Annotated in this window: 105 protein-coding genes and 6 tRNA genes (1 of these 111 running past the window's edge); 47 read left to right on the forward strand and 64 right to left on the reverse strand. The window is 69.6% G+C overall.

The window, feature by feature from the left end:
* From AAF430_14610 to AAF430_14640, 7 genes are all read right to left on the reverse strand, one after another.
* The coding region (locus AAF430_14610) for a GTP-binding protein (protein MEM7411466.1) at positions 1-141 on the reverse strand (141 nt) is incomplete at its 3' end.
* A 159-nt stretch (positions 142-300) separates the two neighbouring features.
* Positions 301-376 (reverse strand) — tRNA-Thr (locus tag AAF430_14615).
* A 117-nt stretch (positions 377-493) separates the two neighbouring features.
* Positions 494-570: transfer RNA gene (locus AAF430_14620), tRNA-Gly, on the reverse strand.
* A 56-nt stretch (positions 571-626) separates the two neighbouring features.
* Positions 627-711 (reverse strand) — tRNA-Tyr (locus AAF430_14625).
* 403 nt (positions 712-1,114) lie between these two features.
* Positions 1,115-1,190: transfer RNA gene (locus tag AAF430_14630), tRNA-Thr, on the reverse strand.
* A 97-nt stretch (positions 1,191-1,287) separates the two neighbouring features.
* The gene (gene rlmB, locus AAF430_14635; GenBank protein ID MEM7411467.1) at positions 1,288-2,097 is read right to left on the reverse strand and encodes a 23S rRNA (guanosine(2251)-2'-O)-methyltransferase RlmB; all 810 of its coding nucleotides are present in this window, start codon (positions 2,095-2,097) and stop codon (positions 1,288-1,290) included.
* Between the two features lie 68 nt (positions 2,098-2,165).
* Positions 2,166-3,407, reverse strand: a complete 1,242-nt coding sequence (locus AAF430_14640) for a DUF4388 domain-containing protein (GenBank protein ID MEM7411468.1) — start codon at positions 3,405-3,407, stop codon at positions 2,166-2,168.
* Between the two features lie 137 nt (positions 3,408-3,544).
* Here AAF430_14640 and AAF430_14645 point away from each other — a divergent pair, with 137 nt between their 5' ends.
* Both AAF430_14645 and AAF430_14650 read left to right on the forward strand, forming a co-directional pair.
* Complete coding sequence (locus AAF430_14645) at positions 3,545-3,946, forward strand: PilZ domain-containing protein (GenBank protein ID MEM7411469.1); 402 nt, start codon at positions 3,545-3,547, stop codon at positions 3,944-3,946.
* A 52-nt stretch (positions 3,947-3,998) separates the two neighbouring features.
* On the forward strand, positions 3,999-4,349 hold the full coding sequence (locus tag AAF430_14650) for a hypothetical protein (GenBank protein ID MEM7411470.1): 351 nt from the start codon (positions 3,999-4,001) through the stop codon (positions 4,347-4,349).
* A gap of 105 nt (positions 4,350-4,454) precedes the next feature.
* Here the strand turns inward: AAF430_14650 and AAF430_14655 are convergent.
* A tRNA-Leu gene (locus tag AAF430_14655) sits at positions 4,455-4,540 on the reverse strand.
* Positions 4,541-4,588: 48 nt separating this feature from the next.
* Here AAF430_14655 and AAF430_14660 point away from each other — a divergent pair.
* Positions 4,589-5,386 (forward strand): glycosyltransferase family 2 protein, encoded by a 798-nt coding sequence (locus AAF430_14660; protein ID MEM7411471.1) that lies wholly within the window; start codon positions 4,589-4,591, stop codon positions 5,384-5,386.
* Between the two features lie 3 nt (positions 5,387-5,389).
* Positions 5,390-7,285: a glycoside hydrolase family 15 protein gene (locus AAF430_14665; GenBank protein ID MEM7411472.1), complete on the forward strand. Its 1,896-nt coding sequence runs from the start codon at positions 5,390-5,392 to the stop codon at positions 7,283-7,285.
* An 18-nt stretch (positions 7,286-7,303) separates the two neighbouring features.
* Here the strand turns inward: AAF430_14665 and AAF430_14670 are convergent.
* Positions 7,304-7,377: transfer RNA gene (locus AAF430_14670), tRNA-Cys, on the reverse strand.
* A gap of 120 nt (positions 7,378-7,497) precedes the next feature.
* Between AAF430_14670 and crcB the strand changes: the two genes are divergently transcribed.
* The gene (gene crcB, locus AAF430_14675; GenBank protein ID MEM7411473.1) at positions 7,498-7,872 is read left to right on the forward strand and encodes a fluoride efflux transporter CrcB; all 375 of its coding nucleotides are present in this window, start codon (positions 7,498-7,500) and stop codon (positions 7,870-7,872) included.
* A 34-nt stretch (positions 7,873-7,906) separates the two neighbouring features.
* Here crcB and AAF430_14680 read toward each other — a convergent pair whose 3' ends face one another.
* From AAF430_14680 to nuoB, 8 genes are all read right to left on the reverse strand, one after another.
* Positions 7,907-8,380, reverse strand: a complete 474-nt coding sequence (locus AAF430_14680) for a hypothetical protein (protein MEM7411474.1) — start codon at positions 8,378-8,380, stop codon at positions 7,907-7,909.
* A gap of 3 nt (positions 8,381-8,383) precedes the next feature.
* Positions 8,384-8,641 (reverse strand): hypothetical protein, encoded by a 258-nt coding sequence (locus AAF430_14685; protein MEM7411475.1) that lies wholly within the window; start codon positions 8,639-8,641, stop codon positions 8,384-8,386.
* Positions 8,638-9,876: an NADH-quinone oxidoreductase subunit D gene (locus tag AAF430_14690; GenBank protein ID MEM7411476.1), complete on the reverse strand. Its 1,239-nt coding sequence runs from the start codon at positions 9,874-9,876 to the stop codon at positions 8,638-8,640. Before AAF430_14690 ends, AAF430_14685 begins: the two co-directional genes overlap by 4 nt.
* Entirely contained in the window at positions 9,876-10,364 is a 489-nt protein-coding gene (locus AAF430_14695; GenBank protein MEM7411477.1) for an NADH-quinone oxidoreductase subunit C, read from the reverse strand. The genes AAF430_14690 and AAF430_14695 overlap by 1 nt, the downstream gene beginning before the upstream one ends.
* A complete protein-coding gene (locus tag AAF430_14700; GenBank protein ID MEM7411478.1) occupies positions 10,364-10,939 on the reverse strand; it encodes an NADH-quinone oxidoreductase subunit I in 576 nt (191 codons plus the stop codon). Before AAF430_14700 ends, AAF430_14695 begins: the two co-directional genes overlap by 1 nt.
* 66 nt (positions 10,940-11,005) lie before the next feature.
* A complete protein-coding gene (lipB, locus tag AAF430_14705) occupies positions 11,006-11,722 on the reverse strand; it encodes a lipoyl(octanoyl) transferase LipB (GenBank protein MEM7411479.1) in 717 nt (238 codons plus the stop codon).
* Positions 11,723-11,726: 4 nt separating this feature from the next.
* A complete protein-coding gene (locus AAF430_14710; GenBank protein ID MEM7411480.1) occupies positions 11,727-12,989 on the reverse strand; it encodes a dihydrolipoamide acetyltransferase family protein in 1,263 nt (420 codons plus the stop codon).
* A 116-nt stretch (positions 12,990-13,105) separates the two neighbouring features.
* The gene (nuoB, locus tag AAF430_14715; GenBank protein ID MEM7411481.1) at positions 13,106-13,720 is read right to left on the reverse strand and encodes an NADH-quinone oxidoreductase subunit NuoB; all 615 of its coding nucleotides are present in this window, start codon (positions 13,718-13,720) and stop codon (positions 13,106-13,108) included.
* A gap of 111 nt (positions 13,721-13,831) precedes the next feature.
* Here nuoB and AAF430_14720 point away from each other — a divergent pair, with 111 nt between their 5' ends.
* Both AAF430_14720 and hemH read left to right on the forward strand, forming a co-directional pair.
* The gene (locus AAF430_14720) at positions 13,832-14,563 is read left to right on the forward strand and encodes a CDP-diacylglycerol O-phosphatidyltransferase (GenBank protein MEM7411482.1); all 732 of its coding nucleotides are present in this window, start codon (positions 13,832-13,834) and stop codon (positions 14,561-14,563) included.
* Positions 14,560-15,657, forward strand: coding sequence for a ferrochelatase (gene hemH / locus AAF430_14725; protein MEM7411483.1), 1,098 nt, complete (start codon positions 14,560-14,562; stop codon positions 15,655-15,657). The genes AAF430_14720 and hemH overlap by 4 nt, the downstream gene beginning before the upstream one ends.
* Here hemH and hemG read toward each other — a convergent pair.
* From hemG to hemE, 3 genes are read right to left on the reverse strand one after another with little or no spacing between them, the layout of a single operon-like run.
* Positions 15,570-16,931, reverse strand: coding sequence for a protoporphyrinogen oxidase (gene hemG / locus AAF430_14730; GenBank protein ID MEM7411484.1), 1,362 nt, complete (start codon positions 16,929-16,931; stop codon positions 15,570-15,572). The two genes, hemH and hemG, sit on opposite strands and share 88 nt — an antisense overlap.
* Positions 16,932-16,935: 4 nt before the next feature.
* Positions 16,936-18,339, reverse strand: a complete 1,404-nt coding sequence (gene hemN / locus AAF430_14735; protein ID MEM7411485.1) for an oxygen-independent coproporphyrinogen III oxidase — start codon at positions 18,337-18,339, stop codon at positions 16,936-16,938.
* Positions 18,336-19,382, reverse strand: coding sequence for a uroporphyrinogen decarboxylase (hemE, locus tag AAF430_14740; GenBank protein ID MEM7411486.1), 1,047 nt, complete (start codon positions 19,380-19,382; stop codon positions 18,336-18,338). The genes hemN and hemE overlap by 4 nt, the downstream gene beginning before the upstream one ends.
* Positions 19,383-19,492: 110 nt before the next feature.
* On the opposite strand from hemE, the gene ispH reads away from it, so the two are divergent.
* Both ispH and AAF430_14750 read left to right on the forward strand, forming a co-directional pair.
* Positions 19,493-20,416 (forward strand): 4-hydroxy-3-methylbut-2-enyl diphosphate reductase, encoded by a 924-nt coding sequence (gene ispH / locus AAF430_14745; protein ID MEM7411487.1) that lies wholly within the window; start codon positions 19,493-19,495, stop codon positions 20,414-20,416.
* Positions 20,417-20,423: 7 nt separating this feature from the next.
* Positions 20,424-21,896, forward strand: a complete 1,473-nt coding sequence (locus AAF430_14750) for an MATE family efflux transporter (GenBank protein MEM7411488.1) — start codon at positions 20,424-20,426, stop codon at positions 21,894-21,896.
* Between the two features lie 9 nt (positions 21,897-21,905).
* On the opposite strand, the gene clpA is transcribed toward AAF430_14750, so the two are convergent.
* Positions 21,906-24,203, reverse strand: a complete 2,298-nt coding sequence (clpA, locus tag AAF430_14755; protein MEM7411489.1) for an ATP-dependent Clp protease ATP-binding subunit ClpA — start codon at positions 24,201-24,203, stop codon at positions 21,906-21,908.
* 18 nt (positions 24,204-24,221) lie between these two features.
* On the reverse strand, positions 24,222-24,593 hold the full coding sequence (locus AAF430_14760) for an ATP-dependent Clp protease adaptor ClpS (GenBank protein MEM7411490.1): 372 nt from the start codon (positions 24,591-24,593) through the stop codon (positions 24,222-24,224).
* Between the two features lie 73 nt (positions 24,594-24,666).
* Between AAF430_14760 and AAF430_14765 the strand changes: the two genes are divergently transcribed.
* Positions 24,667-25,833, forward strand: coding sequence for a GNAT family N-acetyltransferase (locus tag AAF430_14765; GenBank protein ID MEM7411491.1), 1,167 nt, complete (start codon positions 24,667-24,669; stop codon positions 25,831-25,833).
* Between the two features lie 130 nt (positions 25,834-25,963).
* Positions 25,964-26,719 (forward strand): DUF547 domain-containing protein, encoded by a 756-nt coding sequence (locus AAF430_14770; GenBank protein MEM7411492.1) that lies wholly within the window; start codon positions 25,964-25,966, stop codon positions 26,717-26,719.
* Here the strand turns inward: AAF430_14770 and AAF430_14775 are convergent.
* The 3 genes from AAF430_14775 to gltX all read right to left on the reverse strand — a co-directional run bounded on the left by AAF430_14775 (position 26,706) and on the right by gltX (position 30,698).
* Positions 26,706-27,581 (reverse strand): glycosyltransferase, encoded by an 876-nt coding sequence (locus AAF430_14775; protein MEM7411493.1) that lies wholly within the window; start codon positions 27,579-27,581, stop codon positions 26,706-26,708. The genes AAF430_14770 and AAF430_14775 overlap by 14 nt on opposite strands.
* Complete coding sequence (gene gor / locus AAF430_14780; GenBank protein MEM7411494.1) at positions 27,578-28,939, reverse strand: glutathione-disulfide reductase; 1,362 nt, start codon at positions 28,937-28,939, stop codon at positions 27,578-27,580. Before gor ends, AAF430_14775 begins: the two co-directional genes overlap by 4 nt.
* Positions 28,940-29,015: 76 nt before the next feature.
* Positions 29,016-30,698: a glutamate--tRNA ligase gene (gene gltX, locus AAF430_14785; GenBank protein MEM7411495.1), complete on the reverse strand. Its 1,683-nt coding sequence runs from the start codon at positions 30,696-30,698 to the stop codon at positions 29,016-29,018.
* A gap of 299 nt (positions 30,699-30,997) precedes the next feature.
* On the opposite strand from gltX, the gene rpsR reads away from it, so the two are divergent.
* Positions 30,998-31,279 carry a 30S ribosomal protein S18 gene (gene rpsR, locus AAF430_14790; protein ID MEM7411496.1) on the forward strand — a complete coding sequence of 94 codons (282 nt, stop codon included), beginning with the start codon at positions 30,998-31,000 and terminating at the stop codon, positions 31,277-31,279.
* 80 nt (positions 31,280-31,359) lie between these two features.
* Positions 31,360-33,576: an autotransporter outer membrane beta-barrel domain-containing protein gene (locus AAF430_14795; GenBank protein MEM7411497.1), complete on the forward strand. Its 2,217-nt coding sequence runs from the start codon at positions 31,360-31,362 to the stop codon at positions 33,574-33,576.
* Positions 33,577-33,600: 24 nt separating this feature from the next.
* On the opposite strand, the gene AAF430_14800 is transcribed toward AAF430_14795, so the two are convergent.
* From AAF430_14800 to AAF430_14810, 3 genes are read right to left on the reverse strand one after another with little or no spacing between them, the layout of a single operon-like run.
* Entirely contained in the window at positions 33,601-34,608 is a 1,008-nt protein-coding gene (locus AAF430_14800) for a DUF4388 domain-containing protein (GenBank protein ID MEM7411498.1), read from the reverse strand.
* 56 nt (positions 34,609-34,664) lie between these two features.
* Positions 34,665-36,701, reverse strand: a complete 2,037-nt coding sequence (locus AAF430_14805; protein MEM7411499.1) for a pyrroloquinoline quinone-dependent dehydrogenase — start codon at positions 36,699-36,701, stop codon at positions 34,665-34,667.
* A 40-nt stretch (positions 36,702-36,741) separates the two neighbouring features.
* A complete protein-coding gene (locus AAF430_14810) occupies positions 36,742-38,595 on the reverse strand; it encodes a carboxypeptidase regulatory-like domain-containing protein (GenBank protein ID MEM7411500.1) in 1,854 nt (617 codons plus the stop codon).
* Between AAF430_14810 and AAF430_14815 the strand changes: the two genes are divergently transcribed.
* From AAF430_14815 to AAF430_14825, 3 genes are all read left to right on the forward strand, one after another.
* The gene (locus AAF430_14815) at positions 38,594-39,127 is read left to right on the forward strand and encodes a hypothetical protein (GenBank protein ID MEM7411501.1); all 534 of its coding nucleotides are present in this window, start codon (positions 38,594-38,596) and stop codon (positions 39,125-39,127) included. The genes AAF430_14810 and AAF430_14815 overlap by 2 nt on opposite strands.
* A gap of 52 nt (positions 39,128-39,179) precedes the next feature.
* Positions 39,180-41,213: a glycoside hydrolase family 2 TIM barrel-domain containing protein gene (locus AAF430_14820; GenBank protein MEM7411502.1), complete on the forward strand. Its 2,034-nt coding sequence runs from the start codon at positions 39,180-39,182 to the stop codon at positions 41,211-41,213.
* Positions 41,214-41,274: 61 nt separating this feature from the next.
* Positions 41,275-41,949 carry an ankyrin repeat domain-containing protein gene (locus AAF430_14825; GenBank protein ID MEM7411503.1) on the forward strand — a complete coding sequence of 225 codons (675 nt, stop codon included), beginning with the start codon at positions 41,275-41,277 and terminating at the stop codon, positions 41,947-41,949.
* Here AAF430_14825 and AAF430_14830 read toward each other — a convergent pair.
* From AAF430_14830 to AAF430_14850, 5 genes are all read right to left on the reverse strand, one after another.
* A complete protein-coding gene (locus tag AAF430_14830; protein ID MEM7411504.1) occupies positions 41,946-43,343 on the reverse strand; it encodes a DUF3482 domain-containing protein in 1,398 nt (465 codons plus the stop codon). The genes AAF430_14825 and AAF430_14830 overlap by 4 nt on opposite strands.
* 16 nt (positions 43,344-43,359) lie before the next feature.
* The gene (locus AAF430_14835; protein ID MEM7411505.1) at positions 43,360-44,865 is read right to left on the reverse strand and encodes a DUF2868 domain-containing protein; all 1,506 of its coding nucleotides are present in this window, start codon (positions 44,863-44,865) and stop codon (positions 43,360-43,362) included.
* Positions 44,866-44,899: 34 nt separating this feature from the next.
* A complete protein-coding gene (locus AAF430_14840) occupies positions 44,900-45,286 on the reverse strand; it encodes a MerR family transcriptional regulator (GenBank protein MEM7411506.1) in 387 nt (128 codons plus the stop codon).
* A complete protein-coding gene (locus tag AAF430_14845; GenBank protein MEM7411507.1) occupies positions 45,283-45,588 on the reverse strand; it encodes a hypothetical protein in 306 nt (101 codons plus the stop codon). Before AAF430_14845 ends, AAF430_14840 begins: the two co-directional genes overlap by 4 nt.
* Positions 45,589-45,745: 157 nt before the next feature.
* A complete protein-coding gene (locus tag AAF430_14850) occupies positions 45,746-46,822 on the reverse strand; it encodes a Zn-dependent alcohol dehydrogenase (protein MEM7411508.1) in 1,077 nt (358 codons plus the stop codon).
* A 229-nt stretch (positions 46,823-47,051) separates the two neighbouring features.
* Here AAF430_14850 and AAF430_14855 point away from each other — a divergent pair, with 229 nt between their 5' ends.
* Both AAF430_14855 and AAF430_14860 read left to right on the forward strand, forming a co-directional pair.
* A complete protein-coding gene (locus AAF430_14855) occupies positions 47,052-47,588 on the forward strand; it encodes a nuclear transport factor 2 family protein (GenBank protein ID MEM7411509.1) in 537 nt (178 codons plus the stop codon).
* Between the two features lie 15 nt (positions 47,589-47,603).
* Positions 47,604-48,779, forward strand: coding sequence for a dipeptidase (locus AAF430_14860; protein MEM7411510.1), 1,176 nt, complete (start codon positions 47,604-47,606; stop codon positions 48,777-48,779).
* 12 nt (positions 48,780-48,791) lie between these two features.
* Here the strand turns inward: AAF430_14860 and AAF430_14865 are convergent, their stop codons facing one another.
* Genes AAF430_14865 through AAF430_14875 form a run of 3 tightly spaced genes read right to left on the reverse strand, consistent with a single transcriptional unit; the run spans position 48,792 to position 51,590 of the window.
* On the reverse strand, positions 48,792-49,892 hold the full coding sequence (locus AAF430_14865; GenBank protein ID MEM7411511.1) for a hypothetical protein: 1,101 nt from the start codon (positions 49,890-49,892) through the stop codon (positions 48,792-48,794).
* 28 nt (positions 49,893-49,920) lie between these two features.
* A complete protein-coding gene (locus AAF430_14870) occupies positions 49,921-50,700 on the reverse strand; it encodes an SDR family oxidoreductase (GenBank protein MEM7411512.1) in 780 nt (259 codons plus the stop codon).
* Positions 50,697-51,590 carry an alpha/beta hydrolase gene (locus AAF430_14875; GenBank protein ID MEM7411513.1) on the reverse strand — a complete coding sequence of 298 codons (894 nt, stop codon included), beginning with the start codon at positions 51,588-51,590 and terminating at the stop codon, positions 50,697-50,699. Before AAF430_14875 ends, AAF430_14870 begins: the two co-directional genes overlap by 4 nt.
* 88 nt (positions 51,591-51,678) lie before the next feature.
* On the opposite strand from AAF430_14875, the gene AAF430_14880 reads away from it, so the two are divergent.
* Together AAF430_14880 and AAF430_14885 are read left to right on the forward strand one after the other, a co-directional pair.
* Positions 51,679-52,170 (forward strand): Crp/Fnr family transcriptional regulator, encoded by a 492-nt coding sequence (locus tag AAF430_14880; GenBank protein ID MEM7411514.1) that lies wholly within the window; start codon positions 51,679-51,681, stop codon positions 52,168-52,170.
* A gap of 88 nt (positions 52,171-52,258) precedes the next feature.
* Positions 52,259-52,675, forward strand: coding sequence for a PaaI family thioesterase (locus AAF430_14885; protein MEM7411515.1), 417 nt, complete (start codon positions 52,259-52,261; stop codon positions 52,673-52,675).
* Positions 52,676-52,707: 32 nt separating this feature from the next.
* On the opposite strand, the gene AAF430_14890 is transcribed toward AAF430_14885, so the two are convergent.
* Positions 52,708-53,745, reverse strand: coding sequence for an NAD(+)/NADH kinase (locus AAF430_14890; GenBank protein ID MEM7411516.1), 1,038 nt, complete (start codon positions 53,743-53,745; stop codon positions 52,708-52,710).
* Positions 53,746-53,791: 46 nt separating this feature from the next.
* On the opposite strand from AAF430_14890, the gene asd reads away from it, so the two are divergent.
* Positions 53,792-54,646 (forward strand): archaetidylserine decarboxylase, encoded by an 855-nt coding sequence (gene asd / locus AAF430_14895; protein ID MEM7411517.1) that lies wholly within the window; start codon positions 53,792-53,794, stop codon positions 54,644-54,646.
* Between the two features lie 3 nt (positions 54,647-54,649).
* On the opposite strand, the gene pepN is transcribed toward asd, so the two are convergent.
* Entirely contained in the window at positions 54,650-57,298 is a 2,649-nt protein-coding gene (pepN, locus tag AAF430_14900) for an aminopeptidase N (protein MEM7411518.1), read from the reverse strand.
* A gap of 106 nt (positions 57,299-57,404) precedes the next feature.
* On the opposite strand from pepN, the gene map reads away from it, so the two are divergent.
* Complete coding sequence (gene map, locus AAF430_14905; protein ID MEM7411519.1) at positions 57,405-58,241, forward strand: type I methionyl aminopeptidase; 837 nt, start codon at positions 57,405-57,407, stop codon at positions 58,239-58,241.
* Here the strand turns inward: map and AAF430_14910 are convergent.
* Positions 58,223-59,635, reverse strand: coding sequence for an aspartate aminotransferase family protein (locus AAF430_14910; protein MEM7411520.1), 1,413 nt, complete (start codon positions 59,633-59,635; stop codon positions 58,223-58,225). The two genes, map and AAF430_14910, sit on opposite strands and share 19 nt — an antisense overlap.
* Positions 59,636-59,638: 3 nt before the next feature.
* Positions 59,639-60,424, reverse strand: coding sequence for a ferritin-like domain-containing protein (locus AAF430_14915; GenBank protein ID MEM7411521.1), 786 nt, complete (start codon positions 60,422-60,424; stop codon positions 59,639-59,641).
* Positions 60,425-60,579: 155 nt separating this feature from the next.
* On the opposite strand from AAF430_14915, the gene AAF430_14920 reads away from it, so the two are divergent.
* Positions 60,580-60,882, forward strand: a complete 303-nt coding sequence (locus tag AAF430_14920; protein ID MEM7411522.1) for a putative quinol monooxygenase — start codon at positions 60,580-60,582, stop codon at positions 60,880-60,882.
* 21 nt (positions 60,883-60,903) lie between these two features.
* Here the strand turns inward: AAF430_14920 and AAF430_14925 are convergent, their stop codons facing one another.
* A complete protein-coding gene (locus AAF430_14925) occupies positions 60,904-62,613 on the reverse strand; it encodes a carbamoyltransferase C-terminal domain-containing protein (GenBank protein ID MEM7411523.1) in 1,710 nt (569 codons plus the stop codon).
* A gap of 134 nt (positions 62,614-62,747) precedes the next feature.
* Here AAF430_14925 and AAF430_14930 point away from each other — a divergent pair, with 134 nt between their 5' ends.
* Both AAF430_14930 and AAF430_14935 read left to right on the forward strand, forming a co-directional pair.
* Complete coding sequence (locus AAF430_14930) at positions 62,748-63,359, forward strand: RNA polymerase sigma factor (protein MEM7411524.1); 612 nt, start codon at positions 62,748-62,750, stop codon at positions 63,357-63,359.
* A gap of 68 nt (positions 63,360-63,427) precedes the next feature.
* Positions 63,428-64,918 carry a carboxylesterase family protein gene (locus tag AAF430_14935; GenBank protein ID MEM7411525.1) on the forward strand — a complete coding sequence of 497 codons (1,491 nt, stop codon included), beginning with the start codon at positions 63,428-63,430 and terminating at the stop codon, positions 64,916-64,918.
* A 1-nt stretch (position 64,919) separates the two neighbouring features.
* Here AAF430_14935 and AAF430_14940 read toward each other — a convergent pair whose 3' ends face one another.
* A complete protein-coding gene (locus AAF430_14940) occupies positions 64,920-66,452 on the reverse strand; it encodes a helix-turn-helix domain-containing protein (GenBank protein MEM7411526.1) in 1,533 nt (510 codons plus the stop codon).
* A 209-nt stretch (positions 66,453-66,661) separates the two neighbouring features.
* On the opposite strand from AAF430_14940, the gene AAF430_14945 reads away from it, so the two are divergent.
* The 3 genes from AAF430_14945 to AAF430_14955 all read left to right on the forward strand — a co-directional run bounded on the left by AAF430_14945 (position 66,662) and on the right by AAF430_14955 (position 71,147).
* A complete protein-coding gene (locus tag AAF430_14945) occupies positions 66,662-68,908 on the forward strand; it encodes a DUF3604 domain-containing protein (protein ID MEM7411527.1) in 2,247 nt (748 codons plus the stop codon).
* A gap of 65 nt (positions 68,909-68,973) precedes the next feature.
* The gene (locus AAF430_14950; protein MEM7411528.1) at positions 68,974-70,113 is read left to right on the forward strand and encodes a homoserine O-acetyltransferase; all 1,140 of its coding nucleotides are present in this window, start codon (positions 68,974-68,976) and stop codon (positions 70,111-70,113) included.
* Between the two features lie 50 nt (positions 70,114-70,163).
* On the forward strand, positions 70,164-71,147 hold the full coding sequence (locus AAF430_14955) for a methyltransferase domain-containing protein (protein ID MEM7411529.1): 984 nt from the start codon (positions 70,164-70,166) through the stop codon (positions 71,145-71,147).
* On the opposite strand, the gene AAF430_14960 is transcribed toward AAF430_14955, so the two are convergent.
* From AAF430_14960 to AAF430_14970, 3 genes are all read right to left on the reverse strand, one after another.
* A complete protein-coding gene (locus AAF430_14960; protein MEM7411530.1) occupies positions 71,138-72,475 on the reverse strand; it encodes an acetyl-CoA hydrolase/transferase C-terminal domain-containing protein in 1,338 nt (445 codons plus the stop codon). The genes AAF430_14955 and AAF430_14960 overlap by 10 nt on opposite strands.
* Before the next feature lie 67 nt (positions 72,476-72,542).
* Positions 72,543-73,904 carry a cell envelope integrity protein CreD gene (gene creD / locus AAF430_14965; protein ID MEM7411531.1) on the reverse strand — a complete coding sequence of 454 codons (1,362 nt, stop codon included), beginning with the start codon at positions 73,902-73,904 and terminating at the stop codon, positions 72,543-72,545.
* 94 nt (positions 73,905-73,998) lie between these two features.
* Positions 73,999-74,604 carry a hypothetical protein gene (locus AAF430_14970; protein MEM7411532.1) on the reverse strand — a complete coding sequence of 202 codons (606 nt, stop codon included), beginning with the start codon at positions 74,602-74,604 and terminating at the stop codon, positions 73,999-74,001.
* An 85-nt stretch (positions 74,605-74,689) separates the two neighbouring features.
* On the opposite strand from AAF430_14970, the gene AAF430_14975 reads away from it, so the two are divergent.
* Positions 74,690-75,583, forward strand: a complete 894-nt coding sequence (locus AAF430_14975; GenBank protein MEM7411533.1) for an aldo/keto reductase — start codon at positions 74,690-74,692, stop codon at positions 75,581-75,583.
* A 35-nt stretch (positions 75,584-75,618) separates the two neighbouring features.
* On the opposite strand, the gene AAF430_14980 is transcribed toward AAF430_14975, so the two are convergent.
* The 3 genes from AAF430_14980 to AAF430_14990 form a co-directional block, all read right to left on the reverse strand.
* On the reverse strand, positions 75,619-76,611 hold the full coding sequence (locus tag AAF430_14980; GenBank protein ID MEM7411534.1) for a phosphotransferase family protein: 993 nt from the start codon (positions 76,609-76,611) through the stop codon (positions 75,619-75,621).
* Between the two features lie 93 nt (positions 76,612-76,704).
* Positions 76,705-78,579 carry an asparagine synthase (glutamine-hydrolyzing) gene (asnB, locus tag AAF430_14985; GenBank protein ID MEM7411535.1) on the reverse strand — a complete coding sequence of 625 codons (1,875 nt, stop codon included), beginning with the start codon at positions 78,577-78,579 and terminating at the stop codon, positions 76,705-76,707.
* Positions 78,579-79,532, reverse strand: coding sequence for a glycosyltransferase family 2 protein (locus AAF430_14990; protein ID MEM7411536.1), 954 nt, complete (start codon positions 79,530-79,532; stop codon positions 78,579-78,581). The genes asnB and AAF430_14990 overlap by 1 nt, the downstream gene beginning before the upstream one ends.
* Positions 79,533-79,623: 91 nt before the next feature.
* Here AAF430_14990 and AAF430_14995 point away from each other — a divergent pair, with 91 nt between their 5' ends.
* Complete coding sequence (locus AAF430_14995; protein ID MEM7411537.1) at positions 79,624-81,555, forward strand: hypothetical protein; 1,932 nt, start codon at positions 79,624-79,626, stop codon at positions 81,553-81,555.
* 104 nt (positions 81,556-81,659) lie between these two features.
* Positions 81,660-83,315: a hypothetical protein gene (locus AAF430_15000; protein ID MEM7411538.1), complete on the forward strand. Its 1,656-nt coding sequence runs from the start codon at positions 81,660-81,662 to the stop codon at positions 83,313-83,315.
* A gap of 42 nt (positions 83,316-83,357) precedes the next feature.
* Here AAF430_15000 and AAF430_15005 read toward each other — a convergent pair whose 3' ends face one another.
* Genes AAF430_15005 through AAF430_15015 form a run of 3 tightly spaced genes read right to left on the reverse strand, consistent with a single transcriptional unit; the run spans position 83,358 to position 85,361 of the window.
* Positions 83,358-83,690 carry a hypothetical protein gene (locus AAF430_15005; GenBank protein MEM7411539.1) on the reverse strand — a complete coding sequence of 111 codons (333 nt, stop codon included), beginning with the start codon at positions 83,688-83,690 and terminating at the stop codon, positions 83,358-83,360.
* A 13-nt stretch (positions 83,691-83,703) separates the two neighbouring features.
* Positions 83,704-84,570, reverse strand: a complete 867-nt coding sequence (locus tag AAF430_15010; GenBank protein MEM7411540.1) for a VOC family protein — start codon at positions 84,568-84,570, stop codon at positions 83,704-83,706.
* A gap of 20 nt (positions 84,571-84,590) precedes the next feature.
* Positions 84,591-85,361, reverse strand: a complete 771-nt coding sequence (locus AAF430_15015; protein ID MEM7411541.1) for an N-formylglutamate amidohydrolase — start codon at positions 85,359-85,361, stop codon at positions 84,591-84,593.
* 127 nt (positions 85,362-85,488) lie between these two features.
* Between AAF430_15015 and AAF430_15020 the strand changes: the two genes are divergently transcribed.
* From AAF430_15020 to AAF430_15030, 3 genes are all read left to right on the forward strand, one after another.
* Positions 85,489-85,926 (forward strand): pyridoxamine 5'-phosphate oxidase family protein, encoded by a 438-nt coding sequence (locus tag AAF430_15020; GenBank protein MEM7411542.1) that lies wholly within the window; start codon positions 85,489-85,491, stop codon positions 85,924-85,926.
* A 50-nt stretch (positions 85,927-85,976) separates the two neighbouring features.
* Entirely contained in the window at positions 85,977-86,648 is a 672-nt protein-coding gene (locus tag AAF430_15025) for a DUF2238 domain-containing protein (protein MEM7411543.1), read from the forward strand.
* Positions 86,649-86,765: 117 nt separating this feature from the next.
* Positions 86,766-88,979 carry a DUF3604 domain-containing protein gene (locus tag AAF430_15030; GenBank protein ID MEM7411544.1) on the forward strand — a complete coding sequence of 738 codons (2,214 nt, stop codon included), beginning with the start codon at positions 86,766-86,768 and terminating at the stop codon, positions 88,977-88,979.
* Between the two features lie 20 nt (positions 88,980-88,999).
* Here AAF430_15030 and AAF430_15035 read toward each other — a convergent pair whose 3' ends face one another.
* Positions 89,000-90,469 (reverse strand): amidohydrolase family protein, encoded by a 1,470-nt coding sequence (locus tag AAF430_15035; GenBank protein MEM7411545.1) that lies wholly within the window; start codon positions 90,467-90,469, stop codon positions 89,000-89,002.
* Positions 90,470-90,603: 134 nt separating this feature from the next.
* On the opposite strand from AAF430_15035, the gene AAF430_15040 reads away from it, so the two are divergent.
* On the forward strand, positions 90,604-91,818 hold the full coding sequence (locus tag AAF430_15040; protein MEM7411546.1) for an amidohydrolase family protein: 1,215 nt from the start codon (positions 90,604-90,606) through the stop codon (positions 91,816-91,818).
* Positions 91,819-91,854: 36 nt separating this feature from the next.
* Positions 91,855-92,793, forward strand: a complete 939-nt coding sequence (locus AAF430_15045) for a VOC family protein (protein MEM7411547.1) — start codon at positions 91,855-91,857, stop codon at positions 92,791-92,793.
* Here the strand turns inward: AAF430_15045 and AAF430_15050 are convergent.
* The gene (locus tag AAF430_15050; GenBank protein ID MEM7411548.1) at positions 92,790-93,137 is read right to left on the reverse strand and encodes a Smr/MutS family protein; all 348 of its coding nucleotides are present in this window, start codon (positions 93,135-93,137) and stop codon (positions 92,790-92,792) included. The genes AAF430_15045 and AAF430_15050 overlap by 4 nt on opposite strands.
* Positions 93,138-93,210: 73 nt before the next feature.
* Between AAF430_15050 and AAF430_15055 the strand changes: the two genes are divergently transcribed.
* Together AAF430_15055 and AAF430_15060 are read left to right on the forward strand one after the other, a co-directional pair.
* Positions 93,211-93,609 carry a hypothetical protein gene (locus AAF430_15055; protein MEM7411549.1) on the forward strand — a complete coding sequence of 133 codons (399 nt, stop codon included), beginning with the start codon at positions 93,211-93,213 and terminating at the stop codon, positions 93,607-93,609.
* Positions 93,610-93,648: 39 nt separating this feature from the next.
* Positions 93,649-94,641: a 2OG-Fe(II) oxygenase family protein gene (locus AAF430_15060; protein ID MEM7411550.1), complete on the forward strand. Its 993-nt coding sequence runs from the start codon at positions 93,649-93,651 to the stop codon at positions 94,639-94,641.
* On the opposite strand, the gene AAF430_15065 is transcribed toward AAF430_15060, so the two are convergent.
* Entirely contained in the window at positions 94,631-96,622 is a 1,992-nt protein-coding gene (locus AAF430_15065; GenBank protein ID MEM7411551.1) for a DUF3604 domain-containing protein, read from the reverse strand. The two genes, AAF430_15060 and AAF430_15065, sit on opposite strands and share 11 nt — an antisense overlap.
* Positions 96,623-96,730: 108 nt before the next feature.
* Here AAF430_15065 and AAF430_15070 point away from each other — a divergent pair, with 108 nt between their 5' ends.
* On the forward strand, positions 96,731-98,095 hold the full coding sequence (locus AAF430_15070; protein ID MEM7411552.1) for an MATE family efflux transporter: 1,365 nt from the start codon (positions 96,731-96,733) through the stop codon (positions 98,093-98,095).
* A gap of 4 nt (positions 98,096-98,099) precedes the next feature.
* Here the strand turns inward: AAF430_15070 and AAF430_15075 are convergent, their stop codons facing one another.
* Entirely contained in the window at positions 98,100-98,726 is a 627-nt protein-coding gene (locus AAF430_15075; protein MEM7411553.1) for a DUF938 domain-containing protein, read from the reverse strand.
* Positions 98,727-98,731: 5 nt separating this feature from the next.
* Positions 98,732-99,172 carry a hypothetical protein gene (locus AAF430_15080; protein MEM7411554.1) on the reverse strand — a complete coding sequence of 147 codons (441 nt, stop codon included), beginning with the start codon at positions 99,170-99,172 and terminating at the stop codon, positions 98,732-98,734.
* A gap of 133 nt (positions 99,173-99,305) precedes the next feature.
* Here AAF430_15080 and AAF430_15085 point away from each other — a divergent pair, with 133 nt between their 5' ends.
* Positions 99,306-99,857, forward strand: coding sequence for a hypothetical protein (locus AAF430_15085; GenBank protein ID MEM7411555.1), 552 nt, complete (start codon positions 99,306-99,308; stop codon positions 99,855-99,857).
* Positions 99,858-99,933: 76 nt separating this feature from the next.
* On the opposite strand, the gene AAF430_15090 is transcribed toward AAF430_15085, so the two are convergent.
* From AAF430_15090 to AAF430_15100, 3 genes are all read right to left on the reverse strand, one after another.
* Positions 99,934-100,305, reverse strand: a complete 372-nt coding sequence (locus AAF430_15090) for a VOC family protein (protein ID MEM7411556.1) — start codon at positions 100,303-100,305, stop codon at positions 99,934-99,936.
* 24 nt (positions 100,306-100,329) lie between these two features.
* Positions 100,330-101,376, reverse strand: a complete 1,047-nt coding sequence (locus AAF430_15095) for an aldo/keto reductase (protein MEM7411557.1) — start codon at positions 101,374-101,376, stop codon at positions 100,330-100,332.
* 139 nt (positions 101,377-101,515) lie between these two features.
* On the reverse strand, positions 101,516-102,157 hold the full coding sequence (locus AAF430_15100) for an EthD domain-containing protein (GenBank protein MEM7411558.1): 642 nt from the start codon (positions 102,155-102,157) through the stop codon (positions 101,516-101,518).
* Positions 102,158-102,370: 213 nt separating this feature from the next.
* Between AAF430_15100 and AAF430_15105 the strand changes: the two genes are divergently transcribed.
* From AAF430_15105 to AAF430_15115, 3 genes are all read left to right on the forward strand, one after another.
* Positions 102,371-103,822, forward strand: a complete 1,452-nt coding sequence (locus AAF430_15105) for an amidohydrolase family protein (protein ID MEM7411559.1) — start codon at positions 102,371-102,373, stop codon at positions 103,820-103,822.
* Positions 103,767-104,633, forward strand: a complete 867-nt coding sequence (locus tag AAF430_15110; protein ID MEM7411560.1) for a hypothetical protein — start codon at positions 103,767-103,769, stop codon at positions 104,631-104,633. The genes AAF430_15105 and AAF430_15110 overlap by 56 nt, the downstream gene beginning before the upstream one ends.
* Positions 104,634-104,707: 74 nt before the next feature.
* Entirely contained in the window at positions 104,708-106,465 is a 1,758-nt protein-coding gene (locus tag AAF430_15115; GenBank protein ID MEM7411561.1) for a response regulator, read from the forward strand.
* Here AAF430_15115 and AAF430_15120 read toward each other — a convergent pair.
* The 4 genes from AAF430_15120 to AAF430_15135 all read right to left on the reverse strand — a co-directional run bounded on the left by AAF430_15120 (position 106,462) and on the right by AAF430_15135 (position 109,910).
* Positions 106,462-107,091 carry a response regulator gene (locus tag AAF430_15120; protein MEM7411562.1) on the reverse strand — a complete coding sequence of 210 codons (630 nt, stop codon included), beginning with the start codon at positions 107,089-107,091 and terminating at the stop codon, positions 106,462-106,464. The genes AAF430_15115 and AAF430_15120 overlap by 4 nt on opposite strands.
* Before the next feature lie 109 nt (positions 107,092-107,200).
* Entirely contained in the window at positions 107,201-108,049 is an 849-nt protein-coding gene (locus AAF430_15125; GenBank protein MEM7411563.1) for a DUF3108 domain-containing protein, read from the reverse strand.
* Between the two features lie 146 nt (positions 108,050-108,195).
* Complete coding sequence (locus AAF430_15130) at positions 108,196-108,843, reverse strand: hypothetical protein (protein MEM7411564.1); 648 nt, start codon at positions 108,841-108,843, stop codon at positions 108,196-108,198.
* A complete protein-coding gene (locus tag AAF430_15135) occupies positions 108,840-109,910 on the reverse strand; it encodes an alcohol dehydrogenase catalytic domain-containing protein (protein MEM7411565.1) in 1,071 nt (356 codons plus the stop codon). The genes AAF430_15130 and AAF430_15135 overlap by 4 nt, the downstream gene beginning before the upstream one ends.
* A 172-nt stretch (positions 109,911-110,082) precedes the next feature.
* On the opposite strand from AAF430_15135, the gene AAF430_15140 reads away from it, so the two are divergent.
* The 4 genes from AAF430_15140 to AAF430_15155 all read left to right on the forward strand — a co-directional run bounded on the left by AAF430_15140 (position 110,083) and on the right by AAF430_15155 (position 113,739).
* Positions 110,083-110,658 (forward strand): TetR/AcrR family transcriptional regulator, encoded by a 576-nt coding sequence (locus tag AAF430_15140; GenBank protein ID MEM7411566.1) that lies wholly within the window; start codon positions 110,083-110,085, stop codon positions 110,656-110,658.
* Positions 110,659-110,690: 32 nt separating this feature from the next.
* Positions 110,691-111,584, forward strand: coding sequence for a crotonase/enoyl-CoA hydratase family protein (locus tag AAF430_15145; GenBank protein MEM7411567.1), 894 nt, complete (start codon positions 110,691-110,693; stop codon positions 111,582-111,584).
* 107 nt (positions 111,585-111,691) lie between these two features.
* Complete coding sequence (locus AAF430_15150; protein MEM7411568.1) at positions 111,692-112,648, forward strand: LLM class flavin-dependent oxidoreductase; 957 nt, start codon at positions 111,692-111,694, stop codon at positions 112,646-112,648.
* Positions 112,645-113,739, forward strand: coding sequence for a GHMP kinase (locus AAF430_15155; protein MEM7411569.1), 1,095 nt, complete (start codon positions 112,645-112,647; stop codon positions 113,737-113,739). The genes AAF430_15150 and AAF430_15155 overlap by 4 nt, the downstream gene beginning before the upstream one ends.
* Here the strand turns inward: AAF430_15155 and AAF430_15160 are convergent.
* Positions 113,669-114,293, reverse strand: the 3' portion of a protein-coding gene (locus tag AAF430_15160) for a hypothetical protein (GenBank protein MEM7411570.1). It continues 1,055 nt past the right edge of the window; the window shows 625 of its 1,680 coding nt (coding positions 1,056-1,680); its start codon lies beyond the right edge, outside the window; its stop codon occupies positions 113,669-113,671. The genes AAF430_15155 and AAF430_15160 overlap by 71 nt on opposite strands.

Below are 114,293 nucleotides of genomic sequence, written 5' to 3' on the forward strand. Positions count from 1 at the left end.
GAAGTCCACCTTCTCGGCCAGACCCTTGTGCGCCTGACGCGACGTGATCGCCGCCGTCAGCGTCGTCTTCCCGTGGTCCACGTGACCGATCGTCCCCACGTTCACGTGGGGCTTCGTTCGCTCGAACTTCTCCTTGGCCATTGCGTGTGTTCCCTTTTCCTTTCGGCTTGGAATCCGGCTTCTGGGTTCGTCTCTTGCGGTCCGCGCCTCGCGGCCCGCGGTGGGTTTCGGTTCGGTGAATGGGAGCCGCGTGTGGCCCTGCGTCCCGTTCGATCCGCTGGAATCGTCTCTGTGGTGGGATGGAGCCCACGAGCGGGTTTGAACCGCTGACCTCGTCCTTACCAAGGACGTGCTCTACCACCTGAGCTACGTGGGCCTGTTTCCTCGTGTTCGCGCTGCGGGCCTCTGCCTCACTGCGCTGGTTTCTCTGGTTCGACTGATCTCGACTTCGCGCGCGTCGGAACTTCGGCCCCTCGCGCGGCGGGCCTCGCTGTGGAGCGGGAAACGGGATTCGAACCCGCGACCCCGAGCTTGGAAGGCTCGTGCTCTAGCCAGCTGAGCTATTCCCGCTTGGACATTCTCTCGGGGTGCGTCGTGTGCGACGCACCTTCGCGGCTCGGCGCGGATGGTGGAGAGGGGAGGATTCGAACCTCCGAAGTCATAGACAGCAGATTTACAGTCTGCCCCGTTTGACCGCTTCGGTACCTCTCCAACCGGGTCACGCCGACCCAACGTCAAAATGGTGAGTGCACACCCCCCTGCCCTCGCCCGGTGCGTTCACGACCGAGGCGAAGGAAAAACTGATTTCTCTTTGAATGAGCGACGCGCTGATGGGACCGCGTCGATGATCTTGAGTTCGAGAACCCCTCCCGTGGCACCGGGAGAAGCGGGTGCGCTTCCGAGACAAACCCTCGGCTCGCGCGCGATTCGTTTTCGATGACACACTCTTGTGCCCACGTGGTCATCGATGCGAGCGGTGTCCCGCTCCGTTGCCTTACGCCCTGCCCCAACCGTCTGCGTGTCCTCGCGCTACACCCGAGGACTTCGCTTCGTCTTCCGCGATCCTTACGACTCTCCGACGCCCACCGAACCTGCTCGACTGCTCGACACACACTGGAGCTGGCGATGGGACTCGAACCCGTAACCTGCTGATTACAAATCAGCTGCTCTACCAGTTGAGCTACGCCAGCGCGGAGACGATCGACCCGAGACTATACGGCGGGCCCCCCAGCGGGGCAACGCCCTGGGAATCGGAAGCTGACCGGGAAGGTCCCCGTACCCGCAGGGTTAACCGGCCCCTTCGGACTGGCGCATCAGCTCGAAGAGGATCACGGCGGCGGCGGTCGAGACGTTGAGCGAAGCGACCTTTCCCCCGAGGGGAATCCGGACCGCCCGGTCGAGCTGCTTGCGCACTCCGTCGCGCAAACCGCGCCCCTCCGCCCCGAGCACCACCACCCAGGGCCCACCGCTCCCGAGCTCGCCCTGGTAGAGCGAGTCGGCCCCGGCGAGGTCGGCCCCCAGAATCCAGTACTGGCGCTCCTTCAGGTCGCCGAGCGCCCGAGAAAGGTTGGTGACCCGGGCGACCGGCAGCCACTCGATCGCGCCCGCGCTCGCTCGGGAGACGGCGGCGGAGAGCGGCGGCGCGTTGCGCCGGGTGAGAATCAGCCCACCCGCACCCGAGGCCTCGGCCACCCGCGCCATGGCTCCCAGGTTCTGGGGGTCCTCGACTCCATCCAGCGCCACCAGGGTTCGCCTGCCCCTCGCGGCGACGTGGTCGACGAGCTCCTCGAGCCCGAGCTCGGGGAGCGCCCCGACCGCCAGTGCCAGGCCCGGCGCAGGCAGTCGCTCGGCGGCGGCGCCTTCGCGGTGGCGCACCTCGATGCCCGCCGCGATAGCCTGCTCGGTGAGCTCCCCCACCGCGGGATGGCGCGCCGTCGCTGCCACCTCCAGCCAGAACAGCGTTCGTCTCCGGGCCGCCAAGGCTTCTCGGATGGGGTGCAGCCCCGCGAGGCGCTCGGCCACGCCGGCGGCCTGCTCGGACCGGGCGTCGGGACCCGACCGTGCGCCCGCGCTCTTCCGCCTGCCTCGGCTGGCCATGGGGCGCGCAGCATACCGCTCCGCGCCGGGACAGCCCCTGGCGGTCCGGTCCGATCCCGACCCTCGGGTCAGAGATCCGCGCGCAGCCCGTCCAGATGCTCGAGGAAGCCCTCGGCGTCCTCGATCTTCGGGTGGTTCAGGAGCTCGAACTCGGCGTAGGAGAGCAGCTCGCCCAGCGCGGCCCGGACCTCGCGCAGTCGGTTGCCCGGGAACACCTCAGCCCGCTCGATCAGCACCTCGGGGTCGAGCACCCCACCTGGGCCGAAGGCCAGGCCCTGGAGCAGATGGGGATGCCGGGTGGCCGCCTCCCGGCTCACGTCGGCGATGCGCTCACGGACGGCGTCGGCCCCGTCCCAGGCCACCAGCGGAGCCGTCAGCTCGGCCAGCAGCTTCGCGTGTGCGGTCACGCTCGTACGCAGCTCGGCGTCGGCGTCGTTCGACGTGGTCACCGACTCGTCGCGCGCGATCCGCAACGCACCGAGCTTCTCGAGCAGCTGCACGGTGCGCGCACCCGAGAGCGAATCGATGCCCACGCGTTGGCACATGGCCGGGAAGCTGTCGGTCTCGGCGAGCGCGTGCATCAACGCTGCCGCCGTTCCTTCGAGCGTCCGCACGGCGCCCGGGATCGGCTGCAGGCTGGCCTGGCTGTCCTCGAGCTGCGCGAGGAACACCAGCAGCTCGTCGCGGTGCTGGAGCCCTTCTTGAATCAAGCGGCCGGTGGGAAGTGCCAGGCGCACGACGTTGTCCGGTCGCACCTCGCCTTCCCACAGGAAGAGCTGGCCCGTGGCATAGGCGAAGAGCGAGCGCACGATGTCCTCGACCTGGGCCTTCACGCCGTCCCAGAGCTCACGCGGCGAGAGCAGGCCACGCTCGACCAGGAAACGACCGAACTGCTGCGGCGGCGCGTACGCCTCGGAGGCCAGCTGCTGTTCCTGCAGGGAGAGCGCTCCCATGCGCACCAGGCTCTCTCCCAGGCGATCGATGGCCTGGTTCGAGCTGGCGAAGACGACTTCTCCGGCGTGGAGGAACACGCTCTTCACGCAGTCCCCGTGTTCGAACTGCAGGAACCCGGACTTCCCCGAGCTGTGGACCATCTGCAGCACGTCCGCGACCGAGAAGGCGCGGACGTCGGCCACCAGCACCAGGTCGCGATCCCAGGGAATGGGCGGCGCGTCGGGATCGATGCGCTCGAGCATCAAGGTGCGGTGCCCGACCGCGAGCGGGCGTACCTGACAGGTCTCCGTGGGAAGCCCGAGCGCCTCGGCCTGGTCGGCCGTGAGCGTCATCGGCCCCTGTGAATGCTGGATCATCCGAACTCCGTGACAGGGAATCCCCGGGAATCCCTCGGCGATTCCAGCGCTTGGCTTGAGGGGCACCGCCCGTGCCGGGACTCCCTGCGCTCAAGTTGCGCACCCGTTGCACCCGATGGGGGGAACGGAGGTGTGTCATGTCCGACGATTCCCACGATCCGCCGCGCCGACAGCCGCGCGTCGACACCGAGATCCCGGCGCGGATCTCGACCATCGAACCCGACAGCGATCCGGTCACCGGCCGGAGCTACTTCCGGGCGTCCCACGAACTCGCGTCCAACGTGTCGCGCGGCGGTGCGTTCATCCGGACCACCGAGCTGCTGGAGCGCGGCCGACGGGTGCTGGTCGAGCTGTCGCTTCCGACGGGCGAGCACGTCGAAGCCGTGGGCCGCGTCGCCTGGACGCAGCGCGTGCTCACGCCCGGAGGCGGGCTGCCCGAGTGCGGTGTTGGCGTCGAGTTCCTCGGCGGCGAATCCGATCAGCTGTCGCGCCTGGACGACTTCGTTCGCAAGGGAGCGGACGATTCCACCGACCACTGACGCGCGGTTCGGCTTGAACTGGCGCGGAGGGGCCTTTACGCTCGTTCTCCCGATGAAACCCGCCGGTTCCTACAAGATCCGTTATCAGCGCGGCGCGCACGCGCGCAGCGTCCGTCCGACGACGGCGAGCGAAGACCCGATCGAGACACTCCTGGCGGAGGTCGCCGAATCGGATCACCGGGTCCGGCGCATCGTCGAGTCGCTTCGCGACGAGATTCTCGATGCCGGCGAATCGGCCGAGCTGCGGGTGCGCCGGGTGTTCAGCTCCCCGCGCGAGATCTTCCGGCTGGAGATCGAGCGGCCCGAGTTCGGCTACCTGCGGACCACGCTGCTCGATCGCGAGGCGCTCGAGGCTCTGCTCGAGACCGACGAGGTCCGCCACCGTGTCGCTGCGGTGGCCTGAGCCCCAGAACGAGCCGCCGGACCGATCCATCAGACCGAGCCACCCGATCCAGCCGCGGGCGCCGCTCGGGCCTTGAGCGGGAGCCGCGCACCGACGAAAAGCGTGTGGTGCCCGGGGCAGGACTCGAACCTGCACGGCTCTAGGCCAAGCGATTTTAAGTCGCCCGCGTCTACCGATTTCGCCACCCGGGCTCGAAGCCCAGTCTATACTCGTCGCCGCTCGAATTCAGGAGCCCGTACGTGTTTCACGGCAAGAAGATCGTGGTCGTCATGCCGGCCTACAACGCGGCCCGCACGATCGAGCAGACGTACCGGGAGATCCCGCTCGATCTGGTGGACGAAGTCGTCGTCACCGATGACGCCAGCCGGGACGACACGGTCAAGGTGGCCGAGCGCCTCGGGCTGCGGACCCTCGTCCACACCGAGAACCGCGGGTACGGCGGCAACCAGAAGACCTGCTACGCCGAGGCGCTGCGGCTGGGCGCGGATGTCGTGGTCATGCTGCACCCCGACTACCAGTACACACCGAAGCTGCTGCCCTCGATCATCGGGCTGATCACGGACGGCCCGTTCGACGTCGTGCTCGGATCGCGCGTGCTGGGCGGCCGCGCCCTTGCCGGTGGCATGCCGGTCTACAAGTACGTCGCGAATCGCTTCCTCACCGCGTTCCAGAATCTCCTGTGCGGTGCCAAGCTCTCCGAGTACCACACCGGTTATCGCGCGTTCACGCGCGAGGTCCTGATGTCGCTACCGCTCCTCGAGAACTCGGACGACTTCGTCTTCGACAACCAGATGCTCGCCCAGATCCTGGTGGCCGGGTTCGAGATCGGTGAGGTGAGTTGCCCGGCGGCCTACTTCGAAGAGGCGTCGTCGATCAACTTCCAGCGTTCGACGAAGTACGGGCTGGGCGTCCTGTGGACCTCTTGCCAGGCCTTCGCCCATCGCATGGGTTGGACGAAGGTCCCGATCTTCGATCCGACCGGGCGTCGCCTCGAGATCGCCGACACCACCGCCGCCCCGAGCCCCGAAGCGGCCTGATCCTTGGACCTCTACACCGCATCGCAGCGGGTCGGAACCGAACACGTCCTCGACGGCTCGACGCCGAGTCTGACCGACTACGGACTGGTCGGCGACGGGCATACGGCTGCGTTGGTCGGGATCAATGGGTCGGTCGATTGGCTGTGCTGGCCGCGCTTCGACTCGCCGAGCCTCTTCGCCGCCCTGCTCGATCCAGACCGCGGCGGCTCGTTCCAGATCGCGCCGGCCGAACTCGGCTGCACCAGCCGCCAGGCCTACGACACGGGCACGAACGTGCTGCAGACCCTCTTCCGCCGGGAAGGCGTGGCGACGGTCATGCTCACCGACTTCATGCCCTGGAACGGTGACCCGCGCTCGCACGTCGCCGAGTTCCATCGCTTGATCGAGACCCGGGAAGGCCAGATGGAGATGCGGATCGTCTTCGACCCGCGCTTCGACTACGGCCGCAGCCCTGCGAAGATCACGATCGAGTCCGACGGGGTGATGGCCGAGGGCCCGAACGGCGAGCGCGTCTCGCTGTCGGTAAGCGGCGGTGCCTCCTTCCACCCGCGCGACGCCGGCGGCGTCGAAGCCGTACTCCACCTCCGCAGCGGCCAGCGCGCCTGGGCGATCTTGTCCTGGCGTTCGGGACGGCCCGAGCGCGTGTCCGCCTATCGCCCCTTCGACCACCTGCGCGCCACGCGCCGCTTCTGGCGTCACTGGTCCGGGCGCCTCGAGTACGACGGCCCCTGGCGACACGACGTCATGCGCAGCGCCCTCGTGCTGAAGCTGCTCCAGTACGCCCCGACCGGTGCCATGGTCGCGGCTCCGACCACCAGCCTGCCCGCCTGGGTCGGCGGCGACCGCAACTGGGACTACCGCTTCTCCTGGACCCGCGACAGCGCCATGGCGATCCGCGCGATGAACCAGATCGGCTATCCCGACGAGGCCCAGGGGTTCTTCCACTTCGTGCGGGACACCATCGAGGCACGTCGCGCCCTCGACATCATGGTGACCCTCGACGGCACCGAGGTGCCCGACGAGAAGATCCTCGACCACCTGTCGGGCTACCGCGACAGCCAGCCCGTACGCGTCGGCAACGCGGCCCGGCTCCAGATCCAGCACGACATCGCGGGCCCGCTGCTCGACGCCGCCTCGGTGTTCGAACAGTCGGGCGGCACCCTCGGATTGCGACTCTGGCGCCAGGTGCGCTCGCTCCTCAACGACTCGGTGCAGCACGCGGCCCAGCCCGACCACGGCATCTGGGAACCCCGGTCCGAACCCTGCCATCACGTGCATTCCAAACTGATGCAGTGGGTGGCGCTGGATCGCGGCCTCGACATCGCCCAGCGCTTCGGCGGTGACCGCGAGGAGCATGCCTGGCGCCAGGCCCGGGAACAGCTGCGCGAGGCGATCCTGCGCGACGGGTTCGACACCACCAGCGGGAGCTTCGTGAGCGAGTACGGTGGCAACCGCACCGACGCGAGCCTGCTGCTCGCACCCCTCTACGGATTCCTGCCTCCGCGCGACCGGCGCGTGCTCGGCACCATCCAACGGGTGATCGACGAGCTCTCGGACGGGAAGTTCCTGCGCCGCTATCGCACCGATGACGGCATCGACTGCGACGAGGGCGGCTTCGTGCTGTGTGGCTTCTGGTTGGCCGAGGCACTGGCCCTCGCCGGACGCCTCGACGACGCGCTCGAGGTCTTCCACAACCATCTCGGCGCGGCGAACCACCTGGGCCTGCTGGCTGAGGAAGTCGACCCGGGAAGCGGAACCGGGCTCGGCAACTTTCCCCAGGCCTTCAGCCACCTGGGGTTGATCCAGGCTGCCGCCAGGCTCGACCATGCCCTGCGCCTGCGGGACGAGGGATCGACCGAGCCGCCGCTCCTGCCCTTCGACCGACGCGCGGACGAGTAGTCCGCGAGACCGGGTTGGTGGAGGCGGCGCCCGGACTCGAACCGGGGATCAGGGCTTTGCAGGCCCGTGCCTTACCACTTGGCTACGCCGCCGAAGCCCGCCGCAGGGGGCGCGCCCGGACAAGGGTGGGTATCGCGCGCCGCCGTCGGCGTCAATTCGCGCCTCGCGCGACCCGGATGTGAGAAGCGGCCCCGTCCGGTAGGGTCCGCGGCGTGCGGTGGTGGCTCGTCTTCGCAGGGGGCGGACTCGGCGCCCTGGCCCGGTACGCCCTGGCCCTCTGGGTCGAGGGCAAGACCGGCCCGGGCTTTCCGTGGGGCACCTTCTCGGTGAACGTGCTCGGCTGCTTCGCGATCGGCGTCGCCGCCACACTGGCCGACGAACACGCCTGGCTGTCTCCTTCGGCCCGCCTGCTGCTGGTGACTGGCATCCTCGGCGGCTTCACGACCTTCTCGACCTTCGGCTACGAGACCTGGCAGCTCGCCAGCGAAGGGGCCGCGGCCGCGGCGCTCGGGAACGTCCTGGCGAGCGTCGGCGCGGGCCTGGTGGCCGTCGTGCTCGGGATCGTGGTCACGCGCCAGCTGGTGTGAGCGCGGCGCCGACCGAGTGTGGGGAGCGGCTGGGCTAGAGGTCGGGCAGCGGCGTCCAGACACCGTCGATGCGCAGCCCGAGTCCGGCGTCTCCCTCCTCCACCGCCTGCAGGAGCTCGGCTTGAGGCCCTGGGAAGAAACGCGCCAACAGGCCGGCGGGTTCGAGCGATGTCTTCACCCGGCACAGGAGCGCGCCGTCCCGGGGCGACCAATGCAGGCTCGACGCGTCGAGACGCTCCGCGCTGCCATCGGACAGGGTGAGCCGGCCGGATGCCGGATCGATGTCGCGCACGAAGAAGGCCGCCTCCTCGAGCGTGATCTCGCCGCGGAAATGACGCAGGGTGACCACGTACTTCCGCTCGTCGGGCAGGTAGCGGACGCTCCGGTCGAAGTGCTCGCGCAGCTTCCGGTGCCGGATCGGCTCGCCGTCGTGGGTCCAGCGACCGTCGTGATGGAGCACCAGGCCAAAAGGCCGCAACGGCGGCGGGCCGCGGCGTTCAGCGGCCACGGTCTAGCCTCCCCCGGCCGTGCTCGGCGCGTCTTCCTCGGGCAGCGGGACGCGGGTCCCATCGGGCTCGAACACGCCGCGCAGGTCGTAGCGGAACCAGAGCACGACCTTCCGGATCTCCGAATCGGGCCCGGCTCGGTAGATCCACTTCTCGTTCCAGGTCTCGTCGAACTCGAGCTGCGTGCGCGGGTCGTTCACGCTGCCGACCTGATCCGTCGGGGCCCCGAGCCACTCCCACACCTCGCCGCGCCCCCAGCTCACCGGTCGCACTCACCGCCGATCATGTTGATGAAGTCGAAAGTCGGGATGAGATCCGCAAGCAGGCAGCCCTTCAGCATCTCCGACATCGGGGCCAGATTCAGGAAGCTCGGCGGGCGACAGCGCACCTTCTGGGGCCGCGCGCTGCCGTCGGAGACGAGATAGAAGCCGAGCTCGCCGTTCGCCGACTCGACGGCAGCGTAGGCCTCGCCAGCCGGCACCTGGGGCCCTTCGGTCACCGACTTGAATTGCTGGATCAGCTCTTCCATCTGGTTGAAGACCCGCCCCTTCGCCGGCCAGCGCACTCGGGGGTCCAACACGTTGACCGGGCCGGGCCCGAGCGCGTCGAGCTTCTCCAGACACTGCTCCACGATGCGCAGGCTCTGGTGCATCTCCTCGACACAGACGAGGTAGCGATCGTAGTTGTCCCCGACGGTTCCGACCGGGATGTCGAAGTCGAGCTCGTCGTACACGAGGTAGGGCTCCTGCTTGCGCAGATCGAGCGGCTCCCCGGTCGAGCGCAGGATCGGCCCGGTCACCGCGTACTGGAGACAGGTCTCGCGATCGATGACGCCGGTGCCCTGCAGGCGGTCCACGAAGATGCGGTTGCTGGTGACCACGTCGTCGAAGTCCTTGAGGAGCGCCCGCGCCTTGCGCAGGTAGGCATCCCCCTCGGCGCGGAACCCGTCGGGCAGGTCGTGCTTCACGCCCCCGATGCGGATGTAGTTGCTGGTGACCCGGGCGCCGCAGAGCGCCTCGAGGAGGTCCCAGGTGAGCTCGCGCGCCTCGATCCCGTAGAGGAACGGCGTCATCGCCTGGAGCTCGAGGCAGGCGGCGCCGCAGCGGGTGAGGTGGTCGCCCACCCGGGAGAGCTCCGCTGCCAGCACCCGCAGCCACTGGCAGCGCTCCGGGGTCTCGAGCTCGAGGAGCTTCTCGACGGCCATCACGAACCCCAGGTTCGCGAGAATCGCCGAGTTGTAGTTGAGCCGGTCGGTGTAGGGAATGCACTGATACCAGCTGCCGGCCTCGCACTCCTTCTCGAAGCCCCGGTGGAGGTATCCGACCTGAACATCGAGGTTCACGATGTTCTCGCCGTCGAGCTCCACCAGGAACTTCACCGTGCCGTGGGTGGCGGGATGGGAGGGACCCATGTTGAGCAGCTGGTGCTCGGTGTGGAGGTCGCGGGCGAAGTCGTCATCGCCCGCGTGGGGCGGGGTCGGGAAGCTCGGCTGGGCCATCAGTTCTGGGGCCCCACCAACGGCTGTCGCCGTTCCTTCGGGTAGTCCTTCCGCAGCGGGTGCCCCTCGAACTCGTCGTACAAGAGGATGCGCCGCAGATCCGGGTGACCCTCGAAGCGGATCCCGTAGAGATCGAAGACCTCGCGCTCCATCCAGTTCGCCGACTGGAAGAGCGGCACCAGACTCGGCACCGCCGGCGCGTCTTCGGACACCAACACCTTGATCCGGAGGCGCTGGTTCCGCGCCACCGAGTACAGGTGGTAGACGACCTCGAAGCGCGGCGTTCGCGGCAGGGAGTCGACCGCGCACAGATCGGTGAGCATCTCGAAGTGCAGGGTCGGATCGTCGCGCAGGAGCGCCATCACGGCGGGAAGCGACTCGCGGTCCACCACCGCCGTCGCGTCTCCGTGGTCGGCGTGGGTCGATTGGAGCGCCGCCGGGAATCGCTGGAGTAGCCGCTGCAGGGCCGGAACGCCGAAGTCGTCCATCAGGCCGCTCCCTCGGCGGCCGCGTCATCCCGGTCGTACTCGCTCCGCAGGAACGCCAGACGCCGCTCCAGGAGGGTCTCTGGCACCAGCAGGCGCTCCTTGTCGAAACACATGGACTCACGGGTGTAGCCGGCGATCTCGACCTCGCGGCTCATCACGATCGCCTCTTCCGGACAGGCTTCCTCACACAGGCCGCAGAACATGCAGCGCGACATGTCGATGTCGAACGCCTCGGGGAAGCGTTCGATCCCGGCCCCCTCGAGCTCGCCCGGAACGATCGAGATGCAGTCGGTCGGACACGCGAACTCACACAGGCCGCAGGCCACGCACTTCGGCTGACCGTTCTCGAGCTGCACCAGGACCGGCATTCCGCGAAAGGCGTCTGCGAAGTCGACGCGCTCCTCCGGATACTGCACGACGAAGTCGGTGCGGTTCCGGCCGGTGACGAAACCGCGCAGATTGCGAAAGAAGTGTCGCGCGGTGACCGCGAGCCCCTTCGCGATCATCGGCACGTACAGGCGCTCGAGAAGGCCCAGCTTCTCCTGGCGCCGAACGACCACCACCTTCCCCGGCATCGCCGCGATGATAACGGGATCGGCCCCACCGAGCCCGAGCGAGCGCGGCGTCCGAGGCGAGAGGGATCAGCCCTGCGCGGAGCCGCTCCGTGGGTCCTCGTCCGCGGCGCCGCTCGCTCCCAGATCGGCTTCGAAGGCCGCCCGCACCGCGACCCGCGTCCGCGTCGCGCAATCTGCACCGGAGGTGCCGAGCTCCGCGGCGACCGAAGTCATGTCCACCGCTTCGAGACCACACGGCACGATGCAGTCGAACCCGCCGAGGTCGATGTCGACGTTGAGGGCAAACCCGTGATAGGTGACCCAGCCGCGGACCCCGATGCCGATCGACGCGATCTTGCGCGCGCGCGCCAGCGCCGGGGTCTCGACGAACACGCCGGTCCAGCCGGGCACGCGGCACCAGGCAACGCCGAGCCCCGTGAGCGCCCGCCCGAGGTTCTCCTCCAGCCGGCGCAACCAGGCGTGGACGTCGCGTGCGTCGCGCGCCGCCAGGTCGACGATCGGGTAGCCGACCAACTGCCCCGGGGCGTGGTACGTCACGTCGCCCCCACGCGCGACCTCGTGCAGGGCAACGCCCTTCTGGGCGAACTCCTCGGGCGTCCAGCGAAGATTCGACGGCTTCGCGCTGCGGCCCTGGGTGACCACCGGCGGGTGTTCGAGGAGCAGAAGCGTGTCCGGGCAGTGCCCGGCCCGCCGTTCGGCGACCACGCGCTCCTGCAGGGCGAGCGCCTCGTCGTAGGGCACACAGCCGAGCTCGCGTACCTGCAGCTCGGAAGCCTCGCCCATCGCGCTAGAGATCGAACTCGGCCTCTTCGAGCAGCTCGCGCACTCGGAAGAGGAAGCCGTTCGCCGGCGCCCCGTCGACCACGCGGTGGTCATAGGACAGGGCCAGGTGCATGGTCGGACGGATCACGATCGCGTCCTCGCCGGCGATCGTGCGTACGACCGGTCGCTTCACGATCTCGCCCATGCGCAGGATGCCCACCTGGGGCTGGTTGATGATCGCGAAGCCGTAGAGGTTCCCGTTCCGGCCCGGGTTCGAGAGCGTGAAGCTGCCGCCCTTCAGTTCGTCGGGCGAGAGCTTCTTCGAGCGCGCGCGCGAGGCCAGGTCTTCCACCGCCTGGGCGAGCCCGGCGAGCGACAGTCGGTCTGCGTGGCGCACCACGGGCACGACCAGGCCCTTCTCGGTCTCGACGGCGATGCCGATGTGGATGTCCTTCTTCTCGATGATCGCGTCCTCGACCACCGACGCGTTGAGCCGCGGGAACTCGCGAAGCGCGCGCACCGTGGCGTGGACGATGAAGGGCAGGAACGAGAGCGAGAATCCGTGCGACTCCTTGAAGCCGCGCTTCTGGGCATTGCGCACCTTCACGACGCCCGACATGTCGATCTCGGCAACGGCACCCACGTGGGGGCTCACCTGCTTCGAGAGCACCATGTGCTCGGCCACCAACCGACGCAGGGGCGTCATCGGAACGACCTTGTCGCCGGGCTGCAGGGCGTACTGGAACTTGTTGCGAATCGCGGCCGGGGGCCCTGCAGCGGGCGCAGGGGCCGCAGCCGGCGCGGGAGCCGGCGTGCGCTGGGACGCGACGTGCCGGTCGACGTCCGCCTTGCGGACCTTGCCGCCTTCGGCCGGGACATCGGCGAGGTCCACGGCGGCCGCCTCGGCGGCGCGCTTCGCGAGCGGCGTGGCCGGGGTGCTGGAGGGGCTGGCCGGTGCGGGGGTCGGAGCCGGCGCTGCGGCGGCGGGAGCGGGAGCCGCCTGGGGGGCCGGCGCGGCAGCGGCCGCGGGCGAGGCACTCGCGGCGGCGCCATCGGAGTTGATCCGCAGCAGCTCGGCGCCCACGGGTACGGTGTCCCCTTCGGACACGAGGAGGGCCTCGACCACCCCGGCGACGGGTGAGGGAACCTCGGCGTCGACCTTGTCGGTCGTGACCTCGACGAGGGGCTGATCGACGGTGACGGAGTCGCCCTCCTTCACCAACCAGCGCGAAACCGTGCCCTCGACGACGCTCTCGCCCAGTGCCGGCAGCTCGACCGCGATACCCATGAAGCCAATCCCCCTGCGAACGGCTCAAGTGCCCTTCGGCACTCCCATTCTACCGTCCGCATCGGCCGCAGCACCCGCGCTCTTGACGGCACAGCGCCGGCCGGGGCCGGATCGGCTCAGGGGATGGGCTTCTCCGTCACCGGCAGGCTCAGCTCGGCGGTCTCGCGGTGGCGCCCGTCGGCCGGGACGCGCTCGGCCTGAACCCGGGCCTGGAGCTTGATCAGGCCGTCGATCACGGCCTCGGGCCGCGGCGGGCAGCCGGGGATGTAGATGTCGACCGGGATCAGGGTGTCGATGCCCTGGACCGTCGCGTAGTTGTTGTAGGGGCCCCCGGAGCACGTGCAGGCCCCGAATGCGACCACCCATTTCGGCTCGGCCATCTGGTCGTAGACCTTCTTGAGCACGGGGGCCTGCCGATGGGTGATCGTCCCCACCACCATCAGGAGGTCGGCCTGGCGCGGCGAGAAGCGCGGCAGTGCGCAGCCGAAGCGGTCGATGTCGTAGCGCGGCCCCGCCACCGACATGAACTCCATGCCGCAGCACGCGGTCACGAACGGGTAGAGGAACATCGAGTACTTCCGCGCCCAGTTGAGGACGTCGTCGACCCGTGTGGTGAGAAACGAGTCGCCCCCCTGGCGCAGGAACTCCACGGCCCGGGCGCGGTGGACCGCCTCGGCCTGATCGCGCGTGGCGCGCCCCGGCAGCGGTGTGGGCCTGGCGTCGCTCGACATGTTCCCCCCTGCGATCGCGCCCACAGCATAGCGGCTCTAGACTGGGGCCCGATCCTTCCCCTGTGGCACCGGCGACACACCGTCGCGTCGGCGTCCAGCCCCAGGCGCTCCTTGGCCCAACCGGCGAACCACGCCCCCGAGAACGAGACCGGCCGCGTCTGGCGCGCTCGGGCGGTGCATGCGCTGACCGCGAGCGGCGCCGTACTCGGGACGCTCTCGCTCTGGGAGATCGCCCGCGAGCGCCACGAGTGGGTCGCGACCTATCTGCTGATCGCGCTGGGGATCGATGCGATCGACGGCACCCTCGCGCGCCGCGCCCAGGTCACCCGCTACACACCGGGCATCGATGGCCGGCGCCTCGACGACATCGTCGACTTCCTGAACTTCGCCGTCGTGCCGATCGTGTGGATGCTGTCGCTGGGCGCCTTCCTCCACCCGGCGCTCGCCGCCTTGCCGATCCTGGCCAGCGCCTATGGTTTCTCCCAGGAGGACGCGAAAACCGAGGACGACTTCTTCCTGGGCTGGCCGTCCTACTGGAACCTCGTCGCGCTGTACGTCTGGATGCTCGCGCTCTCGCCGGGCGCGGCGACGGCCTGGGTCGTCGGGCTGAGTGTCGCCATCTTCGTGCCGTTGAAATACCTGTATCCGAGCAAGATGCCCCGCTTCCAGATCACCACGATCGCCGGCGGGCTCCTGTGGGCCTCGGTGATGTCCGTGTGCGTCTGGCGGCAGGACCTGGCCGTACGCTTCTTCCTGGTGGAGATCAGTCTCTTGTACCTCGTCTACTACGTCGGCATGTCGGCCTGGCTCGGGGGCTGGTTCCGGCGCGGGGACGCGGCATGAGCGGCCCGCTCGGCGTGCTGCTGATCAACCTGGGCACGCCCGACGCCCCCACCTCAGCGGCGGTGCGACGCTACCTGCGCGAGTTCCTGGGCGACCCACGCGTGATCGACCTGCCCGCCCTGCCCCGCACACTCCTGCTCGAGGCGGCGATCCTGCCGACCCGCCCACGCGCATCGGCCGCGGCCTACGCGAAGGTCTGGACCGACGCCGGCTCGCCGCTGCTCGTGCATGGGCAGGCCCTCGCCAGCGCGCTGCAGGACGAACTCGGCGAGGCGGCGGTCGTGCGTCTCGGCATGCGCTACGGCCAGCCGTCTCTCGCCCGCGCTTTGCGCAGCCTCGAGGAGCACGGCGTGCGGCGCGTCGTCGCCCTGCCCCTCTTTCCTCAGTACTCCTCCGCCGCGACGGGGTCGGCCCTCGATGCGCTGTTCGCCGAGCCCGCCGCCGGGCGCCTCACCCAGCTCGAGGTCGTGCCACCTTTCTTCGCCGATCCGGGTTTCATCGATGCCTGGGCGGCGGTGTCGCGGCCAGCACTCGACGGCTTCGGTCCCGACTTCGTCCTGCTCTCCTACCACGGTCTTCCCGAACGCCAGATTCGCGCCGGCGACGTGAGTGGCGCGCACTGCCTGGAGCTCGACGACTGCTGCGAACCGCTGCGCGGCGCGGGACAGCACTGCTACCGGGCCCAGTGTTTCGCGACCAGCCGCGCGATCGTCGCCGCGCTGGGCCTCGAGACCGAACGCACCAGGACGAGCTTCCAGTCGCGCCTGGGGCGGACCCCGTGGATCCAGCCCTACACCGACTTCGTGCTCCCCGAGTTGGCCGAGCAGGGCGTGCGGCGCCTGGCCGTGCTGTGTCCGGCCTTCGTGGCCGATTGTCTCGAGACCGTCGAGGAGATCGGGATGCGCGCGCAGGAGCAGTGGGCCGAGGTCGGCGGCGAGGAGCTCCTGCTGGTGCCCAGCCTCAACGCGCACCCACGCTGGGTCGAGGCCGTCGCCGCGCTCGTGCGTCAGTCGATGGCCACCGACGCGAGCACGCGCTCCGCCGCAGCCACCCCAGACGCCAGTGCGTCGGCCACACCGACGCCCGCCACGTAGTTCCCCGCCAGCGCCAGGCCGGGCGAGGCTTCGAGGCGCGATGCGATCCAGCGCATCCGCTCGGCGTGATGGCGGTCGGGCTGGGGCACGGCGCGCGGCCAGCGTACCCAGGCCAGGGGCTCCGGCATGTCGCGCAGCCCGAGGGTGGTCTCGAGATCGCGGGCCAGGGTCTCGGCCAGGGTGTCGTCGGGGAGCTCCACCGCCTCGGGCCAGCGCACACCGCCGAGCATGCAGTGGAGAAGTTCGTGGCCTGCCGGCGCGCGCCCCGGGAAGAGCTGGCTCATGTAGAGGCAGCCGAGGAGTCCGAGATCTTCGGTCCGCGGCACCAGGAAGCCGAAGCCGTCGATCGGGGTGCGCACCTGCGCGGGCTCCACCCCGAGCGGAGCCACGACCATCGGCGCGTAAGGGATGGCTTCGAGCGCCGCAGCGACCTCGCCATCGATTCCCAACACCAGCTGCGCGGCATCGAAGGACGGCGTGGCCACGACGACGCGCTGCGCTTTGATCGCCGAATCGCCGCTCGGGCTTGCGACGTCCACGTGCCAGCGATCGCCATCGCGATAGAGGCCCGCGACACGGCTGCCCATCGCCGGCGGTTCGTGCAACGCCTCGGCGAGGCGCCGGGCGAAGGGGCCGAAGCCGTCTTCGCTCGATCGCGATCCAGGGAGGCCCTTGGGTCCGCGCTGCCCCAGGCTGCCGAGCAGCACCGACCCGCTGCGACGCTCCGCCTCGACGAGGCTGGGAAACACGGCTTCGGCACCGAGCTCGTTCTCATCGCCGGCGTAGACGCCCGTGAGGAACGGACCGACCAGGCGGTCCGCCACCTCGGGCCCGAGACGCCGCGCCGTGAACTCGCGCACGGATTCGGGTTCGCCCTTCCCGCGGCTGCGCAGGGGTTCGGCCAGCACCGAGAGCTTCGCGCGCGTCGAGAGCAGCGGCGTCCTCAGAAACCCGAGGACCGAGCTGGGCACCGGCTGCAGGGCCCCGTCGCGGAACAGCCAGCGCTTGCGGCTGGCCGGGCTCGCGGGACGCAGCGCGTCCTCGAGGTGGCGCCGTTCGAGGAACGCGCGCATCGGGGCCTTGACCTGGGCCGTGTTCGGACCGCTCTCGAAGATGTAGCCACCGCGGTGTTCAGTGCGCATGACGCCGCCGGGTCGGTCCGACGGATCGATGACCAGCACCTCGCAGCCCGCCGCCTGCAGCTCGTGGGCGGCGGCCAGGCCGGAGATTCCGGCACCGGCCACCAGCGCATCGACCGTGATCTCGGGCGGCATCTGCTCAGACCGTCTTGCTGAACATGCGACCACCCGCGCGCTGCTGCTCGGGCAGGTAGGCGTCGAAGACCATCGCTACGTTGCGCACGAGGAGGCGTCCGCGCGGCGTCATGCGCAGGCTGCCGTCCTCATCGCGCTCGACCAGGCCGTCGGCCTCGGCCCCCGCCAGGGCCGCGAGTTCGTCGGCGTAGCGTTCGCTGAACTCCCCGCCGAACACCTCGCGGTACTCACGCGCGCGGAACTCTCCCAGGCACATGATCCGCGAGATCACCCAACGCCGCTCGACGTCGTCTCGCGATAGCCGGTGTCCGCGCATCGTCGCGACGCCGTGATCCTCGACCGCCGCTTCCCAGGCCGGGATGTCCCGGAACGACTGGGCGTAGCTGGTGCGCAGCTCGCTGATCGCGGAGGGACCGAAGCCCAGCAGATCGACCCCTGCCTGGGTGGTGTGCCCCATGAAGTTGCGGCGCAAGGTGCGGTCGTGAAGCGCCTCGGCGAGTTCGTCGTCGGGTCGCGCGAAGTGGTCGAGCCCGACGAAGACATAGCCCTCGGCGAGGAAGCGCCGGATCGCCATCAGCAGGATCTCCAGCTTCGTCGCGGCGTCGGGCAGATCCTTGCGCTCGAAGCCCCGCTGCTGCTTCGCGAGCCAGGTCACGTGGGCGTACGAGTAGAGCGCGATGCGGTCGGGCGCGATCGCGAACAAGGCATCGAGGGTGGCCTCGAACGTCTCGACCGTCTGATAGGGCAAGCCGTAGATCAGATCGAAGTTGACGCTCTCGAAGCCCCGCCGGCGCGCCGCATCGACCAGCTGGCGCGTCTGCTCGGCGGGTTGAATGCGGTGGATCGCCTCCTGCACCCGGGGCTCGAAGTCCTGGACACCCATCGAGATGCGGTTGAAGCCACAGTTCGCGAGCACGGCCAGCTGGTCCTCGGTGGTCACCCGGGGATCGACCTCGATCGAGACCTCGGCCCCCTCGCGGACCGGAAAGGCGTCGGTCAGCAGGCGAAAGAGCCGTTCGATCTCTCCGGGTGCCAGCCAGGTCGGCGTGCCGCCGCCCCAGTGCACCTGGGTGGCTGCCCGCGGCACGCGCGTGGCGGACCGGACGCCGGCGATCTCCTTTCCGATCGTCTCGAGGTACGGCCCGGCGCGATCGTGATCGCGGGTGATCACCTTGTTGCAAGCGCAGAAGTGACACAGGGAATCGCAGAACGGCACGTGGACGTAGAGCGACAGACCGTCGCTGGCCTCGATCACCGGATCGGCGAGATCCGTCGTGAAGTCGGTCGGGCCGTAGTCGTCCTTCCAGACCGGTGCGGTCGGGTAGCTCGTGTAGCGCGGCCCATCGATGGCGTAGCGTGGAAGCAGCTCGGCGAGCGGCTCGAGGGCGAGATCGAAGCGGTCGCTCACGCCGCCGTCCCCGACAGGCCGCGCACGGCTTCGGTGAAGGACCGCACGCCTTCGACGGGCGTCTCGGGCAGGCAGCCGTGGCCGAGGTTCACGATGTGACCCCGCGCGGGGCCAGCCGCTTCGACCATCGAACGCACCTCGTCCGCGACCGTCGCCGGCGGTGCCGCCAACGCGCAGGGATCGAGATTCCCCTGCAGGCTCACCCGGTCGCCGACGCGCCGCGCGGCCTCCCCGATCTCGACGCGCCAATCCAGGGAGAGCACGTCGGCACCCGTGTCCGCCATCTCGTCGAGCACGTGGGCCCCGTCGTTCACGTAGAGGATCAGCGGCGCACGGCTGCGATCGAGACGCTCGGCGATGGCACGATGGGTGGGCTGCACCCAACGCCGGTACTCGGCGGGTGAGAGCATGCCGGCCCAGGTGTCGAAGAGCTGGACGGCCTGGGCGCCGGCCTCGATCTGCGCGTTCAGGTAGTCGACGGTCAGATCCGTCAGGCGCTCGAGAAGCGCCTGGGCGACCTCGGGCGCGTTCCACAGCATGCGCTTCCAGACGCCGAAGTGACGGGAGCCCGACCCCTCGACCAGGTAGGCGGCCAGCGTGAACGGAGCCCCCGCGAAGCCGAGCAGCGGCACCGCCGGCTCGGCCAACGCCGTGCGCAAGCGGCGCAGGATCTCGAACACGAAGGGCACCGACTCGCGCGGATCGCTGGGGCGCAGCCCTTCGACCTGAGCGGCCGTGCGGATCGGCTCTGCGATCACCGGGCCCGGCCGAAAGTCGACGTCGACGCCCATGCCCGGAATCGGCGTGAAGATGTCGGAGAAGAAGATCACCGCCTCGGTCCCGACGAGCTCGAGGGGCTGCAGCGAGACCTCGACCGCGCGATCCACGTCACGGCAGAGCTCGAGGAAGCTCACCTGCTTGCGCACACGTCGGTACTCGGGCAGGTAGCGCCCGGCTTGGCGCATCAACCAGACCGGCGGCCGATCGACCGGCTCCCCGCGGCACGCGCGCAAGAGCCTCTCGGTCGGTGTCCAGGTGTTCACGAAGACAACCACCCCCAACGCCTCGCGGCGGCACCATGCGAGCCGCCCGAGCGCGGCCCGCGAGGATAGCCTCGGCCCCAGGGGTACGCCGGCGCGCTAGGCTTCGCGGCATGCAAGTTTCCCTTGCGAGTCCGCGCGGCTTCTGTGCCGGCGTCGACCGCGCGATCGAGATCGTCGAAGTAGCCCTCGAGCGGTTCGGAGCCCCGGTCTACGTGCGTCACGAGATCGTCCACAACCGCTACGTCGTCGATTCGCTCCGCGAGAAGGGGGCGATCTTCATCGAGGACCCGACAGAGGCGCCCGAGGGCGCCCTGCTGATCTTCAGTGCCCACGGCGTCTCGCCCGCGGTGCGGGAAGCCGCCGATGCGCGCAAGCTGCGGGTGATCGATGCCACCTGCCCACTCGTGACGAAGGTCCACGTCGAGACGCTGCGCATGGCCAAGGAGGGCTACGAGATCGTGCTCGTCGGCCATGCGGGCCATGTGGAGGTCGAGGGCACCCTCGGCCACGCGCGCGAGCGCATGCACCTGGTCGAGAGCGTCGAAGACGTCGAGCGGCTGGAGGTCGAGAACCCGGACCGGCTCGGCTGCGTCACCCAGACCACCCTGTCCGTCGATGACACCCGCGGCATTCTCGACGCGCTCGTCGCGCGCTTCCCCGACATCCGTCTGCCCCGCAAGGACGACATCTGCTACGCGACCCAGAACCGACAGAACGCCGTGAAGGGGCTGTCGGAGCATGCCGACCTGGTGCTCGTCGTCGGCGCGCCCGAGTCGTCGAACAGCAACCGCCTGGTCGAGCTGGCGCGAAAGCAGGGACGTTCCGCGCATCTCGTGCAGACCGCCGACGACATCGATCCGAGCTGGCTCCAGCAGGTCGATCACGTGGGTGTGACCGCGGGTGCCTCGGCGCCGGAAGTGCTCGTGCAATCGGTCGTGGACAGACTGCGGACGCTCGCCCCCGCGGTCGAAGTCGCCCCCGTTTCCGAAGTAGACGAAGGAATCGTCTTCCAGCTGCCTTCCGAGCTCCGCTGAGCCCGGCTTGACAGCCTCGCCCCCGGACACGCCCGAGCTCGCGGCGGAGAACGCCGTCGATCCGGAAGGCTCGGATCTCCCCTCCGCCACCCTCGCCACCGCCGCCACGCCGCCCGCGCGTGATCTCGCCGCGTCGACGAGCGTGTCCTTCGACTCGATGCGCGAGATCTGGGCGCTCTCGTGGCCCGTGATGTTGTCCCAGGTGCTGCTGAATCTGGTGGGCCTGATCGACATCGCGATGGTGGGTCGACTCGGCTCGGATGCCGTCGCCTCGGTGGGCTACGCGAGCCAGTTCTTCCACCTGTCCCAGTCGGTGCTCTTCGCCGTCGGCTTCGCGACGGTCGCGTTGATGGCCCAGGCGATCGGCGCCGGCGATCCGCTGCGCGCGCGGCATTCCCTCGCCGCGGCGCTGGTCGTCTCGGTCGGAACCGCCGCCGTGCTGACCGCCGCCATGCTCGCCGCGCCCGGTCCGCTGCTGGCGATGCTGGGGGCCGAGCCCCAGGTGGCTGCGGATGCGATTCCCTACCTGCAGCTCGTGATCGGTTCGTCGCTGTTGCTCTCGATCGCGATGACCCTCGAGTTCGGCCTGCGCGCCGACCGCGACACGCGCACTCCGATGCTGATCGCGACCATCGTCACGAGCGTGAAGATCGCTGGCAACGGCGTGCTGATCTTCGGCGCCGGCCCCTTCCCCGCCCTCGAACTGGTCGGCGCCGGGCTCGCCACGCTCGCCTCCCAGGTCGTCGGACTCCTGCTCTTCGCCACCGTCGTCGTGCGCTCGACCCGAGACTCGCCGCTCTCGCTTCGACTGGGCGACTTCGCGGCGGCCCGCGCGCACCTGGGTGAGGTCGTGCGCCTGACCCTGCCGGGCGTAGGAGAACGCCTCGCCAACAACCTCGCGCTGCTCGCCTACTTCCGGGTGCTCTCCGAGTACGGGTCGATCGCCATCGCCACCTACACCGTGGGCATCCGCCTGCTGGCGTTCACCTGGATCCCGGGCATCGCCTTCGGCACCGCCGCGTCGACGCTCGTCGGCCAGGCGCTCGGCGCCCGCCAGGAGGAGAGTGCCCAGCGGGCCGGCTGGCGGGCCACCTATCTGGCGCTGGTCGTCGCTGCGGCCCTGGGTGGGGCCTGCGCGCTGATGCCCCGCATGCTGGCACGACTCTTCACCGAAGACGCCGAGCTGATCGACGCGCTGGTGCCGTTTCTGATCGTGCTGGCGCTCGTGCAGCCGGCACTTCAGTCCCACTTCACGTTGGGCGGGGCCCATCGCGGCGCCGGCGACACCTTCACGCCGTTCATCGCGGCCACCATCGGCAACTGGGCGATCCGCGTTCCCCTGGCCGCCCTGTTCGCCTTCGCATTCGGCGCACCCGTGCTCTGGATCTGGCTGGTGATCTTCGGCGATCACATCCTGCGCGCCGTGTGGCTTACCTGGAGCTTCCAACGCGGGGTGAAGCCTCTCGAAACAACCGCCTGAGCGCTCGCCTCAGGCCGGCGCCTTCGCCTTGCGGCGCCCCCCGCCCGCCTTCGAAGCGCTCTCGAAGGTGAGCCGGTCGGCCTCGGAATCGACACCGACGCGCACGGTCCCGCCCTTCGCGAGATCGCCGAAGAGCAGATCGTCCACGATGCGGTCCTTCAGCTCGGACTGGACCACCCGCGCCATCGGCCGCGCACCGAAGTCCGGGTCGTAGCCCTTCCGCGCGAGCCAGGCCCGCGCGTCGGCGTCCAGCGAGATCTTCACCTTGCGCTCGGCGAGCTGCTGCTCCACCTCGACCACGAACTTGTCGACGACCTTCTCCATCACGTCGGGTCCGAGATCGTGGAAGGTCACGACCTCGTCGAGACGGTTGCGGAACTCGGGGCTGAAGAGCCTCTCGATCTCCTTCTTGCCGTCGCCCCGCGAAGACCCGAAGCCGATGCCGCGTGACTGCATCTCCCGAGCACCGACGTTCGAGGTCATGATCAGCGTGACATGGCGGAAGTCGGCCTCGCGTCCCTGATTGTCCGTCAGGGTCGCGTGGTCCATCACCTGGAGCAGGATCGCGAAGAGATCCGGGTGGGCCTTCTCGATCTCGTCGAGCAGCAGCACCGTGTAGGGCTCCTTGCGGATCCGCTCGACGAGCAAGCCGCCCTGGTCGTAGCCGACGTAGCCCGGAGGCGCGCCGATCAGCCGCGACACCGCGTGCTTCTCCATGTACTCACTCATGTCGAAGCGCACGAAGGGGACGCCCATCGCCTTCGCGAGCTGCTTCGAGAGCTCGGTCTTCCCGACGCCGGTCGGCCCGGTGAACAGGAAGCTGCCGATCGGCTTGTCCAGCCCGGCGAGGCCGGCGCGACCGCGCTTCACCGCGCGCACGACGGTCGAGATGGCCTCGTCCTGCCCGAAGACGACGGCCTTCAGCTCCTCTTCGAGGTTCTCCAGGCGCTTGCGGTCGGCCCCCGACGCGCGCACCGTGGGAATGTTCGCCATCCGCGCCACGACCGCCTCGACGTCGCGCACGCCGACCGTCTTGCGGGGCTTCGAGGCGGGCCGCAGCCGCACCGCGGCGCCCGTCTCGTCGAGCACGTCGATGGCCTTGTCCGGCAGGAAGCGATCGTTCACGTGTCGGATCGCCAGGTCCACACAGGCCTTGAGCGCCGCCTGGGTGAAGTGCACGCCGTGGTGATCCTCGTACTTTGGCGCGAGCCCCTGGAGAATCCGCACCGTCTCTTCGGGGCTCGGCTCCTTCACGTCGACGCGCTGGAAGCGGCGCGCCAGCGCGCGGTCGCGCTCGAAGTGGCGGTATTCCTGATAGGTGGTCGACCCCATGCAGCGCAGCTCGCCGTTCTGGAGCAGCGGCTTCAGCATGTTCGAGGCATCGACCGTCGCACCCTGGGCCGATCCGGCGCCGAGGATCGTGTGGATTTCGTCGATGAACAGCAGCGCGTTGTCGCGCTCCCCCAGCGCCGCCATGTAGGCCTTGAAGCGCGCCTCGAAGTCGCCCCGATAGCGGGTGCCCGCGAGCATCGAACCGATGTCGAGGGAGAAGAGCTCGGCGCTCTGCAGATCGTCGGGGACGCGGCCCTCGTGGATCCGCAGCGCCAACCCCTCGGCCAGCGCCGTCTTGCCGACGCCCGTCTCGCCCACCAGGATCGGGTTGTTCTTCCGCCGGCGCGCCAGGATGTGCACGATCCGATCGAGCTCGGTGCCGCGCCCGATCAGCGGATCCAGGCGCCCCTCGGCCGCGCGGTCGGTGAGGTTCGTGGAGAAGGCCGCCAGCGGGTCCTCGGGCAGCTCACCGGGCTCGCCCATGCCCATGTCGCCGCCCATCGGCATCTCGCCAGGCCGGCCCCCGCTCTCGCCACGCGCCTTCGACACGCCGTGGGAGATGTACTGGAGGACATCGAAGCGGGTGACGCCCTGCCCTCGCAGCAAGGTGACCGCGTGCGACTCGGGCTCCTGGAAGATCGCCGCCAGGATGTCGCCGGCGTCGACCTCGGCCTTCTCGGCGCCTTCGCAGTGGCTCACCGCGTTCTGCAGCACGCGGTGGAACGCGAGGGTCTGCTGGGCTTCGTAGCTCTCGTCGCCCGGAACCTCTTCGAGGTCCTCGTTGAAGTAGCGGTCCAGCGCCTGCTTCAGGGCAGGCCCGTCCGCACCCGCGTGGCGCAGGACCTCGCTGCCCTGCGCGTCGTGGAGCATCGCGTAGAGCAGATGCTCCACCGTGACGTAGGCGTGGCGCCTCGCGAGGGCTTCGCGCACGGCGGCCTGCAACATGAGGTGGAGTTCCCGACCAATCTGACTCATGCCTTCTCCACGATCTGGCTATTCCTTCTCCGCGCCAGCCCGGAGCGGGTAGCCCCGGGCTTCGGCTGCCGCGTGCACGGCGGCGACCTTCGTCTCTGCGATGTCCTGTACGTAGACGCCCGCGATGCCCAGCCCCGTCCGATGGATCGCGAGCATGATCTGGGTCGCCTCCGACGGCCCCTTCCCGAAGAGCTTCTCCAGGAGGGCGACCACGAACTCCATCGGTGTGTAGTCGTCGTTGTAGAGGATGACCTTGTACTTCGGGGGACGCGCCACGGAGCGCCGCGTGACCGTCGCGAGCCCGCCTTCCCGGTCCGGGGCCCCGCGCTGGGGTCGCTCGGGGGGCGGTCCCTGGGGCGGATCGCCGGGCTCTCCAGGTCCGTTGCGCATCACAAGAGACCATAGCGCGCGCCCGCATTCTCCCCCGCGGGCCACCGACGCGAGCGGCCCCTACACTGCCTCCGTGGGCCGAGAGATCGAGGTGCTGGACGGCGTTGCGGACGTGGCGCGCGACGACTGGAACGCGCTGGTCGCCGATGCCTCCCCGTTCCTCGAGTGGGAGTGGCTCGCGTCGCTCGAAGAAGCCGGCTGCGTCGGGGAAGAGCACGGTTGGCAACCGCGCCCGATCGTGCTCCGCGAGGACGGCCGGCTGGTGGCCGCCTGCCCGCTGTACGTGAAGTCGCACAGCGAGGGCGAGTTCGTCTTCGACTGGGGTTGGGCCGACGCCGCCCACCGCGCCGGCATCGACTACTACCCGAAGCTGCTGGTCGGCGTGCCGTTCACGCCGGTCACGGGCGCTCGCTTCCTGACCGCGCCCGGCACCGACCGGCCACGCGCGATCGCGGAGCTGGGGGCAGCGCTGCGCAGCCTCTGCGACGACAACGGGCTCTCGGGCGTACACGTGAACTTCTGCCTGCCCGACGAAGTCGAGGCCCTCGAGGACCGCGGCTACCTGCTGCGGGTCGGGCTCCAGTACCACTGGCAGAACGCGAGCTACGAGAGCTTCGAGGACTACCTGGGCCAGCTCCGCAGCAAGCGCCGCAACCAGGTGCGCCGCGAGCGCCGCGGGGTGCGCGAGCAAGGGGTGACCACCGAGGTCTGGCGTGGCGACGCCATCCCCGCCGAGCTCTTCGACCCGATGTTCGAGTGCTATCGGGTCACGGTCGACAACCACTTCTACGGACGCCGCTACCTGAACCGGCGCTTCTTCGCCCTGCTGGAGGAGCGTTTCTGCGAGCGGCTCTGCTTCGTCGTCGCCCGCCAGGACGGCGAGGTGATCGCGGGCACGACCAACGTCACCAAGGGGGACGCACTCTACGGCCGCTACTGGGGTGGCCTGCGCAACCTCCGCTATCTGCACTTCGACGTCTGCTACTACGCCGCGATCGAGCATTGCATCGAGGCGGGACTGCAGCGCTTCGAGCCCGGCGCGGGCGGTGACTACAAGTTCCTGCGCGGCTTCGACCCCCAGCCCACCTACAGCCTCCACCATCTCGCCGACCCCCGACTCGCCCATGCGGTCGAGCGCTACCTCGTGTCCGAGCGGGCCGATGCCGAGCGCACGATCCACGTGCTCCACGAGCACAGCCAGCTGAAGCCCACGAGCCCGGCCGGCGGCGATCCGGCCTGATTCTCGGCCGAGAGCGAAACCGATTCCCGCCCCATCGCGTACCTCCCCAGCGACCGGGAGAACCGCCCACTGAAACCGGGCGATGGGCGCCGGCATCGGACCCCCGAACCGCCGCCAAGGGAGACTCGCCATGCACCGTTGGATCCTGACCACCCTGCTGGGCCTGCTGGCCGCCGCCCCCGCGGCGGCCCTCGATGAAGCCCTCTACGCCCAGTTGCTCGAGAAGCACACCCGGGCCACGAACGACATCGTCCGGACGCGCGTCGACTACGCCGCCATCCAGAAGTCCGCCGACTGGAAGAAGCTGGTGAAGAGCCTCGAGCGCTTCGACACCGGGACGCTTCGCACGAAGAACCAGAAGCTCGCGTTCTGGAGCAATGCCTACAACATCCTCGCCATCGACCTGGTCGCGAAGAACTACCCGCTCAAGAGCATCCGCGACATCGGGTCGGTGTTCAGCCCGGTCTGGAAGAAGCCGGCGGGCGTCGTGGGTGGCAAGACCGTCACCCTGGACCAGATCGAACACGAGATCATTCGACCGCTCGGCGACCCGCGCACCCACGCGGCGGTGATCTGCGCGTCGACCTCCTGCCCGGCGCTCCGCCGCGAGCCCTGGAACGCGGCTCGTCTCGACGCCCAACTCGACGACGAAACCCGCAAGTGGCTCGCCCACCCGGAGAAGGGTCTGCGCGTCGATCGGCGGAGCAACACGATCTATCTCTCGAAGATCTTCGACTGGTTCGAAGAGGATTTCGAAGCCGGCGGCGGCGTGCGCGCGTTCGCCGCGCGCTACGCACCCGAGGCGGATCGCGCCTGGCTGGCGAACGAGGGGAAGCGCGCTCGGATCGTCTACTTCGACTACGACTGGAGTGTCAACGCGCTGTAGCGCCGAACCCCAGGCGTTGGCGCAGCCACGCCGAGCGAAAGCGCACCCGCGGATCGACGGCGGCGGCTTCCTCGAGGAGGCGCCGCCGTTCTTCTTTGTTCTCGGCGCGCTTCGCCGAAGACACCAGGTAGCGCGCGAGCTTGCTGCGCATCGCTTCCTGGCGCTCGGGGTCCGGCTCTCGCTCCAGATGAGCCCGCAGCACCTTCGCGTTCCCGCCCGCCAGACGGCGGCGACCGGTCTGTCCATCGTGGAGGTGGTAGCGGGTCAGACACGCGTGCATCGCCCCGACCTTGTGTCGCTGCGCGACCTTCAACGCGAAGTCGAGGTCCTCGGTGCCATCGAAGTAGGGATCGAAACCGCCCACACCGCGTGCCACCTCGGTCCGTACCATCACGGCACTCGGCACGAACGCGAAATGGTCGGCGATCGCCAGGAACGACGCCTGCAGCGCGGCCGTGTCGTGGTGGGGCGGTGCCGGTTCGGTGCGGCCGTCGGGAAACACCTTCTCGAGGCCGTGGGCGCTCATGCCCAGCTCGGGGAACTGATCGTGGAAGGCGAGCTGCTCGCGCAGCTTCTGGGGTAGCCAGGCATCGTCGGAATCGAGGAACGCGACGAACTCGCCCTCGGCCCGCCCGATCCCGGCGTTGCGCGCCGCCGAGCGGCCGGACGGCGGCAGCGTGATCACCCGGATCCGGTCACCGTAGGAAGCCAGCACCGCCGGCGTCGCGTCCCGCGATCCGTCGTCCACGACGATCAGCTCGCAATCCGCTCCCTGCTGCGCGAGCACGCTGTCGATGGCGCGGCCGATCAGCCCCGCGCGGTCGCGGACCGGGATCACGCCGGTGACGCGGGGCCCCGTCATGCGTCCGACACCTTCTCCCGCATCGTGACGAACTCCTCGGCCGATGTCGGGTGGATGCCGATGGTCGCGTCGAACTGGGCCTTGGTGGCGCCGCACACCAGCGCGATCGCCACCCCCTGAATGATCTCGCCGGCGTGGTCGCCGACCATGTGGGCGCCAACGACGCGCTGGCTCTCGCCGTCGACGATGAGCTTCATCAGGGTGCGCTCCTCGCGTCCCGACAACGTGTGCTTCAGCTCGCGGAAACGGGCGCGGTAGATGTCGACGTCGGAGAATCGGGCCCGGGCCTCGCTCTCGGTGAGCCCTACCGAGCCGATCGGCGGCTGACTGAAGACCGCGGAGGGCACGTTGTCGTGGACGGGCTTCGTCGGCCGGTCGTCGAACAGCGTGGCGGCCAGGCACATGCCCTCATGGATCGCGACGGGCGTGAGGTTCACGCGGTTCGTCACGTCGCCGATCGCCCAGACGTTCGGGACCGATGTGCGCGAGTAGGCATCGACGGGGATCGTGCCGTCGGAGGCCACCTCGACCCCTGCCGCCTCGAGGCCGAGGTCGGCGGTGAGCGGGTGACGCCCGGTGGCGTAGAGGATCGCATCGCCTTCCAGGGTCGAGCCGTCTTCGAGGGTGGCGCGCAACCCGCCGTCGGAAGCCTTGTCGACCCGCGTGATGTTCGCGTCGAAGCGCAGGGCGATTCCCTGGGCGCGCATCTCCTCGGCCAGGACCTCGCGAACGTCGTCGTCGAACCCGCGTAGGAAGAGGGGTCCGCGGTAGAGTTGAGTGACGTCGGCGCCGAGCCCGTGGAGGATCCCCGCGAACTCGACGGCGATGTACCCGCCCCCGACGACGATCGGGCGCTCGGGCATGCGGTCGAGATGGAACGCCTCGTTCGAGGTGATGACGTGCTCGATGCCGGGGATCTCCGGCACGTAGGGCCAGCCGCCCACGGCGACGAGGATGTGCTCCGCCGTGTAGCGCTCGCCGGCGACCTCGACCGTGTGAGCGTCGACGAGGCGCGCGCGTCCCTCGATGCGCGTGACACCCGCGTTGTCGAGCAGACGCGCGTAGATCCCGTTCAAGCGGGAGATCTCCGCGTCCTTGTTCTGGATGAGGGTCTTCCAGTCGTGAGACGCCGGCGGCGCCGACCAGCCGAAACCGCCCGCATCTTCGACGTCGCGACGGAAAGCCGAGGCGTAGACCAGGAGCTTCTTCGGAATGCAGCCGACGTTGACGCAGGTGCCGCCGAGATCGCGCTCCTCGGCCACCGCCACTCGCGCGCCGTAGGAAGCCGAGATGCGGCTCGCCCGAACGCCGCCCGAACCGGCACCGATCGTGAAGAGGTCGTAGTCGTACTGCGCCATGGCCCTCGCCCGTGGGTTCCCGAGACCGGTGGCCTCGACGGCAGCGTAGCTCCTCACGCCCGGCGGCGAGTTCGGCCTAGCGGCACTCCGCGAGACAGCGCGCGATCCGGCGCGCCACGGCCTCGGGGCCCAGGGCCGCGAGGGTGTCGCCGAGCGGCGGGCTCGAGGCCGACCCGGTGACCGCCACGCGCAGGGGCTGGGCGAGCTTGCCCAGGCCCACCCCGAGTTCCTCGGCCAGCGTCTCCATCCGCGCCTCGATCGCCTCGGACGCCCAATCTTCCAGGGTGGCCAGCGCGGCACCCGCGGCCTCGAGCCGGGTGAAGCCGTCGGGCTCGCCTTTCCGCAGCCATTTCTCCACCGCCTTCGCGTCGAAGGCGTAGGCGTCATCGTCGACCCAGGCGAAGCCGCCCGGACCGTCGCGCCGGCTGACGTCTGCGAGCGTGCGGCAGCGGGAGCGGATCATCGCGGCAAAGCGCGTGAGCCAATCCGAATCCCGCGCGGCGTCCGCCACGGCATAGCGGCTGGCCCAGTCGCGCCACGCCGCGAGGAAGTCGGCATCGTCCTGCTCGGCGATCGTCTGTTGGTTGAAGGCGAGCAGCTTGTCCATGTCGAAGCGCGCGTTCGACACGCCGACCCGGTCCAGCGCGAAGCGCGCTTGCAGGAAAGCGCGGTCGAAACGCTCGAGGTCCTTGCCCTCGTCATCCTTCTCGCCAGGGCTCCAACCCAGGAGCGCCAGATAGTTGCAGAGCACGTCGGGCAGGAAGCCCGCGCGTCGGAAGTCTTCGACCTCGATGCAGGGCAGCGCGAGGCCCAGATCGAGCGCCAGCCCGTCGAGCAGGTCGGTCGGCAGCTGGGAGCGCTTGTCCTTCAACCAGCCGTCGAGGCCCTTCGGCGCCGTCGCCTCGGGAACCAGGGCCTCGAAGTCCGCCTTCCGGGCGCTGTCTTCCTTCAACGCCTGGCGCACGGCCGCCCGAGCCGCCTTGTCCTTGTCGCGCTTCGACATCTTCGAGCCGTCGGCGTTGAAGATCACGGGCAGATGGGCGTAGACGGGCGCGCGATAACCCAACGCTTCCTGCAAGGCCGCGTGGCGCGGCGTGTTGTTGAGGTGTTCCTGGCCGCGGAGCACGTGGGTGATGCCCATCGCCTCGTCGTCGACCACCACCGCCAGGTGATAGGTCGGGAAGCCGTCCCGCTTCCAGATCACGAAGTCGTCGAGGTGCTCTTCGCCGAACTCGATCTCGCCGAGGATCTCGTCGACCACTCGGAGCGGTGTCTCGGGCATCCGAAACCGCACGACGTGGGGCTCCGAGGCCGCCCGTGCGAGGGCCGCGTCGCGGTCGAAGTCGGCCGCGCACCGGTAGCGGAAGTTCCGCTTCTCCTCCCGCGCCTGGCGACGCAGCGCGTCGAGTTCCTCGGGGGTTTCGAAGGCCGGGTAGGCCCGGCCCTCCGCGATCAGGCGGTCCACCGCCTTGCGGTAGAGCGAGAGGCGCTCGGCCTGGCGAAACGGCCCGATCTCGCGCGGGTCCCCCCCGGCGCCCTCCGCCACGGGGCCTTCGCTCCAGACGATCCCCAGCCACAGGAGGTCTTCGAGGATCCCGGCGGCCGCCTCCTCGGACGATCGCGCCGCATCGGTGTCTTCCACCCTCAGCAGAAACCGGCCGTCGTCCCGGGCCAGCGCCCAGTTGTACAGAGCCGTGCGCGCCCCGCCGATATGCAAGTGACCGGTAGGAGAAGGGGCAAAGCGGGTCGTCACAGGCATGGCGCGGAAGCCTAGCAGGATCGAAAATACCTTGGGGAACAGGCAGATAGCGGCTGCGGCGAGCGTCTGGGGGATGGTCTATGCTCGGCGCCCGCGCGCGACGGGGGGTCCCGTTGCGTGGGATCGTCCTGGCATTGACGCGGCATCCGAGCTGCGATCGGCGCCGGAGCGCGACGCATCATCGAGTTTTTGGCTGTGGCACCCCACCCTGGCGGCGCCGACAGCGCCCCAGGAGAACTGCCTTGGCCTACGAAGACACCCGACGCGACGACCGACCCGAGCGACCCGAGCGCGGGCCCATGTCGGTGAAGTCGCGGCTGCGGGCCAAGGCGCGCAAGCGCGACCGCAAGAACAAGAAGCGCTCCTTCTCGCGCAAGAAGGTCTCGCGGCTCACGACGGACAAGACGCTCGTCGTCGACTACAAGGACCCGAAGCTTCTGCGCAGCTTCCTCTCCGAGACGGGGAAGATCCTGCCGCGGCGCATCACGGGCAACACGGCGAAGCAGCAGCGCGAAGTGGCGCTCGCGATCAAGCGAGCCCGTCACCTCGCCCTGCTCCCCTACCCGCCGAACATGGCGTAGCCACCCCGCTCCGGGGTCGACGCCAACGCCAGATGACGACCTCGCGAGGGACGGAACTCCGACCCTCGTGGACGCGGCCCGTGCGCGCCTGGCTCGCGGCGCTCGCCATCCTGCTGCTCGGCCCGACGGCCACGGCCGCGACGTTCTTCGTGACGTCGACCGCCGACTCGGGCCCCGGCACCCTGCGCGCCGCGGTGACGGCGGCGGCGGCCTCGCCGGATCTCACCAACACCATCCAGTTCCAGCTCCCCGCGAGCTCCACGATCAGTCTCGTCACCCTGTTGCCGCCAGTGACGACGAACCTCGTGCTCGACGGAAGCGCGTCGCCCGGGGTCACCATCGATGCTGGCGCGCTGATGCCCTTCTTCGCGCCGACCAGCAGCCTGACCTTCCAGGACGTCAGCGTCACTGGGGGCACGAGCACGCTCGATCTCGGCTTCGGCGTGCTCACGCTGCAGGAGACCGGCGCCGGCACCTTCGCGACCAACGTGAACGAGCCGATCTTCACGATCGTCAAGTCGGGCGCGGGCACGACGACGATCCCCACCGGCACGGTGATGCTGACCACCCTGCTCGGTGAGATTCAGATCAACGAAGGCACGCTCGAGGTGAACGGCGTCGTGTCGGGGGCCCAGGGCGTACGCGTCGGTCCCAACGGAACGCTCGGTGGCTCGGGCGGCGGCAACATCGGCGGCCCCACCACCATCGAAGGACGCGTCGCGCCCACGACCACCTCGGGCAGTCTGACCTTCTTCAACGGCGTCACCTTCACGCCCGGCTCGGTCTATGCGGTCGACATCCTGCCCGGAAACATCGGCGACACGATCAACTCGGACACGGTCACGATCCAACCGGGCGCGCGCCTCGATATCCTGAGCCAGCCCTCCTCGATCACGACCGACACCACGGTCACGCTGGTCAACACGACGACCGCCCTCACCGGCAGCTTCCAGATCCCAGACTTCGCGTTCCTCGACGAGACCGTCGCCCAGACCGCGACGACGCTGATGCTGACCCTGGGCCCGAACGGCCAGACGCTCTCGACGCTGGCGCAGACCGACAACCAGCGGGCCGTCGCTGGGACGCTCACCGGCCTCGCGCCGGGCACGGGCGACCTCGCCGACGTCCTCGACGCGATCGATCGCTCGACGACCGGTGACATCGCCCCGCTGCTGGACGCGATCGGCGGCGAGCCGCTGACCGCCTTCGCCACGGGTCGCCAGATGCTCGGCGAGCGGACCGCCCGGGCGCTGCACCGCCGCGTGCGCGACCGCGCCTGGGGCCAGGCCGAGGCGTTCTACGCGAGCCGACTGGACACCACCGAGACGACCGCGAGCGGTTTCCTCGGAGCCGGCTTGGCCACTCCGATGGGCCACTTCGCGATGGGCGCCCCGGCCGCGCGCGCCGACACGACGACACCCGCTCCGGTGAGTGCGCCGCGTCGCCATGGCCCCGACCGCGCCGGGGTCTGGGTCGACAGCTTCGGACTGTTCGGAACCCTCGAAGGCGAACGCGGTGAGGCCGAGGTCGAGACGACGCTGTTCGGCGGCATGCTCGGCTTCGACGCCTGGCTCACCGACGAGATCATGGTCGGCCTGGCCGGTGGGTATGCGCGCGGCGACCTGGATCCCCAGGGACGCGAAGCCGATCTCACCACCGACACGATCCACGGCGCGCTCTATGCGGGCTGGACCGATTCGAAGGGCTTCCTGTCGGCCTACGGCCGCTTCGCCCACACCCTGCAGAGTTCGCGGCGCCGGATCGAAACGACCCAGCTCAACCGCACGGCCAGCGCCGACTGGGACGCCCAGGACTTCGGAGCCGGGGCCGAAGCCGGCCTCACCGTGTTCTCGCGCGAGCACTGGGGTTTCCAACCGCTCGTCGGCATCGATTGGCTGCGCTTGACCGAGGAGAGTTTCCGTGAGTCGGGCGCGGGCTCGCTGAACCTCGACGTGGACCCGGAAGATCTCGAGAGCGTCACGGGGCGCTTCGGAGGACGCGTGTTCGGCCGCATCGAGCTCGACCCGCGGGTCGAGCTGGTCCCCGAGCTGCGCGTCTTCTGGCAGCGCGAGTTCGGCGACCGCGACCGCGCGCTCCAGGCCAATCTGATCGGGACCGGACCCGCCGGTACGCTCCGCGTGCGTGGCCCCGAGCTGCCCCGCGACGCCATCATCGCCGGCGTCGGCTGGAGCGCCGCGATCGGCGACGTATTGCAGATCCTGCTCGACTACGACGTGCTGCTCGACAGCGACCGTCTCGAGCACCAGGGCAACCTGGCGCTGCGCCTGCGCTTCTAGCGCGGGCGCGCGCGCCCGGCCGGACTAGTTCCGGTGGATCCGGCTCTTCACACGCGCGTGGAGCGCCTGGTGCACCGTCGCTTCGAGGTGCTCTCCGGCGACGAAGAGCAGGAAGAGCATCACTGTCGACAGCATCGACGAGAGCTGTTCGCAGGCGTCGTCCGACTTGAAGCCGCGATCGTCGAGCATCCCCATCACCACGTCCTCTGGCAGTTCGCCGTCGGCCGCGAAGCGCAGGCCCCGGAACGTCGCGTGGGCCGGATCGTCGTCGAAGACGCTCTCGACGGCACGATGCAGCGCGGAACCGGCGCCCGCATCGGCCGCCGTCGCGAAGATGTCGCGGAACGCGCTGTTGAAGGCGATGAGCACGCGCCGCGGTGCATGGTCGTCGCCGTCGGCGCCGACGCGCAGCTCGTCGAGCCGGCGCACGCCTTCCATCAGGAGTCCCTCGGCCGAGAGCCCGGGGAAGAGCAGCGACTCGTCCACCTCTTCGTCGGTGAGGACGAAACTGCCCTTCGTCTCGAGCAGGATCGCCTGGAAGACCGTGGTGACATGCTCCTGCACGGCGTTCCAGAGATCGCGCTCCGAGAGCATGCCGCGCTCGACTGCCACGCGGCCCGCGTGACGCGCGTCGCCGAACTCGTGCACGAGATCGTCCATGTGCTTGCGCTCGACCAGCCCCATGCGCACCGCCACGTCGTCCAGATGCTCGCCGGCGCGCTGACTCGCCGTCCCGCGCACCTCTCCCTGACGGAAGACCACGGTGCGGGTCACGGACGAGCCGTAGACGCGCAACACGGCAGAGCGACGTCCGTGGGCGATCAGCGTCACGACCTCCGGGAACGGCACCTGGGTGAGATCACCGGCGAGCACCAGGGTCTGGCCCTCGGGTGCCTCGCGCAGCTCGTCGACCCCGAGCAGGATCGACGCCGGGGTCTCCACGAGGGCGTAGCCGCGCTCGCGGTGCCGCTCGGGCAGCTCCCCCTGGAGACGAACCCGCCCGTTCTTCGCGATCTGGATGCGTACGCTCATGCGAGGACCTTCGGCGCGATCCGCGGAGCTCTTGAGACGGCGACCCTCCATGGGCGTCACGGCTTCTGGACGCCGGCGGGGCGTGTCCGTGCTCCGGCCGGGCGCGAAGCTTCCAGGCCCGGCGGAGTACGTGTCGCCTCGCCAGCTTCGGGAAGGGCGAACGCCACCAGGCTGTCGCCGAGGGTCGTTCCGAGGGTCCCGTGCCCGCCCGCGGCGATCACCACGAACTGACGGCCTCCGGCCAGACGGTAGGTGAGCGGAGTGGCCTGGCCGCCTGCGGGAAGCGTGGCCTTCCAGAGCAGATCGCCGGTGTCGAGATCGTAGGCGCGGAGCGCATCGTCCATCGCCGCACCGATGAAGACGAGACCGCTCGCCGTGACGATCGGCCCGCCCATGCTCGGCAGGCCCCACTCGAACCAGAAGGGGAACGGCGCCAAGCCCCGGGTCGATCCGAAGGGCACCTCCCAGCGGACCTCCCCAGTCTCGAGCTCGAGGGCCAGCAGGGTTCCCCAGGGCGGCGCCGTGCAGGGGACGCCGAGATCGGAGACCAGCACGGATTGGAAGTGTGCGTAGGGCGTGCCGCGTTGGGGAAAGAGCGTCGAGCGCGGACGCTCGACCACCACCGCGTCGGCTTCGTCGCGGGGCACCACGCGCTCGACGTTCGGCATGCGGTTGACGTTGAGCACCGCGACGCCCGTCTCCGGGTCGACCGCGACCCCACCCCAGTTCACGCCGCCCGCCACGCCCGGCGACTGCAGGGTGCCGCGCAGACTCGGGGGCACGAACAAACCCCCGTGGTCGAGGGCATCGATCTGTGCCGCACACGCGTTGCGCTCCCAGGGAAAGAGGCCCCAGGCCTGTTCGGGCCCCAGGTGCTCGGGCAACAGCCCTTCCAGATGGGTCGGAAAGGGCTGGGTCGGCGCCGCCTGCTCGTCGGGCAGGGTCGAGGCCGGAACCGGACGCTCCTCGACCGGAAACACGGGAACGCCGGACGTGCGGTCGAGCAGGAAGAGGTGCCCCATCTTCGTGGCCTGCAGCAGTGCGGGCACCACGCCCGCCTCGGTCGTGAAGTCGAGGAGTGTCGGCTGGGCCGCGACATCGTAGTCCCAGAGGTCGTGGTGCACGGTCTGGAAGTGCCAACGCACGGCACCGGTCGCCGCGTCGAGCGCCACGACCGCACTGCCGAAGTGGTCGCTCCCGGCCCGCGCACCGCCGAAGAAGTCCGGGCTCGGGTTGCCCGTCGGCAGGAACACGAGCCCTCGCGCCGGATCGGCGGCAAGGATCGACCACGCGTTCGGCGTACCGGCGTGGTACTGGAGCGTGCCGTCGGGCGCCGCTGGTTTCGGAGGAGTCCCGGGCGCCGCCGGGTCGAAGGCCCAACGCAGGGCCCCGTTGTGGACGTCGAAGCCCCGAACGACGCCGCTCGGCGCGTCGACCCGCTGGCCGTCGGAGACCTGGGAGCCGACCACCACCACGTCGCCGATCACCGTCGGCGGCGAGGTCACCGCGTACTCGTCCGACGCCTCGACGCCGACGCCCGCCCGCAGGTCGATGTTCCCGTTCACGCCGAAGTCCGCGCAGGGAAGGCCCGTCTGGGCGTCGAGCGCGATCAGCCGCGCGTCCATGGTTCCGGTGAACACGCGCGCGGCACACGCGCCCTCCGCTGCCGTTCGCACGAACGCCACGCCGCGACAGGTCCGCAGCCAATGCCCGGTCGGCGCGACCTCGGGGTCGTAGGTCCAGAGGGCTTCTCCGGTCGCGGGGTCGAGGGCGAACACGCGATTCAGCGGGGAACAGAAGAAGAGTCGATCCTCGACCACGATGGGCGTGGCCTGGAAGGCGGTCTTGTTGCGGCCATCCTCGTCGCCCGCCGAGACATCGCCGGTATGGAACGTCCACGCGGGCTCGAGTGCGGAGACGTTCTCGGGCCCGATCTCGGTGAGCGGCGACCACTGCTGCCCACCCGGATCGCCCCCGTACACCGGCCATTCGGCGATCGGTCCACTCCGCGGCGAAGTCACGCCCTCCCCACATGCCAGTGCCAGGAGGCCGACGGCGGCGAGTTCGAGCGCCACCTGCAGCGTTCGGAGCACAGCTCCCGCGACCCGCCTCACGAACGCGCGTGCGCCGCGCTCAGCGCCGCGTCCCCTCTTGGCGTGCGTAGTCGGGATCCGGGACGCCACGCGGGTCCAGCCGCAAGAGCCGCGGCGTGCCTCCTTCGATCTGCCAGGTCGGTTGGTTGGAGTTCGAGGTCCAGACCCGACCTTCGTCGTCGAAGTCGATCTCGCGGGTGTACGTGACACGGGTCGGGAGGGGGAAGACCGTGAAAGTCTCGGTCTCGGGGACGAAGCGGATCAGCGTGTCGCTGTTGGTGCCGCAGATCCACACGTCCCCGCTCGGCCGATGGACGTGGAGCGCGTAGGGCGTCTCGGTTCCGGCCGGCTCGATCGGCAAGGGGTACTCGCGGAACTCCCGGGTCTCGGGGTCGAAGCGCGCGAGCACCCCCGAGGAGAAACCGGGGATCCAGAGCATGCCCTCGTCGTCGAACCGCAGCCGCCGCGGTGCCGTGAACGGCGTCTCGACCATCTCGATCGCAAAGCTGTCGGGATCGATGCGTCCGATCCGGTGCTCGTTCAGCTGGCTGAACCAGACCGCCCCGTTCGGCGCGACGTCGATGCCGTAGGGAATCGGCGCCGTGAACCCATCGCCGTCGGCCGCCGTGCCTCGCAGATCGACGTGGCGCCCGATCCAGAGGGCCAGCGGCATCATACGCATGGCGAAGGCCTGGCCGAAGGTCCGCGCCGGGAGACGGAGCTCGCGTCGCTCCTCGGTGTGGGGGTCGTACATGCCGAGGTGGTTCGAGGCGGCGATCGTGTACCAGATGCGTCCGCGCAGATCGAAGCGCAGCGTGTGCGGGTAGAAGCCCTCTTCGAGCGTGACCGTCGTGAACGTCTCGGTCTCGACATCGAAGCGCGCCAGCTGGTTGCCCAGTGCGAGGGTGATCCAGACGTTGCCATCCGGCGCCACCTGCAACGAGTGGGGCCCGACGTGCGCATTGGCGTTCGGCACCATCGGCGGCCCCGCGCTGGCGAACACACCGCCCAGCGGCAGGTCTCCGTGCGGAATCGACCAGGCTTCACGGGCCCCGGTCTCGGGCGTGAGCCGGTAGAGCTGGTCCTGGGTCATGTCGACCGAGTAGATCCGCCCGTCCGGGTGCACGAGCATGTCGTGCTGCATGGACGCACGACCGCCGAGGTCCCATTCCTCGACCACCGCCTTGCGCACCTCGGACGGCGGCGGGGGCGCGAAGCCAGGCTCGCCCACGCCGAGCGCGGCTGCCGCGTGGTTCGGATCGTAGGCCTCGTTCAGCAGCGCCGGAAGCTTCTCGCGGAGATCGCGGCTGAGGAGGCCCCCCATGCGACCCATCAGATGCAGGATCTTCCGCCACTCTTCCGGGTCGCGTTGGCGGCGGGTCGCCCAGTTGCCCTGCTGGTGGCAGTAGGTGCACTGGCGCACGAACTCTTCCCGCTCGTCCGGGTCGTCGAGCCGCGCGAGCAGCAGGTCGAACCAGCGGTTCGCCGGAAGCTGAGCCGCGACCTCGAGGGGATCCTCGGTCGGCGAAACATCGAGCCGCAGCCACTGTCCGTCCTCGAGCGGGATGTCCTCGCGACGCACGGTGTTCCAGCCGATGCGGCGCGCGATCACGGTGGTCGGGCCTGCGCCCGCGAGGGGCGGCGTCTGGAAGATCCCCCGCTCGTCTGTGAACACGCTCACCCGGTGCGCCGGCGTGCCGCGTTGGAAGGTTACGATCGCACCGACGACCGGCTGCTTCCCAGGGCCGAGCACGGCGCCCCGAATGCCCTCCGCAGCACCGGCGGGCGCGCTCTGCGCGAGCATCCCGACCACGAGCCCGGATAGAATCGCCGCCGCCCTCGCGCTGATGCGTCCGGGCGCGTCGCTGCGCCCGCTGCGAACGGAGACGTCCATGGCTTCCTCTCCTGACCGACCCGAGCACGCTGACCGACCCGAACCCGCCGATCGATCCCGACGCGATGCTATCGCCGCCCTCTGGGTCCTGCCGCTGGCCTGGGCCTGCGCGTCCACCCCGGCCCCGCCCCCCGACCTCGCAGTCGACGCCCCCCGCGATGCCACCACGCTCCAGGTGTCCCTGGTCTTCGGGCCCGACGCCGACCTCGATCTCTACGTGACGGGCCCCTCGGAAGAGACCGTCTACTACGCGAACACTCCCGCCCGTGATCGCGGTCACCTCGACGCCGACCGCCGCTGCGATGCGCCCGCACCTCGGATCGAGACGATCTCCTTCCCGGCTGCGGTCGCCGGCCGCTACCGGGTGGGAATCGACTATCCCGAAGACTGCGACGACGGGCGGCGCAACGTCCCCTACCAACTCGTGTGGCACGCACCGGGTGCCGAACCGCGCGGGCAGGACGGCGTCGCCCGCTTCGGTCGCTTCGACTCACGGGTCGTCGAGATCGACGTCGGCGACACCGGCCCCTGACGGCGAAGCGCGGGATGGCTACCCGTCTCCCCCACGCGGGAGGGACAGACTCATGGCCAGAAACGCATCGGTGGCCAGAAGCGCACTCGCCTGGATCGGTTTCGCAGTGGGGATGCTCGGTTGCGCGGCACTCGCGCTCACCCTCTACCTGTGGTTCGGAGACTGGCCGCGGGCGACCCGAGACACCGTCGACTACCTGCGGTCGGTGGCCGCCACCGAGGACGAGCCCCCCGAACCGCTGGTCATGCATCCCGGCGGCCGCCGACACACGAAGCTGTCGGGCACCTGGCAGCGCGTCGTCGACCCCGGGAACTTTCCGCTCGCGGATCTGGCCGGCTGGTTGCCCCGGGAAACGCGACCCACCTCGCCCGCTGATCTCGTCGAGGCGGCCTTCGATCCGACCCAGACGCTCGCCGTCCCGGGCGACTGGAACAGCCAGGCCCCGGAGCTCTTCCACTATCAGGGCGCGGTCTGGTATCGCCGCAGGTTCGAGGCGACGCCGTCTCCCGAAGTCCGGCACGTGCTCTATTTCGGCGCCGCGAACTACGCCGCCTCCGTCTATCTGAACCACCGACGCGTAGCGGTCCATCGCGGCGGCTTCACGCCCTTCAACGTCGACGTCAGCGAGCACCTCCGCCCGGGTGAGAACGTCGTGATCGTGCGCGTCGACAGCCGGGTCGGCGCCCTCGACGTGCCGACGGCGTCGACCGACTGGTTCTCCTACGGCGGCCTCACCCGTGACGTCCAGCTTCTCGAACTGCCCCGCACCTATCTGCGGCACTATCGCGTTGCCCTCCGCGAGGACGAGAGCGGCATTCGCGCCGAGTTTCGCCTGGCGGGCGATCCCGTCGGGGGACAGCCGGTTCGACTCGAGATCCCCGAGCTCGGGGTCGTGGCCACGGCGACGTCCAACGTCGCTGGCGACGCGGTGGTCTCGGTCGATGCAGCCCCGGAACGCTGGTCGCCCGAGAACCCGCGGCTCTACGAGGTCTTGCTCCAGGCGGGGAAGGACGCAGTGCGCGAGGAGATCGGCTTCCGGAGCTTCCGGGTCGAAGGCCGCGACCTCTTGCTCAACGGAGAGCCGGTCTTCCTGCGAGGGATCGCGCTCCACGAGGAGGCGCCCGGCGGCGGCCGCGCCCACGGCGAGGCCGACGCGAAGACCCTGCTCGGGTGGGCGAAGGAGCTGCACTGCAACTTCGTGCGCCTGGCCCACTATCCCCATGACGCCGCCACGGTCCGACTCGCCGACCGCCTCGGTCTCCTCGTCTGGGAAGAGATCCCGGTCTACTGGAACATCGCCTTCGAGGAACCCGCAACGCTGGCGCTCGCGAAGCAACAGCTCGGCGAGCTGATCGAGCGCGACGTGAACCGCGCGTCGGTGGTGTTGTGGTCGATCGCCAACGAGACACCCGCCGGTGACGCACGCAACGCCTTCCTGGCCGAGCTCGCCGCCCACGCCCGGGCACTCGACCCGAGTCGACCGGTCACCGCCGCGCTGCTCTCCGGGCCGGAGTTCCTCCGCCCGTTCCTCACGGACGCCGGCCTCGCCCTGGCGACGGGCATCGCGAACGAGGAATGGGAGCTTCCGCTCGAGGATCCGCTGGCCGAGATCGTCGACGTCGCCGCGCTCAACGAATACTTCGGCTGGTACTACACGAGTCTGCTCGCGGCCGTCACGCCCTTCGAAGCCCAACGCGTGCGCCGCACGGTGCTCGAGCACCTGCCGCGGCTGCGTTTCACGCTGGCGGCCGAGAAACCGCTGATCGTCAGCGAACTCGGCGCCGGCGCGCTCGCGGGCCGTCGCGCCGATCCCGAGTCCCTCGCGGTGTTCAGCGAAGACCTGCAGGCTCGGGTCTACGAACGCCAGATCGCCATGCTCGAGCGCCAGAGCATCGTCCGCGGCGTCTCGCCCTGGGTGCTGATGGACTTCCGCTCGCCGATGCGACTCCTGCCCGGCGTGCAGGACTTCTGGAACCGCAAAGGACTGATCTCGGATGCGGGGGAGCGGAAGCTGGCCTTCGGCGTGCTTCGCGACTGGTACCAGCAGCTCGAGGCCGAAGCGCGCGCGCCCACCGCGACGCCCTGACCCGCCTCCCATTGCAGACGCGCCACCCCATGGTCGTCCCGCGACCCGGTAGGATGTTCCCATGTCCGACCCGACCCTCTTCGACCAGCTCGGCTCCCTCTCGCCCGACGACCTCGTCGCCGCCGTCGCGAAAGCCGACACCCACCCGAGTCGGATCTTCAACCCGGCGGGTACCAGCCTGGTGCTCACCTGCGTGTTCGCCGGCCTGGGTGAGCACGCCGAGGCCCTGCGCGTGCGCTGGCCCGACCTCTCGCTTCACGACGCCGCGACCCTCGGTGACACCGAACGCGTCCGTGCCCTGCTCGCGATCCCGACCGACGCCCTCGATTGTCTCTCCCCCGACGGCTGGACGGCGCTGCACCTCGCCGCGCACCTCGGACACACGGAGATCGTCGGGGCACTGCTCGAGGCCGGGGCGCAGACCACGATCCAGTCTCGCGCCTTCGAACAGAACCTCCCGCTGCACGCGGCCTGCGCGGGACGCTCGGAAGACGGGGTCGCGCTGCTGGCGGAGCGCACGCCCGAGCTCGACGTCCGTGTCGCCGAGGGTTTCACCGCGCTGATGGAAGCCGCGTATCAGGGGCTACCGAACGCCGTCGAGACGCTGCTCCGCCTCGGAGCGGATCCGCGGCTGCGCAACGATGCCGGACACGACGCCGCCGACCTCGCCCGGGAGGCCGGCCACACGGCGTTGGCCGAGCACCTCACCGCCGAGGCGAAAGCGCTGGCGCGCTAGACGGCGGGCGCGTCGCCGTCCGCCACGATCGGCGTCAGGCAGATCGCCAGGTCTTCCTCGTGCTCCTCGCCCGAACGCAGGTCCCGGAAGAGCCGATCGAGTTCCTTGCGGCGCGCCGGATCGAGGCGCTCGATCCAGTTGTCCTCTTCGAGGTCCTCGTCGAGGCGTAGCGCACTGCGGTCGGCGTGGGTGCGCCCGGCGATGCGCGCGTGGTGGTAGAGCGCCCGCCCGAGGACGACGTAGGGGAAATTGAGGCTGTGGGCGGGACCGCAGCGGAGCAGCCGTCCACCGAGAGGCAGTTCGAGGACCCGGATGCGGGCGAGCCGGTGGCTCGACCACCACGCGCCGGCCCCACCGATCGCGGCGCCCACCAGGCTTCCCAGCAAGAGCGACGCCCCGCCCACGCCGATGTCGATCGCGCCACCGAGCACCGCGCCTCCCGCGGCCCCCGAGGCAATCAGCTGACGGCGGTTCAGTCCCCAGAAGTACCACTGGTCGGTGGAGAAGAGGTCCTGCTCGAGAAGTTCGAGCCCGCCCTCTTCCCGTTCGATCTCGCGGTGGCCGTAGATCCGCTCGACCTCGCGTCGCCCGGCACGTTCGAGATCGCGCAGGGCATCCTTCCACTGATTCTCGAGGTTCGACTCGTAAAGTGTGGGATCGGCGTCGGATGCCAGCCGCTTCTCGACCGTGTGGGTGAGCATCCGCTGCACCAGCCCCGCGAGCGCCCGACCCACCCGGCGATGGTCGCGACCGCGCTCTTCTGCCAGCACCTCCACGGCCGCATCCAGGGGACGGCGCCAATCCTCGACCAGCTGCCCGAAGCCACGCAAGAGCTCGAGGCGGGCTTCGAAGGGCGCTTCGAGCGCGTCGAACACGCGCACGATCTTGAAGTACTGCTGCAGGGCGGCGCGCCAATCTTCGACGTAGGCGTCGCTGTCGATCGGGTTGATGAGCGCCATGCTGGGTTGGCCCGTCCAGCGCAGGATCTCCATCTCGGCCTCGTACTCGGGCCCATAGGGCACGGACCCGTCGACCACGTAGAGAATGCCCGCGCCTTCGAGGAGCGGTGCCAGCAGCTCGCACTCGTCGTCGAACTGACCGGTCCCCTGGTGCTCGGCGACGAACTGGGCGACGACTTCGCGGTGGGCACCGGCGTGGGTCTCACGTTGTCGCATCCAGGCCAGGACCCGGCGCGCCCGCTGGAAGCCCGGCGTGTCGACGAGCACGTACTGCACCTCGCCATCCACGCGCATCGGGTACGCCTGGCGCGCGATCGTCGTACCCGGGTCGGGCGCGACGCGCACCGAGTCGTCGTGGGCCAGCGTCGCCACGATGCTCGACTTCCCCTTGTTCGGGTGTCCGACAACGGCGAAGGTGGGGATCCGACTGATCACGAGGCGCGCTCCCCCCTCATCTCGACCCTGCGATCACTTCGAGCCAGGGGTCGCCGGCGCGGTCGAGACGACGCACCCAGGTCTCGGCCATGCGACCCGTCGCGAAGCGAAAGCCGGGCGCATCCCCCTCGCTCGCCTCCACCGGTACGACCAGGATGGGACGCCCGTCGCCGAGCGCCGCCCTCAGCTCGTCGAGCCAATCGAGCAGTTCGCCGAGGGGCGGCTCCCAGCCCTTGACCAGCAGGGTCGGTGCCGACGCGTCGACCCCCAGCGCGGCAACGAGCTCGGCGTCGCCGAGTCGGCTGCCAGCACCGCCGTCGAGCACCTCGACCAGTTCGGCCCCGAGCGGTGTGAGCAGCACCCGAACGTCGGCTTCCGAGAGCGGGAGGCCCGACCACCGCACGGCCCGCAGCTGGGTCGGCCGCTCCTGGGGTGCGCGTGCCGGTGCCGGGCCCTCGGCCGCCGGGCGTCTCTCGGGGCGGTCGGCTCCCGTCGACACCCAGCGGGAGTCCAGCCGGTCGCGCAGCGCGGCGACGCCGGGCAGGTGTCGAAACGCCCGGTCGAGTGCGCGGGAACGCCGCCAGCTCACGAAGACCAGCGCCACGAGCCGGGGCAGTGCACCGTAGAGGGCCATCGCCGCGAGTACGAAGCGCCACCAGGCCGCCGAGTCGAGGGCGTCGATCACCAACCCGCCCTGGCCTCGGAAGTACTGGGTCTGCTCGACGAGGGCGAGGCTCGGCACGGCCTCGGGCCAGAGCGTCGACCAGGGGCGCGCGAGTGCGTCTGCGATGCGGTGCACCTCGGCAACGGACACGTCGAGGGTCGTCGACCAGCCGAAGGCCAGGTCACTGAAGGTCACGAGCGCCGCCGCCGTCGCCCACGCCGCCGCGTGAAAAGACAGGGCGAACCACTGGGAGAGCGCCAACAGCGACCACTTCTGGACGTCGCCGTAGAGCCGCTGATGCCGCCGTGCGAGACCCGACGCACGTTCGAGCGCGTCGCGCTGGGCAGCCGGAAGCGCGCGGCGCAGCGCGGGCTGCCAGCGACCCGGGCTCGCCAACCGCAGCACGTCCTGCACCGCCGCCAGGCCGGGAACCCGACTCCGCCAGGTCTCGGGCAGAGCCAGGATCGCGGTCCCGATGAGCAGCACGGCCTGGAGGGCCACGAAGAACGCCAGCACCTGGACGACGTTCACCGGGTGGGTGCCGTCGTAGCGGAAGAATGCCAGGGCTGCGCCCACGCCGAGCGCACCACCGACCCCGATCAACAGCGCGCGCAGGGTGCGCTCGGCACGCTGGGCTCGCTCGCCTGCGGTGGGATCGCTGCCGGTGCGGAGGCGATCGAGCCAGGCCTCGACCCGCGCGGTCGCGTCGGCCACGTGATCGGCGAGCTCGCGACCGAGGGTGCGATCGCGCTCGCGGAGCGTCTCGGGCTCCAGCTGGTGATCGGCTTCGAGTCGGTCGGCGAGATCGACGACGCGGGCGAGGTCGACGCGCGGCAATGGCGTGGGCCCGGTCGGCATCGGCGTCAGGGTAGCGAGGCCGTCCCGGCCCGCGTCAAGCGTCGCGCAACGCCTTTCCGCAGTCCTCGAGGGTGGGACACTCGCAACCGTCGAGGGTCTCCAGCAGCCCCAGCATGCGCTGGGCCTCGGTGATGCGCCGCCCGAGCTCTTCGCGCTTCGTCGCCGTCAACGCCCGCCAGCGGGGCCCGGGCCCTGTGCGCCGCGAGAAGCCGCCGAGGAGTCGCTCGATCTCGATCAAGGAAAACCCCGCGCTCTTCGCCAGCTCGATCACCGCGAGGCGATCCAGCACCGTATCGTCGAATACGCGCGCACCGCCCCGCCTGCCCGCGGCCGCCACGAGACCGCGCTCTTCGTAGTACCGAATCGCCGAGGCGCGCAGTCCCGTCGCCCGGGCCACTTCGCCAATGCGCAGTTCGCTCATCCCGAATCTCCCGTGTGGTGGGGACGCGGGTCGATCGCCCAGAAGCTGCCGGGCAACGGCACGAAGCTCCGCCGCTCGGCCGACACGTGGTCCTGCGTGCGTGCCTCGAGGTGAACACAGGTCCGCGGCACCGCGATCCAGCGCCGCTCGCCGGGCTGGAGTGGCGACGCGGTCAGCGTGCGGCCGGTCGTACCCTCGCAGGGGGTCGCACGGATCTCGTCGACCGCGAACCCGGAGCGGTTCTCCACCTGGACCTCGACCGGCGCCGGATTCGAGGCGCAGGCCCAGGTCAGCGTGGCCACGAGCGCCGTAGCGTGCCCACTCCACCCTCTGCTTTGACTGGTTCGCGTCGACACGTCCCTTCTCGTCCCGAGAGGGGGTCGCCCAGCGGACCGCGGTTGTTACACAGCCGGTCCTCGAGGCCGCCGGATGTCCTCGCGGGGAGCCCCCGCCAAGCGACTAGGCGTAGTCGATGACCGAGCGGATCACCTCGCCGGCCTGCATCGCGCGGAAGGCGTCGTTGATGTCGTCCAGCTGGATGCGGCGGCTGATCATGCCCTCGAGGTCGAGCTTCCCGGACTTCCAGAGGCGCAGCAGGCGCGGGAAGTCGGTCCGCACGTTGGCGCTGCCATACATGGAGCCCTTGAGCGTCTTCTCGGCGTAGAAGAGTTCGAAGGCGGTGAACTCGATCTTCTGGTCCATGCGGCCCACGCCCACCACCACGGCCGTCCCGCCGCGGCGGACGGCGTCGTAGGTGGAACGGATCGTGGCCGGGTGCCCAACACATTCGAGGGCGTAGTCGAAGCCCTCGCCGCCCGTGACGTCGTTCTTCGCGCCCTCGAGGTCGTCGGGCTTCACCGCATGGGTCGCCCCGAACTTCTTCGCCATCTCGAGCTTCGAATCGACCGTGTCGACCGCGACGATCTCCGAGGCACCCGCAATGCGCGCTCCCTGGATCGCCGAGATGCCGACGCCGCCGCAGCCGATCACCGCCACGGAGGTACCGGGCTTGATGGCTGCCGTGTTGATCGAGGCGCCCACGCCGGTCATCACGCCGCAGCCGATCAGCGATACGACGTTCAGCGGGATGTCGTTGTCGACCTTGATGACCGCCGCCTCGGGCAGAATCATCTCTTCCGAGAAGGTGCCGCAGCCGGTCATGCCACCCATCACCTGGTCACCGACCTTGAAGCGCGGCGCCAGGATCATGCCCATCGTCGCCTCGCAGAGGTTCGCCTGGCCGCGCATGCAGTTGTTGCAGACCCGGCAGGCGGGCGTGAACGAGACGATGGCGTGGTCACCGGCCTGCAGACCCGTCACCGCAGACCCCACTTCGAGGACGACGCCCGCGCCTTCATGGCCCAGCACACACGGAAGTCCCGTCGGGATCGTGCCGTTCTGCGCGGAGACATCCGAGTGGCACACTCCGCTCGACACGGTCTTCACGTGGACGTCGTTCGGGCCCAGCTCGGTCAGCTGGACGTCGTCGCGCACCTCGAGTTCCTTGTTGAGCTCCCAGAGAACGGCTGCCTTCATGGTCGGAATCTCCCGTTGAGGTGCGCTTGTCGCGAGTCGGGGCGCTTGGGTTTCGCCAGATGCGGCGGGGTTTTCGCTGGCAATCGAGGCGCCTCGTCGGACGCGCCTCGGAACGCGCGATTGCAACACGTTCTACGGGGCCTTTCAAGCCCGACGAGAACGCTTCGCGTCCGGACGCTCCGACGAGCCCCGCGGTATGCTCGCCGATCGCCGTCCACCGGGGGAGCCCATGACCGACGACGCCCTGAAAATCGACGCGCTGGAAGCCCGCCTCGCCGCGCTCGAGCGGCGCGCCGCTGCTACCGAAGCGGTGCTGGAGATCCAGCGACTCAAGGCCGAGTACGCTCGCCTGGTCGACGCGCGCTACCTGCGCGGCGGCGGCGTCATCGCGCCCGACGCGCTCGAGACCGTCAGCCGCGACATTGCGGCGCTCTTCACCCCCGACGGGCGCTGGGACGGCGGCGCCGCCCTCGGCGTCAGCGAAGGACGGGACGCGATTGCCGCGCGCATGCGCGAGCCGACCCTCGAGTTCTCCTGGCACTTCTTCGTGAAGCCCGAGATCCAGGTCGATGGGGATCGGGCGACCGGGCGCTGGGACATCCTCTCGCCCTGCACGACCAAGGAAGGTCGCCCGATGTGGATGACCGGCGTCGAGCACGACAACTACCGTCGCCACGAGGGCCAGTGGCTCCATGAGACCATGGAACTCGAGGTGATCTTCATGGCCCCCCACGACCGCGGCTGGGCGAAGCGCCGCAACGGCTGACGCGAGCCTTCCCCGATGGCGGTGACTCCTCCCGCGAAGCCCGCGCACACACGACGCGTGTGGATCGTCTTGCTGGCCGTCGCCGCGCTCTGGGGCGCCCTCGCCTTCGGCCTGGAGGCGTTCCTCAACCGCGTCACCCCGGCAGCGCTCCCCGCGGTGTCCGCCGACACCCGCGCCTTCCACGACGCCCAGCTGGTCGCGGATCTGCACGCCGACTCGCTGCTCTTCCGACGCGACCTGAGCCAGCGCGCGCGTTTCGGACATGCGGATTTCTCGCGGTTGCGCTCGGGAGGCGTCGGCCTCCAGGTGTTCGCCGTCGTGACTCGGGTGCCCCTCGGCAGCAACTTCGACCACACGCCCGCCGACCGCCTCGACCTGGTGCGCGCCTACGGCTGCGTCACCTGGGCGCCCAGCTGTTTCGCCGGCCCGTTCCGACGGCTCGCAGATCAGGCGGAACGGCTCGCGAATTCCGTCGCACGCGATTCGAAGGCGGTGTGGATCCGCAGCCGGGAGGATCTCGCGCGCTTCGAAATCCGGCACCGCGAAGATCCGGAGACCCTCGGCGTCCTGCTCGCGATCGAGGGAGCCCACGCGCTGGAAGGGGAAGTCGCCAATCTCGAGCGCGCGCACGCACTCGGTGTGCGCATGATCGGCCTGACCCATTTCTTCGACAACGCCTACGCCGGTTCGGCGCACGGTGTGGACAAGAACGGCCTGACCGAACTGGGGCGGGACACCTTGATCCGCATGCAGCAGCTGGGCATGGTGGTGGACCTCGCCCACCTCGCGCCGCGCGCGATCCCGCAGGTGCTCGCGCACGCGAAGAATCCGGTCGTGGTCTCCCACGGCGGCGCCTACGGCGTGTGTCCCAGCCGCCGCACCCTCTCCGACGACGAGATCCGCGCGGTCGCCGCGAACGGCGGCGTCATCGGCATCGGCTTCTGGCCCGGCGCGATCTGCGGCACGACGCCCGCGGACGTCGCGCGCAGCGTCCGCTACGTCGTGGAGCGGGTCGGCGATGACCATGTCGCATTCGGTTCGGACTACGACGGAGCGACCCACGTCGGCTTCGACGCGACCGCCTTCCCCTCCCTCACGCAGGCGCTCCGGGACAGCGGCCTCTCGGACGCGAGCGTCCGGAAGGTGCTGGGAGGGAACGTCCTGCGGGTGCTGCGGGAAAACCTGCCCTGAAGTCGCAGCGGGCTAGTCGGCCACGCTCCCGGCGTCGCGCAGCCCGCACTTCTCGAAGGCACCGATGAAGGCCTGCTCGTGCAGCCCGAACCCGACGTTGCCCTCGTACTCGAAGCGGGCCACGTGATCGACCACGCCGTACTGACCGATCTTCCCCACTTCGCTGTGTTCGAGATCGAGGCCCTGCACCACGAGCGGGCCCTGGTACATGCCGTGTCGCCAGTCCTGATCCATGCCGTAGCCCGTGCCGACGGCGACGAACGCGTGGGTGAGCGGCGTGACTTCGATCTCGAAGCCTCCGCCCGGCGCCTCCGGGAAGGCCAGGCGCGACTTCTCGACCACCCGGGTGCCCGACACGAGCTTGTGATCGTACTCGGGCCGCCCCAGCCACTCGGGCTCGCGCGCCGGATCGCTCCAGATGCGCACTGCCTCCTCGATCAGCCGCTCGCCCTCGTTGGTCTCGTTCAACAGGTAGAGGATCGAGTGATCGCCGAACTGCATCGGGGAGTAGTTCCACATCCCGGTCATCTGCCCTTCGCCCTGGCGGATGCCGGGCGGCTCGGCTTCGCCGACCGGACGGACACCCCACGAACGATCCCGGGTGCCCCACCAGCGATCGGGGGTGACCTCGATGCGCTCTCCGGCCACCTCGAGGTGACCCTTCCAGCAGCCGGTCTGCGCGAAACGCACGGTGTCGAAGAGCACCCGGCCGTACTTGCGGATGTACTGGCGCGGCTCCTCGAAGGCGGGGATCGCCCCCTGCCAGGTTACGTCGCAGGCGAGGTCGTGCTCGGTCGACTCGAGGATGAAACGCACCGAGACCAGGGGCTCGATCACCTCGACACGAAACGGCCCGACCGTCGTGTCCATGCGGTCACCGAGCTCGCGCGACGCCCGCACCACTCGGTGCCGGTCGCCGCGCCGCACGCAGGCGAAGGCATCCTGCACGCCCAGGTTCGGGTACTGCCCCATCCCCATTACCATGAAGAGCTCGTCGCTCGACCCGTGCAGGTTGAAGTAGTAGCGATCGTAGAAGTTGCGGTCCGAGGTACCGGCGTGGCGAATCGTCTCGGCCACCTGATGGATCGGATAGTCGTCCCAAGAAGAGAGCATCGGGTTTCTCCAGAATGAAATCGGCGCTTCAGCCGATGTGAATGCCGCCGTTCGGAGACAGCGCCTGTCCCGTCAGATACGCGCCGTCGTCGCTCGCGAAGAACAGCGCCGCCGCCGCGATCTCTTCGGCGGTGCCCATGCGACGCAGGGGAGTCGCCGCGATGAACCCCTTTAGCACCGGCTCGGGCAGCGCCTGGGCCATGGGCGTATCGATGGCGCCCGGGCAGATCGCGTTGACCCGGATCTTGCGCGGCCCGAGCTCCCGGGCCAGCGACTTCGTGAAGCCGAGCAGGCCGCCCTTCGCCGTCGCGTAGTGGATCGGTCCCATCCCGGCGAGGCCGGCGATGCTCGACATGTTGATGATCGACCCCGAGCCGGTCTCGAGCATCAGCTTCGCCGCCTCTCGCGCACAGAAGAACGCGCCGTTGAGGTGGATCTCGAGCATGCGCGTCCAGCCGGCGTCCGGCATCACGGTCACCAGAGACGCGCTCGCGCCGCCACTCAACACGTCTTCCATGCCGTCGCCGGGAAGACGGTCGACCCCGGCGTTGTTCACGAGGACGTCCAGGCGTCCGCACTCCTGACGGATCTGCGCCCCCATCTCCGCGACGCGCGCGCTGTCCGAGATGTCGCCGCCCTGGGCCAGATGGCCGCTGCCGGCGAGCATCTTGACCGTTTCCTCGGCGGTCTCGGGCCGCAGATCGTTCACCACCACCCGCGCTCCCTCGGCCGCGAAACACTGACTGATGGCACGACCGAGCCCCGAACCGCCGCCAGTGACCCACGCCACGCGTCCTTCGAGTTTCATTGGGATTCTTCCTCCAAGAATGTGCGCAACGTCTGCATGAAGACGTCGAAGCGATCGTGGTGCGCCCAGTGGCCCGCCCCCTCGATGGGGACGAGGCGCACGTCGGCGAAGTCCTCTGCGCGGCGATCCGATGCCGGGTCGTTCGCCCAGCTCTCGGTCCCGCGAACCAGGAGGACCGGACACGCAATGCGCCGCCGCGACTCGGCCGCGTCTTCGTCGCTGAAGCCGCCGGGTGGGAACGCTCGGGTGTAGTTGTCGAACTTCCATGAGAAGCTTCCGTCTTCGTTGCGGGCGACCCCGTGGATCGTGAGGTGGCGGGCCTGGGCCTCGGAGAGAAAGCTGTTCTCGTCCTGCATCCGCTTCGCAGCCTCGTCGATCGACGCGTAGCGCCGCGGCTGGCGCGCGGCGAGCTTCTGCATCTGCCCGGTCCAGTCGCGAACGCGCTGCCAGCGCGGCACGCCCTGGATGCGCTCGAGGACCGCCGGGGGCGGCCCGAGTCCCTCGATCACGGCCAGCTTCTTCACGCGCTCGGGGAACGCGCCGGCCACCTGCACGCTCACCGCGCCTCCGAGGGAATGTCCGACGATCGTCGCGGGAGTGGGACCCAACACGTCGAGCAGCTGTACGATGTCGAAGACGAAGTCGGTCGGGGCGTAGTGGCTCCCGACCGCCCACGCGCTGTCGCCGTGGCCGCGCAGGTCCGGCGCCACGACGTGCCAGTCGTGCCGGAGTTCCTGCGCCACCCAGTCCCAGCTACGGGCGTGGTCGCGATTCCCGTGCACCAACAGGAGGAGCGGCTTCTGCTCGTTTCCCCAGTCGACGTAGTGCAGACGCAGGCGCTGCGAGACGTAGAAATGGGAAGCCGGTCCGACGACTTCGGGGGGCGTCATGGGCGCGAATGCTAGCGCGGGGGGTCCCGAAGACGGGCCGGCGTCATCGCGCTTTTCTCCGCGGGTGCGGCGCGCGTAGAATCAGGGTGTGAGCCCGCGTGACGAGCGGATTCAACGCCTCCAGAAGACGGCCCTGTTCGGCGCCACCGCCGAAGAGACGGTGGCCTTCGTCCTGGAACGAGCACCCGAGGTCCGCGTTTCGGCCGGGGAGTGGTTCTTCCGCGAAGACGAGCGCGGCACGGCGATCTATTGGCTCGAAGAAGGTCAGGTCGCCATTCACAAACGCCGCGCCGGCCACGAGGTGGCGCTGCGCCGCCTCGAGGTGGGCGACTGCTTCGGCGAGGTCGCCCTGTTCGACTTCGGCCCGCGCAGCGCCTCGGTGCGGGCCGTCGAGGATTGCCTGGCCCTCGAGATCTCGAGCGCGTTGCTCCGTGAAGTGGCCGAGCGCGATCTCGAGCAGTTCACGTTGCTCACGATGAACCTCGGGCGCGAGCTGGCCCGGCGCCTGCGCGCCGTCGAGGAACACCTCTTCGAGGTGACGCGCGCCTGGGCCCGCGACGAACCGACGCCCCTCACCTAGCCGTCGCCTGGCCCCGCTGCGGGCGCGCGAACTGGCCCTTGTGCCGAACCGGCGGCGCCGGAACACTGCGCGCGTCGAGGAGGACGCGATGTCGGACGCTCTGCACGAAGCCCTTCAGAAGACCACGGTCGGGTTCTATCCGGAGCTGCTCGGCGTGCGCTTCGTCTCGGCGTCGAAGACCGAGATCGCGGGGGAGCTCGAGGTGCGCCGTGACCTGTGTACGCTCCCCGGCCGGGCGCATGGCGGCGTGCTGATGAGCTTCGCAGACATCCTCGGCGCCTACGGAGCCGTCCTCAACCTTCCCGAGGGCGCGAGCACGACCACCCTCGAGTCGAAGACCAACTTCTTCGCCGCGGGCCCGGAAGGTGGGACCCTGCGCGGGGTCGCGACACCGCTCCACGTCGGCCGCACGACGATGGTCTGGCAGACGCGCATCACGACCGAGGACAAGCTCGTCGCGCTCGTGACCCAGACCCAGATGGTGCTCCTGCCGAAGGCGTCCTGAGGCGTCGCGGCCGTACCCACCGCCGACGGTTCCTAACAGCAGTCGACCCCACGCATCTCGTCGAAGATGTCGTGCCAGTGGGGCACCTTGTCGAAGGCGCCGCTCGCGACGGCGTGGCGGAGGGTGCGCTCGGCATCGATGCGCAACGGACCGTCTCGGCGCACCGAGAGTCGCACCTCCTGCCCGTCGGCCAGGTTGCGCTCGCGGTCGCCGTCGAAGGCCAGCAGTCCGGGTCCTACCACCGACACGGTCTCCCCGAGCGGGAGCTTGCGCGCCGACACGACCCGCACGGCGCGAAACAACCCGGGCGAGAGCGGCACGAGCAGGTCGCGTCCCGGATCCTCGGGCCCCCCGCAGACGACTTCGACGCCATAGTCGTCGGCTTCGCTGCAGGGCTCGAGCAGGCCGCCGATCGGCGACATCCCGACCGAGGTGGGCTCGGCCCGCGACAACACGACGCGGCGCAGCTTCTGCGGCTCGAAGGGCATGTAGTTGCCGACCGCATCATCGACGACGTGCGCCGCGTCGATCAGTGCGAGATCGGCCGGCTCGTCCTCGAACGCGACGTGGACCTGTTTCACCCGCCGGGTCGCCACGTCGAGGGGAGCCTTCCCCGACGCGACCAGCCCCGCCGCGAGGCCCGCACTGGTGGCCTCCAGGTTCACGGGGAACACGTTGTTCGTGCCGGTCGAGAGCGGCAGGAGGGGGGCGTCGGGCCAGGCCTTCGCGACGATCCGGTTGGTGCCGTCGCCGCCGAGCACGATCAGCGCCCGGCAGTCCCGGCTTCGCATCTCCTCGACCGCCCGAACCGTATCCGTCGCGCGCAGCTCGGCCCCGATGTCGAGCTTCTCGATGGTGGCCGAGAGGCCGAGCGTCTCGACGGCCGAGGTCGAGATACGGAAGGGCTCGTCGATCACCAGCAGTCGGTCCGCTCCGCCGGCCACCGCCCCGATCGCCGCCCGCGCTACCTGATCCCGCTTGATCTCGGGCGTCGTGGTACTCGCGCGCGCCGCCAGGCGACGCACGTCCTTCCCGGACATCGGATTCGCGAGGATGCCGACACAGCTCACGGCGGGCAGCGTGGCTCAGCTCGAGCGCGCTGACTACCCTGCGCCCGTGATTTCGTTCCCCGGGCTGGCGATGGCCTTCCTGCGCGCGCTCCCCGTGCACGCCCTCTCGCGCCTCGCGGGTCGCGGGGTGTCCCTGCCCCTTCCCTCCGCCCTGCGCGCGCCGGCATGTCGGGCCTTCGCGGGGATCTTCGGCGCGAACCTCGACGAGGTCGAACGCCCGCTCGCCGAGTACGCCTCGATCCAGGACTTCTTCGTGCGGCGCCTCGCAGCCGGCGCCCGTCCCGTCGACCCGGCGCCGGACGCCTGGGTCGCTCCCTGTGACGGCGCCTGGGGCGAAAGCGGAACCATCGAACGCGGCCAGCTGCTCCAGGTGAAGGGTCGCCCCTATGCCCTGAGCGATCTGCTCGGCGACGCCGAAGCGGCCCGCGCCTTCGAGGGCGGCGCGTTCGCGACGCTCTACCTCGCGCCGCGCGACTACCACCGCTTTCACACGCCCTGCGCCGCGCACGTGCTGCGCGCCGTCCACCTGCCCGGGTCGCTCTGGCCCGTCAACCGGATCGGGCTCGAGGGGGTCGACGGCTTGTTCGCGGAGAACGAGCGGATCGTCGCCTTCTTCGCGCGCGAGGGGGCCGAAGCCGAGTTCGCGATCGCCGCGGTCGGCGCGACGATGGTGGGAAAGGTTCACGTCACCTTCGACGACCTCACGACGAACCTGGGGTCAGGCCCTCCCCGCTGGCGCCACTACGACGAGGCGCCCGCGTTCGAGAAGGGCGAAGAATGGGGACGCTTCGAGTTCGGCTCGACGCTGGTGATCGCGGCGCGCCCGGGCGCCCTCGTCCTGGACGCCCAGCCCGTCGGCGCCCCGCTGCGTCTCGGCGCCCGGATCGGAACGCTCGGCTAGCACTCAGCCCAACGCGCGCGACGCGATCTCGAATACGTCCTTCGAAAGGCCCGCGTGGCGCGCGATGCGCTCGAGCTGGGCCCGCATGCCGTCCTGGGGGCCCACCGGGAAGCGCCGCCAGTCGTTGAACGCCGACACCAGACGCGCAGCCAGCTGGGGATTGCGCCCGTCGAGGTCCAGGACCACGTCCGCGAGAAACACGTAGGGGCGGCCGTCCGCCGCGTGGAAGCGCACCGGGTTCGCCGTCACGAAGGCACCCACCAGCGAACGTGCCCGGTTCGGGTTGGCCAGCGTGAAGTCCGGGTGCTCGGAAAGCGCGACGACCCGATCGAAGGTGTCGTCCCGGGTCGACATCGCCTGCACGCTGAACCACTTGTCCAGCACGAGCGGGTCGCTCTGCCAGCGGGTGTGGAAGGCCTCCAGAGCGGCGTCCCGCGCGTCGCCGGGACAGTCGACCAGGATCTGCAGCGCCGCCTGGCCGTCGGTCATGTTGTTCGCCTGCTGGAACTGAGCCTGGGCCCGCTCCACCCAGCGAAGCTCTCCCGTCGCCGCCAGGTAGCGGAGCGCCGTATTGCGGAGGCGTCGCGCATCGATGTCCGCGGGCTCGATCTGGTACGGCACGTCGATCGGTGCCGCGTCGACACAGGCCGCCAGCGCGGTCGCGTGAGCGCGGGCGATCGCCGCGATCACCCGCTCGCGGACGACGTGGAGCGCTGCGTAGTCGACGGGCTGCATCGATTGGCCCAGGGTCCGGACGTTGGGCAGGGCCAACATCAGGGAGCGCAGCGAGCCATCGAGCTCCGGTACGGACAGCACCGCACCCATCGCCGCCACGTAGTCGTCGGGCACCTCGAGGGCGCGACCCGCCCCTTCCGCGGACGCCATCTCCAACAGGATTCCCTCGGCCAGGGTCTGCGCTGCGTCCCAGCGCGCGAAGGCATCGCTGTCGTGCGCGAGCAAGAAGGCGAGCGCATCGCGACTGCGCTCCATCGCGAGCTTCACCGGCGCCGAGAAACCCCGCAGCAGGGACGGCACGGGCTCGGCGGAGAGCCCGGTGAACGTGAAGGTCTCGCTTTCGTCCTCGAGGGTGAGCACCCGCGTCGTGGGAGCCGACGCATCCGCAGCGCCGGCCAGGCGCAGGGGCAGATCGCGTCCGTCGGCGTCGAGCAGACCCATGCGCACCGGGATCGGCAGGGGCTCGGCGCCGGATTCCGCATCGAGCGCGGGCGCCTGCTGGCGCAGGGTCAAGCGGTACTCGCCCGCCGTCGCGTCGAAGTCGCCGTTCGCGAGCAGGCGCGGCGTGCCCGGCTGGGCGTACCAGCGCTCGAAGCGGGCGAGGTCCATGCCGTTCGCGTCGGCCATCGCGGCGCGAAAGTCGTCGCAGGTGACCGCATCTCCGTCGTGACGCTCGAAGTAGAGGTCCATGCCCCGCCGGAACCCGTCGTCGGCGAAGAGCGTGTGGTACAGGCGCACGACCTCTGCGCCCTTTTCGTACACCGTCGCCGTGTAGAAGTTGTCCATCGAGATGTAGCTCTCGGGACGAATCGGGTGGGCCATCGGGCCCGTGTCTTCGGCGAACTGATGGGTCCGCAGGGTCACGACGTCGCGAATGCGCTTCACCGCAGCCGACGTGGAGTCGGCCGTGAACTGCTGATCGCGGAAGACCGTGAGCCCCTCCTTCAACGTCAGTTGGAACCAGTCGCGACAGGTGACGCGGTTGCCGGTCCAGTTGTGGAAGTACTCGTGGCCGATCACCGCTTCGATCGCCTCGTACTCGTCGTCGGTGGCGGTCTCGGGCTTCGCGAGCACGTACTTCGCGTTGAAGACGTTGAGCCCCTTGTTCTCCATGGCGCCCATGTTGAAGTCGTTGACGGCGACGATCATGTAGAGGTCGAGGTCGTACTCGAGACCGAAGGTCTCCTCGTCCCAGCGCATCGCCTTCTGGAGCGAGCGCATCGCGTGCTCACAGCGGTCGATGTTCTGGGGCTCGACCCAGATCTCGAGGCGCACCGCGCGATCCGAGCGGGTGGTGAAGCTCCCCTCGTGGCAGCGCAGGTTCCCCGCCACGAGCGCAAACAGGTAGGAGGGCTTCGGGAACGGGTCTTCCCAGTGGACCGCGTGGCGCCCGTCGTCCAGGGTCTCGACCGCACCGCGGTTGCCGTTCGAGAGCAGCACCGGGTAGCGCTCGCGATCGGCGGCGATCCGGACGGCGTAGGTCGCCATCACGTCGGGCCGGTCCAGGAACCAGGTGATGCGGCGGAAGCCGTGGGCCTCGCACTGCGTGCAGAACATGCCAGCGCTTCGGTACAGGCCCGAGAGCGCCGTGTTCTTCTCGGGGTGGATCCGCACCCGGGTTTCGAGTTCGAAACGCTCGGGAGGAGCCTGGATCTCCAGTCGATCGTCCCGCTCGGAGAACTCGGAAGCAGCCAGGGCTCGGCCGTCGATGGCCACGCTCAGGGTCTCGAGCTCTTCGCCGTGGAGCACCAGCGGCGGCACGTCCCCCAGCTCGACCGGAGCCCGCACCACCTGGAGCTTCGCGGACACCACCGCCTCGTCTTCGTGCAGATCGAAGTCGAGCGCGACGTGTTCGATGCGGTAATCCGGCGGCCGGTAGTCCAGCCGGTAGACGGTCTGCGGTTTCTCTCCCGACACACTTCCCCCTGTGGCGGACGAGTCTAATGCTGCGCCGGGGTGCTAGCAGCCTCTGCGGGAAACCTTGAGGCGACCTGGAGGGCCCTTCCCTACCCTCGATTTCGCGATGCTCCAGACCGAACGCGCCCACGGCATCCAGCTGAAGAACCAGGCGCATCTCGAGGCGATGCGTGTGGCGGGACGGATCTCCGCCGAGTGCCTGGCCTGGGTGATCTCCGAGGTGGCGCCAGGTCAGTCGACCCAGGAGATCGACGATCTGGTCTGCCAGTTCGCGGAACGCCACGGGGTCACGCCGGCACCGAAGGGCTACCGCGGATTCCCCCGCTCGGTCTGCACCTCGATCAACGAGGTCATCTGCCACGGCATCCCCGCCCCGGAGACCCGGCTGCGGGAAGGCGACATCATCGGCATCGACGTCGCCCTGATCGTCGAGGGCTTCCACGGCGACAACGCCGCCACGGTCGGCGTCGGCGACATCGACGAGCCTGCGCGTACCCTCTTGAGCGCGACCCTCGAAGCGCAGCGCCGCTCGATCGCCATCGTGGCCCCCGGCACGCGCCTCGGCGACATCGGCCACGCCATCCAGAGCCACGTCGAAGCCCAGGGCTTCTCGGTGGTGCGCGACTTCGTCGGGCACGGCGTGGGGCGCCGCTTCCACGAGGAGCCCCAGGTGCTCCACTACGGCACGCCGGGGCGCGGCATGCGGCTGCGTCCCGGACTCACCTTCACGATCGAGCCGATGATCAACGCGGGAGCGCCGGGCATCGAGATCCAGGACGACGGCTGGACCGCCCTCACCGCCGACCGCAGTCTCTCGGCCCAGTACGAGCACACCCTCGAGGTCACCGAGGACGGGGTCCGCGTGCTCACGGTCCAGAACGAGACTGGCGCCTGGGAGCCCCCGGGTCGCTGGACGCCGCCCGGCTACGAAATCCCCGCCTGAGGGGCGCTGCGGCGCTTCGTGCGTAGGGCCGCCGACGCGAGGTGCTTCCCCAGATCCCAGATCGCCCCGCCCGGCCGCTGGGTCTCGGCCACCACCGCATCCACCGCGTCGCGGATCCAACGCCGTTCGGCGTCGCCGATCACCAGGGGCGGCAGGAACTTCACGATCGGTAGATCGTGTCCGGCGGTCTGGCTGAGGATCCGGTGCTTCTGGAAGAGCGGCACGGTCACGAGCTGACTGAAGAGACCCTTCTGCGCGGTGTCGACCAGGCGGTAGGCGGCGCGCAGCTTCAAGCGTTCGGGTGGCGCGAACTCGATCGCGGTCATCAGTCCCAGGCCACGCACGTCGTGGACGAAGTCGTAGCGCGACACGAGCGGCGCGAGATCGGCGAGCAAGGCGCGGCCGGTTCGCTCGGCATGGGCGCAGAGATCGTGCTCCTGAATCACCTCGAGGGTCGCGATCCCTGCCGCCATCGCCAGGTCGTTCTTCGAAAAGGTCGAGCCGTGCACCGGCGCGCGCAGCATGTTCGAGAACACGGAATCGAAGACGTCCCGGCGCAGCAGCACCGCGCCGACGGGCGCGAAGCCCCCCGAGAGCGCCTTCGCCGAGAGCAAGAGATCCGGCTCGACACCCCAGTGCTCGACCGCCCAGAAGCGGCCGGTGCGCCCGAGACCGGTCTGGATCTCGTCGGCGACGAAGAGCGTCCCATGCTTCCGACACAGCCGCGCCGCCTCGGGCAGATAGTCGTCGTCCGGGAGGTTCACCCCGTGTCCCTGGATCGGCTCGACGATGAAGGCCGCGATCTGCCGCGATGCGAGCACCCGCTCGAGCGCGGCCAGATCGTTCCAGGGGACCCGCTCGCTGTGCGGCAGCAGCGGACCGAAGCCCTCGCGGAACGCCCCCTCTCCGTTGACCGACAACGCGCCCAGCGTCAGGCCATGAAAGCCGTGCTCGCAGTAGGCGAGGCCAGGCCGACCGGTGTGCATCCGGGCGAACTTGATGGCGGCCTCGACCGTCTCGGCCCCGGAGTTGGCGAAGAAGACCTTGTCCAGATCGCCGGGGGCGGTCGCCACCAGCCGCTCGGCGAGGATGCCGGCGAGCGCCGACACATCCATCTGGACGAGACCGGGAAGTCCGGCATCGAGCACGTCGCGCAGAGCCTGCGTGATCGTCGGGTGATTGCGGCCGAGGGCAAAGACGCCGAACCCCGAGAGGAGATCGAGGTAGCGGTGGCCATCGTCGTCGAAGAGGAAGGGCCCCTCACCGCGCACGTAGTGGCGGTCGAACCCGATCGTCCGCAGCACCCGCACCATCTGCGTGTTGAGATGACGCTCGTGGAGCGCGAAGCGCTCCTGGGAGCGCTGAACGAGCAGGTCCCGGATCCGCGTCGCCACGGGCTACGCGGACCCGGACACCGCGGGCTCCGGGCGCGGATCGAGGGCGCCGGGACGCTCGGGGGACTCGATCGTGACGAAGCGGCGCCAGGTGATGCAGCGCTCCACCCAGTAGATCGCGCGAATGCCGAAGGCCAGGAGTCGGGCCTTCCAGACGGGCCAGGCGAGTGTGCGCGCCATGTGACCCATCACGGCGAGGGACACGTCGCGATACGTTTCGATCTCGGCGCGGGTGTACTCGCGCAGCATCTGGCGAATCCGCGGCTCGTAGCCGCGATCGCAGAAGCGCTGGAGTTCTTCGTGGGTGAACGAGAGATGGTTCACCTCGTCGTCGGCGATCATGCGGATCGCCCGACCCAGCTCCGGGTCGTCGCCGAAGAGCTCTTTCTGCTGATCGACCTCTTCGCGGGCGCGCTGTTCGGTTACCCGCGAATGGACCAGGTATCGCAGGATCTCCTCATCGGAGAGCGGATCGTCACGGCGAAGGCGATCGTGAGAGAGGCCGATGCCCCGCTGCTCGAGGAGCAGGGTGTAGTCGACTTCGAGGGGAACGGTGCACGCGTCGAGCCCGCGCTTGCGCAACAGCGCCTCGAACAGCCGACCGTGTTTGTCCTCGTCGAGGCCGTGGCGCTCCACCTTCGGACGCAGCGCCTCGTCGCGAATCAACGCGGCGATCCGTCGATTCTCCCAGCCACCCTGGGTCTCGCCCTTCGCAGCCACGCTGCAGAACAGGCGATAGGTCTCGTCGTTGTCCCGAATCTCGTGATAGATCGCCCGAGCCGAAAGCAAGGCGCCCCCCTGTGACGGCGATCCCGCGGCGCCCGCGTCCACCCCGTCGACGTTGCGACGATTCTATCCACCCGCCCCGGGCCGCGCATGGCACACCCGACGGGCGCCTCCCCGGTGTTAGGATGCGGCCCCAACCCGGAAGCGAGGAGAGAGCGATGTTGGTGGTGGCAGGCGTGGTCCGACTCAACCCCGAAAAGCGCGAAGAGGCGATGGTGGCCGCGCGCGAGATGATGACGGCGACCCGCGCGGAAGCCGGTTGCATCTCCTACACCTTCTCCGCCGACCTCGACGATCCGGGCGCCTTCCGGATCTTCGAAGAATGGAAGGACCAGGCTGCGCTCGACGCCCACTTCGAAGCCCCCCACATGGCGACCTTCGCGGCGAAGGTCGGCGGCTTCGGCGTCGAGGAAATGACCGTCCAGAAGTACGAGGTCGCCTCGGTCGGTCCGGTCCGCTAGCCGCGCCCTCGCCCGGCCTGCTCAGCCCCCGGGTTTCTCGACGTACCAGTCCTCGAGGAACAGGTGCAGCAGGTCGCTGCCGAAGAACATGTCCAGTGCCTCGTCGGGCGTGCACACGATCGGCTCGCCGCGACGGTTGAGCGACGTGTTGATCACGCAGGGCAACCCGGTGCGTTGCTCGAACTCCTGGATCAGCCGGTGGTACCGCGGCAGCGTCTCGGCGTGGACCGTCTGGGGACGCGCCGTCCCGTCGACGTGGACGACCTCCGGCGTGCGCTCGGCCCAGGCCTTCGGCAGCTCGAACGCCTGGGCCATGAACGGCGAGGGGTGAACACTGCCGAGATAGTCGGGCGCGCGCTCGGCGAGCACGGACGGACAGAACGGCCGCCACTGCTCCCGGAACTTGATGCGCGCGTTGATCTGATCGGCCGTACCGAGCTTCCCCGGATGACCGAGGATGCTGCGCGCCCCGAGCGCACGCGCTCCCCATTCCATCCGGCCCTGGAACCAGGCTACGACCTCGCCCTGCGCCAGAAGCTCGGCCGCCTTCGCGGGCGCGTCATCCACGCGTTGCCCGGCCACCCCGCGCCGTGCGAGGACCGCCTCGACCTCCGCGTTGCTGAACGAGGGCCCCAGTTGCGCCGTCGAGAGCGGCGCGATCGTCTCGCCCTCCCGCTGCGCCACCACGGCCGCCGCGCCCAGCGCTGTTCCCGCATCGTCGGCCGCCGGCGGCACGAAGAGTCGGTCGACCAGCGGATGGTCCCGGAGGAGTCGGTTGAGCTTCACGTTCAGCGCGCAACCACCGGCGAAACACAGGCTCCGCGTGCGCTCCAGGATGAAGCCGAGGTGATGCTCCACGAGATCGAGGGCGCTCCGCTCGAAGAGGGCCTGAGCCGCGGCGGCCACGTGGATGTAGGGCGCGCCGGCCGCATCGCCTTCCCGCGGCGGTCCGAAGCGGTCCACCAACGCGGTGCCGAAACGTCGCCCTTCGTAGCGGTATTTCTTCGTCGGCCAGATCGCGCGCAGATCGAGGCGGAGATCCCCACGCTGACAGCGCAGGAAGTCGGAGAGATCGGCCTGCGCCGGGTCGCCGTAGGCCGCCATGCCCATCAGCTTGTATTCGCCGTCGTTCACGTCGAAGCCGAGGTAGTCGGTGATCGCCGAGTAGAAGAGACCGAGCGAGTCCGGGCGCTCGATCTGGTGGAAGAGATCGATCTCGCCGCCCGTCGCCGATCCGAAGGAACAGGTGGTCAGCTCGCCACCGCCATCGATGGTGAGGACGGCGCACTCGTCGAAGCCCGAGAAGAGGACGGTCGAGGCCGCGTGGGCCAGCTGGTGGGGCACGTGTTCGATGCGCGTGCGGTCCGGGTCGAAGCCGGCGTCCCGGAGGCTCGCTTCGAGCCGCGCCAGCGGACGCGCCCCGCGATCTCGCCAGCGGAACGGCAGGGCCAGCGCCTTGCTCGGCCGACGCAGGAGGGAGCGGCGCACGAAGCCCCAGCGATGCGCCTCGACGGCCTCGAGCGACCAGGGAAAGGCCACCGCATCGACGTCTTGGGGCCCGAGTCCGGCCTGGGCCAGGACCGCCCGTGCCGCGTCGCCGCACCCCTCTCCCGAAGCGTGCTTCTGCCGGGAGAGCCGCTCTTGCTCGACGGCCGCGACGACCTCTCCATCGACGAGCAGGGCTGCCGAGGGGTCGTGCCCGAAGCTGGCGTTGAGGCCCAGGACGACCACGCCGGGACCCTAGCGAAAGAGCCACCGCGGACACCGCGTCGATCTTCGCCGAGCTGTGAAGCAGTTCATATCTGCGGGCCTCGAGTCTGGGCGAAGTTGAGGTCGTTCCAGAGAAACCCGGAGGGAGGAACGACATGCAGGTCCAGATCACCACCCAGATCCCGCACCCCGGCCCGAAGCCGGGCAGCCAGCGGGCCCAAGATCTCGAGCTCGCCGGGCGCCTTTGCGCGGGCGACGAGAGCGCCTACGACGAGCTCGTGGGGCTCTACCACCGGCGCGTCTTCGCCTTTGCGCTGAAGCGGCTGGGCGACGCCACCGAGGCCGAGGACGTGGCCCAGGACACCTTCTTGCAGCTGTATCGCTCGATCCAGAAGTACGAGGGGCGCTCCAGTCTGCTCACCTGGATCTTCGGCATCGCCCACCACGAAGTCTGCAACCGCTTCCGGCGCCAGCGCCTCGAAACGGTCCCGCTCGAGGATCAGGAGCGCGAGCTGGTCGCGCCGATGCCGGGCCTCGAGAGCACCATCGACGCCCTGCGCCGCCTCGACCGCTGCCACGAGGTCCTGCAGGGCAAGGTCTCGCCGGCCCAACGCCGCGTGTTCGAGTTGCGCTACTGGGGTGCGCGTTCGATCGAATACATCGCCGAGGAAACCGGGAAGAGCCCGGGCGCCGTGCGGATCGGCCTGTTGCGGACGCGCCGCACCCTCGCCGAACAGGCACTGGAGGCACAGCGCCTCGCGAGCTGAACCACGGCCTCCCCCTTGACGCCGGCGCCCGCGAACCGAACAGTGCCGGTCGAGGAGGCCGGACCGTCATGGGACCGATCGCAAAGCTGCAGGTGGGTGAACTCGAGGGCCGCGATCGTGGTGGTCACCTGCTGTTCGCGGGCATCCCCTACGCCGCTCCGCCCACAGGTGATCGCCGCTTCGCACCGCCCGAGCCGCACCCGGGCTGGAGCGGCGTGCGCTCCGCCCGCGCGTTCGGCAAGGCCGCCCCCCAACTCCCCGGCACCGGACTGACCCGGTTCCCCGTCGAGTGGGACGAGGACTGTCTCACCCTCAACGTCTCGACCCCGGCGCTGGACGACGCGGCGCGGCCGGTCCTGGTGTGGATCCACGGCGGCGCCTTCGTCCACGGCAAGGGCGGCATTCCTTGGTACGACGGCGGCTCCTTCGCGGAGCGCGGCAACGTCGTGACGGTGAGCATCAACTACCGACTCGGGGCCCTCGGCTTCGCACAGCTCCCCCTCGACGTGCCCGAGTTCGCGGAAACCGGACGCCTCGGCCTGCTCGACCAGCTCTGCGCGCTGCGTTGGGTGCAGGAGCACATCGCGACCTTCGGCGGCGACCCGAGCCGCGTCACGGTGGCCGGCGAATCCGCCGGGGCGATGAGCATTGGCAACCTGTTGGGCATGCCGGAGGCCCGCGGCCTGTTCCGGGCGGCGATCCTGCAGAGCGGCGCCGCGCGCCACCACCTGACCGAGCCCCTCGGCGCCGAGGTGGGACGCATCTTCCTCGATCAGCTGCAGGCCGACTCGGCGGCGGCGCTGCGCAATGCGCCGGTCGAGGCGATCCTCGAGGCCCAGGGACGCACGCAGGAGCAGGTGGTCAAACACCCGGAAGCCGCACGCGCCGGCATCGGGAGTCTGGCCTACCAGCCGAGTCTCGGCGGTGCTCTGCCCCGCCCGCCCCTGGAGACGATCGCCGACGGAGCGCTCCGCGAGATTCCGCTCCTGGTCGGAACGAACGCCGACGAGACCACGCTCTGGGGCTATCAGGACTTCGACGATGCCCGGCTAGCGCGCCTCGCCGCGAACCTCTTCCCCGACGCCGAGGCCGCCCTCGCCACCTACCGCGCTTCGCGTCCCGGGGCTTCCGCGGGCGAGATCGCAACGGCCATGACGACCGATCAGCTGTTTCGCATCCCGGCATTGCAGCTCTGCGAGACCCACACCGCGGCCGGAGGCAACGCCTTCCTCTATCTCTTCTCGTGGAAGTCGCGGGCGTTCGGCGGAAAGCTCGGCGCGACCCACGCGCTCGAGATTCCCTTCACCTTCCACAACCTCGAGCGACCCGGTGTCAGTGGCTTCCTCGGCAAGGGTCCCACGCCCACGGCCCTCGCCGACCGCATGCACGCCTGCTGGACCGCCTTCGTGCACGGCCAGGACCCGAACTGCGACGCCCTCGATGGGGAGTGGCCCTCCTTCGACCCGAGCCGCGTCCCGACGCAGGAGTTCGGCGACGAGGTCGCCCTTCGCCTCGACCCGAACGGCGACGAGCGTCGGCTCTGGGACGGGCTGCGCTGAGCTAGTGCGGGGCCAGCTCGACCTCGAAGTCGAGCTCGGGCCCGCCCGCACACGCCAACTCGACGGCCGCCGCGGCGTTGCGATGAATGGGGTCGCCCTCGCCTGCGGCTTCGGAGTTCGCCTTCGCCTCGGGCTCGCGGCGCGCTTTCTTTCCACCCAGACCCAGGGCCTTCATCATGGCCTGCCGCCAGTTCTGGCGCTTGCCGGCCCGGTTCTCGTGAAAGCGCTCCAGGTAGGCCGCCGCGACCTCGTCGGCTTCGTGAATTCCGAGCATCTGGGCGTACTGCTGCACGTAGCCGCGCAAGTAGGGCTCGGGCGGCAGCGCCGCGAAGGCCTCGTCCTCGAGCTCGGCGAGCTTTCGGATCTTCGTACGCGACGCCATCGTCTCGAGGCTGTGCCCCTGGAGCTCGCGGCACACGCGCAGGTGACCGGCCGGATCGTCCCCCGTGAAGGCGGGGAGCACCACGTCGCTCGGGCGCTCGGGCGGGCGGACCCGCACGTGCTCCCTGCGCGTCGCGGCGCGACGCTCGGCAAGTCGCGCCGAGGCTTTCGCCGAGAGCGAGACCGGCGCGGGCGCCTTGCGGCGACGCTTGCGCAGGTCGGGATCGAGCAGCGCCTCCACCATCTGGTGAATGCCCTTCGAAAAGGCCGATCCCGGGAAGAGCTGGAGCACCGGCACCTCGCGCTCGACCGCGGCGGGCACCGCCGCATCGGTCAGCAGGGACGCCACGGGACGCAGCACGGCGCCGAGGTGTCCCTCGCAGGCAGCCGCCATTTCCGGTCCCGGATCGTGGCCGTCCTGCTCGACGCGATTCACGACCAGTTCCACCTCGAAGGCGCGCATCGCGGCGCGCAGGCGGTTCCCCGCGTGGACGTCGGTCTCGAGCGCCGCCTCGACCAGCTCGCGCGGCGTCGCGCCGCGGCGACGGGCGTCGTCGAGCACCCGCAGCAGGACGCCCTGCACTTCCGGCTCCTTGGCGACCGCGCGCAGCGACCGGAAGAAGGCCGCCTTCAGGAAGTGATAGGCGTTCTCGATGGCCGGCTTCTCGGGCGTGATCACCAGGACACGCCGGTCCGCGACCAGGAACGCATCGAGGGTGTTGAAGGCGCTGCCCGCGCCGATGTCGAGCACCACGTGGGCGGCGTCGACCTTGCGCAGGTCGCGCAGCAGCTTCTGCTTCTGGGCAAATTTCAGGTTCGCCGCGTCGAGCGGAGAACGCGCGCCCGACAAGAGACGCACACCGGGGACCGACGTGTCGGCGAAGGCGTCCTCGAGCGACGGCACCTTGCCGCGCAGCACGTCCGCCAGGGTGTGGCGGGCCGTCTCGCAGCCGAAGTGCGTGTGCAGGTTCGCCCCACCCAGATCGAGGTCGACCGCGACGACGCGCGGCCCCGACTGGGCCAGGCCGATCGCGAGACTCGAGCTGACGACGGATTTCCCGACCCCGCCCTTGCCGCTCGCCACCGCCCACAGGGTGGGCGCGACGCGCTGGGAGGAAGAAGCCGACTTCGGAGACGATTGCGGTGCAGGCATGGTGGGACTCCTGTGGGAGGAGTGGCCGCACGATCGCCATTCGTGTCGGGCGCACGTGGCGAAACCGCCGCAACGAAGCGGCAAGGCGAACGCAGCTTGCGTCCCGGCTGCGTCCCCACGAACGCGCAAGAGAAGCATTGACGCTTGCGTGATTTCGAGGTCAGCTGGCGCCTCACCTGGGTGCACCGGGTCCCGACGGGAGAATTCACGTGGTATCGAGAATCCTTGGGGTAGGCCTCGCGATCCTGGCCATCGGCCTGCTCTTCGTCTGGGGAGCCGGCAAGGGCTGGTTCGGCAGCCACGAGGGCCCCGGGGAGATCGCCGGCAAGCGCCTCTCCGATGCGCGGGTGACCGCCCGCAGCGAGGCCGACCGGGCCGCGGGCACCGCGCTCGGCGCGCGCCCCAAGCAGGTGTTGTTCGGCGACCTGCACGTACACACGACCTTCTCCTTCGACGCCTTCATGTTCAGCCTGCCGATGGGCGGCGGCGAAGGTGCCCATCCCCCCGCCGACGCCTGCGATTTCGCGCGCCACTGCTCCGGGCTCGACTTCTGGTCGATCAACGACCACGCCTTCTCCATCACCCAGCGCCACTGGCGCGAAACGATCGATTCGATCCGCCAGTGCAACGAGGTCGCGGGCGACCCTTCGAATCCGGATGTCGTGGCCTACCTCGGCTGGGAGTGGACGCAGGTAGGGACGCGACCCGAGAATCACTACGGGCACAAGAACGTCGTGCTGCAGCACCTCGACGACGCGCGCATCCCGACGCGACCGATCGCCGCCCTGCGCAGCGTCAATCTGCCCGCACCCAGCCTGGGACTGGGCGTCGCGGCGCTCGCCGTGGGCGGTCGCATGCACGACCTCGCCTACTACTTCGCGGAACGTACGGGGCGCGCCCTGTGCGACCCCGACACGCCCGTGCGCGACCTGCCCCTCGAGTGCCTCGAAGCCGCGGCCACCCCGGCGGAGCTCTTCCGCAAGCTCGACGACTGGGGCCATTCCTCCCTGGTGATCCCCCACGGCACGACCTGGGGCTTCTACACGCCACCCGGCTCCTCCTGGGACAAACAGCTCGCCGGCTCGATGCACGACCCGGACCGCCAGCGCTTGATCGAGGTCTACTCGGGTCACGGCGACTCCGAGGTCTATCGCGACTTTCGCGCCGTGCGCTTCGACGAAGCCGGCCAACCCGAGTGTCCGCCTCCGACCGACGACTACCTGCCCACCTGTTGGCGAGCGGGGGAGATCATTCGCGAGCGCTGCCTCGCGGCAGGCGAATCGGACGGCGAGTGTGACGAACGAGCCACCACCGCCCGCGCCCACGCCGCCGCGGCTGGCGTGGCCCCACACTTGACGGTTCCCGGCAGCCGACCCGAGGAATGGCTCGACGCGGGCCAGTGTCTCGATTGCAACCAACCCTCGTTCAACTACCGGCCGGCCTCTTCGGCCCAGTACATCGCAGGGCTCGGGAACTTCGACCCCGAGGCGGCCGACGCCAAACCGCGTCGCTTCCGACTCGGGTTCATGGCGTCGAGCGACACCCACTTCGCGCGCGCCGGCACGGGCTACAAGGAGATCCACCGCAGGGGGATGACCGACGCCCAGGACATCGCTGGCGACAACGAGGGCCTCGCCCTCCTCACCGGCGGCGGCAGCGAGGAACCGGTTCCGGTCTCGCGCCCCTTCGACGTCGACGCGCCCGGCTTCAACGTGTTCGAGATGGAGCGCCAGACCTCCTTCCTGGGAACCGGGGGGCTGATCGCCGTACACGCCGCGGGACGCGATCGCGACGCCATCTGGGACGCCATGCAGCGCCGCGAGGTCTACGGCACCAGCGGTCCCCGGATGCTGCTCTGGTTCGATCTGCTGAACCCGCCGGGATCGCGGGGCCAGACGATCCCGATGGGCGGAGAAGCCGAGATGTCCGATGCCCCGGTCTTCCAGGTGCGCGCCGTCGGCTCCTTCCAGCAGAAGCCGGGCTGCCCGGAAGACACCCTCGCCGCCCTGGGAGAGGAGCGGATGGAGCACCTCTGCAAGGGCGAGTGCTACTTCCCCGATGACGAGCGGCGCCCGATCACCCGCATCGAGATCGTGCGGATCCGCCCCCAAACGGCCCCCGGGCAGGAAATGGGGACACGGATCGACGATCCGTGGCGCGTCATCACCTGCGAGGCCGACCCGGTGGGATGCGTCGCCACCGTGCTCGACCCCGAGTTCGCGACGCTCGGCCAGGACGTCCTCTACTACGCCCGGGCCTACGAAGCCGAGAAACCCGCAATCAACGCCGGGAACCTGCGCTGCACCCGGGACGACGCGGGGCGCTGCACCGGGGTCGACCTGTGCGACGGCAGCGAGGGCGACGGCGATTGCCTCGCGCCCCACGCGCCGCGCGCCTGGTCGTCGCCGATCTACCTGGACTTCGCCGCGCTCCCGGAGACGACCGAAGCCCCCTGACCCCGGGTGCGCGGCCGGGGCCCCGCTCGGGCTATGCTGCGGAGGCGCGCCCGGCGCGGACCCCCATGAGCGAAGAATCCGTCCTCGAAGGCCCTGAGCCCCACTACGACCGCGTCGTCTCGGGCTACGCCACCTTCCACCACCCGGAAGCGTTCCGCTGCGAGTGGGGCGGTGAGCTCCCCGAGTTCACCCTCGCCTACGAGACCTGGGGCACGCTGTCACCCGAACGCGACAACGCGATCCTGCTCCACACCGGTCTCTCGGCCTCGTCCCACGCAAAGAGTCATCCGCTGAACACGAGCCCGGGTTGGTGGGAGGAGTTCATCGGCCCCGGCGAACCGATCGACACGGATCGCTTCTTCGTGATCTGCAGCAACCTGCTGGGCGGCTGCTACGGGAGCACCGGGCCCGCGTCGACCGACCCCCGCACCGGTCGCCCCTACGCGACGAACTTCCCGATCCTCACCGTGAACGACATGATCCGCGCCCAGCTCGCGATGCTCGATCATCTGGGCATCGAGAAGCTCTACGCGTCGGTCGGCGCCTCGCTGGGCGGCATGCAGTCGCTCGGCATCGCGGCCCTCGCCCCAGAGCGGGTCGGACGCGTGGTGAGCATCTCCGCCGCCCTGCGCTCCCACCCCCAGTCGATCGCGCTGCGCTTCGTCCAGCGTCAGGCCGTGATGGCCGACGCCGACTGGCGCGACGGCCACTACTACGGGCAGAGCTTCCCGCACCGCGGGCAGAAGATTGCGCGCGAGATCGGCACCATCACCTACCGCTCGGGGCCCGAGTGGCAGGGTCGCTTCGGCCGCGCGCGCACCGATGGCGACGCGGTCCCGCGCCTCGACGAGGACTTCGAGGTGGAGCGCTACCTGGCCTACCAGGGCGAGAAGTTCTGCCTCCAGTACGACGCGAACTCCTACCTCTATATCTCGAAGGCAATGGACCTTTTCGACCTGGGCGAACCCGGCGAGGGCCAGCCCGGGATCGACGCGGTGAGCTGTCCCACCCTCGTCATCGGCGTGACCTCGGACGTGCTCTTCCCGGTCTGGCAACAGCGCGAGCTGGCCGAGGCCCTGCGCAAGAACGGAGCCGCGGTCACCTACGTCGAACTCGACGCACCCTACGGACACGACACCTTCCTGATCGACCGCGAACGGGTGGGCGAAGCCCTACAGGTGCACCTCGACGCCGAGGGCGCCTAGCCCCGACGCCACCTCAAGACCCCCGTGCGACCGGTCGCTAACGAGGGAGCATGCCCAGCCACGCGACGCCCGCGCGCCCCGCCGCGCCCGCCGAGAAGACCGCGCTTCCGCTGCATCTGCTGCGCTGCCCGGCCACCGGGGAGCCGTTGGTCTGGGAGGACGGCGCACTGGTCGCCGAGCGCTCGGGTCACCGCTACCCGGTGCACGCGGGGACCATTCCCCTCTTCGCCGAAGTGCCCGAGACCCGCGATGCGAGCCGGCAACAGGCGCACTACGAGAAGGTGGCGTCCCAATACATCGAGAGCCTCGGCTACGCCCACACCATCGCGTACAACGACTATCTGGATGACGTGTTCCTCGAAGCCCTCGGGCCCGGTCGGCTCGGCACCACTGCCGAACTCTGCTGCGGTCACGGCGAAGCCTTTGCGCTGGTGGGAGACCGCGTCGACGAAGGCCTGGGCGTCGACATCTCGGTCTCCATGCTCGAAGCCGCCGCGGTCCGCGCGCCCGGTCGACTCCATTGGCTCCAGGGGGATGCCACCCGCCTGCCCCTACCCGATGCGAGTCTGGACCACGTGCTGATGTTCGGCGGGATCCATCACGTGAGCGACCGCGCGGGTCTGTTCGCCGAGATCGCCCGGGTGCTCAAGCCCGGCGGGCGCTTCCTCTGGCGCGAACCCGTGAGCGACTTCTGGCTGTGGCGTGCACTCCGCGCCGTGGTCTACCGACTCTCACCGGCCCTCGACCACGAGACCGAACGCCCCCTGCTGAAGCAGGAGACCCTGCCTCCGCTCCGGGACGCCGGCCTCGAACCCGAGACCTGGCGCACCTGTGGGTTCTTCGCGTTCACGGTGTTGATGAACAGCGACGTCCTGGTCGTGAATCGCTGGCTGCGCTTCCTCCCCGGGATCCGCGCGATCACCCGCGCGCTCGCGCGCTTCGACGACGCCTGCTTGCGCCTCCCGGGCCTGGCCGACGCCGGCCTGCAGGTGGTCGGAGCCGCGCGCAAGCCGGGTGAAGCCACTCAGGGGTAGTAGAGCCGCTTCGCCTCGTCGCGCAGAAAATCGCGGTGATCGGGGTGTGCTATCCGGATCAGCTCCTCGCAGCGCTCGCGCACGCTCTTGTCGAGCAGGTTCGCGACGCCGTGCTCGGTCACGATCGTGTCGGCGATCTCGCGCGGGATGGAGACGATCTGGCCCGCATCGAACTGCGGGACGATGGTCGAGACCTCCCCATCCTTCGCCGAGGAGGGCAGCAGCGTCACGGCTCGGCCGCGTTTCGAGAGCGCGGCGCCCAGGTGGAAGGCCAGTTGGCCCCCGAGCCCGCTGTAGATGTTCGCACCGAGGGCGTACACCCCGATCTGCCCGGTGAGGTCGATCGTGAGCGCTCCATTGACCGTCAGCATGTCGTCGTGGCGGGCGATCACGGTGGGATCGTTCGTGTGCTCGAAGGAGCGGAGCTGGTAGAAGGGGTTGTGCTCGATCGTCTCGAAGTCCTCGAGGCTGTTCCCCATGTTGCACGCCACGAAGCGTTCCGGGTGCACTTCCGCGTAGCGGCTGGTGATGATCCCGCGCCGCGCGCGTTCGATCGTCCCCGGGACGGTGAGCTCGCCGAAGTAGCCGAGGTCGTTCGCGTCATCGAAGGCACCGAGCATCATGGCGGCCATCGTGTGCTTCCCGGTGCCGACCTGGATCGTCGCGCCGTCGTGCACCAGGGTCTTCAGGTGCTTCGTGATCGCGCGGTCGAGCTCGGGAAAGCTCGCCGGGTCCGGGTCGGGTGCGCCCAGGCGGGGGCGATCTCCGAGCACGATCGCATCGAGCTGGGAGACGTGGATCCAGCTGTCGCCCCGGGTGAGCGGCATCGCGTCGCTCTGTTCCACGATCACGCGCTTGGCGCGCTTTGCGCTGCTGACCGCGTCCCAGACGGCCGTCCCGACGCACACGTAGCCCCGCTCGTTCGGGGGGGACACGCAGAGCAGCAGGTTGTCGATCGGCCTTCCCTGCCCCTCCCGGTGATCCCGCACCTTGTGCTGACGGATCATGTGGAACGGGTGGAAGTCGATCAGGCGGTTCTCGAGCGCGCGTCGATTGTCCGGCGCCAGGGCGTATTGGACCTGGAGGTTCCAGGCCTCGGCCGCGTCTTCGCGAAACCAGCCCATGTCCGGGATCACGATGCTGCGGATCACGACGTCGCGGAGTTCGGCCTCGCGGGTCGCGAGCACGGCCAGGATCGCGGGCGGCAGATGAGCACTCGGGATCCACACCATCTCGCCGGACTCGACGAGGCCTGCTGCCTGTTCGGGCGACATGATCTTGCGCTCGTACTCTTTGCGCGGATCGACGGAAAGATCGAGCTGTGCCACGGAGCGCCTCCCGCGCCGAGCCTATCACGAGGACTCGACACCGGGACGCTCCGTGGCCCGGTTCGGATCAGGTCTGCACCGGTCCCGGCTCCGACGGAGTGGTCCAGCGCACCTGCTCGAACCAGTCGACCCGTCGCGTCAGCCACATCACTGCGGCGAGCACGACGAAGAGCCCGAGCGAGCCGACGAGTAGGGCGTGGTCCTCGTTGCGCAGGAGCACGTAGAGGTACCCGTAGAGCGAGGCGACGATGCCCCCCATCGCGAGCCCTCGGAGCCGGCGTCCCAGCACGGCTACCGCGTAGCCGGCGATCAGTGTGACGATGCCGGCGGTCGCCACCCCATACGCGAAGGACACCCCGGTGTGTTCGGAGAGCGCCAGTAGCAGGAGGTAGAAGAGGCTCATGGCGGCGCCGAGCAGCAGGTACTGGACCGCGTGGACGCGCACGCCCGCGAGCACTTCGAAGAGCCAGAGGGCCAGGAAGGTCAGCCCGAGGAAGAGCAGATCGTACTTCGCGGCGCGCTCGGAGAGCCGGTAGGGGTCGACCGGCGTGATGAAGTCGACGCCGAAGTGGGACGACGCGACCGCGGCGTGGGGCTCGTTCTCCGAGGTCCATGCCTGGGGATAGCTCCGGCCCAGGGACGACACCCGCCATTCCGCTTCGAACCCGCCGGTCGTCACGCTTCGCTCGGTCGGCAGCCACGCGCCCTGGAAGCTCGGATGGGGCCAGTCCGAGCGGAGCGAGACCTCGGTGTGCGCGCCGAGCGGCGCCACGTAGAGCCCCCCGCTGCCGTGAAGACGCAGCTTCGATTCGAAGGCGACGGCTTCCGGGCTGCGCGGATCGCCGATCTTCGCATGGATGCCGCTCCCCAGGGCCCCGGCGTAGCCGAGCCCCGGTTCGAACTCGAGCTCCCGCCCGCCCCAGCGCAGCTGAACGGGCGCCTGGATCGCACGCGCGTCGGTGATCTTGACCGCGAGCACGGCGCGATCCCATTGGATCTGCTCCTCGGGCACGCGCCAGGTCGAGAAGTCGGGCGGGTCGAACTGACCGCCGAGGGCCAGCGCTCCGCTGTAGACGGGCACTTCGAAGATGCCGCGCTCCCGCACCTCGCCTTCGACGGCCCCGTCGATGCGCAGATCCTTCGCGAGGAAGGTTGCGTGGCGCGGGTAGGTCCGTACCCGCCGGGTCCCATCGGGCGCCGTCTCGACGCTGCGCAGCTCGTAGGGCACCACCAGATAAGGCCCTTCGACGACCTGGTTGCCACCCCATTTCTGACTGACCTCGTGGACCGCTTCGGATCGCCGCAGCTGCCGCTCCTCGATGAGCCCGCGGACCAGACTCACCGGGATATGAAGCACGAGAATCAAGAAACCCAGCGCCAGCACCCGGAGCAGATGGGACTGCGCGATCGAATCGAACCCTGTGGACATCGCCACACCTCCGTGTCACCCGAGCACGAAGAGACACCGAGTCCGCGCAGAGAGTTCCCCGTGGCGTGGCGCGCCCGGGCAAACGGTGTGCGGCTCAGTCGGGTCGATGGCGACCGAAGGCGATGCTCGCCGCCATTCCCAGCGGCGCGAGCAACAACACCCCGGTGACGGGCAGCAGCGGCCGCTCGCCGAAGAAGCCCAGCGGAGCGGGCGGCGCAGGCACCAGCAGCTGACGCGGTGCGGGCGTCACCCGCACGAGCCCCTCGGCCTCGAGCACGAAGTGGGCGTCGCCAACGAGCACCGAGCGTTCGCCCTCGGCGCCGAAGCGTTCGTACGCCCCCGAATCGCTGCCCTGGCCCTGATCGGAACCATCGGCCCCGAACCGCAGCACGCGCTCGCTGTCCGGGTAGGCCACCTCGAGCACGTCGTCCGAGAACTGGAGACGCACCTGTCCAGGCGGAGCGAAGCGCCAGGCCCGAATCGGCGTTCCGTCGCTCGCGTAGGCCTGGATCTCGAAGCGCTGCACCGCGACGAACAGGGTGGCGTCGGGTGCCGCCGCGATCGCGTGGGGCGCCACGAACCAGGGACGCGCCAGGGTGGCGCTCCGAAACTGTGACGCGGACCACGCGCCTACGATGAGCGCGACCACCGCAACGCCGGCGGACAGAGCGGAGAGCACCTTTGCAACGGGCCGGGACACGGGGGGCACCCTAGCCAGCACGCGCTTCCGCCGCACGGCCCGGCACGCGGCTATGCTTCGCGGGCCCGCACCCGGAGAGTCTTCGATGCCCCTTCCCCTCGCCCCGTTCGGATCGACCGGTCACAGCAGCTCCCGCGTGATCTTTGGCGCCGCTGCGCTCGGCGCCATGAAGCGCGAACGCGCCGATGCGCTGCTGGCGATGCTCCTCGAACACGGGGTCAACCACATCGACACCGCCGCCTCCTACGGCGACTCGGAGCTCTGCCTCGCCCCCTGGCTCCGCGAGCACCGCGACGCCGTCTTTCTCGCCACGAAGACCGGAGCCCGCGATGCCGCAGGTGCCCGCGAGAGCCTGCACCGCTCGCTCGAGCGCCTGGGGGTCGAATCCGTCGACCTGATCCAGCTCCACAACCTCGTCGACCCGACCGAGTGGGAGCAGGCGCTGGGCACCGGCGGCGCACTCGAGGCGTTGATCGAAGCCCGGGACCAGGGCCTCGTGCGCTTTCTCGGTGTCACGGGCCACGGCACCCGCACCGCCGAGATGCACCTGCGCAGCCTCGAGCGCTTCCCCTTCGACTCGGTGCTCACGCCCTACAACTACACGATGCTCCAGAACGCCGAGTACGCGGCCGACCTCGAGCGGCTCCTCGACGTCTGCGCCGAGCGCGGTATCGCGGTCCAGACGATCAAGTCCGTGGCACGACGCCGCTGGGCGCCCGAAGAGAAGCGGCGCTTCAGCTGGTACGAGCCCCTGCTCGACCCGGCGGCCATCGAGCGGGCGGTCCGCTTCGTGCTCGCGCGCCCCGGGCTCTTCCTCAACACCTCGAGCGATGCGCGCATCCTCGAGACCACGCTCGCAGCCGGCGCATCGGCGGGCGAGGCCCCGTCCGCCGACGCGATGGCCGCCGACGTCGCCGCGCATGCCATCGAGCCGCTCTTCGTGCGCGACGTCGCCGAGACGACCGACGCGTTCTTCTAGGCCGCCCTTCCCTGCTCGGGCGGGACGAGCTGCACTCAGCCGCGCGCGATCATGCGGTGGGCCCGCTCGAAGAGCCCGAGCGTCGAGGCGTGGAGCAGATCGCCCGTCGCCTTCGGCGCCTTCCCCGCGCAGGCGCGAGCGTGGGTGCCCTCGAGAATGATGCCGAGCTTGTAGCAGGCAAGGACGCCGTACCAGGCGATCTCGTCGACGCTGCGACTGGCGCGCTCGCCGTAGTGAGCGACCAGGGCATCGGCGTTCGGCATGCCGTCCCACTGCTCGAAGCGCACCGCGGCCATCGAGGGGTACTCGGGGTCGTGCCAGGTGGCGAGCAACCAGCCCAGATCGAGGAGCGGATCGCCCACCGTCGAGAGTTCCCAATCGACGATCGCCGCGAGCTCGGGACCGGTGGGGGAGTACATGACGTTCGCCATGTGATAGTCGCCGTGGAGGATGCCGGGCTGGAACGTTCGCGGCCGGTTCTCGTCCAGCCACCGCGCGACGGCGTCGACGCCCGGAATCTCGGGCCCGGGGTAGCCCTCGAACTCGCTGTAGCTGTCGAGCTGGGCCTGCCAGCGCGGCACCTGTCGCTCGAGGTAGCCCTCGGGCTTGCCGAAGCCGGTCAATCCCTTCTCGAGATAGTCGACGTTTCCGAGGGCGACGATTCCATCCACCAGGGCGAACGCCATCGCACGTCGCACCGCCGGGTCCCCGGCGTGGAGTGACGGCAGACCCTGGGTCGGATTGAAGCCGTCGATCGGCTCCATCAGGTAGAAGGACGCCCCGAGGATGTCCTCCTCCGGCGCCGCCGCGATCAAGCGCGGGTGCGGCACGTCGGTGTCGGCGAGGGCCGCGAGCACGCGCGCCTCGCGGCGCATGGTCTCGTTGCTGTTCTTCCGCAAGTGCGGCGGCGGCCGACGCAGCACGTAGGCGCGTCCGTCTCGCACGAACCGGAGCAGCACGTTCTGGGTGCCACCGGCGAGGGAGGTCACGTCCTCCAGCGGCCCGCTTCCCAGGCCCTGGGTGTCCATCCATTCCGTCAGACGCGCGAGGTCGACCACGGCCGGGTCGACGAGGGGGATCTCCGCCACGTTCGGGTGGGTACCCGAGCCGCAGGGGTGCCGTCAATCCTGGGCAGGCGCCTCGGGGGCCGGCAGCGCCGGCGCCGGTTCGCGGAGGCGCTCGAGCAGCCACTCGGCGTAGAGGTGCAGGCGATGGTCGCGGCGCCCGCGCCGATGCAGGTCGGCGTGGAGTCGTGCCAGCGGGTGGCGCAGCGGGACGTCGAAGGGCTCCTGCCCTTCCGCGAACCAGCGGCCGATGGGAACCCCGAAGCCCTTCTTCGCGCGGGTGGTGATCGGACGCGGCAGCCACGGCTTGACCGCCTGCTTCAGCACCCATTTCGTGTGCTTGCCATGGAGCTTGTAGCGAGCCGGGATGCGGCGCACGAGATCGACGAGGGCGATGTCGAGGAACGGTGAACGCACCTCCAGTCCGTGCTGCATGCTCGCCCGGTCGACCTTCGGAAGGATGTCGTCCTGAAGGTAGAGGCGCGTGAAGAACTGGAGCGTGCGATCGACGTCCGACAGGCCGGGCGCGCTCTCCCAGGCCGCGATCGCCTCAGCGTAGAGATCCTCGGGCTCGATCGGCGCGGCGAGCCGTTCGGCGACCTGCTTCGCCTCGAGCGGACCCATCCAGACGGCGTTCCAGAGTGCTGGCGGATACGAGAGCCCGCGAAGCGTGCGATCGACCTTGAAGCCGAGGGCCAGGTTGCGGTGCGACGTGGGCAGGCGGGTCGCGAGCATGCGAATCGCCGCGTGGATCGGCCGCGGAACCCAGCGCGCGTAGCGACGCGCCCAGCCCAGGGCCCGGAACGGGTCGTAGCCCGCGAAGAGTTCGTCCGCGCCGTCTCCGGACAAGGCCACCGTCACCTCGCGACGCGCCCAGGCGCACAGGACCGAGGTGGGCAGCAGCGACGGATCGACGAAGGGCTCGTCGAGACGCGCGGCGAGGTCGGGCCAGATCTCGGCCGCGTGCTCGGCGGTGAAGAGCGAGGTCGCGTGCTGGGTGCCGACGAAGGCGGCGGCGGCTTCCGCGTGCCCCGACTCGTCGAAGCTCGGGTCCTGGAAACCGATCGAAAAGCTGCGCAGCGACCCGAACTTCGAGAGCGTCTGCGCGGCGAAGGCGATCGAAGTCGAGTCGATCCCGCCCGAGAGGAACACGCCGATCGGGACGTCGGCGACCAGCCGCCGCTCGACCGCCGCGAGCAGGCGCTCGCGCAGGGGCTCGAGGGTCGACTCGTCGAAGTCGTCGCCGACGGGCTCCTCCGGCTCGAGCAGGAACTCCCAGTAGCGACGGATGCTGGGCGTCTTCCCCTCGGCATAGCGGAGCATGCAACCCGCCGGGAGCTTGTGGACGTCGCGGTAGATCGTGTGGGGCGCGGGCGCGTATCCGTAGGCGAAGTACTTCTGCAGCCCTTTCGTCGAGGGCTCCTGGCCAACGCTCGGGTGCATCAGCAGGGCGCTCGCCTCCGATGCGAACGCGAAGACGCCCGAACGGAACGACCAGTAGAGCGGCTTCTGCCCGAAGCGATCGCGGGACAGCCAGAGCTCTTCGCGGTCGCGGTCGTAGAGCGCGAACGCCCACATGCCGTTCAGCTGTTCGAGCAGGGTCTCGCCCCACTCGCGGTAGCCGTGCAGCAGCACTTCCGTGTCCGAGTGGTCCGACTGGAAGCGGTGGCCGCGCTCCTCGAGCCGCCTGCGCAGCTCGGCGTGGTTGTAGATCTCGCCGTTGAACACGATCCCCAACCGACGATCGGCGGTCCACATCGGCTGGAAGCCGGTCTCGGGATCGATCACGGCGAGGCGCCGGTGGCCGAGGTGGACCGGGCGCTCGGGATCGGACCAGAGGCCCTCGTCGTCGGGACCGCGGTGCGCGAGCGCGCGCGTCATCCGCGCCACGGGCTCGGGCGGCCCGCCCCAGGCTCCCGTGATGCCGCACATCAGGCGGGCTCGTCGGAGTCGAGATTCAGCGACTGCTTGATCGAGTAGGGACGCTTCGCCTGCGACTCGTAGTAGGTCCGCACCAGCAGCTCGGCGAGCAGCCCCATCAGGATGCTCAGCACGCCGGTGATGAAGGCCATCACCGACAGCAGGGGCAGCGGCGTCTGGATGAACGAGGTCGCGTCGAAGAACTTCCGGTAGAAGGCGAACCCAGCCGAGGCGAAGGAGATCCCCCAGCTGATCAGACCGAAGCCGCCGAAGACGTACATGGGCCGCGTCGCGTAGCGCCCGAGGAACTGGACCACGAGCAGATCTAGAAACACCTTGGCGATCCGCTCGAAGCCGTACTTCGAGGTGCCGTGCGCACGCGCCCGATGGTTCACCTCGATCTCGGTGACGCGGGCGCCCATCCAGGTGGCGTAGATCGGGATGAAGCGATGCATCTCGCCGTAGAGACGCACCGACTCGATCACCTCGCGGCGGTAGGCCTTCAGCGAGCAGCCGTAGTCGCGCAGGGCGACCCCGGTGACCCAGGAGATCCACCGGTTCGCCACGCGCGAGACCCAGACGCGACCGCGGTCGTCGTGACGATCGCGACGCCAGCCCGACACGACGTCGTAGCCCTCCGCCAGCTTGTCGAGCAGGCGCGGAATGTCGTGGGGGTCGTTCTGGCCGTCCCCATCCAGGCCGACGATCACGTCGCCACGCGCGTGTTCGATGCCCGCCATCATCGCGGCGGTCTGACCGAAGTTGCGCCGGAAGCGGATGACCTTGATCGAGTCTTCCTTCGACGCCAGCTCGGCCAGGATCTCCGGGCTGCGATCGGTGCTGCCGTCGTCCACGAAGAGGATCTCGAACGGCGCGGTCAGACCCAGCAACGCATCGGTGAGCTCCTCCGCCAGCGGCAGGAGGTTCTCTTCCTCGTTGTAGACCGGGACCACGACGGACAGCATCTGCGACCTCGCCCTTTCCATCGGTCCGAAGGGCGCATCGGTTGAGTGAAACCACTACAGCTAGGTGCCCGAGATCCCGATGGTTTCTCGCATGGGAGCCGAGGCCGCCGAAGCCCCGCGCAGGCGCTGGATCGAGCTCGCGGCCTGGGCGGTGGGCGTGCTCGTCTGGGTCGGGATCGCTGCAGCCGCCCTCGGCCCCGAGTACCTCCCCACCCACGACGGCCCCCAGCACCTCTGGTCGGTCCATGTGGCCCAACACCTCGAGTCCCCGCAGCGCGGCTGGAGCGACTGGCTGGTCGCCGGAGCCCCGATCACCAGCCAGGGCTACGCGGCCGTCTTCGCCCCGCTGAACCGCTGGCTCGACTGGCCCGACGCCCACCGCGCCACCCTGGCCGTGCTCGCGGTCCTGTTCGCCGCCGGCGCCTTCGGCTGGGCGCGGAGCCTGCACCGCGATCGCGTGTGGCTGGGAATTGCCTTGTCGGGCGTGGCGTTTGGCTGGACCTTCTACATGGGATTCCTCGCGTTCTACGCGGCCACCGGCGCCGCCTTCGCGTTGCTCGGCTGGGCCTTCGCGCGTCCGCGAGACAGCCGCCTCGAAACCGCCGGCCTGGCGCTCGGGCTCACCGCGGTCGCCTGGCTTCACCTGGTCGCGGCGTTCCTCGCCGGGGTCCTGCTCGCGGCGCTGCTCTGGTTCCGTGCCGCGCCCGACGCCAAGGGAGCGGCCGTGCTCCGCATCGCCGGCCTGGCCCTGCCGGGAGCGCTACTGACCGGTCTGCTGCTGTCCTCGGGTTGGGATCAGCTGACCGATTGGAACGCGGGCCCGGCAGACGCCGCCAGTCGGTTCGCCCCCTGGTGGTGCGCGGGACGCTGCTTCGCCGCGGGACCGGCCTGGCGCGCCTGGCCGCTGACCGGGCTGGCGCTGGTCGGTCTCGCCCTCGCCGCGACGCGCGTGCGGCGCGCGGGTGCGACGCCCGAGGACCGTGCGCTCTGGTGCGGAGGCGCTCTGCTCTTCGGGTGTGGCGTGCTGCTGCCCCTGGACCTCGCCGCCTGGGACTTCTTCTCGCCGCGCTTCCTGCCCTTCGGCGTCGCCGCCCTGCTGCTGACACTGCCCCTCGAACGCTGGCCGACTCGCCAGCCGAGCATCGCCGTCGCCTGCAGCGTTTTCGCATTGAGTGCGACCGCTTGGAGCGCTTCATTTCACGAACGACTCGAAGCCGAGGGCGCTGCGGTCTGGGCGGGCGTGCAGCAACCCCTGGAGCGACGCGGGCCGCGGCTGCCGATCGTGTTCGCGTCGGGCGCTCGCTCGCAGCAGGCGACCGACGGGCCGGTTCCCTTCGCGTTGCCCTGGGTCAATCTGGGTCAGCTCTACGCGACCAGCCAAGGCGGCATCACGCCCTACGGCTTTGCGTTGAACCCGAGCCTGCACCACGTGTTGGTGCGGGACGACGCCGCCGCGCGCCTGCCCGCGGCCGTGGACCGCGGCTACGTGGGCGATCTCACGCGCACGCCCCGGGGAGACGACCCGGCCTACCGGCGCGCGCTGTTGACCCACCTGGCTTCCCAGGCGGTCGGTTTCGAGGACGTCGTGTTCGCCGGTCGACCCGAGGAAGCCGATTGGCTCGCTCGACTCGGCTTCGTGGAAGACTGGCGCATGGGAGGCGTCGCGGTCGCCCGCTTCCGCGGCTGCGCTCTCGAAGTGGAGCTCAGCCCCGGCGCCTCGGCCCATGGCGTCGTGGGCGTGGGGTGGTTCCCCTCGCTGCATCCCGTGCGCGAGATCCGCCCGGGGCCGATGCATCGCACCCCCGACGGCGGCCACCGGGTCGTCGTGCGCGAGGGCTGCGGACCGGTCTGGGTGCGGCTGCACGCCCCCGACGCCGCCTGCGCGGGCGCCGACCCCGAAGGGCGGCTCCTCGCACCTCCGGGCCGCGAACCGCGACGGGTGCGCTGCCGACTGGCCGACGAACCCAGCGAACCCCGGGACCCCAGCGAGGCGGCGACCGGGCCGACCACCGCCGCCCGCTGAACTTCGAGCGGGCGCGAGCGTGGACAGCGCGGTCCCGGATCGCCCATCCTGACGCCTCACATCGGGCCGCTCGCTCGGGTCGCGGTCTTCGGGAGGACGGAATCATGGGTCGACGACTCTTCGGCTTCGGTGTCTCGCTCGCAATGTGCTTCGGCCTCTCGTGCGCTCCGGCGACGCAAGCTCCCGAAACGCCCGACGCGCCGACGGCGCCGCAGCTGTTCAGCGGGCTCGGCGATCAACACCACCCGATCACGACGACCAGCGAGACCGCGCAGGCCTACTTCGATCAGGGGCTGATCCTGGTGTTCGGCTTCAACCACGAGGCGGCGATCCGTTCCTTCGAAGCGGCGCTGGTCGAGGACCCGGGTTGCGCCATGTGCGCCTGGGGCATCGCACTCGCCCTGGGCCCGAACATCAACGCCCCCATGGGTCCCGACGCCGAGCGCCAGGCGTTCCTCGCGGCGCAACGCGCGCAACAACTCGCGGCGGGCGTCAGCGATCGCGAGCGCGCCTACATCGAAGCGATCCAGCCGCGCTACGGCGCCGAGCCCCTCGAGGACCGCAGCCCGCGCGACCGCGCCTTCGCCGACGCGATGGGCAAGCTCCACGAGGCCGACCCGGCCGACACCGACGCGGCGACGCTCTATGCCGAGGCGTTGATGGATCTCACCCCGTGGAACTACTGGACCGACGAAGCGGAGCCGCGGGAACACACCGAAGAAGTCCTCGACCTGCTCGAGGGCGTACTCGCGGTGCAGCCCGACCATGTCGGCGCGAACCACTACTACATCCACGCCGTCGAGGAGCACTTCCCCGAGCGCGGCGTCCCCGCCGCCGAGCGCCTGGGCGGCCTGGCGCCCGAGGCGGGACACCTCGTCCACATGCCGTCCCACATCTTCTGGCGGGTGGGTCGCTACGACGAAGCCACCGAGCTGAACCGCAAGGCCGCCGCGGCCGACGAGGCGTTCTTCGCGACCTGTCGCGCCGGCGTCTTCTACCGCGCGCTCTACTACCCCCACAACATCCACTTCCTGTGGGCCGCCGCGGCGGCCCAGGGCCAGAGCCAGGTCGCGCTCACGAACGCCCGCAAACTCGAAACCCGTACTGCCGATCAAATGGCCCAGTTCGACTTCCTCGAGGAGTTCTCGACGGTGCCGATGCTCACCCTTGCGCGCTTCGGGCGCTGGGACGAGGTGCTCGGCGTGCCCCGGCCCGACGCGAGCCTCGTCTACCTGACCGGCGTCTGGCACTACACGCGCGGCCTGGCCCAGGTGCGCCTGGGTCGCCCGGACATGGCGCGCAGCGAGCTCGAGCAGCTGGTGGCGGCCGCGCAGTCCGAACGCGCCGCGGGTCTGATCGTTTCCGGCGGCGTGGCGTCGGTGGCAGCGCTGCTCGAGGTGGGGCGCGCCCACCTCGCGGGCGAACTCGCGGCCGCGGGCAAGGACTACGACTCGGCGATCGCCCAGCTCACGGCGGCCGTCGATGCGCAGGACGCGCTCGCCTACATGGAGCCGCCGCCGTGGTACTTCCCGACGCGTCAGGCCCTCGGCGCGGTGCTGCTCGATGCCGATCGCGCCGCCGAGGCCGAAGCCGTCTACCGCGTCGACCTCGAACAGTACCCGCGCAACGGGTGGTCCCTCTTCGGTCTCGCCCAGAGCCTGCGCGCCCAGGGCAAGACCGCCGAGGCCGAATGGGCCGAGAAGGGACATCGCGAAGCCTTTGCGAAGGCCGACGTGACCCTGCGGGCGTCGCGCTTCTAGTTCGTCCCCGGGGCACGCGCCCGGGGTCCCAGCGAGCGAGCGCTAGACGAGTCCCCACCGCGCAGCGACCACCGCTCCCGCGATCGAGAGCGCCCAGGTCGCGCCGGTGACGGCCGCCCACGCCCCGAAGCCGCCGGTGAGGCGCTGCTCTCGCCGCAGGGCGAGGACGCTGAGCGTCGCCGTTACCAGCACACCCAGCGCCGCGAGCCACGCGCGGTCGCGCACCGCGAGCACGAGCAGCGGCGCCAGGAACGCGATCGCGTGTCCCAGCAGGACCAGGCCGATCGGCCACAGGGTCGGCTCGCGCACGAACGGCAGCACGAGTCGATCGATCCAACCCTCGCCGCGGAAGGGATCGCGGCGCAGCTCGGTCACTCCGGCGCTCCGTTCAAGCGGTGTCCGGTTCGATCAGGAGTGTCGGCACGCCGCAGGTTCCGCTCTTCACGGTCAACACGCGCGTCCCGGGCTTCCGGCCCTTCCGCACCTCGGAGACCTCGATCCCCGCCGCGCTGAGTCGGGCGTGGGCGGCATCCGCGTCGGGGACCCGCCAGGTCATGCCCCAGAGTCGATCCGTGTCTCCCAGCGCCGATGCGTTCTCGAGCGGATGCGCGATCTCGACGGTCACGCCGCCGACGCGGAAGAACATGAGGCGCATGCCCCACTGGGGAAAACTCTTGTCGAGTGCGAGGCGCAGGCCGAGCCCGTCGCCGTAGAGCTGAATCGCCGCTTCCGGGTCCGCCGTCTGGACCACAGCGTGATCGATCCCCGAGATGCAGCTCGCCTCGGCATCGACCGCCGTCGACTCGGGAAGCATGTCGGCGGGCGAGAGATGCTCGATCCCGAAGAGCAACACGCCCCGCGTGTGTTCGAGGGGCAGCGGTACGCGCCGCCAGCGCCGGTACACACCCGAGTCCGAGTCGCGGCCCATGCCGGGTTCGACTTCGGCCGGCGAGAGGCCGCGCTCGGTGAGCGTCGCGTGGCAGGCGTCGGCGTCGGCCGTCCCCAGCGCGAGCCCGATCGGGCCCTCCCCCACCGCATCGAGACGCTGGCGCAGCAGACTCGCCGTGTGCCCGGGGCCCTCGGGTGCCAGCAGCTCGAGATAGGTATTCCCGAGCCGGAAGAGCGTGTTCGCGGACCCCTGACCGGGGTGCTCTCCGCGCCAGGCCGGCCGACGTCCGAAGAGCGTCGCGTAGTCGCGGGTCGCCGCGTGGAGGTCGCGAACCGCCAGGATCACATGGTCGAGGGTGTCGAACATGGGTCCAGCATAGCCGGACCTCAGCCGGCGGAGCGGTCCACCTCGAGCGCCTCGCGTGAGGCGACGAGTGCGCGCGCCACCCGCTCGGCCACCGCCTCGACGCCCTCGCTCGAACGCAGGAGATCGTTGCGCACCTCGATCTCGAGATACGGCACCCCATGGGCGCGACCGTGGCGCGACGCGGCGTAGATCAACCCGGCGTAGCCCGAATAGGGTTCGTTGCGCGCAACGCGAAACCCCTGGGCACCCAGCGCTTCCGCAAGCCCCTCGGCCCAGTCTTCGTGCGCATCGAACAGGACGCCGAGCTCCATCTCGCGGGCGTGACCGTCGAACTCGGGCGTGAACGAATGCACCGAACAGAGCCACGGCGTGGGCGGCGTGCGGACCTGCTCCGCGAGCATCGCGTCGAAGGCGGCGTGGTAGGGCTCGAAGGTGCGCCGGGCGCGCTCGGCCCGCGCTTCGGGCGGGAGGCCGCGGTTGAACGCGAGCGCCTGTCCCGCCACCGTGTCGACCACGAAGCTCTCCTCGTCCGGGCCGCGATTGGGATCGCAGACCAGGCGCGAGAAGGTCGAGAGCACGGCGGGGCTGCCGGTGAGCTGGGCGAGCGCTCGGGTGAGGTCTCCCGCCCCGATGTCCCATCCCCAGTGGTCGGCGGCGAGCGCGGCTTCGGTCGCTGACAACCGCAACCCATCCAGCGCGCGGCCCGCATGCTCACAGCTGAATGCGAAGAGTGCGTCCCTGGCACCGGTGATGCGCTCGAAGGCGGCGCCCGAGGAGTACGGGAGGTTCACGACAGGGGTGTAGCGAGGTCGACGGCGAGAAGCCGGCGGGCGCGTGGGCGGCGGTGCACCGGCCCGGGCACGACGGGCCCTCGCCGCGACGGAACGGTACGCTGCCGCGACGCGCAGGAGGGTTCCGATGTCCCTGGCCATGACGAAAGCCGATCGTGACGCGTTCCTCGCCGACGTCCATGTGGGCGTGATCGGCATCGAGCAGGCGGGTGCTCCGCCGTTGATGGCGCCGATCTGGTACGACTACGCGCCGGATGCCGGGCTCTGGGTGCTGACCGGCCCCGACTCGCTCAAAGGCCGCGCGATCGCCGCGGCGGGCCGCTTCAGCCTCGTGGCGCAGGTCGAGGAGCCGCCGGCCTATCAGTACGTGAGCGTCGAGGGACCGGTGGTCTCGACCGAACCCGCCGATCTCGAGCGGGACACCCGGCCGATGGCGCGCCGCTACTTCGGCACCGAGCTCGGGGACCTCTACGTGAAGTCCCAAGCGAGCGACACGTCGGTGCGGATCACCATGCGCCCCGAGACGTGGCGCACGGTCGACTACCGCAAGCTGACCCTCGCCTGAGGCGCGCCCTGCCCTCGTACCGCTCGCTCTTCTGGGTCCTCGGCGGTCTCTTGACCGTCGAATTCGTCGTGCTGGCCATCGATCCGGTGTCACGCTCCACCTGGTTGATGGAGAACGTGCTGGTGTTCGCCCTCGTCGGAGTTCTGGTGGCGAGCTACCGACGCTTGCCGCTGTCGCGCGTCTCCTACACGCTGATCTTCCTGTTCCTGGCGCTGCACGAGGTCGGATCCCACTACACCTATTCCCTGGTGCCCTACGACGAGGCCTGCCAGCGCTGGTTCGGGTTCTCGCTGAACGAGGCACTCGGCTTCGAACGCAACCACTTCGATCGCCTGGTCCACTTCAGCTACGGATTGCTGCTCGCCTACCCGATCCGCGAGTTCTTCCTGCGCGTCGCCGACGTGCGCGGTTTCTGGGGCTACTTCCTGCCCCTCGATCTCACGATGTCGTCGTCGATGATCTACGAGCTGATCGAATGGGCCGCGGCCGAGATCTTCGGCGGCGAACTCGGAGCGGCGTACCTCGGGACCCAGGGAGACATCTGGGACGCCCACAAGGACATGGCGCTGGCGAGCCTGGGGGCGTTGATCGCGATGGCCGTGACCGTGGGGGTCAACCGACACCTGGGACGCGACGTCGCCGCCGAGTGGGCGGAGAGCTTTGCGGTCAAGCACCCGGAACCGCTGGGTGAAGAGGCGATCGACCGAGGCGGCGCCCCCTGATCCCACGTTCCAGCCGTCAGGGACGAGTCGCCCAGGGGAGTTTTCGGCGACGCAGACCCTCGCACACCTTTCGGGGTCCGCGGGCGAGTGGTAGGAAACCGTTCGGAGGATCTCGCCATGCAACGCCTCGTGCTCGGTCTCGTCGTGCTTCTGGTGCTCGCCCTGGCCCTCGTCTACGTCGCCGGCACCGGCGTCTTCGGCGACGCGACCTACGCGGGGTCGCCCGAAGCCCCGGCGGTCGCACCCGAGACGGTCGCGGCCCGCGCGGCCGCGATCCAACAGGCCGGCCAGGACCTCGGAATCGCCCGGCCGAAGCAGATCCTGTTCGGCGACCTCCACGTCCACAGCACCTTCTCCTTCGACGCCTTTCAGCTGAGCCTGCCGATGGCCGGCGGCGACGGCGCCCACCCGGTCGCCGACGCCTGCGACTACGCGCGCCACTGCTCGGGCCTCGACTTCTGGTCGATCAGCGACCACGGCATCACCCTGACGCCGCGCGCCTGGAGCGAGACGATCGACTCGATCCGCCAGTGCAACGCGGTGGCCGGCGACGCCGCCAACCCGGATCACGTCGCCTATCTCGGCTGGGAGTGGACCCAGGTCGGCACCACGCCGGAGAACCACTGGGGCCACAAGAACGTCGTCCTCCGCGACCTCGCCGACGATGCGATCCCCACCCTCCCGATCACCGCCGGCACCCCGCCCGGGCGCGGCGACCTCGAGGACTTCCAGGTCTCGCCCTTCCTGCTGGGCTTCCTATCCCTGGGCGCCCACGCGAACGGGGGCTCCGACTTCGTGCGCTTCATGACCGAGACCACCGGGATCCCCAACTGTCCGGCGGACGTCCCGGTGCGCGAACTCCCCGACGACTGCCGCGAGGCGGCCCCGACGCCCGGCATCCTGTTCGCGAAGCTCCGCGAATGGGGCCTCGCATCGATGGTGATCCCCCACGGCACCACCTGGGGCTTCTACACCCCCTCCGGTTCGTCGTGGGAGAAGCAGCTCACGCCCGAACATCACGATCCCGACCAGCAGCGGATCATCGAGGTGTTCTCGGGGCACGGAAACTCGGAGGAGTACCGCGACTTCCGCGAGGTCGTCTTCGAAGCCGACGGCACGCCGGTGTGCCCGGCTCCTACTCGCGACTTCCTGCCCTCGTGCTGGCGCGCCGGCGAGATCATCGCAACGCGCTGTCTCGACGAGGGCGAGTCCGTCGAGGAGTGCGAGAGCCGCGCGGCCGAAGCACGCCGGCTCTTCCTCGAGACCGAGTTCAATGGCGGCAAGGTCGTGGTGGGCAAGACCTCCGTCGCCGACTGGCAGGACGCGGGCCAGTGCCGCGACTGCTTCCAGCCCTCGTTCAACTACCGCCCGAAGAGTTCGGTCCAATACATCCTCTCGCTCGAAGACGCGGACAGCGATCCCGAGCGATTCCGTTTCGGCTTCATTGCATCGAGCGACAACCACTCGTCGCGGCCCGGCACCGGCTACAAGGAAGTGTCGCGCGCCGAGTTCACCGAGGCTCGGTTCGGTTCGTTCGTGGACACGCCGATCGGAACGCCGATCGAGCGACCGCCCGAGTCGCGCGCCCGCCCCTACACGCCAGGACCGGGAGACACGCCCTTCGCCGGCTTCGAGACCGAGCGCGGCGCCTCCTTCTTCCTGAACGGCGGCCTCGCCGCGGTGCACGCCGACGGACGCGATCGCGACGCGATCTGGCAGGCCCTCGATCGCAAGGAGGTCTACGGCACCAGCGGCCCGCGCATCCTCTTGTGGTTCGACCTCTTGAATGGGCCCGACGGCCCCGCCCCGATGGGCTCGGAAGCGCGCCTCGGCGAGCCGCCGATCTTCCAGGTGCGCGCCCAGGGCTCCTTCGAGCAGAAGCCCGGCTGCCCGGCGGATGCGCTGGATGCCCTCGGTGATCGGGTCGACCGGCTCTGCCAGGGCGAGTGCTACCACCCGAGCGACCAGCGCCGATCGATCACGCGCATCGAAGTCGTCCGCATCCGGCCCGGATCCGACGGCGACGTCGGAGACCGCATCGAGGACCCGTGGCGCGTGCTGCCCTGCCGTGGCGACGGAAACGGCTGCGTGAAGGCGTTCTCCGATCCCGAGTACGCGACGAGCGGCCGCGACGCCGTCTACTACGTCCGTGCAATCGAAGCCGAGAGCGAAGCGGTCGGAGCCGACCCGCTCGGCTGCAAGCGTGACACCAACGGGCGCTGCATCGAGGTGAATCCCTGCTTCGGTCGACCGAACGAGGACGACTGTCTCGCGAAGACCGAGGAGCGTGCCTGGTCTTCGCCGATCTACGTGGATCAGCCCGGCGCGTAGCGGCCTGAAGCGGGGGAGCGCTAGCGCGCCCCGACCGCGACGCGCTCGAGAAGCCGCCCGGCCTGGATGACCTCGCGGATCCGGGAGACGGCGCCGATGTCGGTGGTCGGGTCCCCGGCCACCAGCACCAGGTCGGCGCGCTGCCCCACGGCCACATTGCCGAAGCTCGGCGCGTCCGTGTCCTCCAGGAACTGCGCCGGCCCGAGCGTCGCCGCGCGGATCGCCTCGGTCGGCGTCAGCCCCGCCTCGACGAGGTGCGCGAGCTCCCGGTGCAGACCCGCTCCGGGGAACACCCCGCTCTGCGTATCGCTCCCCGCCAGGATCGTCACACCGGCGCGGTGCAGACGCCGCACGTTGTCGACCCGCACCCGCTGCTGGTACGCCTCGAGATTGAGCTCCTGCCACGAGTCGAGCGCTCCCGCCTGGAACTCGGCCGGAATCGGATAGAAGGAGGCGAGCCGCTCCGCCGTGGCGATCTCGCGTTCGATCGCGATCGCCTCCCGCGGCCCGAGACGAAGCCGTGCATAGTTGTCGAAGACCTCGGTGGTCGCGACCATGGGAATGCCGTAGCCGGCGAGGCGTGCGATCTCGGTATCGGGAATCCGTTCCTTGTAGACACCGTGTACCCACGCGGCGACGCCCGCCTCGGCGGCGTCGATGGCGTCCTCGGTCGTGCCGATGTGGGCGACGGTGCGAATGCCCTTCGACTCCGCCTCGGTCACGAAGGCCGCCGCCACGTCGCGGGCCAAGCGAGGCGCATCGAGCGGGATCGCGTCGATCACGATCTTCCCGAAGTCGACCTCGGCGTCGGCGATGTCGAGGGCTGCGTCGCGCGCCTCCTCCACCGTCGCGAGCTGCACCGCGACCCGCGGTTCCACGTACCAGGCGAGCCAGCCCGGCACGAAGGCCCGCACCAGCGCCACGGGATGACCGTCCGGTGCTGTGTGGACCGGACCGGCCGTGAAGATCTGAGGCCCGACTTGCGTTCCCCGCGCGACGGCCTCGCGGCGGGACACCGCCGACCCACTGCCGTCGCCCGGGTCGAAGACCGTGGTGACCCCCGTGTACAGGTAGCCGGCCATCATCGCCTCGGGATCCGGGAAGCCTCCCTCCCAGGGCGGCGCCGGATTCGAGTTGATGTGCCCGTGCATGTCGACGAGGCCCGGGATCAGCGTGGCGCCGGCCCCGGCAATCCGGGTCGCGCCGCCCGGCGCGCGGCCGCGACCGGCGGCATCGATCGCGGCGATCTTGCCGTCGCGCACGGTCACGTCGCGGAACCCGGTGCGGCGTCCCGTCGCCACGTCGAGAACCGCGACATCGGTGATCCACAGGACCTCCGCACTCGCGGGCGTGACGTGCGGGCCGGGAACCGCAGTGGCGCAGCCCACGGCCGCCAGGAGCGTGACCGCGCAGAGCGCCTGCAGCAGGCGCAGCGCGCGGGTGCTTCGTCCGCGGGAGCACTGCATCGGGTCGTGGGTCGCGTGATTCACCGGTTCCTCCTCCTTGCGCCTCGAAGCGCGCACCGAGCCCGGATCGTCGGTTGCGACCGCAGCCGCGTCAAGCACCCGTAACACCGGGAGACGCCACGGCAGAGAATCGCGCGCGCCCGGTCTATGCTGCGCCCATGCACCACCGCTTCGGACGACGCGCGTTCATGAAGGGACTCGGGGCCGCTTCGGTCTCCCTCGCCTGGCCCGGCTGCGGCGGACACGCGCCCGAGCGATACACGGCGGAAGACGCGGCCGAGCTGGTTCGCCAACGGGAGCAGGAGAGCGCGGCGAGCGGGCGCGGGCCCTACGGCCAGCAGCGCTACGCCGGCTACCGCGGACTGGCCGAGCTTCCCTGGTACGAACTCGATGAACAGGGACAGCTGGTGTGTCGCGACGCGTCGATCCCGCAGGCGATCGACTTCCACTGCCACCTCGGGATCTCGACCTTGTTCGCCCCCGACATCGACCTCCAACGCAGACACGATCGGGTGATCCACCTGCTCGATTGCGACGGACAGAACCCGGGCTGCGAACTCGACCTCGACATCTACATCAACGGCAACTTCGGCGAGGAAGGCGAAAGCGACCTGCGCTCCGAGTCGTTGGCCCAGGGACTCTGGGGCAGCGACAAGGCCGAGACCCAGACGATCCCCAACCTGCTCGCCGAGATGGACGCCATCCGCGTCGAGCGCGCGGTCCTCTTGCCGATCCGCTTCGGCTGGCCCTTCGGCGACGACCTGAACGAGCGGTGGCGCGAAGCCCTCGACGTGGCTGACGTCCCGGACCGGCTTTCGCTCGGGGCCTCCGTGCACCCGGACGACGGAGACCGACTCGAACGTCTCGAGCGCTACGCGGCGGCCGGCGCGCGGGTGGTGAAGCTCCATCCCCCGATGCAGCGCTTCTACCCGGATGATCCCAGCCTCTTCGATATCTACGACCTTTGTCGCTCCCTCGGACTGATCGTCTTCTTCCACGCGGGACGCGCCGGCGTCGAGCCCGAGTCGCTGCACGGCTACGCGCTGCCGCGTCACTACGAGGCCGCGCTCGCCGAGTTCCCCGAGCTCCCTTTCGTGCTCGGCCACTCAGGCGCGCGCGACGCGGACGGCTTCCTCGAGCTCGCCCTGCGCCACGAGAACGCCTGGCTCGGCATCCACGGACAAGGCGTGTCGCATCTGCACGAGATGATCGAGCGTACGGGTGGTCGGCGCATGCTCTTCGGGACGGACTGGCCCTGGTACCACCTGGCCGCGACCCATGCGAAGGTGCTGATCACCACCGAAGGACGCGCCGACGTGCGCGCCGCCATCCTGCGCGAGAACGCCCTGGCGTTGCTCGAGAGCCGCGCCTGAGCGCGCTCCCCGAGCCCACCCAAGAGACACGCACCGATGTCCCTCGACCTTCTTTCCACCGTCCACACCAACGTCAACTGCTCGAACCTCGAGCGATCGGTAGGTTTCTATCGCGACGTCGTCGGGCTCACGCCCGTCTCACACACAGCGCCCCTGCCCCAGGAAGGGCGCGGCTTCGGTCTGCCCGGGCAAGTGCAGTGGGATGCGCATCTCCTGCACGACGCGCGCGGCGCCATCGGCCCGGCCATCGATCTCCTGGAGTGGAAGACGCCGACGCCCGTCGGCGCACCCGCGCGCGATCCGCATACCCTGGGCATCTACCGTCTCTGCCTCGCGCACCCGGACCTCGCGGCCCTGGACGCCACGCTGCGCCAGCGAGGGCACCCGCCCCTGGCGCCGCCGGCCTCGATGCATCTCGGCGTCGGGGATCTGGAGGCGCGCTTTCTTTGCGTGCGCGACCCGGACGGCGCCTGCGTCGAGTTCATCGAGCAGCCCGGCGACCTGCGCCTGCTCCACGTCAACGTGAACTGCCGCGACCTCGACGCGTCGTCCCGCTGGTACCAGGAGGTGCTCGGCCTCGCGCCGCTGATGCCGCGCTGCGCGCCGGGCCCGGTCGGGGGCGAGGGCCTCGGCTTCGGCGAACGCGGACCCGTCCGGTTTCGCGCGGACTTCCTGGGGCTTCCGGGCCAGCCGGACCTCGTCATCGACCTGCTCGAGTGGCTCGACCCGACGCCGGTCGGCGCGCCGGCCACGGATGCGAATCGACTCGGCTGGTTCCGGATCGCCTACCTCGTGGCCGACGCCGAAGCCGGATGTCGCGAACTCGATCGCCTCGGCGTCGAGCACTCGGGCCCGTGCTGGCTCGAGATGGGTCCCGAGATTCCGATCGATGGATTGCGTGCGGTCTTCTTTCGAGACCCGGACGGCACCTGCCTCGAGCTGATCGAGACTCCCCGGCTCACCTCGGCCGACTAGTTCGCCTCGGGCTCGTCGGGATCGCCGCCGCCCGGCGCGGGCGCCTCGGGCGGGTGCAGCCGAGCGAGGGTCGCGCCCCAGCCGCCGCGGTCGGCGGGCGCTTCTTCGAAGGCGACGACGTGTGGGCTGCGCGCGAGATGACGGTGCACCCGATGGCGCTGCACGCCCTTGCCGCGCCCGTGGATGATTCGGACTTCGCGAAAGCCGCGCTCGCGCGCGGCTTCGAGATAGGCGTCGACGATGTCTCCCACGTCACGCGGCGGGAAGTAGTGGAGGTCGATGGACTCCTCGATGGGAATCACCACCGGCTCGTCGAAACCCTGGAAGTCTTCGTCTTCGCTCATGTTCTTCGGGCTCCGGCCATGCGCCCGAAAAGAGACTCTACAGTGGGAGCCGAGTTCTGCCGTCAAGGTGGACATGACGGCTCGAAACTCACCGATCCTGATCCCGCTCCTGCTCGCCCTCGGATGTGCCTTCGCCGGGCCGGCAGGGGGCGAGGTCCAGGAGCTGCGGGTCACCGCGACCGCCTACAACTCCCTGCCGGGCCAGACCGAGGGCGACCCCTCGATCGCGGCCTGGGGTGACCGGCTGGAGCCGGGCATGCGCGCCATCGCGGTGTCCCGCGATCTTCTCGACCTCGGCCTCACGCGGGGTGTCGAGGTCGAGATCGACGGGCTTCCGGGCCGCTACAAGGTCCTCGACAAGCTCCACTGGCGCTGGGAGAAGCGCATCGACGTCTACATGGGAACCGACCTCCACGCCGCGAAGCAGTTCGGGAAGCGCCAGGTCACGATCCGCTGGAAGCCGAAGCGCTAGCCGACGCCGCGCCACTCGGCTGATATCCTCCGCCTTGCGATGGAAGCCGAGGCCGCGATCGTCGATCTCGAAGGCCTGCTCCGCGGCGACGCTGCAGCCCTCGAGCAGGTAGCCGCCGAGATCGCGCGACCCTGCGCGGAGTGGGGTCTGTTCCACGTCGTGGGACATGGCATCCCGGACGCGACGCGCGCGATCTTCGAGGAGGCGCTCCGCGCCTTCTTCGCACTGCCCGCCGCCGAACTCGCATCGATGCGGCGCTCGGCCGAGAACGCCTGGGGCTACCACGACGCCGAGCTGACGAAGAACCGACGCGATTGGAAGGAGATCTTCGACTTCGGCTTCGAGCGCCGGGGACAGCACAGCGACGGCCGCAACCAGTTCCGGGCCGGTGCCCTCGCCTGGAAGCCGGCGCTGCTCGCCTATCGCGACGCGTGCGAGCCCATCGCTCGCGGCCTCACCCGGGCCCTCTGCCGGGCGCTCGATCTGCCCGCTGACACTCTCGATGCCGAGTTCAGCGCCCACACCAGCTTCCTGCGTCTGAACCGGTACCGCCCCTGCTCACGGGCGGCGCGCCCGGACTCTGCGCTGGTTCCCCAGGAAGGCGAGCTCGGCGTACACCATCACACGGACGCAGGAGCGCTCACGCTGCTGCTCCAGAGCGGTGTCGCCGGGCTCCAGGTCGCGCGCGACGGCGCGATCTACGACGTGCCGCCGGTGCCCGACGCGTTGACGGTGAACCTCGGCGACATGCTTCAGGTCTGGAGCAACGATCGTTTCGTCTCCCCCATCCATCGGGTGCTCGCGAACCCGGACCAGGATCGGTACAGCGCGCCGTTCTTCTGGAACCCGAACTACGCGACGGTGTGCCGACCCCTCGTCGATTCGGAGTCACCGCGGTTCCGCGACGTCTCCTGGGCCGAGTTCCGAAGTGCGCGATCCGACGGAGACTACGCCGATCTGGGCACCGAGATCCAGATCGACCAGTTCCGGATCGGCGCGGGCGAAGCGACGCGTCCGAGCGTCAGCCCTTAGCGCCCGGGTCCGGGTACCAGATCGGGGACGTCCAGGCGCGCTCCTGCTGGGGAGCGGCGAGGACTGCGTCATCACACGCGGACGGCCGCTCGTCTTCCGGGAGGTCGAGGCACTGCCAGGTCGTGTAGCGGCAGCTCGGGTTCTCGAGGACGCGCGCGTAGTACACCGCCCCCCGGTCCGGGTCGAAGTCGGCGTCGCGCCAGACTCCACAGAGCGTGCGCGCGCCCTTCCCGCGCGGCTGACACGTCTCCGGGTCCACGTCGGCGCGGTTCGGACCGCCAGCAACGTCGATCACCCGCTGATGGAGCTCGCCGTCGTCGTCGACCCAGCCCTTGATGATCTGGATCCGCTGCAAGAGACCGCCGGGCGCGCGCGCCGTACCCAGGTCGCGGGTCGCCCACACGGCGAAGGTCGGCGGCTCGCCCGTGCGCGAAGGCGACAACACGCCGCCCATCGGAATGCCCCCGGCCTCGGCCTGATCGAGCCGGTCGGCCGCGTCGCAGAGGTCGTCCGTGTAGTCCCAGCCGGCGTAGAAGCGGGGCCGGATCCGCGGCCCGCTGGTGCCGAAGACCTCACGCCGCTGCATCGCAGCGAACAGCGCCGGCCGCGAGTTCTCCTCGGCCCAGACGCCGATCAGACCGCCGGGACCGTTCGACGCATTCCCCATCCGCCCGGGCTCGGCGGCCAGCCGCCCGTCGAGGACGCCGTCGGCCGTTCCGAGGTGGCCCGGGTAGCTGCGCTCCTCGACGCCGCCCGCCATGCCGTTGTGGGTGTCGGTACTGGCGGTGAGCCCGAAGCGGAAGGGGTTCACTCCGATCCGGGCCTCTTCGGCCACGCCCTGGGTGAGCGCGTAGCGCACGTAGCTGCGGGGCGAGAGACAGCTCGGCCCGAGACGCGGAATCGAATCCCCGATCGTGCCGTCCCAGCACGTACCCGGCAGCTCGTCGCCGAGTCGTTGGAAGGCCAGGTCCTCGAACTTCTCGAAGGCGCACAGCTCGTCTTCGGCGCCCAGGACGCCGTCGATCGAGACGCGACATTCGGAATCGCCCTTGTGCTGCATCACCTCGACGATCGGCTCGATTCGCGCGCGCAGGCGCGCACGCTCGGCCTGGGCGGCGACGCTGCCGGCCCCCGGATAGTCGACCGAGAACATGCGTCCGTTCGAGATGTTCGAGTTGTGGGGAATCGCCAGGACGTCGCAGCCGTTTTCGGGCTCCACGCACACGTCGCGCAGCAGCTCCCAGAGCTCCCATTCACGGGTGGCCTCGAGGTAGCTGATCGGTCGGGACGGGACCTGGCGAGTCGCGAAGATCACGTTGCGATGGAGGTTCGATCCCAGGCGAAACGAGCTGTACTCGTAGCCGATGAAGGTGGTGCGACGGCACGCGGCCGTGGTGTCGTTCCATTCTTCGGCCGCGGCGATCGTCTCTCGCCAGGCTTCGGACACCGCCGTCTTGCAGCGCACGCCTTCCGGTCCGCACACCTCCTCGTCGCGCGAGGGGAACGGGTGCATGATCTGGATCGCCAGCGGGTTGTCGATGGGCGTCGTGCTGGTGCGAATCGCCACGCAGAACTCGCGATCGTAGACCTCGGACTCGGGATCCTGACACAGGCGCTGCTCGCCCAGAAACTCGGCGTGGTCGGTGAGCGCGGCGAAGTCGAGGGGACGATCGATCCGCACCTCGCGGGTTCCCTTGCCGTCGTCGTCGTTCGGCGGGAGCAGGATCGGATCCCCGAAGGCGTAGCCATAGGCCTCGGTCGGCCGCACCCGCACCCCGTAGCCCGTGGCATCGCTCGACAGGGCCGTGTGTACGTGGAGGTCGCCGAAGAAGGCCCGCCGCCCGGGGTCGCGGTGATCGCACGCCACGGGTTCGATCTCGGGACTCTCCTGCACCTGGTACTCGGCGGGATCGATGGATTCGCCGCACCCGAGGGCGAGGAGAAGCAGGCCAACGGTCCAGTCGCGCGCCGGTCTGTGCATCGCCTCTCAGTAGCCTTTCCCTCGGTAGAGGACCAGGGCCGACGGGGAGAGTTGGCCTACGTTTCCGGGCTCGCGACGGCCCGCCCGCGTCGCCCAGGGAGACGGCCGATGCCCGCGCCACAGCAGGGAACCCTGCGCCAGGAAATCCGCAAGATGGCGGTTCTCGGGGTTCCCGTCGCGGCCACCCAGCTGTCCACGATGATGCTCGGGTTCGTCGACACCGTCATGGTGGGACGCGTCTCGGTCGAGGCTCTCAGCGCGGCCGCCCTCGCGAACGTGTGGATCTTCGGGACGCTGATGCTCGCGAACGGGATCCTGATGGGGCTCGACCCGGTCGTCGCGCAGGCCCACGGGGCAGGCGATGGAGACCGCGCCGGACGCGCGCTGCAGACCGGCCTGATCCTCGCGCTGCTCTTGTCGGTACCGATCGCGATCGCCTGGCTCTACACCGATCGTTTCCTGCTGGCGACGGGCCAGGACCCGCGCCTGGTCGCGCTCGCCCACGAGTACACGGGCGTACAGATTCTGGGGATCCCGTTCTTCCTGACCTACGCCGCGCTGCGCCAGTACCTTCAGGGCCGCGAGCACATGCGCGCCGCGTTGTGGGTGATCCTGATCGCGAACGGCTTCAACGTGCTGTTCAACTGGATGTTCATCTTCGGCAACGGCGGATTCCCGGCCCTCGGCCTCTACGGCGCCGGCATCGCCACCACGGCCACGCGCATCCTGAGCTTCGTCGGTCTCCTGGTCTGGACGCTGGGGTTCGGGCTGCATCGCGGAGCCTGGGTCCCCTGGTCGCGCGAGACCTGGAACCCGCGTCGCATCGCCCAACTCCTGCGGATCGGCTTCCCGGTCGGGCTCCAGGTGTCCTTCGAGATGTGGGCGTTTCAGGCCGCCGCCCTGCTCGCGGGGCGCCTGGGCGAGGTCCCCCTCGCGGCACACACGATCGCGATCAACATGGCCGCGCTCTCGTTCATGGTGCCCCTCGGTCTCGCCCAGGGAGCCGCCACCCGGGTCGGCAACCGGATCGGCGCGGGAGATCCACGCACGGCGCAGCGGGCCGCCTGGGTCTCGCTGGCCATGGGCGCGGCGTTCATGTGCCTCGCGGCCTTGACCTTCGTCTTGCTCCGCGACGTTCTGCCGCGCATCTACACGACGGAGCGGGTCGTGCTCGAGGCCGCGTCGGCGATCCTGCCGATCGCCGCGGCCTTCCAGATCTTCGACGGCACCCAGGCCGTCGGTTGCGGAATCCTGCGTGGGATGGGACGCGTACGACCGGCGATGATCTTCAACCTGGTCAGCTACTGGTGCCTCGCCCTTCCCCTCGGCGCCTGGTTGGCGTTCTCCCAGGGCTGGGGTCTCGCGGGGATCTGGTGGGGCCTGGTGCTGGGCCTGGGCGTCGTGGCGACCTCGCTGGTCGCGTGGATCCGCGTGCGCGGGCCCGCGCACGCCACCGCATTGGTCACGGCCTGAGGTCTCACGCGTCCGACTGGCGCCGAAACACCAGCGCGCGGTTGTTCGCCGGCATCGGCACCACCCGCTCCAAGGCAAACCCGCGGGCGTCGGCTTCCGCTGCCACGTGCTCCTGATCGCGAACGCCCCATGCCGGATCCCGCTCGCGCAGACTCGCATCGAAGGCCGCGTTGCTGTCCGACGTGTGGGCGCCGTGTTCCCGGTAGGGTCCGTAGAGCACGAGCGGCGCAGCAGATCCCAAACAGTCTCGTGCACCCGTGAGCAGCGCCAGCGCCGCTTCCCAGGGTGCGATGTGGATCATGTTGATGCAGAGGACGGCATCGGCGCGTTCGACCGGCCAGGGGCGCTCGGCGACGTCGAGCCGAAGTGGCGCGGACAGGTTGGAGACGCCGGCATCGGCGCGCCAGGCCGCGATGCTGGCCAACGCCGTCGGGTCGCGATCCGTGGGCTGGAAGGTGAGCCCGGGAAAACGGCGCGCGAAGGCGACGGCGTGTTGCCCGGTCCCACTCGCCACTTCCAGCACCAGCCCCTGCGCGGGGAGCGCGTCCGCCAGCACGGAGAGGATCGGCGCCGTATTGCGTCCGGTCGCGGGCGCGTGCCGTCGGGCGTCTCCCGCGTCGCTGTCTCCCACGCCGACTAGCGGTGCCCTTCCGGGAGATCGACTCCCATGGCACGAGGCGGCACGTCTTCGAGCGCGGCTGCGGGCGTGGCCGGACGAATCCAGGGACGCGTCGGCCAGAAGAACGTCGCCAGGTCGAAGGTCCCCAGCCCGAACCGGATGAACATCGCGCCCACACCGACGAAACCACCGGTGGTGGTGCCCACCGGAATGTCCAGCAGGGTCTCACCGTGGATGCTCGCCCGCAGACCCTCTTTGTAGGCCTGGCTGTAGATCTCGGTGGGGGCGGTGGCGATGTTGATGAAGCCGCGGTTGAGCTTGTTCAGCGCCTCGACGTAGTAAGGCCGGTTGTCGGTCCAGTAGCGACCGGTGCCCGCCACGGCCGGACCGGCCCAGGCCAGTGTCAGGAGGCCCACCACCGCGCCGGCCAGCGCTCGCGAGCGAACAGCATGCAACATCCGGATCTCCTCACCGCGTCATGCGGGCCCGACCAGTCTACTCCAAGCCGGCCCGTGGCCCCGACACGTCCGGGCTGGCCCGGGGGCCCCGGAATGGTGCAGACTCGAACCTACCGGCAGCCAGGAGACCCCCATGAAGGCCGAAGAGTGCATCCTGTTCAGTGGCGCAGCCAACGGTTCCGAAGCCGCCTTCGGCGCCGCCGCCGAGCGCCACGGCGTCGCCGAGGTGAACTTCAGCTTCGAGGGCCACAACGACGCCCGCACCCGGGGCATCCGCGTGCTGACCGAGCCCGAACTCAAGCAGGGAGACGTCAGCCTGACCTACGTCAGCCGGCTGATGCACCGCGAGTTCCGCGACACGCGTCTATTCCGGCGCGTGCTCCAGAGCATCTGGCACCAGGTCAACAGCGGCCACGAGATCTTCGTGGTGGGTCGGATCCTCGAGGACGACACGGTCAAGGGCGGAACCGGCTGGGGCGCCGAGTTCGCGAAGCTTTGCAACAAGCCGCTCTACGTGTACGACCAGCTGAAAGAAGGCTGGTTCCGCTGGAACGGCGACGCCTGGGAGTCCACCGAGCGGCCCCCCGTGATCACCCAGCCCCGCTTCACCGGAACCGGAACCCGCTTTCTCGAGGCGCACGGCAAGGACGCCATCGACGAGCTCTTCGCCCGCTCGTTCCGCTAGCGCCGCGGACCTCGCCCCGACCTACCGCTCTGGATTCGACGTCAGCGCACGCGCCGCTGTCTCACGCGCCGCAACCTCACGCGCCAATATGGAAGGCGCAGAGCTTGTTGCCGTCGTGGTCCCGGAAGTAGCCGAAGTGCCCCATCCCGCCGCGGAGGCCCGGGGCGCCTTCGTCGCTGGCGCCGAGTTCGAGCGCGCGGGCGTGGACCGCGGCTACGGCTTCCGCGCTCCCGGCATTGAGAGCGACCATCACGCCGTTGCCCACCGTGGCCGTCTGTTCGTCGTAGGGCTTGCAGACCGCCAGCATGCCCTTCCCCATGTCGCTGGCCCAGACCACCATTCGCCCGTCGTTCATGATCTGCTTCATCGACAACGTCTCGAGCAGTGCGTCGTAGAACGCGATGGCTCGGTCGAGGTCGTTGCTTCCCAGAGTGACGTATCCAACCAAGGGGAGTTCCTTTCGAAGAGCGCGCTAGGCGAAGAAACGGGTGGATTCGGCGGCCGCTCGGAAGTTCTCCTCGAAGTGACCGAACGAGTGCATATCGGCGTTCACCACGTCTAGCCCGTGGGCGAGCACATAGGCGTAGCTGCGCTGGAACGGAGACAACCCCGACTCGAGGAAGGCCTGCTCGTAGTGATCGTCGAAGGCGTCGGGCTTCCCCCAACCGAGGAACTTGCGCCCCGCCAGGTAGCGTCCGGCCTTCATGCCGACCAGCCCGATCCCGGCCGCCCGAGCCCGATCGAGCAGCGGCCCCAAACCGACGAGCGTCTTCGTGCCGGGCAGGATCCCGCGGTCCTCCCAGTCGTACCAACCGGCGGGCGTGATCGCGATCATCGCCAGGCTGTACGCGCCCGAAGCGATCGCCGCCTCGAGGACCTGCTCGGCGTTCTGATGGGTGCTGAGACCGAGGTGCCGGACCTTCCCGGCGGCCTTCGCGCGCTCGAACGCGGTCTGGATCTCGTCACTCTGGATGAAGCTCGGGTTGTTCGCGCCCATCACGTAGTAGGCGTCGACCGAGTCGACGCCGAGTTCGCGCAGGCTCTCGTCCATGTATCCCAGCCAGGCGTCTGCGGCCGCCTTCGCCTTCGCCGGGGTCACCGTCTCATCGGGCGCGATCTCGCGCGTCGGAATCGCCTTCGAGATCAAGAAGACGCGATCGCGCGCCTTCTTCAGGAACGGCGCCAGATTCTCCTCGGCGTCGCGGTAGTAGCCGCGGAAGCCCACGTCGAACACGTTGACCCCGGCATCCAGCGCCGCAGCGAGCAACTCGTCCTTCCGTCCGCGCGAGAGAGCCGCACCACAACCGAACACCAGGCGGCTCGCCTGGAAGCCGGTGCGCCCGAGGTTTCGGTAGGCCATCGGCGGGAGCGTGCCGACCCCGCCGGCGCTCTTCGCCGCGTACACGGCCGCGCCGGCATCGCGCGATCGGAGCAGGGTCTTCGCGCCCACTCCCAGCATGGCGAGCCCTTGAAGGAACCGACGACGGCTCGTGCCGTCTCCCGTGTTCGGAATCCGCATCGAGAACACCTCCAGCGACGCGCACTGCGTCTTGCACCCACGCACCCGACTTCGATGCGGCCGGCGCGTCGGAAGGTAGCTGGCGGGGCGGTCCGCTCCCAATCCACCCGTGCAACACGCCCCGTCCGGGACGACGCGGCTACCAGGGCAAGACGCTCTCGTGCTCGGTCACCCGCACGATGGCCGCCTGGGCTCCGCGCGCGGTCAGTTCCTGGTGCCAGGCGGCCAACCCGCCCGCGTCGACCTCGGTGGCGTGCACTTCCGTCACGAGGTCGTAGGCCGGGTCACTCCCGAGCGCGCGGTTCTGCAGGCACGCGCGCGGTCCGGCGGCGGTGTCGAGCAGCCCGGACAGGAACTTCGACTCGTACTCGGCCACGAAATCGGCGGCCGCCTCACCCCCCGCCCGCTTCACCAACGCCAGCACCCGGGTGCCATCGCTTCCCACCGACGCCTCCTCCACCCAGCGCTCCTCGACCGCAAAGAAGGTGTTCGCCGGCCGGTCCATGAACGACACCTCGTCTTGCAGGATCCTCTCGCCGACCGGGGTCTGTAGTCGCGCCTGCACGTCGAGCGCACCCTGCGGACCGTGGTACCAGAAGGACGTCACGACGTCGGCGGCGAACGCACCAGCGCACACCTCGGCCACGTGATGCCGCAGGTAGCGCTTCGTGCCCTCCAACACCGTCTCGATGGCCAGGGGCGCGTGGACCTGCTCGTAGTGGTCCCGAAACGCCTCACGTTCGAGGCCAGGCTTGCGGACGATCAACGCGAGAGTCTTCACAGCAGTCCCCTTTTCTTGCTCCAGCGAACCGCGCAGCCCGCCCGCCCGGGAGTCTCGCGGGCATTCTCGACTCGCGCCGGCACATACGCAAGCTTCCTTGCGTGGTGGAGACAACGCAAAGACCGGGGTTTCCGTCGATGAATTCATGACGAGGGTCGCATCTCTCTCAAGTCGAGTTGCGTGCTGGCGATAACTCGGTTGGGAGGGCCGCACGTGTTCCAGGGTTTCACCGTCATCGACGCCGACAGCCACAAATGCGAGAACCCCCCTGTCTTCTTCGACTTCATCGAAAGACCGTACCGGGCTCGCATCTCGATCCTTCGTGATCGCTACGGAGAGCAGCGCTTTCAGATCCGCGATGCCGACCCGGTCACTGGAAAGCCCGAGTTCGATCGCACCTTCCTGCAGATCGAGGGCTACGGGAAAGGCACCTATCGCCCCTACCACGCCGAGACCACGTTGGGCGGCCTGTTCAACCGCATTCGTCTCGAGCACATGGAGCGCGAAGGGATCGATCATCAGGTGATCTACGGCTCGGTTCCGCTCGCGTTCAACGCGTTGATCGACCGAGAACTCGCGGTGGCCCTGTGTCGCGCCTACAACGACTACATCGACGCCGACACCCGGGCGCACAGCGATCGCTTGCACCCGATCGCCGTGCTCCCGATCCAGGATCCGACCGCCGCCGTCGAGGAGATGCGCCGCTGCGTCGAAGAGCTCGGTATGGTCGGCGTGACCATGGCGCCCCACGTACCGGCGCCCCACCCCGACGCGCCCGAGGCGTTCCCCAAGCTCCGCGTCCCGAAGGCGCTCTCGCACCCCGACTTCGCGCCGATCCTCGCCGAGGCCGAGCGCCTCGACGTCGCGATCGGGCTGCACGGCGCGCCCGGGATGCAGCTGGCCGGCGGCAGTTCGGACCAGCTCGACAGCTTCACGCTGGTGCATGTGTTCGCAAATCGTTCCATGCAGCAGATGGCGCTCGCGAAGCTGATCTTCGACGGAACTCTCGAAGCCTTCCCGAAGCTGCGCTTCGGATTCCTCGAAGCCGGCGTGGGTTGGCTCCCGGACCTGATGCACAGCCTCCACGAGCACTGGGAGAAGCGCATCTTGCACTTCGACCCTTCCGTCGAGCCTTCGATCAAGGATTTCGTCCGCGAGTTCGCACGCGAGCGTGACTGCGCGGGAGAACTCGGTCTCTGGCGGAAGGTGCGCCAGGTCCGCAACGTGCTGTCCCGGGAGCGCGACGATCGGGCGTCACGGGACGAGATCGAAGCGTTCCGCAACGAGCACCCGCGGCTCCCGCGCGACCCGACGGAGTACCTCGCGCGCGGCCAGATCTTTGCCTCCCTCGAGCCCGACGACCCGGCGCCGCTCTACCTGGAGCGCGCCCTCGGCCCAGCGGCTCGGCAGATCCCCTGCTTCGCCGTCGACTACGGACACTGGGACGCGACGCTCGAGAACTGTGTCGCCCTGGTGGCCGAGCGCCCCGGGATCGATGCCGACCTCGCGCGTCGACTGCTCTCCCAGAACGCCCTCGATCTCTACGGGCCGCGACTCGCAGCCCGGATCGGTGAACACCCCATCCCCCGACCGGAACGGAGAAGCCGCTATGTCCGAACGAACCCAGAAGACATTCAACCCCTTCCGCGTCCTCAGCAACTCTGAGCGGGAGCAGCACCTCGCCGATTACCAGGCGTTCCTCGAGGAGCGCGACGGGCCGATCGACGTCGATGCGTTCACACTGGCCCATCGCGAGTCGTACCTTCAAGAGCTCGAAGACAAGCCTGTGCGGTGGACAGGAGACGTCGACGACGCGGCCTTCTATCAGCACGTCCGCAAGACCGGGAGTCCACCGCTCGACGAGCGAACCTCTCTGCTGGTCTCAGCGGCTCTCGCCAACGTGGGCGAGTCCTACGGGGTCGAGGTGGAGCTCGACGCTTTCTCTAAGCGGCCCCATCGCGCGAGCGAGAACCCGCTTTACATGCACCTCATGTTCGAGGAGCGCTACCACACGCGCATTCTCGACGAGATGTGCCGGGTGTGTGGTCTCGAACCGGAGCGGCGATCCCCGTCGTGGCACCAGCGAGTAATCATCAACTGGATGATGTACCTCCCGGATCGACTGCGCTGGATTCCGATCTTCGCGGGTGAAGTCCTCGGCAGCGTGGTGTTCCAGCTTCTGCTCGAGAGCGTCGAACACTTTTCTGAGGAGCCGGAGGTCGAAGAGCGCGTCCGCTCTCTGCTTACCGAGATCTGGATCGACGAGGTTGGACACGTCGCATACCTTCGGGCGAAGATGGGCCCGATGGGAGTGCAGATCGCACGCGCACTCCTGCCGATGATCGCCGCCTCGCTCTTCAAAGACGTGCCCGCCAACAACGCGATCGGACTGCACCGAGAGCGGGTCATGGAGCGCTTGCGAGACGGCGTGCCGGTTCCGCCGGGCTTCGGCTGGATGGCGCCCGACCCCGCCTAGGGAGAGCAGAGCCGGATTCCGCGCCCTATTCCCGTCGGGAGCGACTACCATGTCGCGGTCTACGGGGAAGGGTCGTGGAAACGGCGAAACCAGACTCCCAGCACCACTTCGGCCCGCGGCACGCGGCGCTCGATGCGAGGATCTACTTCCTCGCGGGCCTGTCCTACCCCTGCTGGCGCTTTCTGTCCCCCGGCGGCGCCGCCCCGCTCTGGCCCTGGCTCGCGATCAGCGGAGTATTCCTCGCGATCGCCTGGCTCGTGCGGACGGGACGACTCCGCGACATGGCGCAGCACGACGCCACGATTCTCGTTTCTGGCCTGGTGACGCTGCACTTCATGCTGCTCGCCCACCAGAGCGAGATGCAGCCGTTCTATGCGGTCGGATCTTCGATGGCACTGATGATGACCGTACTGTTCGTGCGACGTGAGCGTGTGCTGTTCTTGTACGCCTCCTGCGCCACCGCGGCCGCGCTCGCACTCTACGTCGCCGAGGCCGACCCGCGAAAGGTCGCGTACTGGGCGGGTCCACTCCCGGTGTTCGCCTTCGCATACGTACGGATTCGATCCCAGAGCGCGTTCGAACGCAGCCTCGAGCTTCTCGTGGAAGAACGCACAGCGGCCCTGACCTCTGCGAACCGCAGGCTCCGCGAGGAGAGCGAGACCCGCGGTCGCCTCGAGAAGGAGCTCCGCGTCCAGCACAAGGTCGAGGCCGTGGGACGACTGGCCGGAGGCGTCGCGCACGACTTTAACAACCTGCTCACGACGATCGGCATCTACGCAGACCTGATTCACGACGGCCTTCCCGAGGAGAGCGAGCTCCGCGAGGAGATCCGCTACATCCAGCAAGCACAGCGCCAGGCCACGACGCTGACCCAGGAGCTGCTCACCCTCGGGCGCCGAAGCCACGCGCGCCTCGACGTGATCGACCTCAACCAGGTGATCCGCGAGAACGTCGCGCTGTTGCGACGCATCCTGCGTCCCCAACACGAGCTCGAGGTCGCGCTCGGGGACGCAGAGCTCCCGATCCTGGGAAACATCGACCAGCTGCAGCGCATCCTTCTGAACCTGGCCATGAACGCCGCCGACGCGATGCCCGGACCCGGCCGGCTGCGCATGGAGACGGCGATCGTCACTCGGGACCAGCTGGTGCAGCTGAACCTGGCCTCGCCCTTCGAAGAGTCCTCCGAGTTCGTGTGCTTCTCGGTCACCGACACCGGCGTCGGCATGACCCCGGAAGCCCGCGACCGCGCCTTCGACCCCTTCTATACGACCAAAGCCGATAGCGGTTCCGGCCTCGGGCTCTCGATCGTCCACGGCATCGTGAGTCAGGCGGGGGGATACGTCCGACTCGCCAGCGAGCCAGGGCACGGCGCCCGCTTCGACCTCTACTGGCCCAGTGCAGCCAAACCGAGCGATGCCCCGGTTGTGTCGGCTACCAGCCATCGGATGCCTCGAGGCTCCCGCATCTTGCTGGTCGACGACGAGGCGCCTCTGCGCGCCGCGGTTCAACGGGTGCTGACGTCCGCGGGTTGCTTCGTACAAGAAGCGGGAGATGGCGTGGAAGCGCTGGAGATCGCGCGTCGAGAGCCCTTCGACCTCGTCATCACCGACGCGGTGATGCCGCGGATGAGCGGCGTCGATCTCGCAGATCACCTGCGAGCGGAGCTACCGAACACGCGAATCCTGGTGATGTCGGCCCATCTCAACGACGATGCGCTGAAACAGGTCGCGCCGGACCTGCCGTTCCTCGCCAAGCCCTTCGCGCCGAGGGAGTTTCTCGAGCGCGTCGAGGCACTGCTGTCGGCGCCAGCGCCCGAAGCGCGAGACTTCTAGGAGTTCTCGCGTCGCCGCGGACCGGGGTCGGAGCCGGGCTTCGGCGGCCAATCGCGCGCGATCTGCTGCACCGCCTGGCGCGAGATATCCAGCAGACGAGCGGCACCGCTCTTGCTGCCCTGGGTCATCGCCAGCGCCTGGTCGATCATGTTGTTGCGCACGCGATTCTGAAATTCCTTCATCGGAACCTTGCCCACGGCTGCCCGCGCGTGGTGCGAGATCTCCGGGGCGCTCGTAGCAGCGCGCATGACGACCTGCTCGAGTTCTTCGAGCTTGAAGGGCTTCGACAGGAACTCCTGAACGCCAAGACCCGGCAGCGCGAACGCCTCGTCCATGCTCGCCGCACCGGAGATGCCGATCTTCAGCGGCTCGGGCGACATATCGAGCGTCGCCTTGAGCACGTCGATCGAGGATCCATCCGGAAGACAGATGTCGGCCACGATCAGGTCCGGGTGGTGATGCAAGAGCGCGAGCGCCTCGGCGGAGGTACCCGCTTCGAGCGCCTCGGCGCCCCACCGCTCGACGAGTTTCACCATCGCGCGACGCAGCGGCACGTTGTCTTCGAGGAGCAGGACCCGTTCGAACTTCAGGGGCTCCGCCGGCAACGTCGCTGTATTTCCCGCCATGACGGCAATATAGCCCTAGGGGAACCGCTTGCGAAGCCAAGTTGCGGATCGGAACGAGACCGCAAGCTCACTTGCACCCCATTTTCGAGGGGGGCCCGCGCCCGATCGCCTACCGACAGGGCATGCCCGGTACGGACGGACGGGGCGTCACGCGTGAGCCCGGCGAGTCACCGGCGGGAGACAGCTCGATCGTGATCGCTCCGACGAAGGTCTGGCTGCTGGCGTAGAGCAGCCGGCGCGGCCGCTCTTCCGTCACCCATGCCTGGGTCTCTCGATGACGCTGATCGTCCTCGTCGTCGTCGGTGAGCTCGCGGGTCGAGAGCTCCAGACGCCAGACGGCGTGCGACGTGCCCGACCAGGATCGCTCCTCGCGTCCCGCTACGCGTGCGCGAAGGAGGTAGCGACTCTTCCCCGTAAAGGTGTCGAGCTCGTAGGTCGCGCCCTCGGTGTAGTCCAGGTTCATCAGCAGGAACGTCGCGGTCGGGATGTCGAACGCGTTGTCCGACTGGTACCTGTACTCCTTGACGCGCCCCTTGCGGTGCCGAGTGCCGTGCATCGAGCCGACGTCGGGTCCGCCGGACGCGTAGCGCACCTCGGTGCGATCGTGTCGACGGTTCTTGCACTCGTCGATCGTGAATCGATCCGGGCCGAATGGCGCGGTCGCCACGCGCGCGTCTCCCCAGAAACGGTAGGGGTAGATCCAGTCGAGCACCGGATGGGTGGCCCCGAAGCCCTCCATCCGCACACTGCCGTCGCGCTCGAGCGCGTGCATTTCGATCGACGCGGTCGCCACCGGGAGGCCGGCCCAGCGGAGCACGTAGTGGAGGGGCGCGTCGGGGACGGTGGCCTCCACGGGGAGCGCGTATACCGGCGTGTCGACGGCCACGTCGAGGTTCTTCACGTAACGGGCGGTTGCGGGCAACGCGATGGCCACCGCGCACAGCGCCCACCCCGCCATCCTTCGGAGGCGGACGGCACTTCGTTCTGCAGCGTGGGATGCTTGGCTCACGACCGCGATGGACGTGAACGGCATGCGGCGGATTCAAGCGCTTTCGCGCCCTGCGGGAACGCCCCTCGGGACGTTCGGCGCGGCCCCGGCCCTGCCTAATGGGCGGGCGCCACCTCGAGGATCACCGGAGCCTCGAAGAACTCCGCGCTGGACGGAACGCCCCCCTGTGGCGCGAAGAAGCGTTCGGCCGACGCCCGATCCTCCCAGAGCGCGATCGAACCGCCGGCTCCCGGTCGGCCCCACCCGTAGAGATGAACGAGCCCGGGGGTATCGACGGCGGGTGTCACGGCGGCACTGCGCATCACGACGGCGACGAAAGTCGTGTCCGTCCGCACGGCGGCCGGCACGTCGGTTCGTGATTGCCCCGACACCTGGTCACCCGATTCCTCGATCTCGAGAGAAGCCGGTTCTCCGTAGCGCGCGGCGATGTCGGCGTGCCAGGCGGCGTCGTAGAACGCGTCTGCGGCGGCCCGGTCGCGCCACAGATAGATTCCCCCCAGCTCGCCCGAGTCGGCAATCGTGAAGAACTTCCGCTCGAGACCGGGGATCTCCGCGTAGCGCGGGGCCGCGGCCTCGAAGCGCCAGCGAACGAAGAAGCGCGGCGCATACCAAGGGGTCTTCACCTTGACGATCGACACGACGCGTGGCGACGCCGCGGGCTCGGCGCCCGACGGCGCGGCCAGGCCCCCCGTCAATCCGAACACGAGCGCCGTAGCAGCCACGAACCTCGCGTAGCCGCTCATCGCGCGAGCTCCTGCGCCGGCGTCTCGGGAAGGACGGACGCGCGAGAGAAGAGCAGCTTGGGCGCGGGATCCGTGAGGAGCTCCGCCGCGTCTTCGAAGCACGCCCGCTTCGTGACGAGCGCTCCGGGGTCCCAGCGGCCCGCGCAGACGTGGCCCAGCATCTCCTCGAGCATCGGTCGCGACTGCACCCGGCTGATCTCGTAGCGAACGCCGCGCTTGTACATCTCGAGCAGTGGCAGCTCGGCCATCGCCTCGGTGCCGTTCGAGACACTCGTGCAGATCCCGCCCGGCGCAGTCGAGTCGATCGCGAAGCGGCGGCCGGGCTCGAGGGTGCAGGCGTCGACCACGATCGGAAACACGGCTTCCGCGTTCGGCATGGCGGCGAGGGACACCTCGCGCGGCTCTACACCGAGGCGCTCCGCCAATGCCAGACGCCCCGGGTCTGCATCGGCATAGACGACCCGTTCGGCGCCCAGCCCGAGTGCCGCCTGGGCTGCGAAGAGTCCGACGCTCTGGGCCAGACCGCCGACGACCAACACGGCGGCGCCCGGTTCGTCGCGCAAGTGAGGCGCGACGGTGCGATACCCATCGGCGGCGTTGTCGGCCAGGTGCGCGGCTGCGGCCACGTCCACGTCCGCCGGGAGGCGCACGATCATGGCGTTCGCGAAGGGCACACGCAGCACGTCCGAGAAAGCGCCTCCGAAGTCGATGCCCCCGCAGCGACCGAGGCCGTAGTTGGCGCCGAAGGGGACGGCGTCGCATGCGTTCGGCCGCCCGGCCTGGCACGGCCCGCAGCGCCCGCAGTGGATCTGGAAGGAAACGCAGACGCGGTCGCCCGGCCGACACGTGGTCACCGCGTCCCCGACGTCGAGCACCTCGGCCACCATCTCGTGCCCCACGGCGAACGGAGCGCGCCGCGGGATCTGGCCGAGCCCGATATAGAGGTCGAGATCGCAGCGGGCCACGGCGAGGGGGCGCAGCAGGGCGGCCTCGTTCGAGTCGAGCTTCGGCTCGGGGACATCGCGCCAGGCGTACTGGCGCGGCCCGAGGAACTGGAGCTGTTGCATGGGGAGGCTCCGAGCGGGCGCAGGGCGCGAGGGATGTCGCGCGTTCGTATGTATGTCATACTACATAGAACGAATCAAGGCCGTTCTTCCCAGGCTCCCGCCGCGGGATCGGCCGGGGCGGTGTCCTCGAGGGCCGTGCGGCCTCGAATCGCCCCTTCGAACCGGAGAAGCGGTGCCCCGCGTCGACACCCATCAGAAGCGCGCCATGCTCGAAGCGGCCGTGCGACTGTTCCGCCGCCACGGCTACGAACGGACGTCGATGCTCGATGTCGTGCGCGAGAGCGGCGGTCCCCGCGGCTCTCTCTACCACTACTTCCCCGGCGGCAAGGTCGACCTGGCGCGCCAGGCCATCGAATTGGCGAACGCCGCGGTCCGCGACTGGATCCAGGCCGCGGGCGTCGCCTCGACCTCTCCGGCCGACTTCGTTCGGCGGCTCGGGAAAGCGTACGCCGGTGCGTTGCGTGGCTCCGACTTCAGCGAGGGCTGCCCGATTGCCACGGTCGCACTGGAGACGGCGCCCGGCATCCCGGAGCTGGGCGACACCTGCGCAGCCGGCTTCGACAGCTGGATCCAGATCACCCGTGAGATCCTTCAGCGCCACGGCCTGCCCGAGTCCAATGCCGCCAGCACCGCCCTCCACGCCGTCAGCGCGATCGAAGGGGCGTTGATCCTCTCTCGCGCGCGAGGCAACACCGAGCCCCTCGACCGCGTCGTGTCCCTGCTCGCCGATGGTCTCGTGACCGACTGAAGTCGGGATCGGGCCTGTGCCACCATGGCGGCATGCCCAACGACGTCGTCCTCTACGAAGAACGCGACTCCATCGCGATCATCACGCTGAACCGCCCGGAGAAGAAGAACACGCTCACCGACGCCGTGATCCAGGGCGTTGCGAATGGGATCGACGCGGCGTCGAAATCGCCGGCGGTGGCCGCCGTCGTGCTGCGCGGCGCGGGCGACACGTTCACGGCCGGCTACGACCTCACCGCCGGCAGCGATGCCGGTTCGGGGGGTGGTGAGCCGTCGGGTTGGAGCACGCCCTACGGCGCCGTCGGCCCGAAACCGCGCGAAGGTGCGTGGGACCCGGTGCGCGACTGGCAGTTCATGGGGAACAACGTGCGCCGGTTCATGAAGATCTGGGAGTGTCCGAAACCGGTGCTCGGCGAGGTCAAGGGCTGGGCAGTTGGCGGCGCGACCGATCTCGTGTTGTGCTGCGACCTGCTCTTCATGGCCGAGGACGCGCACATCGGATACGCGCCGAGCCGGATCTTCGGCACGCCGACGACCATGCTCTGGGTGTACCGACTCGGCCTCGAGCACGCGAAGCAGTTCCTGCTCACCGGGCGCGCGATCGACGCCGAGACGGCCTACCGCATCGGCCTCGTGTCCCAGGTCCTGCCGAAGGATGACCTCTCGCGGGTCATCGAGGAAGAGGCCCAGCGTTTCCGGCACATCCCGGCGAACCAGCTCGCGCTCAACAAGCTGCTCATCAACCAGGCCTTCGAGAACATGGGGCTGCGCACGAGCCAGCTGCTCGGGACCTTCTTCGATGGCGTCACGCGACACACCGAAGAGGCCTATCGCTGGGTCGAGGCCTTCGGCGAACGCGGCTTCCGCGAGGTGATCCGAGAACGCGACGCGCCCTGGGGTGACTACGGCGAGAAGAAGCGCACCTAGCCGGACGAGCCGCACGAAACGGATCCGACGCGTTCCTTGACCCCCTCCCCGGCCGGAGACGATACTCGCGGACTTTGCGGAACCTTCCGCGCCTTCGGAGTGCGTCCATGCCGCTCGGCTTTCACTTCCCGTTCTCGACGATCGACGCGAAGGCTCAGGCGGAACTCGCGCAACTGCTTCGGGACCGCGGCTATGGGCACGTGTGGACAGGGGAGAACCCGGGCACCAACGGCTTCCTGCCCCTCGCCCTCGCCTCTCAGTGGGCGCCCGGACTCGGGCTCGCCAGCGCGTGCTTCCCGGTCCAGACGCGCGGCCCGGGCTTGTTCGCCGACACCGTGGCCCAGCTCTGCGCTTCCGCTCCAGCGAGCCCGGTGATCGTGGGAATCGGCAGCTCCTCGGAGTGGGTGGTCCAGCGCATGAACGGTCGCCCCTATGGCCGGCCCGTGGAGAGCGTGCGCGACATGGCGCGGTTCTTGAGTGCCGCCCTCGCCGGAGAAGACGTCCGCGCCGACAACGCCAGCTTCCGGGTTCGCTACAAGCTGGCACGTCCGCTCGCGCGCCCCCCGAAGCTGATGGTGGCGGCCCTGCGGCCGAAGATGATCGAGATGGGCGCCGCCGAGTCCGACGGCGTGATCCTGAACAACGTGGTGCCCGAGGATCTCGCGAAGATCGTGCCCCTGGTCAAGCGTCACGGTGCCGACAAGCAGATCGCGGCGCGGGTCTACGTCACGCCCGTGGAAGACCCGACGATCGTTCGTCAGGTCGGCGCCGCGTCCCTGGCCGCCTATCTCGGTGTGCCCACGTATCGGAAGCACCAGGAGTGGCTCGGCCACTCGGATCTCTTCGCCCCTCTTTGGGAGGCGTGGGATCAGGGCGGCTTCGCGGCAGCGCGCGCGGCGGTCACCGACACGATGGTCGACCACCTCTACCACCACGGCAGTCCGGAAGCCTGTCGCACCTTGATCCGCGACTACGAAGCTGCCGGCGTCGATCACGTCATCGTGAGTCCCGTCGAGGAAGCCCTCGACCCCCGTGAGATCGCGCGCCGGCTCGCGCCCCAGTGACCACCGACGCGAGTGACGAACACTTCGTACCGGGTCGGCTCTGCCTGTTCGGCGAGCATTCCGACTGGGCCGCTGGTTATCGCAGCGCGCACCCCGAAATCGCCCGTGGCGTCTGCGTGGTCGCGGGGACCGAACGCGGCGTGCGGGTACGCGCCACCCCGGCCGAGGGGTCGTTGATCGTGAGCAGCCGGGTCGCCGGTCAGGCCCAGTGCGAACCGTGGCAGATCCCGTGGCGGGAGGCCGAGCTGGTCGCGGCCGCCGGCTCGGACCACTTCCTGCGCTACGTGGCGGGCGCAGCCGCCGAATTCGAAGCACGCTGCAGCGGCCGCGGTGCCACGCTCTCGTTCACGTCGAATCTTCCTGCCCAGAAAGGGCTGTCCTCCTCTGCCGCGGTCTGCGTCGCGACATTGCGCGGGCTCGCCGAAATCGCAGGCCGCTCACTCTCGCGAGAAGAAGAAATGGAGTGGGCCTACCTCGGAGAGCGCCGGACCGGCTCCGCCTGTGGACGCCTCGACCCGATCGTGGCCTACGGTCGGGTGGTCTCGCGGGTGGACTTCGACGGAGACGACGTCGCGATCGGATTTCCCGAGGTCGCGACGCCGGTCCCGTTGGTCGTCGTCGATCTCGGGCGCAGCAAGGACACGCCGCGGATCCTCGCGGACCTGCATCGCTGTTATCCCGATGCGCCCGACCCCCAGGCCCGAGCCGTTCGCGAGGCGCTCGGGGCCGCGAATCAGGCGACGGTCGCGGGGGCGCTGCGGGCACTCGCCGCGGGAGACCTCGAAACCCTCGGGAAGCTGATGACCGAAGCCCAGGCACGCTTCGACCGCGACGTCGTGCCTGCGTCGACGGCGCTCGAGGCGCCGCACCAGCAGCGGGTTCTCGCCCATCCCGCGCTCGCCGAGCTCGGGTTCGGCGCGAAGGGCGTCGGGTCGCAGGGAGACGGCTGCGTGCAGGTGGTCGCACGCGACGCGGAAACCCAGGCGACCCTCGTCGCTCGCCTCGGCGACGAGCGCGGGCTCAGCGCATTTGCGATGACGGTGCCTGCGACGGACCGACGCCCGCACCCCGCGCCTGACGAATCCGCCTGAGCAGCTGACGCATGTCGGGCTGGCGCGGCACGACCGCCAGAGCCTGCTGGATCCGCTGTTCCGCCATGCCCAGGGAGCCCAGGCGCACCCAGAGCTTCGCTGCGTTCCGGAGCCCGTCGACGTTCCGCGGCTCCAACACCAACGCTTCTTCGTAGGCGTCGAGGGCCGGACGCCACTGCTGCTGGGCCTCCAACGCCAGACCGAGATTGATCGACGTGCGTGCCGCTGGAGCGAGCTGCAAGCTGCGCCGGAACTCGGCCTCCGCCTCGGGGTAGTGTTCGTTCTGGTACGAGATCACCCCGAGGTCGTGACGCACCGAAGCGGAATCGCGTCCCAACCAGGTGAGGATCTGGGCCGACTGACGCAGCTTGTCTTCGTCCGGTGGGTCGAGGGCGCGCACCACGCCGAACTGGAACACGAGAGCACCGAGGATCACATAGGTCGCGTAGGCGAGTCCCAGGAACGCGATGAGCGGACGGAGCCAGCGGCGCGGCGGAATCGTCTCGTCGTCGGCGCGCGCGCGCGCACCGAGCAACACCTGGGCGACGGGGCCG

This window comes from Myxococcota bacterium (genome assembly GCA_039030075.1).
In the GTDB taxonomy this organism is placed as follows: Bacteria; Myxococcota_A; UBA9160; order UBA9160; family SMWR01; genus JAHEJV01.

Coding starts and splice junctions, on each gene's coding strand:
- rlmB (MEM7411467.1), bottom strand. CDS start 2,097: ATGGCCAGCCGAGGCAGGCGGAAGAGCGCGGGCGCACGGTCGGGTCCC.
- AAF430_14640 (MEM7411468.1), bottom strand. CDS start 3,407: ATGATCCAGCATTCACAGGGGCCGATGACGCTCACGGCCGACCAGGCC.
- AAF430_14645 (MEM7411469.1), top strand. CDS start 3,545: ATGTCCGACGATTCCCACGATCCGCCGCGCCGACAGCCGCGCGTCGAC.
- AAF430_14650 (MEM7411470.1), top strand. CDS start 3,999: ATGAAACCCGCCGGTTCCTACAAGATCCGTTATCAGCGCGGCGCGCAC.
- AAF430_14690 (MEM7411476.1), bottom strand. CDS start 9,876: ATGGCCCAGCCGAGCTTCCCGACCCCGCCCCACGCGGGCGATGACGAC.
- AAF430_14695 (MEM7411477.1), bottom strand. CDS start 10,364: ATGGACGACTTCGGCGTTCCGGCCCTGCAGCGGCTACTCCAGCGATTC.
- AAF430_14700 (MEM7411478.1), bottom strand. CDS start 10,939: ATGCCGGGGAAGGTGGTGGTCGTTCGGCGCCAGGAGAAGCTGGGCCTT.
- lipB (MEM7411479.1), bottom strand. CDS start 11,722: ATGGGCGAGGCTTCCGAGCTGCAGGTACGCGAGCTCGGCTGTGTGCCC.
- AAF430_14710 (MEM7411480.1), bottom strand. CDS start 12,989: ATGGGTATCGCGGTCGAGCTGCCGGCACTGGGCGAGAGCGTCGTCGAG.
- nuoB (MEM7411481.1), bottom strand. CDS start 13,720: ATGTCGAGCGACGCCAGGCCCACACCGCTGCCGGGGCGCGCCACGCGC.
- hemH (MEM7411483.1), top strand. CDS start 14,560: ATGAGCGGCCCGCTCGGCGTGCTGCTGATCAACCTGGGCACGCCCGAC.
- hemG (MEM7411484.1), bottom strand. CDS start 16,931: ATGCCGCCCGAGATCACGGTCGATGCGCTGGTGGCCGGTGCCGGAATC.
- ispH (MEM7411487.1), top strand. CDS start 19,493: ATGCAAGTTTCCCTTGCGAGTCCGCGCGGCTTCTGTGCCGGCGTCGAC.
- clpA (MEM7411489.1), bottom strand. CDS start 24,203: ATGAGTCAGATTGGTCGGGAACTCCACCTCATGTTGCAGGCCGCCGTG.
- AAF430_14760 (MEM7411490.1), bottom strand. CDS start 24,593: ATGCGCAACGGACCTGGAGAGCCCGGCGATCCGCCCCAGGGACCGCCC.
- AAF430_14770 (MEM7411492.1), top strand. CDS start 25,964: ATGCACCGTTGGATCCTGACCACCCTGCTGGGCCTGCTGGCCGCCGCC.
- AAF430_14775 (MEM7411493.1), bottom strand. CDS start 27,581: ATGACGGGGCCCCGCGTCACCGGCGTGATCCCGGTCCGCGACCGCGCG.
- gor (MEM7411494.1), bottom strand. CDS start 28,939: ATGGCGCAGTACGACTACGACCTCTTCACGATCGGTGCCGGTTCGGGC.
- gltX (MEM7411495.1), bottom strand. CDS start 30,698: ATGCCTGTGACGACCCGCTTTGCCCCTTCTCCTACCGGTCACTTGCAT.
- rpsR (MEM7411496.1), top strand. CDS start 30,998: ATGTCGGTGAAGTCGCGGCTGCGGGCCAAGGCGCGCAAGCGCGACCGC.
- AAF430_14800 (MEM7411498.1), bottom strand. CDS start 34,608: ATGAGCGTACGCATCCAGATCGCGAAGAACGGGCGGGTTCGTCTCCAG.
- AAF430_14815 (MEM7411501.1), top strand. CDS start 38,594: ATGGCTTCCTCTCCTGACCGACCCGAGCACGCTGACCGACCCGAACCC.
- AAF430_14810 (MEM7411500.1), bottom strand. CDS start 38,595: ATGGACGTCTCCGTTCGCAGCGGGCGCAGCGACGCGCCCGGACGCATC.
- AAF430_14820 (MEM7411502.1), top strand. CDS start 39,180: ATGGCCAGAAACGCATCGGTGGCCAGAAGCGCACTCGCCTGGATCGGT.
- AAF430_14825 (MEM7411503.1), top strand. CDS start 41,275: ATGTCCGACCCGACCCTCTTCGACCAGCTCGGCTCCCTCTCGCCCGAC.
- AAF430_14835 (MEM7411505.1), bottom strand. CDS start 44,865: ATGCCGACCGGGCCCACGCCATTGCCGCGCGTCGACCTCGCCCGCGTC.
- AAF430_14840 (MEM7411506.1), bottom strand. CDS start 45,286: ATGAGCGAACTGCGCATTGGCGAAGTGGCCCGGGCGACGGGACTGCGC.
- AAF430_14850 (MEM7411508.1), bottom strand. CDS start 46,822: ATGAAGGCAGCCGTTCTCTGGGAGCTCAACAAGGAACTCGAGGTGCGC.
- AAF430_14855 (MEM7411509.1), top strand. CDS start 47,052: ATGACCGACGACGCCCTGAAAATCGACGCGCTGGAAGCCCGCCTCGCC.
- AAF430_14860 (MEM7411510.1), top strand. CDS start 47,604: ATGGCGGTGACTCCTCCCGCGAAGCCCGCGCACACACGACGCGTGTGG.
- AAF430_14865 (MEM7411511.1), bottom strand. CDS start 49,892: ATGCTCTCTTCTTGGGACGACTATCCGATCCATCAGGTGGCCGAGACG.
- AAF430_14870 (MEM7411512.1), bottom strand. CDS start 50,700: ATGAAACTCGAAGGACGCGTGGCGTGGGTCACTGGCGGCGGTTCGGGG.
- AAF430_14875 (MEM7411513.1), bottom strand. CDS start 51,590: ATGACGCCCCCCGAAGTCGTCGGACCGGCTTCCCATTTCTACGTCTCG.
- AAF430_14885 (MEM7411515.1), top strand. CDS start 52,259: ATGTCGGACGCTCTGCACGAAGCCCTTCAGAAGACCACGGTCGGGTTC.
- map (MEM7411519.1), top strand. CDS start 57,405: ATGCTCCAGACCGAACGCGCCCACGGCATCCAGCTGAAGAACCAGGCG.
- AAF430_14920 (MEM7411522.1), top strand. CDS start 60,580: ATGTTGGTGGTGGCAGGCGTGGTCCGACTCAACCCCGAAAAGCGCGAA.
- AAF430_14930 (MEM7411524.1), top strand. CDS start 62,748: ATGCAGGTCCAGATCACCACCCAGATCCCGCACCCCGGCCCGAAGCCG.
- AAF430_14935 (MEM7411525.1), top strand. CDS start 63,428: ATGGGACCGATCGCAAAGCTGCAGGTGGGTGAACTCGAGGGCCGCGAT.
- AAF430_14940 (MEM7411526.1), bottom strand. CDS start 66,452: ATGCCTGCACCGCAATCGTCTCCGAAGTCGGCTTCTTCCTCCCAGCGC.
- AAF430_14950 (MEM7411528.1), top strand. CDS start 68,974: ATGAGCGAAGAATCCGTCCTCGAAGGCCCTGAGCCCCACTACGACCGC.
- AAF430_14955 (MEM7411529.1), top strand. CDS start 70,164: ATGCCCAGCCACGCGACGCCCGCGCGCCCCGCCGCGCCCGCCGAGAAG.
- creD (MEM7411531.1), bottom strand. CDS start 73,904: ATGTCCACAGGGTTCGATTCGATCGCGCAGTCCCATCTGCTCCGGGTG.
- AAF430_14975 (MEM7411533.1), top strand. CDS start 74,690: ATGCCCCTTCCCCTCGCCCCGTTCGGATCGACCGGTCACAGCAGCTCC.
- AAF430_14980 (MEM7411534.1), bottom strand. CDS start 76,611: ATGGACACCCAGGGCCTGGGAAGCGGGCCGCTGGAGGACGTGACCTCC.
- asnB (MEM7411535.1), bottom strand. CDS start 78,579: ATGTGCGGCATCACGGGAGCCTGGGGCGGGCCGCCCGAGCCCGTGGCG.
- AAF430_14990 (MEM7411536.1), bottom strand. CDS start 79,532: ATGCTGTCCGTCGTGGTCCCGGTCTACAACGAGGAAGAGAACCTCCTG.
- AAF430_14995 (MEM7411537.1), top strand. CDS start 79,624: ATGGGAGCCGAGGCCGCCGAAGCCCCGCGCAGGCGCTGGATCGAGCTC.
- AAF430_15000 (MEM7411538.1), top strand. CDS start 81,660: ATGGGTCGACGACTCTTCGGCTTCGGTGTCTCGCTCGCAATGTGCTTC.
- AAF430_15010 (MEM7411540.1), bottom strand. CDS start 84,570: ATGTTCGACACCCTCGACCATGTGATCCTGGCGGTTCGCGACCTCCAC.
- AAF430_15020 (MEM7411542.1), top strand. CDS start 85,489: ATGTCCCTGGCCATGACGAAAGCCGATCGTGACGCGTTCCTCGCCGAC.
- AAF430_15030 (MEM7411544.1), top strand. CDS start 86,766: ATGCAACGCCTCGTGCTCGGTCTCGTCGTGCTTCTGGTGCTCGCCCTG.
- AAF430_15040 (MEM7411546.1), top strand. CDS start 90,604: ATGCACCACCGCTTCGGACGACGCGCGTTCATGAAGGGACTCGGGGCC.
- AAF430_15045 (MEM7411547.1), top strand. CDS start 91,855: ATGTCCCTCGACCTTCTTTCCACCGTCCACACCAACGTCAACTGCTCG.
- AAF430_15050 (MEM7411548.1), bottom strand. CDS start 93,137: ATGAGCGAAGACGAAGACTTCCAGGGTTTCGACGAGCCGGTGGTGATT.
- AAF430_15055 (MEM7411549.1), top strand. CDS start 93,211: ATGACGGCTCGAAACTCACCGATCCTGATCCCGCTCCTGCTCGCCCTC.
- AAF430_15060 (MEM7411550.1), top strand. CDS start 93,649: ATGGAAGCCGAGGCCGCGATCGTCGATCTCGAAGGCCTGCTCCGCGGC.
- AAF430_15065 (MEM7411551.1), bottom strand. CDS start 96,622: ATGCACAGACCGGCGCGCGACTGGACCGTTGGCCTGCTTCTCCTCGCC.
- AAF430_15070 (MEM7411552.1), top strand. CDS start 96,731: ATGCCCGCGCCACAGCAGGGAACCCTGCGCCAGGAAATCCGCAAGATG.
- AAF430_15080 (MEM7411554.1), bottom strand. CDS start 99,172: ATGTTGCATGCTGTTCGCTCGCGAGCGCTGGCCGGCGCGGTGGTGGGC.
- AAF430_15085 (MEM7411555.1), top strand. CDS start 99,306: ATGAAGGCCGAAGAGTGCATCCTGTTCAGTGGCGCAGCCAACGGTTCC.
- AAF430_15095 (MEM7411557.1), bottom strand. CDS start 101,376: ATGCGGATTCCGAACACGGGAGACGGCACGAGCCGTCGTCGGTTCCTT.
- AAF430_15110 (MEM7411560.1), top strand. CDS start 103,767: ATGTCCGAACGAACCCAGAAGACATTCAACCCCTTCCGCGTCCTCAGC.
- AAF430_15120 (MEM7411562.1), bottom strand. CDS start 107,091: ATGGCGGGAAATACAGCGACGTTGCCGGCGGAGCCCCTGAAGTTCGAA.
- AAF430_15125 (MEM7411563.1), bottom strand. CDS start 108,049: ATGGCGGGGTGGGCGCTGTGCGCGGTGGCCATCGCGTTGCCCGCAACC.
- AAF430_15130 (MEM7411564.1), bottom strand. CDS start 108,843: ATGAGCGGCTACGCGAGGTTCGTGGCTGCTACGGCGCTCGTGTTCGGA.
- AAF430_15135 (MEM7411565.1), bottom strand. CDS start 109,910: ATGCAACAGCTCCAGTTCCTCGGGCCGCGCCAGTACGCCTGGCGCGAT.
- AAF430_15145 (MEM7411567.1), top strand. CDS start 110,691: ATGCCCAACGACGTCGTCCTCTACGAAGAACGCGACTCCATCGCGATC.
- AAF430_15150 (MEM7411568.1), top strand. CDS start 111,692: ATGCCGCTCGGCTTTCACTTCCCGTTCTCGACGATCGACGCGAAGGCT.